The sequence below is a fragment of the Streptomyces sp. NPDC050147 genome, from assembly GCF_040660195.1.
Taxonomy (GTDB): domain Bacteria; phylum Actinomycetota; class Actinomycetes; order Streptomycetales; family Streptomycetaceae; genus Streptomyces.
Map to the genome: position 1 here is coordinate 1 of NZ_JBFALJ010000031.1, position 112533 is coordinate 112533.

Below are 112533 nucleotides of genomic sequence, written 5' to 3' on the forward strand. Positions count from 1 at the left end.
GGTCTCCGCCAGATCCAGTACCGCAGCAACCTCATCGACGGATGCCTCGCCGAAACCGGCCTCATCTTGACGACATCACGCCAACAAGGTCAGTAACGCGAAAGGACCTGCGCCCCCCTCCGAGCGCAGGTCCTTTCGCGTGCTTCAGGTGCCGCTGAGCGGCGTGCCGTTGCCGGCGTGCTGACGCGCGTGCTTACGCGGTGGCGTCGGCCTTCTTGCGGCGGACGACGAAGACGGCGCCCGCACCGGCGATGACGGCGACACCGCCGACGAGGCCGATGGTCGGCAGCATGGAGCTGGAGCCGGTCTCGGCGAGGCTGCCGGTGGTCGGGATCTCCTTGGCGCCGCCCTGCGGGGTCTTGCCGCCGGCGGGCGTCTTGCCGCCGTTGTTCTCCTCGGCCTCACCGGGGTTCTCGTTGTCGCTGCCGGCCTTCAGGACCGTGAACTCGTAGAACGCGAACGCGTTGTGCACGCAGTTCTGCTCCGAGTCGAGGTAACCGCCGAGGCCGAGCGCGTAGCCGTCACCGGCCGGGGCCTTGGCGCTGACGTTGACGCGCAGCTTGATGTCGACCTTCTCCTTGGCACCCAGCTCGGTGCTGCCGAAGTAGAGGCCGCCCGAGACCTCGTCCGCGATGGACTCCCAGGCCTTGGAGTCGGGGTTGAAGTACTGGATCTGCGCGTAGTTCGCGAGCCAGTCCTTCTCGTCCTCGCTCTCCGTGAAGTTGTCCACGGCGGCGAGCCACTGGACCTCGCCGAGGTCTTCGTCGCTCGGGTTGGAGGCGGTCAGCTTGAACTGGTGCCAGCCGCTGCCCGCGACGATCTTGCCGGGCAGGCCCGAGATCCCGAGGTCCAGCTTCGAGTCGGCGTCCTCGCCGTTCTCGTCGACCGGGCAGTCCGTGGGGTCCGCGGTCGGCTCCTCGGTGGGCTTACCGGTCGGCGTGGCCGTCTTGGTGGGCGCACCGGTCTCGGAGACCGTCGGGCTCGGCGCGGGGGAGGTCGGCGCGGTGGTCGACGGGCTCGGGGGCGGCGTCTGGGACGACCCCTCGGTCGGCGTGCCCGTCACCGGAGGCGTGGCGGACTCGGTGGCCGTCGCGCTCGGGGTCGGAGTGGTTTCCGGGGTCGCGAAGGCGCTGGGAGCCGAAAGCAGCGCGATCGGGGCTATTGCGGCGGTCGCGGCCGCGGCGGCCATGACACGGCGAAGCTTCATGAAGACCTCAGTGAGTCCGGCGTACCACCGGGCGGGCGGTACGGAGGTGGAGGCCTCCGCGGTGGGGACGCGGGTGTGGCCGTTGTTACGCATGCATGACCTGCGTCGCCTGTGAATGGTTGTCCTCGAACTCACAGAATTCTTATGTGGCTTGGATCACACAGCTTGTGCGGGCGTTGCCGGGTGCCGTAGAAATTCCACCGCTCGACGGTGTTCCACCGGGGAGCGAGGGGCAGCGGCAGGCAGCAGGAGGGGGCGGCGTGGGGAAGCCGGACGAGAGACCGGACCGAATACCGGACCACATACCGGACGACGTGTGGGAGCGGTTCGAGCGCGACAGTCTGCGTGACATCCGTACTTCGGCACCGAAGGAGCCGTCCGCGCGGGCGCGCATGGTGGCCGAACGGCTGCGGCGCCTGGACGAGGAGGCTGCGCGCCAACAGGCGGCGGACTCCCGCGCGCTGGGCCGTCGGCGCAGGAAGCGCAAGGCGGAGCGGGGGGAGGGCGCCGCGGGGGCGTGGCGGCCGGACGAGTGGCGCGCCGCGCCTACCGGGCCGCGTCGTAGCGCGCGTTCGGAGCGCAGCCGCCGGGTGTGGAGCGTGGTGATCGTGGTGGGCGGCATGGCGCTGGCGATCGTGTTGTTGAGCCCGTTCCGGTTCTGGATCTGGCAGTAGTTGGTTGGGCTGGGGTGGGGCTGAGGCTTGGAGTGCTCGCGTCGGGGGTGGGGAACCGCTCGTAACGATCTTCCGTCGTAGGAGGGGTGCGGGTGACTCCGCACGATGCGTACGAATGTGGGGGAGCGGGAACGTGAAGTCAGCTGTGTCGCGTGGCGTGGTGAGTGTTTCGACCGTGGTGGTACTCGGCCTGACGGCGGCGTGCAGCGGTGGCGGCGACGACGGCAAGGACGAGAAGCCCGGGCGGGCGGACGCGACCTCCTCCGCCTCGGCGAAGCTGGAGAAGGCGGCTCTCGCCTCGGGTGACGTCAAGAAGTACGAGGTCGAGGTCACGAACGAATCCGGGGAGGCCGGGAAATCCGGGGGCAAGGCCATGCCTCCCGCCGGGCGCGTGAACCCGGCCGAGTGCCGCCCGCTCTCCGAGATGCTCACGGCCTCCGCCCCGGCGAAGTCGAAGGCTCACGTCAGCCGCACGCTGAGCAGCACCGACGTCGCGGACACCACGACGACCGAGGTCGTGCTCCTCGCGTACGGCCAGGCGGACGCCGAGGAAGCCATGGACACCCTGCGCGAGGCGACGAAGTCGAAGAAATGCGCCACGTTCGCGGACGGAGGCCGCAGGTACATCGGCGTCAGGCCGCAGCCCGGGCCGGTCGGGGGCGACGAGGCCGTCTCGTACAAGCTCGCGAGCCGGGCCGGTGAGTTCCTCCACAGGGATCGCGTCACGGTCGTACGCAGCGGCTCGACGCTGATCGCCTTCCGCGCCTCGAACGTCTTCGACCCGGAGTCGGCCCGCGCCGACGAGGAGGGCGAGGCCGCCGGCCTGCCCGAGAAGTTCCGTGACGGGGTTACGGGCGACCCGAAGGTGGCCGACGCGATCGTCGAGGCACAGCTCACGAAGCTGACCGAGGCGAAGTAAGCGAGCGGCGACAAAGCTAAGGGCCCCGCGGGACGGATCCGCGGGGCCCTTGGCCGTCAGCACCGACGTCAGGGCAGCGTCGGTGCCACGGAGCGGCGCCGGGGGAGTGCGCCGCGGGCATGAGAGGCGCCGGTGGCCTACCCGGCGCACAGGGGGCGCACGAGTGGTCTTGACCAATGGCAATGAAGTTGTGCAGTGCCGTGCGTGAGTGCGGCCTGCCTGCTACGCATCGTGGTGGATGCGCCCTGACCCACGCAACCGGTTCGGCATGATCCGGACGAACAGGGACAGCTGGGTCTCTGTGCGGGGATGAAGAAGCCTGAAAGCTGAGGGAGCTGGGGGCCGGGAGGCGGTTGGGACACACGGCCGGGGGACGGTTCGGGGACTTCGGGACGGAGGCCGGTCGGCTCCGGGCGTCCCCGAAGCCGACCGTTCCCTGGGTGACCGGGCTGCTGTCCCCTGCCGTCCGGTCACAACTCTGGAGCGAGGTCCCACGGCGCACACGAGGTGTGCGCCTCATCGCTCCAGCGGAGCCACGCGTGGTTTTTCCGTGCCCGCCCCTGGCTGGCACGGACATCCGGACCAACGAAGTCGCTCCGGACCTGGTCACGCGCCGTACGGGTGAGAGCGGACCCGAACTCAGATCCGGTGGGCCCGGTCCCGGGCTGCCGCCAGGAGGCAGCTCAGGGGTGCGCAGGGCGGGCAAGGGCAGCCGGGGACGAGGCATGGACAGCCCGGGGCGGGCGGGGGCAGCCAGGGGCTGGGAGGCAGCGGTCTCAGACCCGGCCCCGGCACAGTTCGAGGAGCGTCATCGCGAGCGAGGTGCCGGGCTTCCCGAGCGCGTCCCTGTAGTGGCCGAGGACCTCCATCTCGCGCGAAAGATTGACGCGGCGGCCGCCCGAACTGATCCGGGCCTCCTGGATGACGGCCGACACGGCCATCCGTTCCTGCATGAGACCGATGATGCGGTCGTCGAGTGCGTCGATGCGCTCGCGTGCGCCCGCGATCACATCGGCGGCCTCGGGGGTGCGGGCGCCGGTCTTGTCGGTCGTGGCGATGGTCATCTGGGGCTCCTCATCGGGTCACGGATACGGATCGCGGATGACGAATCCGCTTTCTCGGATCTCGGATACCGGTTCTCGGGACCGGTTCTCGGTGGAGTGCCCCGGAGCGACAAGGCCCGGAAATGACAGAACGCCCCGGGCCTTGTCGGCCCGGGGCGCCTGGGAAGTCGCTTGTCAGTGGATCAAGCAGCTCGACCATGGCAGCCGGCGGGCCGGTTGCCATAGGTAAAGAGGAAGCTGAGGTGCTTGGTCACGAACCCAGTATGCCCCCAGGCCCGCGTGCCCGGTCAAACGGGTTCCGGCGCGGCTCGGATGGTGAGACGCGCCCCCGGCACCCCGCGGGCGGTACCGGGCTCCGTCGGATGCGACGAAGGGAATGTCCACCGGCCCGTTAGAATCGACAAAACAGACCCCCTGCTCACGCACGAGCCCCAGCTCACGCGCAAGCTCACGCTCAACGCCGGAAGGCCGCCGCCGTGCCATCAGCGTCCCCCGCTGCCGCCGCCCCCGACACCGTTCTGGTCGTCGACTTCGGAGCGCAGTACGCCCAGCTCATCGCCCGCCGCGTCCGCGAGGCCCGGGTGTTCAGCGAGATCGTGCCGAGCACCATGCCGGTCCCCGAGATGCTCGCCAAGAACCCCGCCGCGATCATCCTCTCCGGCGGCCCCTCGTCGGTGTACGCGGACGAGGCGCCGCGTCTGGACCGCGCGATCTTCGAGGCCGGAGTCCCCGTCTTCGGCATGTGCTACGGCTTCCAGCTGATGGCGACCACCCTCGGCGGCACCGTCGACAACACGGGCGCTCGGGAGTACGGACGCACGCCGCTGGCCGTCTCCAAGCCCGGCTCGACGCTCTTCGAGGGCACCCCGGCCGAGCAGCCCGTGTGGATGTCGCACGGCGACGCGTGCAGCGCCGCGCCCGAGGGCTTCACCGTCACCGCCTCCACGGACGTCGTGCCGGTCGCGGCCTTCGAGGACGACGAGAAGAAGCTGTACGGCGTGCAGTACCACCCGGAGGTCATGCACTCCACGCACGGCCAGCAGGTGCTCGAGCACTTCCTCTACCGGGGCGCGGGCCTGAAGCCCGACTGGACCACCGGCAACATCGTCGAGGAGCAGATCGCGGCGATCCGCGAGCAGGTCGGCAACAAGCGCGCGATCTGCGGCCTCTCAGGCGGCGTCGACTCGGCCGTGGCCGCAGCCCTCGTCCAGAAGGCCATCGGTTCGCAGCTGACCTGCGTGTACGTCGACCACGGTCTGATGCGCAAGGGCGAGACCGAGCAGGTCGAGAAGGACTTCGTCGCGGCCACGGGCGTGCAGCTCAAGGTCGTCGACGCGCAGGAGCGCTTCCTGAGCGCGCTGGCCGGGGTCTCCGACCCCGAGCAGAAGCGGAAGATCATCGGTCGCGAGTTCATCCGTGTCTTCGAGCAGGCCCAGGCGGAGATCGTCGCCGAGGCGCCGGGTGACCAGCCCGTCGAGTTCCTGGTCCAGGGCACGCTCTACCCCGACGTCGTCGAGTCCGGCGGCGGCACCGGCACCGCGAACATCAAGTCCCACCACAACGTGGGCGGCCTCCCCGAGGACCTCGAGTTCCAGCTGATCGAGCCGCTGCGCCAGCTCTTCAAGGACGAGGTGCGGATGGTCGGGCAGGAGCTCGGTCTGCCGGACGAGATCGTCCAGCGCCAGCCCTTCCCGGGCCCCGGCCTCGGCATCCGCATCGTCGGTGACGTCACCAGGGAGCGCCTGGACCTGCTTCGCGAGGCCGACGCGATCGCCCGCGAGGAGCTGACCGCTGCCGGTCTCGACCGGCAGATCTGGCAGTGCCCCGTGGTGCTGCTCGCGGACGTGCGCAGTGTGGGCGTGCAGGGCGACGGCCGGACGTACGGCCACCCGATCGTGCTGCGGCCCGTCTCGTCCGAGGACGCCATGACCGCCGACTGGTCGCGTCTTCCGTACGAGGTCCTCGCGAAGATCTCGACGCGCATCACGAACGAGGTCGCCGACGTCAACCGCGTCGTCCTCGACGTGACGAGCAAGCCGCCGGGCACCATCGAGTGGGAGTAGTCCCCAGGCCTCGACCAGGGCGCGTCCCCGGTTCGGCCAAGGTGTGAACGCCGGTGCCGCCGTCCCTCGAACAGGGCGGCGGCACCGGCGTTTTCTCATGTCCGCCTGGTCGTCCGCACCGGCCCACCCGGCTTCCACAGCTGGACCGCCAGATACTTCTCGTCCTCGATGAACGTCCGGACCACCTCCGTCAGCTCCGTACGGAACAGATGGAACGCGGACGGGTCCGGTGGGTTCACCTCGCCCGCGTACCGCGCGATGACCTTGGGGTCCTTCACCTCGACGGCCCGCCCGGAGATCCGGATGTCGCCGCCGGCCATCGCCGTGCCCGGCCCCGGGTTCGCCTGGAGCGAGAAGCGCGGATCGCGGCGCAGGTCGAGCGCCTTCATCGAGTCCGGCATCATCCCGAGCCACAACTCGCCGTACAGAAAACGCACTTCGAGCCCAGTCGTACGCGGTGATCCGTCCTTGCGGAGTGTGGCGAGGACGTGATGCGTGAACGATCCGAACCGCTCCTCGGCGGTCCGCGCGAAGTCGGGCTCCGTTGCGCTGAAGGCTGCCCAGTTCGTCGGCATGCTCGTCTCCATGTCCGTCGTCGTGACTGTCGCCGTGTCCGTCGTCGTGTCCGTCGTCATACGGTGAGTGTTCCGCCGATACCCGACACCTCCTGTCCGGCTTGGCGCGCCGACTTTCGCCCGGCCTCACGTCCCGATTGCGCACTCTCTTCACAGAGAGCCCCTGTCTTCCTGCGCTGACCGGCGGTAACTTCCGCTCCGTACAGCCAGGGATGGAGGACACATGCAGGCGCCCACACCGATACCCGCCGAGCGGTTGCAGTTCGCGATGCCGCCGGTGCACGACTCGTCGGCCGACGAACGGCGACACCGCAAGGAACGGCTCGCAGGGGCGCTGCGGATCTTCGGGCGGCTCGGATACGAGGACGGGGTGTCCGGTCACATCACGGCCCGGGACCCGGAGCACGAGGACTGTTTCTGGGTGAACCCCTTCGGGATGCCCTTCAAGCACATCACCGTGGGCGATCTGGTCCTCGCCAACGCGGAGGGGCAGGTCGTCGAGGGGCGCCACCATGTCAATCAGGCCGCCTTCACCGTCCACGCGCAGGCGCACCTGGCGCGCCCCGATGTCGTCGCCGTCGCGCACTGCCACTCGCTGCACGGCCGCGCCCTGTCCACACTCGGCGAACTCCTCGACCCGATCACCCAGGAGTCCTGCGCCTTCTACGAGAGCCATGCGCTGTACGACGGCTACACGGGCGTCGTCGTGGACTCGGACGAGGGCCGGCGGATCGCCACCGCGCTCGGCGACCACAAGGCCGTCATTCTGCGCAACCACGGGCTGCTCACCGTAGGCGACTCCGTCGACGCCGCCGCCTGGTGGTTCCTCACGATGGAGCGCTCCTGCCAGGTCCAGCTGAGCGCGCGGGCCGCGGGCCGCCCGATCCTCATCGGCCACAAGCAGGCGGTGGCCACGCGCGAGCAACTCGGCAGCGATCTCGTCGCGTGGATCAACTACCAGTCGCTGTGGCAGGACATCAGCCGCAGCGAACCGGATCTGCTGTCCTGAACCTGTTCCTGAGCCGACTCCCGCCGTCAACACGTGTACGCGCGAATCATCCTCGCTGACCTGACCCGGAGGAGCTGATCGTCTCCTAGTACGGCACAATCCCCTTTCATCGCAAGGAAGTTCACGTTTCGGTGTTCGAACCAGGGTGGGGAAGGCGGCGTACGCGGTGGCGGTGCAAGAGGCGCGCGACGGCGCACACGGGGGCGGTTGCACATGTGGCGACTGCCCGCACGGCGCGCGCGAGGGGCATCGGCGTGCCGTGGCCGCATTCCTCGCCAAGCGCGACGAGCTGGCGGCGGGACACGGGCTGCCCGCGGCGGTCGCCCACTCCGCGGGCGCTTCCCGGCAGTGGGTGTCGGACGAGCTGACCCAGTCCGCGCACGCCGTCGCCGAACGAGGCAGGGCCGAGGGTGATGCCTGGCTCGGCCACCTCTGGCTTCGCACGGCCGGGGTGGTCTGGGTGGCCGTGGGCGTCCTGCTCCTGGGCCAGGCGCTCACCGCGATCGGCACCGGGTGGACCCTCGCCCGGACCGCCGGGTTACTCGCCGCAGCGATCGTCGCCGGCCTGCTGACCGGCGCCGGATACATGCACCGGGCGCGCGGCGGCATCCTCGCGCCGCTGATCGGGGAGGACAACCGGCTCTCCACCTCCCGTGCCGTGGCCGCCGGTTGGGTCCTCCTCGTCGTCTTCGCCGTGCTCGTCCTCGTCGGTGAACTCGCCGGGGCATCGGGCCACCGGGAGCGGGACGAACTGATCGCAGGGCTCGACCTCGCCCGCGCCGCCGGCGCCGTGACCGTCCTCGCCGTGGTCTGCGGGGTCGCCGTGCTCGTGCGCCGCGTGGTCGGTCTGCGCGTCCTTGGCCAGCGGCTGCAGAAGGTGCCCGCCGACCGGCCTCGGGCCGCCGATCTGCTCACCGACGACGGGGGCCGCGGCAGCTTCACGGACGTGCAGTACGTCCTGGTCAGCGCCGTCGCCATGATCTTCGCGGCCGCGCGCCTCGCGCGCCGTCCCGAGCAGCTGCCCGATCTGCCGTGGGGTCTGGCCCTTCTCGTCCTGGTCTCGGCGGCGACGTACCTCGCGGGCAAGTACGCCGAGGGTGGCCGACCCGTCATCCTCTCCGTGGTGCGCGCCCGGGAGGCGGGCGATCTCGACGCCCCCATCCGCACCGGCGACGACATCGAGATCCGCGGCGCCGGGTTCGTGCCCCCCGGTGCGCAGACCGCCGACCGTCTCGCCCGGATGGTCGTTCGCATCGGCACCGTGCACGTCCATGTGCCGCTGGTCCCCGTGCCGGGTGGTTTCACCAACCCGGCCGACGGGACCTTGATCGTCCCCGTCCCGGTGGACGTGGAGCCCGGACGCGTCGACGTCCAGGTGATCACGGCCGCGGGCGTGGAGACGAACCGCTGCACGATCGACGTCACGGACTGAGCGACGTACTGCGTGCACTGGGCATAGGGCCGGGCAAAGGCGCGGGCAAAGCACCGGGCTACGACCCGGGCAAAGGACTGTGCGGCACGGCCCGGCTGCGGCGGGTCGAGCATCGCGAATTCACTGCAAGCCACTGAGCAGCGCCCCCTCTTCGTACGTATCGTCAGATGACGGGTCAATGGGCGAGGCGGGTCAACGGGAGAGGCGGCGAGAGCGATGGCACACGGCATGCGCAGCGACAGCCACACCAGCTACGTCAGAAGCAGCGGCTGGCGGGAGAGCGCCTCCCGATACGCCCTGCTGCCGCTCCGGATCTTCCTCGGCGTCACGTTCATCTACGCAGGCCTCGACAAGCTCACGGACAGCACCTTCATGTCGGCCACCGGCGACGGTTCCATCGGCCAGCAGATGGAAGGCATCCGCGACATCTCCGCCGTCCCGGAACTCGTCGACCTCTCCCTCAAGAGCCCTGTCGGCTTCGGCTACGCCATAGCCCTCGGTGAACTGGCCGTCGGCATCGGCACCCTCGTCGGCCTCTTCGCCCGGATCGCCGCCCTCGGCGGAGCGCTGATCTCGCTCAGCCTCTGGCTGACCGTGAGCTGGTCCACCGAGCCCTACTACTACGGCAACGACCTCGCCTACCTGATGGCCTGGCTCCCGCTGATCCTCGCCGGGGCGTCGATCTTCTCGGTCGACGCGATGCTCGCGGAACGGCGCAGGCACGCCTCGGGCCTCGGCTGACCGGCGGCTTCCGGCCGGGCGCCGGTGGGTCTCACCAAGGCCAGGCCGGGGGGGCTAGGCGTCCGTGGAGCTGTCGGCCGAGCGGCCCGCCGTGCGGCGCGAGGAGCCGTCCGCCGCGCGGGCGATGGGCCGGCCGCGTATGCCGTAGGACACCGCTGCCGCCGCGCCTCCGAGGAGCAGTCCAGCCAGCAGGAGCGGGAAGGCCACGAACCACGGCGTTTCCCATATGCCGCCCGCGTCGCCCGCGTAGGCGATGGCCGCTATCAGCAGGAACAGGCCAAGGACCAGTTTGCCGGGATGGAACTCATGTCGTAGCACGGGTCACCTCCACCTGTCCGATGCCCACTTCGACGCGCAGCTCGAGCGTGCCGCCGTCCTTGCTGCCCGCGACGGGGTCCAGCGTCACTGACTTCTCCTTGCCCGGAGCGATGTCCACGTCTCCCTTGCGGTCGTCCGGCAACTGGATGTCGCCGACGCCCACTTCGATGTCCAGCTCGACCGTGCTGTCCTTCGGCACGATCACCTTCAGCTGACCCGCTCCCACCTCGGCACGGGTGCTCAGGGTCTGTCCCTTGCCGGGGCCTGCGCGGGTCAGGTCGAGCGTGCCGACGCCTGTCCCCAGCTCATATCGCGGCTTGACCTGTCCTGCCGCGGTCGGTGTCCACTCGGTCTCCGCCCAGTTGGTGGTGATGTCCTTGGGCAGTGCGGCAGAGCCCGCGAGCAGCGCCGCCGTGATCACCGAGAGCACGATCGAGCCCACGCCGGTGCGCCCGAGGAAGGCGCTGAGGGCGATGCCGACGCCGAACACACAGAGCGCGAGAGCGAGGCCGGTCTGCAGGCTGGTGCCGAGCGACTGCTCCTCCCACGTGAGGCCGGTGCCGAGACCTCCGGCAAGCAGTGCGCCCAGGAAGACGAAGCCGCCGATCCAGCGCGGACCCCGGGGCTTGGGCTGCGGGGGCGCCTCGGGGGTGCGTTGCCGTGTCTGCCCGTGCGGGGGGGCGGGCTGATATTGGACGGCCACTCCCTCAGGACCCCAGAAATAGCCCGAGATCCCGTCGTGCGTGCCGTCCTTGACGATCGGGTCCCGCCACCAAGAAGGGGCGCCGGACACCGGCGGCGCCTTCGCCTCGGGCGGTGCGTCGGCCACGGCCTGGGCCGCCGCCGGGTCGGGGTCGATCGTGCCGCGCTGCTGCGACCAGTACCCGGCGCCCGCGAGGAGCAGCGCGAGGACAGCCGCGAACGTGAGCGCACCGCTGTTGTTCAGCAGGGAGAGGAAGACGCCGCAGCCGACGAGCGCGAAGAGCACGGCCGTCAGGGCCTGACCGTCCACCCGGCCGGACAGGAGCCTGCGCGCCTCGTTCTCCTCCTCGTCCTCGAAAGGGACGAACAGCCACGCGAAGCCGTAGAACACAAGGCCCAGCCCGCTGGTGAGAGAGAGGAGCGCGAGCCCGATCCGGAAGATCACCGGATCCATGTCGCAATGCTGACCGAGCCCCGCGCACACGCCGCCCAGCTTTTTGTGCCGACGGTCGCGGCGGAAGGCCCGCCCGACCATCGGCCCGCCCGGCTCCCGCGCCGTGGCGAAATGGGGATCGCGCGGCGCGGCCTGCGGGCCCGTCCCGGCGGGCTGCTCGTCTGTCATGTGTCCATGGTGACGGGCCGGAGGCCGCCGCGGCAGTCGGGACAACCCTGGCCGAACCCTGAGATCGCCCCTGACACACCCCTGCCCCGACCTCCGCACCCAGCCGTCCGGGTCGGAGATCAGGGACGTCTCGGGGGTCGACCCTGATGCCCGCCCCCGCGTACGCGTGTGAATATCGGAGACATGCCGGAAGCCGCAGCAGTATCCATCGAAGACGAGCGGCCGCTGCGAAAGCTCTATCGCAGTGGTGACGGCCGCTGGCTCGGCGGTGTCGCGCGCGGCCTCGCCGGTCACCTCGGTCTTCCCGTCGTGTGGGTGCGGCTGATCTTCGTCGGCCTGTTCATGGCAGACGGGCTCGGCGCGCTGCTGTACGCGGCGTTCTGGTTCTTCGTGCCCCTGGGCGTGGGCGGGGTCGACGCACAGCGCCCGCCCTCGGCCGTAACCGCCGAGACGGCACCTGACGGACGCCGCAGGCTCGTCGCGCGCAAGCCGGACAAAGGCCAGCTCGTCGCGCTGCTCGCGATGGTCGTCGTCGCCATGGTCTTCGTAGGCAACGTGGATCTGGGCACTTCGACCAAGGCCTATCTCTGGCCGACGCTGCTCGTCGCAGCGGGCGTGGCCCTGGTCTGGCGGCAGGCCGACAATGCCCGCCGGGCCCGCTGGATGGCCGTCGGCCGCCGCAGGCGCACCCTGTCCATCGCCCGCGCGGGGGCCGGGGTGCTGCTGGTCGGTGCTGGTGTCTCGGGCATCGTCGTGCTGCAGGGCTCCACCTCGCACCTCAGCTCCGTACTGCAGGCCGCGCTCGCCGTGCTCGTCGGCGTCGCGCTGCTCGCGGGGCCCTACCTCGTGCGCATGATGCAGGACCTCTCCGAGGAGCGGCTGATGCGTATCCGTGCCCAGGAACGTGCGGAGGTCGCCGCCCATGTGCACGACTCGGTCCTGCACACCCTGACCCTGATCCAGCGCAACGCCGAGAATGCCTCAGAGGTGCGCCGCCTGGCTCGCGCCCAGGAGCGCGACCTGCGCCAATGGCTCTACAAACCCGAGGGCACGGGGAAGGACGAGGCGGATGAGCCCGACACCCTCGCCGAAGCGGTCCGGCGCGACGCCGCGGAGGTGGAGGACAAGCACGGTGTCCCCATCGAGGTCGTCATAGTCGGCGACTGCCCGCTGGACGACCGTCTCACGGCGCAGACACAGGCCGCGCGGGAAGCAATGGTGAACGCCGCCAAGTACGGTGGCGAGGGCGGTGCGGTGCAGGTCTTCGCCGAAGTCGAGGGGGAGACGGTGTTCGTGTCCGTCCGGGACCGTGGTCCCGGCTTCGATCTGGATTCCGTGCCGGGCGACCGCATGGGCGTACGAGAATCGATCATCGGCCGTATGCAGCGCAACGGCGGCACGGCGCGGCTGCGCGCCGTGCCGGGGGGCGGCACGGAAGTCGAGCTGGAGATGGAGAGGACGGCGACGACATGAGCGACGCGAGCGAACCCGTGGGGCCCAGGGGCGGATCAAAGGGTGCGGCCGAGTCGGCTCGGCCCGCCGATGCGGCAGCCGACGCGGTCCATGAGACAGCCGACGCGGCCGAGGCGGCGGCTGCCGCCGCGGGCGGTGCCCCGGAGGGCCGCCGTGCGCGCGTGGTCCTCGTCGACGACCACCGTATGTTCCGCACGGGCGTCCAGGCGGAGATCGGCAGGACCGCGATCACCGGTGTCGAGGTCGTCGGAGAGGCCGCGGACGTCGACCAGGCGGTCACGGTCATCACCTCGACGCGCCCCGAGGTCGTGCTCCTCGACGTGCACCTTCCGGGCGGCGGCGGCGTCGAAGTGCTGCGTCGCTGCGCGCCGTTGATGTCCGACGCCGAGAGCCCTGTGCGGTTCCTCGCGCTCTCCGTGTCGGACGCCGCCGAGGACGTCATCGGAGTCATCCGTGGCGGCGCCCGCGGCTATGTCACCAAGACGATCACCGGCACCGACCTGGTCGACTCCATCTTCCGGGTGCAGGACGGCGACGCGGTGTTCTCGCCACGCCTGGCCGGGTTCGTCCTCGACGCCTTCGCGTCGACCGACGCGCCCCCGGTCGACGAGGACTTGGACCGCCTCACCCAGCGCGAGCGGGAGGTGCTGCGGCTCATCGCGCGCGGGTACGCGTACAAGGAGATCGCCAAGCAGCTGTTCATCTCCGTGAAGACGGTGGAGTCACATGTGTCGGCGGTCCTGAGGAAGCTCCAGTTGTCCAACCGGCACGAGCTGACGCGGTGGGCGACGGCGCGTCGGCTGGTCTGACGCGCGGGCCGGCCCCGGCGGACGGCCCGGCTTCGGCTCAGCGGTGCGCGGCGCTCGCCGCCCGCAGGAGGCCCAACTCCCGTATCGCCCAGCGGTAGTGGCCCACCGCCTTGGTGATGCCGATGAGGCCCGCCAGCCACAGGATGAGGCCCGCTCCCATGCCGAGCACGACGTCGCTGTACGAATCCCGGCCGGGCTCGGCATAGGCGGCGGCCGCGAAGGACGCCCACAGGCCGAGCGCGCACACGGTGAGGGACGAGAGGAGCCAGCACAGGCTCAGGCCGGGCGAGCGCAGAGCGGAGTCCGACGACGGGTGGCTGTCCAGCGCCAGCCAGCCGTCGGTGAGTTCACGGATCTTCCGGTCGTTGCGGATTCCGGCGACGACACCCACCAGCGAGGGGACGAGAGCCCCGAGGCCCAGCACCGCACAGATCGGACCCATCACGAAAACCATCGGATCGTGGTCCTCGATCATCTCGAGCGGCACGGTCAGGAGCGCCCAGCCGACGACGCAGCCGAGTGCGAACAGCCAGAGCAGCAGGAGACGGTGTACGCCCAAGCTCCGTCTGCGCAGGTCTTCGAGGGCCATGCCACGGTCGTACAGCAGCGCGTTCCGGTCCGGCCAGGTGCGCAGATGGACAGGTGGCGGAGGCGGCGGCAACGTACGGCGGGGCATGCCCCTGACAGTACCCGCGGGCCTGCGAGCCCCATCCCGCCCTCCGCGTCGTCCCTGTCCCCGTCCCCGTCCCCGTCCCCGTCCCGCGAGGCTCCACCGCTCCCCCCCCCCCCGCGTCGTCCCGCGAGGCTCCCTCACGCCACCCGCGTCGCCCCGGCGAACGGCATCTGGCTGATCGGCGCGAGGCGGACCGGCGCGCTCGGGTTCGGGGCGTGGATCATCTGGCCGTTGCCTACGTAGAGGCCCACATGGCTGATGCCCTGGTAGAAGAAGACCAGGTCACCGGGTTGGAGTTGGGAACGCGGAACGCGTTCGCCCGCGGCGATCTGCGCATAGGTCGTGCGCGGCAGGCCGACGCCCGCCGCCCGGTAGGCGGCCTGCGTGAGCCCCGAACAGTCGAAGGCGTCGGGACCGGTGGCGCCCCACACGTACGGGCTGCCGAGCGCCTTGTAGGCGTACGAGACGGCTGCTGACGCTCGGGAGCTGGGGGCCTTGGCCGGGACGCCCGTGACGCCGTCACGGCCCGTGTCACGCGATGCCTTGTCCTCGCCCGTGAACTCCGCGCGCTGATCGCTGGTGAGCTGTGACAGGAGGCGCTTGGCCGCGTCGAGCTTTCCGGTGACGGTCTCTTTGTGCTTCTTCAGCTCCGCCTGGCGGGACGTGAGGTGCGCGAGGGTGCCGTCGGCCTCGGTGTGCAGCTGGTCGATCTCCTGGAGCTGCTTCTGTACGCCGCTGACGGCTGCCGCTTGGCGGCTGTCGGCACGGGCGGCGAGCGCGGCGCGTTCGAGGTACTGGTCGGGGTCGGAGGAGAGTGCGAGCTGTACGGCCGGGTCGATGCCGCCGCTGCGGTACTGCGCGGTTGCGATCGAACCGAGCTCCCTGCGCGCCGTGTTGAGCTTCTCCGTCTTCCGGGCCGCCTCGTCACGCAGTTCGCCCAGGGACTTCTCGGCGTTCTCGGCCTTCTCCTTGGCGCCGTTGTACTTCTCGGTGGCGATCTCGGCCTCGCGGTAGAGCGCGTCGACCTTGGACTTCACCTCGGCCGGGCTGAGCCGCGGATCCGCGTGTCCCGTGCCGTCGAAGGCGGTGGCTGTGGCGGCCCCGGCGAGAGCGATGGTGGCGGCCGTGCGGGCCGTATGGCCACGGAGCGAGCGCTGTTTCGGCTTGCGGTGCGCTGCCAACGAAGAGGGCTCCTTAGGTTCCGGCGGCAGCCCGCACAGGGGGAGCGGACCGCCGCCGGATTCTCGGCGGTGGTGACCGACTGCCGCCCCGGGTCCTGGGCGGCGGTGGGGAGCCGGTCACCTGTCGAAGGACGCTAAACCTGGCCGTCACGGGCCGGTGACGGATTGTGCGCAACTGATGCCAGTGTTCCGCCCGGTGACCGTAAGCGACCGCGCAGTCGGCCGAACCGGCCTTCTTCGAAGGTGTGTGTGACCGGTGCGGCGTTCGGGGCCCACCTGGCTACGGAGAGGTGATAAGGCCCCGGCTAGGCTCCGGAACCATGGACGTTCTCACCCATCTCTTCGTCGGCCTGCACATCATCGGCATCGGCTCCCTCCTGGGCGGCTTCCTCACTCAGATGAAGCAGATGGGCCAGGGCACGGCCCGCTTCAACCCCGCGATGCTGCACGGCGCGCTCACGATGCTCGTGACGGGCGTGATCCTGGTGGGTCTCAACCAGGCGGACGACAACCCCGTCAACAACGTCAAGATCGGCATCAAGATGGCCGTCCTGATCGTGATCCTCGCGCTCGTCTACGTGAAACGGGACGAGGAGAAGGTGGACAAGGGGATGTTCGGCGCGGTCGGTCTGCTGACCGTCGTGAACATCTTCATCGCGGTCCTGTGGACCTGAGTTCGCGGGTTCAACCGGCCCACTACGCGCGCGTGGCCCGCATCCCCCCGGGAATGCGGGCCACGCGCGCGTGGACGGGACCTCGGTGACCGCTCAGGCGGGCCGCACCACGCTGTGGATGGGCATGTAGTAGATCGACTCGACGCGGACGTTCGTGCCCGGCTTCGGGGCGTGGATCATCTTGCCGTCGCCGATGTATATCCCCACGTGGCTGATGTCGTCGTAGAAGAAGACCAGGTCGCCCGGCTTGGCGTCGGCCGTCTTCACGGTCGTGCCGACCTTCACCTGGTCCCACGTCGTACGCGGCAGGGAGATCCCCGCGGCCTTCCAGGCGTCCTGGGTGAGCCCGGAGCAGTCGTAGGAGTCGGGGCCGGCGGCGCCCCACACGTACGGCTTGCCGATTTGACCCTCGGCGAAGTTGATCACCTTCGCGGCCTTCGTCGCGTAACCACTGTCCGTGCCGCCAGAGCCAGAGCCAGAGCCAGAGCCTGCGCCCGTGTCGGTGCCGGAGCCCGAACCCGAGCCCGAGTCCGGGGTCGTCTCCTTCTCCTTCTCGCGTTCCTTGGCCGCGGCCTCCTCGGCCGCCTTGCGCTTGGCCTCCGCCTCGGCTTCCTGCTTGCGCGCCAGCTCGGCGGCCTTGCGCTTGGCCTCTTCTTCCTTCTTCTTCTCGATCGCCGCCAGCCGTGCCTTCTCCTCGGCCGTCAGCTCCGAGAGCAGCGTGCGCGCCTGACCCAGCTTCTTCTGGACGGTCTGCTTGCTCGTCCTGAGATCGTCCCGTGAGTCGCTCAGCGTCTCCAGGCTCTTGGCGGCCTTCGTGCGCTGCTTCGTCGCCGAGGCCTGTTGCGTCTGGTAGTCGTCGACCGCCTTCTTCTGGCGCGCGGTCAGCCGTTCCGACAGGTGGTTCTGGGCGAAGTACCCCTCCGGGTCGTCGGCGAGCAGCATCGTGGCGGTCTCCGAGACGCCGCCGGTGCGGTACTGGGCCGCGGCGAACGTGCCCAGCTGTTGGTGGGCCTCGTTCAGCTTGTCCGTGCGCTTGGCCACATCGTCGAGAAGGGTGTCGACCTTCTTGCGCTGCTTGTCGGTGCGCTCCTTGACCGAGTTGTACTTCTGGGTGGCTACGCCCGCCTGGTGATAGAGGTCGTCGACCTTCTTCTGCACCTCTTCGAGGCTGGGCTTCTCGGGTGCGGACGGTGCCGCTTGCGCGCTCTGTGACAGGAGAGCCACGGAGGTGAGGGCTGCCGTCGTGATGCCGAGGGCGGGAGCGGCGCGTAGGCCGGCCATGCGGGTCCGCGGCTTGCGGTGCGACGCCAAGGGAGGCGACTCCTTCCGTAGACCGCCTACCGGGTTAGCTGTCGGGTTCGGGCGGGTGGTTCCGGAAGGTTGCCCTACGGTCCCGTACCGCGTACGGGACCGATTCACCCCAAGTTCATCGTGGGTCCCCGGCTCCGAGGAGATCGAACTCGGCGGAGGCCACCCGTTCCCGGCGGGGTTCGCCGGTGGGAGTACGAGCGGCCCGCGGAGCACGCTAGCCAACTCGTGTGGCTCGTGTGAAGGTTGATGTTCGATATGCCCGATACATTTTCGTTACTTTACGAAGCTCTTGACGCGGGCACGCCGTGTTATGACGGAGAGTGGCAGGGCGTGGGCGTGGCGTAGGCGGGTGTGACGTGGCCGGAACCCGGAGCGGGTTGTCAGTGGGGCCGCCTAGACTCGGGAGGCGATGAGCAGCCTCTTTGATGACAGCTTCCTGGCGGACCTCCAGCCCTCGCGGGCTTCGGAGGAGGAGTCCCCGCCGCCGCCCGAGGACAGTGCTCCGGAATCCGTTCCGGATGATCTGTTCGACGGGAAGTTCGACGCGCCCGTGCCCCGGGAGGCGCACTACCGCGGCGGCGCCCCGCGCCCCGTGATCGACCCGGCGGCCCTGCTCGACGGGCTGAACGAGAACCAGCGCGCGGCTGTCGTGCACGCGCACTCCCCGCTGCTCATCGTCGCGGGGGCGGGCTCCGGCAAGACCCGCGTCCTGACGCACCGCATCGCGTATCTCCTGGCAGAGCGGCACGTGCACCCGGGGCAGATCCTGGCGATCACGTTCACCAACAAGGCCGCGGGCGAGATGAAGGAGCGCGTCGAGCAGCTCGTCGGGCCGCGGGCCAACGCGATGTGGGTGTCGACGTTCCACAGCGCGTGCGTCCGCATCCTGCGCCGCGAGTCGAAGAAGCTGGGCTTCACCTCCTCCTTCTCGATCTACGACGCCGCCGACTCCAAGCGGCTCATGGCGCTGGTCTGCCGCGACCTGGACATCGACCCGAAGAAGTTCCCGCCGAAGTCCTTCAGCGCCAAGATCTCGAACCTGAAGAACGAGCTGATCGACGAGGAGACCTTCGCAGGCCAGGCCGCCGACGGCTTCGAGAAGACGCTCGCGCAGGCGTACGCGATGTACCAGTCGCGGCTGCGCGAGGCGAACGCCCTCGACTTCGACGACCTGATCATGACGACGGTCCACATGTTCCGCGCGTTCCCGGACGTCGCCGAGCACTACCGCCGCCGCTTCCGCCACGTGATGGTCGACGAGTACCAGGACACCAACCACGCGCAGTACGCCCTGGTCCGCGAGCTGGTGGGGCCCTCCGGAGGCGAGGGTGACGACCCCGCCGAGCTGTGTGTCGTGGGCGACGCGGACCAGTCGATCTACGCCTTCCGCGGCGCCACGATCCGCAACATCCTCCAGTTCGAGGAGGACTATCCGAACGCGACCACGATCCTCCTCGAGCAGAACTACCGCTCCACGCAGACGATCCTGACCGCGGCCAACGCCGTCATCGAGCGCAACGAAAGCCGCCGCCCCAAGAACCTGTGGACCAACGCGGGCGCGGGCGCGGGCATCATCGGCTATGTCGCCGACACCGAGCACGACGAGGCGCAGTTCGTCGCCGACGAGATCGACCGGCTCACCGACGCGGGTGACGCGAAGGCGGGCGACGTCGCGATCTTCTACCGGACGAACGCGCAGTCCCGTGTCTTCGAAGAGATCTTCATCCGCGTCGGCCTGCCCTACAAGGTCGTCGGCGGCGTCCGCTTCTACGAGCGCAAGGAGGTCCGGGACGTCCTCGCGTATCTGCGAGTGCTCGCCAATCCGGAGGACTCCGTCCCGCTGCGGCGCATCCTGAACGTACCCAAGAGGGGCATCGGCGACCGCGCGGAGGCGATGATCGACGCGCTCTCGCAGCGCGAGAAGATCTCCTTCCCGCAGGCACTGAAGCGCGTCGACGAGGCGTACGGAATGGCGGCCCGTTCGGCGAACGCCGTCAAGCGTTTCAACGTTCTGATGGAGGAGCTGCGGACCATCGTCGAGTCGGGCGCCGGGCCCGCCGTCGTCCTGGAGGCCGTGCTCGAACGGACCGGGTACCTCGCCGAGCTGCAGGCCTCGACCGACCCGCAGGACGAGACCCGCATCGAGAACCTCCAGGAACTCGCCGCCGTGGCCCTGGAGTTCGAGCAGGACAGTGGGGAGGCGACCTCCGAAGGCCAAGCGGAAGGCGAAGGCGAGAACGACGGCGAGGATGTGGCCGAAGGCGCCGGCACAGGAGTGTCGGGCACACTCTCGGAGTTCCTCGAGCGGGTCGCGCTCGTCGCCGACTCCGACCAGATCCCGGACGAGGAGGACGACGGCTCCGGAGTCATCACGCTGATGACGCTGCACACCGCCAAGGGCCTCGAGTTCCCGGTCGTCTTCCTGACCGGCATGGAGGACGGCGTCTTCCCGCACATGCGCTCCCTCGGCCAGGTCAAGGAACTGGAGGAGGAGCGCCGCCTCGCGTACGTGGGCATCACGCGCGCGCGGGAGCGGCTCTACCTGACGCGGTCCTCGATGCGCAGCGCCTGGGGACAGCCCTCGTACAACCCGCCCTCGCGCTTCCTGGAGGAGATCCCGGAGTCCCACCTGGACTGGAAGCGAAAGGGTTCCGTCGGCGCACCGGCAACCTCCGGGCCCGCAGCCGGAATCGCCTCCTCCTTGTCGTCGTCCCGCTCGCGCACCGGGGGCGCGCAGGGATTCGCCACGCGCCGCGCCTCGGAGAAGCCGGTGGTCGCGCTCGCGATCGGGGACCGGGTCACGCACGACCAGTTCGGCCTCGGGACCGTGGTCGGGGTGAAGGGGACGGGTGCGAACGCCGAGGCGACGGTGGACTTCGGAGAGCCGAAGCCGAAGCGGCTCCTCCTGCGCTACGCACCGGTGGAGAAGCTCTGACGCCGCGCGCGGCGGCCTGAGTTACGTCGGGTCGAGGCCGTGGCTGCGCAGCCACGGCAGCGGGTCGATCGCCGAGCCGCCGGCGGGACGCACCTCGAAGTGCAGGTGCGGGCCCGTGGAGTTGCCGGAGTTGCCGGAGAAGGCGATGGGGTCACCCGCCTTGACGGGGCCGCTGGAGACCGTGTGCGTGGAGAGGTGGCAGTACCACGTCTCCGTGCCGTCCTTGGCGGTCACGATCGCCATGTTGCCGTAGGCGCTGTTCCACTTCGTGGAGACCGTGCCGTCGGTGGCGGCGAGCACCTCGCTGCCGTACGACACCGGGAAGTCGATTCCGGAGTGCGCGGACATCCAGTTGACGCCGGCCTGGCCGTAATAAGCGCTCAGGCCGTGCTGCTTCACCGGAAGCGAGAACTTCGGGCGCAGGCGCTCCTTGCGCGCGGCTTCCTCGGCGGCCTTCCTCTGGGCGGCGACCTTCTCCGCCTTGAGGTCGATGCGCTCCTGGGTGCGGCTCGCGCGATCGGCGAAGTCACCGGCGTCCGCGGAGACGTTCGCCAGCTGCGTGTCGAGCTTGTTGTTGGCGGTGGAGGGCTGCACCGGCGCGGTGTCCGGGGCCGTTGCCGCCTGCGTCTCCTTGCCGTCGTCGCCGCCGAAGTCGCCCACGGAGGCGGCGGCGATACCCGCGACGCCCATCACGCAGGCGGAGGGCACGGCGACGGTGAAGAGCGCGGAGCGCTTGGCGGGGGAGCGACGGCGGGCCCGGGAACGGGAGCCGTGCGAACGGTCGATGAGCGGAGGTTCGCCGTCACTCGCGGAAGCCCGGCGGCTCGGCTCGACCGGGCCGAGTGAATCGGCGGGAGCCTCGTCGGGCGTGAATTCGTGCTCGGCGTGAGCCGGTTCGGCGTAGGCCTCGGGGGAGTGGGGGTCGGAGTCGTACGACGCGGAGGCGTAGGACCCGGTGTCGTAAGGCGAATGCTCGTACGGTTCGGGGGCCTCGTACGTGTCGGGCGCTCCGGGCGTGTCCTGGGCCTCGTACGTGCCGTGTGCCTCGTGCGCCTCATGGGTCTCGGGGGTGCCGTAGCCCTCGTGTGTCCCGGTGCTCCCGTACGTCATGTCCTGGGCGCCGGAGTTCCACGCGGTCGCGTCGTACGCGCCGGTGTCGAAGGCCGGGGTCTCCCACTGGCCGGTCGGCTGCGGCTGGTCCCAGGCGCCCGCGTCCCAATGCCCCGTGGCCTCGGGGCCGCCGGTCTGCGCCGGGATGTCGGCGGAGAGATGCTGATGGCCGCCGGTGGACCACATGGGGCCGGTGTCGTAACTGCCGGTCTCATAACCACTGGTGTCGTACGCGGCTTGGTGCTGTGCGGTGTACGGGTCGTAGTTCAGCGTCTGTTGCGTTCCCGTGGTGGACCACTGGCCGGTGTCGTACGAACTGCCGGGCATGTCGCCGAAGAGCGGGTCGGACGCAAAGCTTCCGGTGTCGTGACCGGCCGTCGCATGACTGCCCGTGATGTCGAAGCTCCCGGTGGAATAGCCGTCGTACCCGGGCTGGGCGCCGTGGGGGGTGCTCTGCGGGTCATACGCCGCGTAGGGCGCATGGTCGGCGGGTGCCGAGGCCGGGGGTGTCGAGCTCCCCGACGGGTGACGGTCGTTCACCAACTTCTCTTTCGCCTCGGCAGCAGGGGCAGAGCAGTGCGGTGACTGTACCCGGCGGTACGCGGGCGCGACAATCTTCGGCAGGTTTCGTGCTCTCGGGAAACGGGCATTCGGCCGCCTTTCGGCGGACTGCGGGCACAGCCTTGGCCCTGCGTTCGAGCTCCGTTCGACAAATTTTCCTCGCCGCGCGCTGCGCGAGCTGCTCCTCAGGCCACGGTGAGTCCGTTCTCGGCACTCTTCGCCGGGGCGCCCGGAGCAGGCAGATCGAGGGCTTGGCGGATGCCGGCGGCGACCGCTGGGTGCACGGGCAGGGCGAGATGGCCGACACCGGAGACACGTACATTCTGGGCGATCAGGTCGGGGTGGTTGACGCAGGCCGCCTCCAGCGGGTCCATCAGCTGGTCCAGGTCGCTCCAGAAACTCACGAAACGGGTCCGGCAGCCCGGTGCGGGCTCTCGCAACTCCTCGATCACGTCCGAGCCGGGGCGCATCTGGCGCACGATCGGGTGCGCGTCGGCCAGCGGCACGACCCGCGTTCCCTCATGTGGGGTACCGAGGGTGACCAGCGTGCGGACGCGCTCGTCGCCGCCCAGGCGCTGCGCGTAATAGCGGGCTATCAGGCCGCCGAGGCTGTGCCCGACGATGTCCACCTGGTGGTGGCCCGTGCGCTCGCAGATCTCCTCTATGTGGCGGCCGAGCAGCTCGGCCGCCGTGCGGATGTCGCAGGTGAGGGGGGAGTAGTTGAGGGACTCCACGTGCTGGCCGCCGTGCTGGGCCAGGGAGCGGCGCAGGAGGACGAAGACCGAGCGGTTGTCGATGAAGCCGTGCAGGAGGACGACCGGCGGGCGGCTCTCCGCGGGGAGCCGGGGGGCGTCAGGAGGCGGTGGTTCGGAGACGGTCCTGCGTTCCTGGGCGATGCCCGACGGGTAGAGGAGGAGGTGGCCGGCGAGGATCGCCACCTCTAGTGCGGTCGCCTTCAGCAGGGCGATGGAGAGCCCCGCCAGTCTGGCGGGCAAGAGAGAGCAGGGCGGGCGAAAGGGCAGGACCCTCGTGATGGTCATGGTCGACCTCCCGGTCGGCACGCCGGGGGACGGCTCTGTCCCCCGTGTGCCCGTAGTGGGGAGGCGTGGCCGAGGTCGTACGGCGGTGCGTGGTCAGCGCCGACGGCGTCCCGTGCATCGGCGCGAACGCCGATGCGCCGTGTCCACGGCGCGCGGCGGACGGCGCGGCGGCACGGCGACCTCGTTGCGGCTCCCCTTGCGCCGTCCCGGAGGCGGTCCAAAAGCCGCTGGAAACGGGAGTGGCGCGCAGCGAACGTGTCCCTTCGTGTGATTTCCCCCTCGCTCTCCACCGTGAAACTGCCGGGTGCGAGATGCTGGGGATAACGTTCGTTCACTTCCCCGGCCGGTGCGGCACGGGGTGCCAGTGCTGGGACAGATGGATATCGGTACATGGAGGCAGTGATGGGTGTGGCAGCCGGACCGATCCGCGTGGTGGTGGCCAAACCGGGTCTCGACGGTCATGATCGCGGGGCCAAGGTGATCGCGAGGGCACTGCGTGACGCGGGCATGGAGGTCATCTACACCGGCCTGCATCAGACGCCCGAGCAGGTGGTGGACACCGCGATCCAGGAGGACGCCGACGCGATCGGTCTGTCCATCCTCTCCGGCGCCCACAACACGCTCTTCGCGCGCGTGATCGAGCTTCTCAAGGAGCGCGACGCGGCGGACATCAAGGTCTTTGGCGGCGGCATCATCCCTGAGGCGGACATCGCGCCGCTCAAGGAGAAGGGCGTCGCGGAGATCTTCACTCCCGGGGCGACGACGGCCTCGATCGTGGACTGGGTCCGGGCGAACGTCCACCAGCCGGCCGGCGCCTGACGGCCACGGTGCCGGGGTAGGGGCGCCCGGTCGCCTCCCTCGCTCCGTCGCGTCGGCAGGGGCCGCCGCCCGCCCGGGCCTCTCGATCGATCCATCGCCCGGCCTTGTGATGGGGGTGTCTAAGACGACGGCACCCCCGGATCTTCCGGCGCCGCGCCCGTCTTCACCGGCTCCGCGCCCAGTTCCGCACGCATTGCCGCCCGCAGACGCAACGTACTGACCAGCCGCTGGAAAGCCTCCGACCAGTAGCCGCCCGCGCCGGGTGACGCGTCCTCCGGCTCGTCCGGTATCGCCGTCAGTACGTCGAGCCGGACCGCCTCCGCCGGGTCGAGGCAGCGCTCTGCCAGTCCCATCACGCCGCTGAAGCTCCAGGGATAACTCCCCGCGTCCCGCGCGATGTTCAGCGCGTCCACCACCGCCCGGCCCAGCGGTTCCGACCAGGGCAGCGCGCACGCGCCGAGCAGCTGGAACGCCTCCGAGAGGCCGTGCGTCGCGATGAACCCCGCGACCCAGTCGGCCCGCTCCCCGGCCGGCAGTGCGGCGAGGAGCTTCGCGCGCTCGGCGAGCGACGCCGCGCCGGGCCCCGCCGCGTCGGGGGACGAGGGGGATCCGAGCAGCGCCCGGGACCAGATCGCGTCACGCTGCCGCACGGCCGCGCGGCACCAGGCGGCGTGCAGCTCGCTCTGCCAGTCGTCGGCCACGGGAAGCGCCACGATCTCGGCGGGCGCACGGCCGCCGAGCCGCTCCTGCCAGGTGCCCAGCGGGGTCGCCTCCACCAACTGGCCGAGCCACCAGGAGCGTTCGCCGCGCCCAGCCGGCGGCTTCGGGGTGACGCCGTCGCGTTCCATGCCCGCGTCGCACTCATGCGGCGCCTCGACGGTAAGTGTCGGCATGCTCTTCGTGCCCTGCGCATGGTCTATGGCCACGCAGGACGCCGCCCGGTCCGCCATCCGCGCGGCGAGAGCGGACGAGGGGAGCGCGGAGAGGAGCTCGGCCGCCGTGGCGCGGACGTTGCGGCTGCGGTCGGTGAGGGCCTGCTCCAGGAACGGCTCGTCGGCGGCGTGCAGGTGGGTGCGCAGGGAGTCGAGGAACATCAGACGGTCCTCGGCCCGCTCCGTGCTCCACGTGGAGACGAGCAGGTCACGTGCGGCGGCCGGGTCATGCGCCCGCACGGCGCCGAGCAGGGCGACGCGCTCGGCGAACAGACCCTCCTCCCAGAGCTGTTGTACCTGGGCCGTTTCCTCTGGTGCGGGGAGTGCCACACCGCCGCCCGGTGTGGAGCGAAGTGCGAACTTCCAGTCCGGGTTGAGCCGCGCGAGCCACAGAGCCCGCGGCCCCGCGAAGGCGAGGGCCTGCGGTCGGAGGTCGGTGCGCCCGCGGGCCGCGTTCAGGAGGGCGGGAAGCAGCTCGGGAGGTGCCGCGAAGCCGCGCTCGTTGGCCAACGCCAGCCACTGGGGCAGCAGTTCCATCAGGTCGGGCACCGCGCCCCGGCGTCCGCCACTGCCCGCCCCGGGGTGCTCGGTGAGCAGTGTGGCGAGCCTGCGCCGCGCCGAGGGCGGCACCAGGGGCCTGGGGTCCTCCGCGGCTGGCTCGGGAGGTGTGGCCGTGGGCGCGGGGGTCAGTCCGGCTCTGCGCCGCAGGGTCTGCACCGCGGCCGCGTCCAGCAGGGCGGCCGGCGCGTCCTTGTCCTGTGTCCGTACGGGGGGTGGGCGGCGGTCGGTACCGAGGAGCGCGGCGGTGACCAGGTCCTCCCAGGGTGTGGCGGCGGCTTTGGTGAGTGCGGTGGTGCCGGTCATGGGGACTCCTCTCCCGGGCGGGACTTTCGGGTCTCTTTGATCTCTGCGGTCCTTGGGGGCTTTATGGGCCTCGAAGGCATCGGAGGCCTCGGAGCCAGGGGGTCCTGCCGGTCGTACAGGTCTCTCGGGTCCGCGGCCTCGGCCTTGGGGGTCCCGCCGTCGTCGGGCAGGGTGGTCAGCAGAGGGCGACGGCCCCTCCCGTTCCGCGAGGCCAGGCCGTCAGAGGCGTGAAACCCTTGTGGCCACACTCGCCGAAGACCGTCACCGGAGCGCCTCCGGAGAGTGCCACCAGCCGCCACAGGCCCGCTCGAGATGCCGAGGAAGGGGTGAGGGGAAGGCCCATGTCGCCCTCCGCGTCCACCAGTTGCCATCCATCTGATGAGGGCGCCAGGTGAGGGGTCGGTATGACGTCGCGCAGCGTCACCGGCCAGGAATTCAGCCAGGGGTCGTCCCTCAGCATCTCCCCGTAGCGCCGCGCTCCCTGTTCCGTTTGCACACCCGGCGGCCGGGCGGCTGTCGGCGCGGGAGCACCGAACTGCTCGCCCAAATCCGCCCGCAGTTGCCCCGCGCCCGGATACGAGGTCAGCTCGGCGTCCAGCGCGAGGCCCACCGGCAGCGCGAGGGCGGGCGGGCGTCCGGCCGCTCCGTACGAAAGGAGCAGGGCCGTCCGTCCGGATTCCGTGCCGTACAGCCATATCCGGCGGGTGGTGAGTTTGCTGTCCGCCGTGTCGTATTGCGCGAGCACCAGCCAGTGGTCCCGCACCGGCGGGCCCTGTGCCGGTGTGGGCAGGCCTATGCGGGAGCGGACCGTGGCCGCCAGGGGCTCCGGCAGTCGCTCGCGGTGCAGCCAGCCCTGGTCGAGGAGGTGCAGCAGCGCGCACTCCTCCAGCATCCGCACCGCCCAGCCGGGGCCCGATGAAGGGATGGCCCCCAACTCCCGGACGCGCGCGGCCAGCCCGGGCGCCTGGGCGTCCACCATGCGGGCGGCCGTCTCCTCCCACAGTCCGTACCCCGTCTGCTCCGCGGCGGCTATACCGCCCCGCAGCAGATCGGAGAGGCGCTGCTCCAGCTCCGTCACTCCCGCCGTGACCCGCTCGGCCCGCCGCTCCACCCTGCGGCGTGCGGCATCGGGGTCGGCGACCGCAGAGCCCGGCTCGGTGTCCGGAGCCCGCTTCGTCTCCGCCTTTTTACGGCGCCCCGTCAGCCATTCCTCCGCCCACCCCGGCGGCTGCGCCTGAGGCACCGCATCGACGGTCCCGTCCTCGCCCGCCCAGAGCAGCAGCAGCCCGAGCGCGTGTTTGCACGGGAACTTGCGGCTCGGGCAACTGCACTTGTACGCCGGGCCCGCGGCGCCGGTGATGTCCGCGATGTCGACGACCGTCTGATACGGCTTGCTGCCACTGCCCTTGCACAGTCCCCACACCGCCCCCTCGCCCGAACTGCCTGCCTCCGACCATGGGCCGGCGACGCCGAGTTTGCTTCCCGCCTTGCGTGACGGGGCGTCAGGCGCCAGTGACAGCACCTGATCCGCCGTCCAGCGCACCCCCTGCTGAGTCATGTCATCGAAGGTAGATCCCAGCACTGACAATCGACTCCGCACCTGATGTCTGCGCAGGTCAGCGGCGTGCGAGGGGCGATTGTCAGTGGCGTGGTGCACGGTTGGAATCACATCCGGGCCAGATGCGTCCGGACGAGTTGGAGGGGGATCGCTCCATGACCGTGTCCGTCGACTCGACGACCTCGACGACCGAGGGCCAGCCCGCGACCGCGACCGCCGCATCCGCTGTGTCCGCGTCCGCGTCCGCCGCGTCCGCGCCGGCGGGGGAGGCGGAGGCGCTGCGGCCGCACGCCGAGCAGGCCTTCGCCGCCGAACTGGTCGCGCTCGCCGCGCAGGACGACCGGCCCCGCCCTGCCCGCTGGCGGCTCTCGCCCTGGGCGGTCGCGACGTATCTGCTCGGTGGCACGCTGCCCGACGGGACGGTGATCTCGCCGAAGTACGTGGGGCCGCGCCGCATCGTCGAGGTCGCCGTCACCACCCTCGCCACGGACCGTGCCTTGCTCCTGCTCGGCGTGCCAGGCACCGCGAAGACATGGGTGTCCGAGCATCTGGCGGCCGCCGTCAGCGGAGACTCCACGCTGCTCGTGCAGGGCACGGCCGGCACGCCGGAGGAGGCGATCCGGTACGGCTGGAATTACGCGCGGCTGCTCGCGCACGGCCCCAGCCGCGACGCGCTCGTGCCGAGCCCTGTCATGCGGGCCATGGCCGACGGCATGACGGCGCGGGTGGAGGAGCTGACCCGCATCCCCGCGGACGTGCAGGACACGCTGATCTCGATCCTGTCGGAGAAGACCCTGCCCATACCGGAGTTGGGCCAGGAGGTGCAGACCGTGCGCGGCTTCAACCTCATCGCCACGGCCAACAACCGCGACCGCGGGGTCAATGACCTGTCGAGCGCGCTCCGACGCCGCTTCAACACGGTGGTCCTTCCATTGCCGGAGAGCGCCGAGGCCGAGGTCGAGATCGTCTCGCGCCGTGTCGATCAGATCGGACGCTCACTCGATCTGCCGTCCGGTCCTGAGGGGATCGACGAGATACGCCGCGTCGTCACCGTCTTCCGTGAGCTGCGGGACGGTGTCACGGCCGACGGGCGTACGAAGGTGAAGTCGCCGAGCGGCACTCTCTCGACGGCGGAGGCGATCTCCGTTGTGACCAACGGCCTCGCCTTGGCCGCCCACTTCGGGGACGGCGTGTTGCGGCCGGGCGATGTCGCGGCGGGCATCCTCGGCGCGGTCGTCCGTGACCCGGCGGCGGACCGGGTGATCTGGCAGGAGTACCTGGAGGCGGTGGTCCGTGAGCGGGACGGTTGGAAGGACTTCTACCGCGCGTGCCGTGAGGTGAGTGCGTGACGAACGGGGGCGTCGGTGTGGGTGTGGTTCTGGGTGTGGGTGTGATGGTGGCTGGTTCGCGGGAGACGGGGAGGAGCGGACATGAGCGGCGAGGTGCGGGGAGCGACGACACGGGCTGGCGAGGGGCCTTTGCTCCTGGGGGTGAGGCATCACGGGCCGGGTTCGGCGCGTGCGGTGCGGGCCGCGCTTGAGGCGGGCGCCCCGCGTGTGGTGCTGATCGAAGGGCCGCCGGAGGCAGACGCGCTGGTGGCGCTCGCGGCGGACGAGGGGATGCGGCCGCCCGTCGCGCTGCTCGCGCATGTGGCGGACGAGCCGGGCCGCTCGGCGTTCTGGCCGCTGGCGGAGTTCTCGCCGGAGTGGGTCGCGATCACGTGGGCCGCGGGAGCCGGGGTCCCGGTCCGCTTCATGGATCTTCCAGCGGCGCATGCGCTGGCGCGGGCAGAGGGGAAGGAAGGGGGCGAGGACGCCGCGCAGGGTGATCCGGGCGAGCCCGGATCACCGGGGGACGCGGAGGTCGACGCGGTGCGGATCGATCCGCTGGCGGTGCTCGCCGAGACCGCCGGGTACGACGATCCGGAGCGGTGGTGGGAGGACGTCGTCGAGCACCGGGACGGAGGCGGGGACGCGTTCGCGCCGTTCGACGCGCTGGGCGAGGCCATGGGGGCGCTGCGCGAGGAGTACGGGACGGGTGGGCATGACCGCGACCTGGTGCGCGAGGCGTACATGCGTATTCAAGTGCGCACGGCGCAGCGTGAGTTCGGGCCCGACGAGGTCGCGGTCGTGTGCGGCGCCTGGCATGTGCCGGCGCTGCGGCAGAAGGTGACCGTCGCGGCCGACCGGACGCTGCTCAAGGGGCTGCCGAAGGTGAAGGTCGACATGACCTGGGTGCCCTGGACTCACCGTCGCCTCTCCCGCGCCAGTGGGTACGGCGCGGGGATCGCGTCCCCCGGTTGGTACGGGCATCTGTTCAGCGCGCCCGACCGGCCCGTCGAGCGCTGGCTGACCAAGGTCGCGAGGCTCCTCCGGGATGAGGACAGGCTTGTGTCGTCCGCGCATGTCATCGAGGCGGTACGGCTCGCGGACACGCTCGCCGCGATGCGGGGACGCCCGCTGCCGGGGCTCACCGAGACGACGGACGCGATCCGGGCGGTGATGTGCGAGGGCTCGGACGTGCCGCTTGCCCTCGTGCACGACAAGCTGGTCGTCGGGGATGTCCTGGGGGAGGTGCCGGACTCCGCGCCGGCGGTGCCGTTGCAGCGCGATCTCACGCGGCTCCAGCGAAAGCTCCGGCTCAAACCGGAAGCGCTTGAGCGGGAGTTGGAGCTGGATCTGCGCAAAGACACGGACGCGGCACGCAGCAGACTGCTGCATCGCCTGCGGCTGCTCGGGATCGGCTGGGGCGAGCCCGTCGAGTCGCGGGGAAGCACGGGTACGTTCCGGGAGACCTGGCGGCTGCGGTGGGAGCCGGAGCTTTCCGTGCGGGTGGCGGAGGCCGGGGTCTGGGGGACGACCGTGGTGGCGGCGGCCACCGCTCGGGCGGAATCCGATGCCGTCGGTGCCAGGGCGTTGGCCGACGTCACCGCGCTGGCCGAGCGGTGCCTGCTGGCGGACTTGCCGGAAGCGCTGCCTGTGGTGATGCGGGTCCTCGCCGACCGGGCGGCGCTGGACTCGGATGTCGGACATCTGGCGCAGGCGTTGCCCGCGTTGGTGAGGTCGCTTCGGTATGGGGATGTGCGGAGCACGGACACCGCTGCCCTCGGTGAGGTGGCTATGGGTCTCGCCGAGCGGGTGTTCGTCGGGCTGCCTCCCGCGTGCGCGGGGCTCGACCAGGACGCTGCGCTCGAGATGCGGGGGCATGTGGACGCGGTGCACCAGGCGGTGGGCCTGCTGGGGGAGCTGGGTGCCGGTCGGGCGGGCGAGGGGGAGTCCGGTCCGCGTCTGTCTCCGCCGGGGGCCGGTATGCGGGGGCGGTGGTTCTCCGTGCTGAGAGTGCTGGGGGAGCGGGACAGCGTCGCGGGGGTGGTGCGCGGGAGGTGCGTGCGCATCCTGGTGGACGGTGGGGGGTTGGCCGAGGACGAGGCCGCCCGGTTCATGGGGCTCGCCCTTTCGCGGGGAACCGAACCGGCCGAAGCCGCCGCCTGGATCGAGGGATTCGTGGGCGGCGGTTCGGGAGGCGGCATGTTGCTCGTGCACGACGAGCGGCTGCTCGGCCTTGTCGACGACTGGCTGACCGGGGTCCCGGACCGCGCCTTCACCGACGTACTCCCACTGCTGCGGCGCACCTTCTCGGCGTACGAACCGGGAGTGCGGCGGACGCTGGGCGAACTGGTGCGGCGGGGCCCGGCGGCGGGCGGCGCCGCGACCGCTGCCGGTGGGATACCTGGCTTCGGGCCGGAGCTCGACGGAGAGCGCGCGGACGCGGTTCTGCCGGTGCTGAGTCTGTTGCTGGGGGTTGGGGCTGGGGCTGGGACCGAAGGCGGGCTAGGGGCCAACGACGGCAACGATCTTGTGGGGGTGGGCTGATGACGCAGGACGTCGCTCAAGGCAGGGCGGTCGCACAAGGCAGGGCGGGGGACGCCGAGGTAGCCGCCGCTCAAGGCGCGCAAGCCGCGACAGCTCAGGGCAACCCCGTGGCAGATGCGCGCAGCCACGGCGGGGACGCCGGGGACGCCGCGGGGGAGCGGATGCGGCGGTGGCGTCTTGTGCTGGGCGGGGGTGAGGGCGAAGGGACGGGGTGCGAGCTCGCCGGGCGGGACGCGGCGATGGACGGAGCGCTCGGTGCGCTGTACGGGGGTGAGGGACGGGACAGAGGGAAGAAGGACCGGTCGCGGGATCGTTCGGCGGGGCTCGGGGCGTCCGCGCCGTCCGTGTCGCGCTGGCTGGGGGACATCCGCAAGTACTTCCCCTCCTCCGTCGTCCAGGTCATGCAGCGCGACGCCATTGAACGCCTCGGCCTGTCGACGCTGCTCCTGGAGCCCGAGATGCTGGAGGCCGTGGAGGCCGACGTACACCTGGTGGGAACCCTTCTCTCCCTCAACAAAGCCATGCCGGAGACCACCAAGGAGACCGCGCGGACCGTCGTACGCAAGGTGGTCGAGGACTTGGAGAAGCGGCTCGCCACGCGGACCCGGGCCACCCTCACCGGCGCGCTCGACCGCAGCGCCCGGGTCAGCAGGCCGCGCCACCACGACATCGACTGGAACCGTACGATCGCGGCCAACCTCAAGAACTATCTGCCCGAGTACAAGACGATCGTGCCGGAGCGCCTCGTCGGGTACGGGCGTGCATCGCAGTCGGTGAAGAAGGAGGTCATCCTCTGCATCGATCAGTCGGGCTCGATGGCCGCGTCCGTCGTCTACGCCTCGGTGTTCGGTGCCGTGCTCGGTTCGATGCGGTCGCTCAACACGCGGCTCGTCGTCTTCGACACGAACGTCGTCGACCTGACCGATCAGCTCGACGATCCGGTGGATGTGCTGTTCGGCACGCAGTTGGGGGGCGGGACCGACATCAACCGGGCACTCGCCTACTGCCAGTCGCAGATCACCCGGCCCGCCGACACCATCGTCGTCCTCATCAGCGACCTCTACGAAGGGGGTATACGCAACGAGATGCTGAAGCGGGTCGCGGCGATGAAGGCGTCGGGCGTGCAGTTCGTGACGCTGCTCGCGCTCTCCGACGAGGGGACGCCCGCGTACGACCGCGAACACGCGGCGGCGCTCTCGGCGTTGGATGCCCCGGCCTTCGCCTGCACCCCCGACCTTTTCCCGGAGGTGATGGCAGCGGCGATCGAGAAGCGCCCTCTGCCCATACCGGACATGAATGCGCATCGGTGACAGGGGGCTTGCGCCAGGGCGGGCAGCCCGTGCGAGGATCGGCGGGCTTCACTCCCGGAGCGAAACGTCGCGCTCCGGGCCCGCCCGGCCCAGCGCCCGGGGCACTCCGTTCAGCCCTCAGACAGCGTCCGGGGCACCCGCCCAGCAGAGGAACCCCCTCGTCTTGACTCCCGCAGCAGTCGTTCTGCCCTCTGCCGCTGTGCGCATGCCGCGCGCCGTGGCCGGGCGGCGTGCGCTGCAAGTGGTGCTGTTGCTGGTCGGGTTGCTCGCGCTGGGGATTCTCTGCGGCGAGCGTGCGCAGGCCGCGGACGGTGTTCCGGCTGCGGGGCGCGTGGAGTCGGCGAGGTCGGCGGAACCCACTCGATCCGTGGACCCCGTGAGGTCGACGGAATCCACTCGGTCCGCGGAACCCGCGAGGTCGGCGGAACCCGTGCGGGGACGGGTGGGCGAGACCGAACCCGCGGGGGAGAGCGCGAAGAAATCCGTGGGCGAGGCCGCGCGGGACGGGCGCGAAGCCGTGCGCGATGCTGCGGTCGAGCCTGTGGCCGACGCGGTCCAGCCTGTGGCCGACATCGCTGAACCCGTGGTCCACACCGCTGAGCCCGTCGCCGATGCCGCCGAGCCTGTGGCCGACGCCGCTGAGCCCGTGGTTCGGGCCGCGCGGGGTGTAGTGCGGCCGGTCGTGGACGTGGGCACTGGAGTTCTTGAGGGCGCGCCGCAGCGGGTGCTCCCCGAAGCACCCGGCTTCCCCTACCTCCCCGGCATGCCGGGCGTCCCCGGCGCTCCCAACCTCCCCGGCGTCCCCGGCGCTCCCAACCTCCCCGCCCCGCCTGAGCTGCCGCAGCCCGTCCCCGGCCCCGTCCCCGTCCCCGGCCCCGTCCCCGGCCCCGGCTCAGGCGTCGGCGGCGGTGCTGATGCCGGGGACGAGCCAGGGGCGACCCATGCCGGTCAGGGCGAGGCGGCGGCTCGAACGTGCGAGGCGCGGGCCGAGTCCTCGTACGGCACAGGCGCCCGCGTCGGCACCCTCACCGGCACCGGCGCCGCGTATCAGGCCGGCCGCCAGGTGAGCGGTGACGTATCGGACGGCGGGAAGCGCACCGAGCACGAGCCGTTCCCGTTCGCACCCGGCGATCCCGCGCGGACGCTGGGCGGACAGTCGGCCGGTGACGGGAGTTCGACGCGGCACGGCGATCCGTGTGCCGCCTCGGCCGGCGGCCGTGCGCCGGTGCGGCTTATGCGGGGCGTCGAAGCCGCTCAGGTTTCCGTGCCGATCCGCGAACGACACCGGGACATCCCCGACTTCCCTGGCTAGGGCAGCCCTTTCCCCGCGAAGACCTGCCGCGCGGGGGTGGCAAAGGTCTGCCCGCCGACCGGACTCATCCGGGTCGGATTCACAGCCAGAGTTTCGAAGGATCTGAAGCACGCATGAACAAGAACATCCGTCGTTCCATCGTCATAGCCGCCGGTGTCACGGGCGCCTGGGCGCTCGGTTCCGCCGTCGCCAGCGCGGACGAGATGCCGCAGCACTCCGTCGCCCTGCCGGACAACACGTCCGACGCGGTCGCTGACGTCACCGGCGACGTGGCTGACGTCGCCGACGCCCGGGGCACCGCGAAGTCCACTGCCGCCGACGTGCGCGGCACCGCGAAGTCCACCGCCGCCGAAGCGAAGGCCGCCACCAAGACCGCCACCAAGGCCGCCGCCCCCAAGGCCGACCTCCCCCAGGTCAACGCCCCCGAGGTCAGCACCCCGGACATCAGCACCCCGGACATCAGCACCCCGCACGTCAGCGCCCCGCACGTCAGCACCTCGGACGTCAGCACCCCCGAAGACTCCGTCGACTACCTCTTCGGTCCGCTCTCCGCCTTTGCCCCGGAGGTCGAAGCCGCCGCCACGAAGGCGCCCGCGACCGCCACGAAGACCGCCGGCCCCATCGTCGACGAGACCGCCGCAGCCGTCCTGCCGCCCATCGCCGCCACCGCGGTCGACGGTGTCGTGCCGGTCGCCGGGCAGGCGGTCGGCGATGCCGGTTACCTGGCGCAGGGCGTGGTCGGCGATGTCCAGCCGTTCGCCGGTGGGGTCGTCGGCCAGGTCCCGCCGTTCGCACAGGGTGTCGTCGGCGACGACGTGCAGCCCTTCGCGGACGGAGTCGTCGGCTCGGTGTCGCCGCTCGTGCAAACCGTCACCGACCAGGTGCGGCCCGTCGTGCAGGGCGTCGGTGGCAGCGCGGGCGAGCTCGCGTACGGCGTGACGGAAGACGTCCAGCCGTTCGCCGGTGGAGTCGTCGGCCAGGTCTCGCCCTTCGCGCAGGACCTGACGGGCACCGTCGCCCCCGACGCGCAGTCCCTCGCCGGGAACGCCGTCACGGGCGTCCAAGGCGTGGCGGACTCGGTCGCTCCGAGCTACCTGCCGACGTACGAGCAGGCGTACAACGCGTCGCACAACGCGACGTACGCCGTCTGACAGCCGGAGCGACAGCCCGTGCGGCGGCACGGGCTGTCACCCGCAGTGGCTGTACCAGCCGTAACACGAGCAAACGGGCGGCCCCTGTCACCACAGGGGCCGCCCGCCCTCGGTCCGCATCTGCGATCTGTGACAGTCATCACCGCCCAAATGTGATCTGCGATTTAGGGACCCACGGCCCACGGCGATAACCTGCGAGACGGACATGCCGCGTACCGGACTCCGTCCTACGCCTCCCTTGTGACAGCGCAGTCACGTTGCCCTCCGCGGCACGCCCACGCAGACAGCTGACCACAAAGCAGCGAGATCGCAGCGAGATCACGGAAAAGGGACGGACGCGCGTGGACCTGTTCGAGTACCAGGCGAGGGACCTCTTCGCCAAGCACGGTGTACCGGTGCTGGCCGGTGAAGTCATCGACACGCCTGAGGCGGCGCGCGAGGCCACCGAGAAGCTGGGCGGCAAGTCGGTCGTCAAGGCACAGGTGAAGGTCGGTGGCCGAGGCAAGGCCGGCGGCGTGAAGCTGGCCGACACCCCGGACGAGGCCGTCGCTCGCGCGACGGACATCCTCGGGATGGACATCAAGGGCCACACGGTCCACAAGGTGATGATCGCCGAGCTGTCCCCGGAGATCGAGGCGGAGTACTACGTCTCGTACCTCCTCGACCGCACCAACCGCACCTTCCTCGCCATGGCGTCGGTGCAGGGCGGCATGGACATCGAGGAGGTCGCGGAGAAGACCCCCGAGGCCCTCGCGAAGGTCCCGGTCAACGCCGTCGAGGGCGTGAACATCGAGAAGGCCCGCGAGATCGTGGCCCAGGCGAAGTTCCCGGCCGAGGTGGCCGAGGGTGTCGCCGAGGCCATGGTGACCCTGTGGGACACCTTCGTCGCCGAGGACGCGCTCCTCGTCGAGGTCAACCCGCTGGTGAAGACCAAGGACGGCCGCATCCTGGCCCTGGACGGCAAGGTCTCGCTCGACGAGAACGCCGACTTCCGCCAGGCCGACCACGAGGCGCTCGAGGACAAGGACGCAGCCAACCCGCTCGAGGCTGCCGCCAAGGCCAAGAACCTCAACTACGTGAAGCTCGACGGCGAGGTCGGCATCATCGGCAACGGCGCGGGTCTCGTCATGAGCACCCTGGACGTCGTCGCGTACGCCGGTGAGGCGCACGACAACGTCAAGCCGGCCAACTTCCTCGACATCGGCGGCGGCGCTTCGGCCGAGGTCATGGCGAACGGCCTGGAGATCATCCTGGGCGACCCGGACGTCAAGTCCGTCTTCGTCAACGTCTTCGGTGGCATCACCGCGTGCGACGAGGTCGCCAACGGCATCGTCCAGGCGCTCGAGCTCCTCAAGACCAAGGGCGAGGAAGTCACCAAGCCCCTGGTCGTGCGCCTCGACGGCAACAACGCGGAGCTGGGTCGCAAGATCCTGAGCGACGCCAACCACCCGCTCGTGCAGCGCGTGGACACCATGGACGGCGCGGCCGACAAGGCCGCCGAGCTCGCGGCCGCGAAGTAAGGACGAGGGACAAACACAGCCATGGCTATCTTCCTCAACAAGGACAGCAAGGTCATCGTCCAGGGCATGACCGGTGCCACGGGCATGAAGCACACCAAGCTCATGCTGGGTGACGGCACCAACATCGTCGGCGGCGTGAACCCGCGCAAGGCCGGCACCTCCGTCGACTTCGACGGCACCGAGGTCCCGGTCTTCGGCTCGGTCAAGGAGGCCATGGAGGCCACGGGCGCCAACGTGTCCGTCCTCTTCGTGCCGCCGGCCTTCTCCAAGGCCGCCGTCGTCGAGGCGATCGACGCCGAGATCCCCCTCGCGGTCGTCATCACCGAGGGCATCGCCGTCCACGACTCCGCCGCCTTCTGGGCGTACGCGAAGTCGAAGGGCAACAAGACCCGCATCATCGGCCCGAACTGCCCCGGTCTCATCACCCCGGGTCAGTCGAACGCCGGCATCATCCCGGGCGACATCACGAAGCCGGGCCGCATCGGCCTGGTCTCGAAGTCCGGCACGCTGACGTACCAGATGATGTACGAGCTCCGTGACATCGGCTTCTCCTCGGCCGTCGGCATCGGTGGCGACCCGGTCATCGGCACGACGCACATCGACGCCCTCGAGGCGTTCGAGGCCGACCCCGACACCGACCTGATCGTCATGATCGGCGAGATCGGCGGCGACGCCGAGGAGCGCGCGGCGGACTACATCAAGGCCAACGTGACGAAGCCGGTCGTCGGCTACGTCGCCGGCTTCACCGCGCCCGAGGGCAAGACCATGGGCCACGCCGGCGCCATCGTCTCCGGCTCCTCCGGTACGGCTGCCGCCAAGAAGGAGGCCCTCGAGGCCGCGGGCGTCAAGGTCGGCAAGACGCCGACCGAGACGGCGAAGCTCGCGCGGGCGATTCTCGCGGGCTGAGTTTGCCTGAACCGTATGCAGAGTGGGCCCGCACCTCGACTGAGGTGCGGGCCCACTCTGTCGTTTGCCGCGCGGGCCGTCCGGGGCTGGCCGCGCCGTTCCCCGCGCCCCCTCAAGATCGCGCAGTTCCCCGCGCCCCCTAAAAGATTGCGCAGTTCCCCGCGCCCCTTCCAGGGCCTATCTCGGCAGCGGTGTCAGTTTTTCCGGGCCGCTCGACAGTTCCTCGCGGAGTTTGCGGTGGAGGATCTGGTCCGCGTACGTCAGGTGGCCGGGGCCCATTCTCGGAGGGATGTCGCTGATGGCCTTGCCCGGGGCCTGGGGCGGCTCGTAGCGCGTGGGGGCCGTTCTCAGGGTGAGGGCCGTCGCGCCGACGACCAGGGCGGTGAAGGCGATCGCCGCGCGGGTCCAGAACCGGGCGCGGTGCTCGCTCCCGGTGCGTACCCGGGCCGGGTTCGGGGGCCGCAGCTTCTCCGCGCCGCACAGTTCGCCGAGGCGCTGGTGCAGGGCCTCGGGTGTCGCCGCCTGGTCGGGGAGCTTCTCGGCGATCACCTCGCGCGCGTGCAGCAGCCGGTTGGCCGCCGCGGGGGTGCTCGCCTCGGTCTCGGCCGCCGTATCGGGCAGGTCGAGCCCGACGCCGTCGTAGAGCATCAGGGTGCGGCGCTGCGCGGGCGGCAGGCTCATCAGAACCTTGAGGAAGGCGCGGTCGGCAGCCTCGGCGGGCGGGGCGTCGGGGTGCCTGAGGGCGGGGCGCAGGCGGTGCCAGGGGGACATCGCGTACTCGTACGCCGCCGCGCGGACCCAGCCGGCCGGGTCGCGGTCCACGGCGACCTCGGGCCAGCGCTGCCAGGCGAGCTGGAAGGCGCGCTCCACGGACTCCTGGGCGAGGGTGCGGCGGCCGGTGAGGAGATAGGTCTGGCGTACGAGGCCGGGGGCGCAGGACGCGCAGAGCATGTCGAAGGCTTCGGCGGGGGTGGACGCGCCCGTGGCGGGCCTGGACGGCCCGGTCTCGCGCGTGGCTCGGCCGACTCCCTGGGCGGCGGCCTGGCCGACCGCCGGTGGCCGCATCACCGGCTCGGGCAGGACGCGACCGTTCATCGCCGCACCCACCGGGATGCGCGCGGGGGACTTGCCGTCCACGGCGTCCTTGGCGTCCTTGGCGTCGATGGCGGGGGCCGCGTCCCGGGCCCAACTGGGGCGCCGCACGGATCGCTCGCCCGCGCGTGCCTGGTTGCCCGTGAGGGTCTGCTCGCCCGCCACGGTCCGCTCGTGCGCGATCTCGGCCAGCAGCTTCGCGTAGACGTCGCGCTTGCGGCCGCGTGGCTCGGAGCGGCCGGTCTCCCAGGCGCGGACCGTTTCCCGGGTGACGCCCACCCGCGCGGCGATCTGGGCCTGGCTCAGGGACTTGGCCTCGCGCAGACGTCGGCGTTCCTTGGGGGACGGCAACGGTGTGGCAGGGCTCTGGGTCATGTCGGACTCTCCGCGCCGTGGGCCGTGGGCCTTCGTGCGGCGGGCAGGCGGGCGCGGCCGGTCCGTCGTACGAAAAAGTACATAAACGTATCTTGTGCGACACATCCGATATTCGCCTGTTACAGAGAGAAAGCGCGTGTCGTTGGGAGCATGGCCGATGTGACTCACATCACTTACCGCAGCTCACCGGTGCCGCCCTTCAAGCCGCTGGTCCAGCGGGTCCGCCGCCGCTCGCCCGGACTGGCGACGTGCATGTTCGCAGGGGCCGTCGCGGCCGGGCTCGGGCTTGGCGCCTGTGCCGTCCTGGTCATGGTCCTCTGGGTCGGCTCGCCCTATCCGGACAACGGGCCCGAGGGGGCGCTGCATGTCGCGGCGGCGGTGTGGCTGATCGCCCACGGCACGGAGCTGATCCGGAGCGACACGTTCTCCGGGGCCTCGGTGCCGGTCGGTGTCGCGCCCTTGCTCCTGATGGTGCTGCCGGGCTGGCTCGCGCACCGCGCGGCACGGGACGCGGCGGACCCGGAGGGGCCTGGCATGGCGCCGCGGACCGTGTGGTGCGGGGTGGTCGGCGGCTATCTGCTGGTCGGCACGGCCGCGACGGTGTACGCGGCGGGTGGCGCGCTGCGGCCGTCGTGGCCCAGCGTGATGCTGCACCTGCCGGTGCTCGCCGCGGGCGCGGCGGCGGTGGGGGTCTGGTCGGCGCTCGGGTGGCCGCGGGTGCCGCTGCCGGGTGGGGTGCGCAGGGGTCTGCGCGCGCTGCCCGCAGCGGTACGCCCCTTCTTCGTACGCCGACACATCCGCGCCGCCACGCGGGCCGCGGCGGCCGGGACGGTGGTGCTGATCGGCGGCGGAGCGCTCCTGGTGGCGGTGTCGCTCGCCCTGCACGGCGGCCTGGCGAGGGCGTCGTTCGCGCAGGTCACGGACGTGTGGTCGGGCCGTTTCGCGGTACTGCTGCTCGCCGTGGCGCTGGTGCCGAACGCGGCGGTGTGGGGTGCGGCGTACGGCCTGGGCCCCGGCTTCGCGCTCGGCACCGGGAGCGTGGCGGGGCCGCTGGCCGTGAGTCCGGCGCCCGTGCTGCCGGAGTTCCCGCTGCTGGCGGCGGTGCCGACGGAGGGGCCCGGATCACCGTTGACGTGGGCGGTGGGCGCGGTGCCGCTGGCCGCGGGGATCGCGGTCGCGTGGTTCACGGCGGGGGCGGCGACGCCTGCCTCCGGAAGGCGGGGCGAGGCGTGGACCCGCGGCCGGACGGCGCTGGTCGCCCTGGTGGCGGCGGCGCTGTGCGGGGTGGCGATGGCGGTCCTCGCGGCGCTGGCGGGCGGCCCGATGGGGGTGGCCGTCCTGGCCGACTTCGGGCCGGTGTGGTGGCAGACGGGGGCGGCGGCGCTGGGGTGGACGGCGGTGGTGAGCCCGCCGTTCGCCCTCATGATGCGGGCATGGCTTCTTCGAACCCGCCGGACGCCCTCTCGGTGGGCGCAGATCAGCCGGCGTCTGCCCAAGCCGCGGGTCCCGCACTTCCGGCTGCTACCAGCCCCCGGCCTGCGTATCCCGCGCATCCCTCACCGCCGTCAGAAGCAGCCACCGCCTCCGGCGCCGCCCACGCCGGAGCCGTTCCAGCCGTACGACTTCCTGCCGCAGGACCCGCCGGGAGACATGACGGACCGGGGCGTGAGGACCTGGCACGACGGAGCCTCCCGAGAGGCCCGCTGGACAGCACTGAGAAACACGACCAAGAAGGAACGGCCACCGGGGACGTGAAGCAGGCCGCCGTCCGAGGAGGCCCCCAAGGCCTCCCAAGGCCCTCAAGGCCCCGCCCAGGATCAGTCCCGCTCGCCCAGCAGCGGGCGCAACTGCTTCGGCAGGAGGTCGTTGCACTCCTGCTTCGACTGGCTCGTGAGGGCGTCGTTCATGCACGTGTAGTAGTCGCGGTACACCATCTGCGCCGCGAACGTCGCCGCCACCATCGCCACGGCGAGCGACGCCGTCACCAGGCCGCTGACCGCCGCCGTGGTCTGCGGCTTCGTGCTCGCGGGGTCGGCCGCGGGCCGCTGGGCGGGCGGCGCCGTCGGGTCCGGCTGCTTCGGCTTCGCCCGCAGCGAGCTGATGCCCCAGTGCAGCGCGAGCGCGCCCAGGAGCAGGGCCACGTACCGCCAGCCGAAGAGCGCGAAGAAGAAGGCCCACATCCCGGAGAGCAGGGCATACCGAGCGCGGCGCTGGGCCGGGTCGGTCGGGTCCCAGCGCATGCCGGAGCCGGACCCGGACGGTCCGTCGGTGCCCTGCCCCCCACCCTGCTGGCCGGGGCGCTCGCCGAAGCCGCCGCCCTGGGAGCGGCCGGGCTGCCGGTCGCTCCACTGGCTGCCCCAGGGGGAACGCCCCTGGCCTTCGGCTTCCGGGCTGTCGCCGCCGTTGCCGGGGCGCGGACGCCACGGCTGGTCCGGGGTTCCCTCCGGCGGCGGCGCGAAGGGATTGTCGTCCTTCGAGGACTCGGAGCTCCCGGAGTTGTCGGAGCTCCCGGGGTTGTTGTCCGAGCCCCCGGAGTCCTGGGAGCCCTGCGGCGGGGACGACGGGCGGCCGTCGCGCAGCAGCGTCGAGCCGCGCTCCCCCGCGTGCGTCAGGCCGAACGCGAGGGACAGCGGAAGGCGGAGGCTACGGTCCGGCATCAGGTGTGCGTCTTCCCCTTGGTCGAGCGAACGTGTCCGAGCGAACGTGTCCGAGCGAGCGTGTCGAGCGAGCTTCTGGACGGTGTGACGTCATGCGACGTCTTGGTGCAGACGCTACCTTCCGGCCGCGCCCCCGTCCCGTGAGGGGCCGCACCGTGTGCCGGTATCGTTGCTGACGGTCGGCCGCTTCGTAGAGTTCCCCGTATCGGGAGACGCGAAGCCTTTGTACGACCCTACAAAGACGCACCTCCCGAGAAAGGGCCCCGCTGTGGCCAAGAGCCCTGTGGCCAAGCGCCTGGTCGTGCTGGTCTCCGGATCAGGCACGAATCTGCAGGCTCTGCTCGACAAGATCGCGACGGACGGGACCACGGGCTACGGCGCCGAGATCGTCGCCGTCGGCGCCGACCGCGACGGCATCGCGGGGCTCGAACGCGCCGAGCGCGCTGGTATCCCCACCTTCGTCTGCCGGGTGAAGGACCACGCGACCCGCGACGAGTGGGACGCGGCTCTCGCCGAGGCGACCGCCTCGTACGAGCCCGACCTGGTCGTTTCGGCCGGGTTCATGAAGATCGTGGGGAAGGAATTCCTCGCGCGGTTCGGCGGCCGGTTCGTCAATACGCACCCCGCCCTGCTGCCCAGTTTCCCGGGGGCCCACGGTGTGCGCGACGCGCTCGCGTACGGCGCGAAGGTCACGGGATGCACCGTCCACTTCGTCGACGACGGCGTCGACACCGGCCCGATCATCGCCCAGGGCGTGGTCCCGGTCGGGGATGAGGACGACGAGAGCGCTCTGCACGAGCGCATCAAGGAAGTCGAGCGAAGGCTGCTCGTCGATGTCGTGGGGCGTCTGGCCCGTAACGGCTACCGCATTGAGGGACGAAAGGTACTTATCCCGTGACCGCCGAAGGTACGCAGGGCTCGCAGGACTCGCAGCGCCCGATCAAGCGCGCGCTCATCAGCGTCTATGACAAGACCGGGCTCGAGGAGCTCGCGCGCGGGCTGCACGAGGCCGGCGTCGAGCTCGTCTCGACCGGTTCGACCGCCGGGAGGATCGCCGCCACCGGGGTGCCCGTCACCAAGGTCGAGGAGCTGACCGGCTTCCCCGAGTGCCTGGACGGCCGGGTCAAGACGCTGCACCCGCGCGTGCACGCCGGGATCCTCGCCGACCTGCGACTGGCCGACCACCAGAACCAGCTCGCCGACCTCGGCATCGAGCCGTTCCAGCTGGTCGTCGTGAACCTCTACCCCTTCAAGGCGACGGTCGCGTCGGGCGCGACGCCGGACGAGTGCGTCGAGCAGATCGACATCGGCGGCCCGTCGATGGTCCGCGCCGCCGCCAAGAACCACCCGTCGGTGTCGGTCATCACGAGCCCCGACCGGTACGCCGACGTGCTCGCGGCCGTCCGTGACGGCGGTTTCGACCTGACCGCGCGCAGGCGCCTGGCCGCCGAAGCGTTCCGCCACACCGCCGAGTACGACCTCGCGGTCGCCTCCTGGTTCGCGGAGGACTACGCCTCGGACGGCACCGACCACCCCGAGTTCATCGGCAGCGCGTACGCCCGCAAGAACGTCCTGCGCTACGGCGAGAACCCGCACCAGGGCGCAGCCCTCTACGTCGACGGCAGTGGCGGCCTCGCCGAGGCGGAGCAGCTGCACGGCAAGGAGATGTCGTACAACAACTACACGGACACGGACGCCGCGCGCCGTGCCGCGTACGACCACGACGACCCCTGCGTCGCGATCATCAAGCACGCCAACCCCTGCGGCATCGCGATCGGTGCGAACGTCGCCGAGGCGCACCGCAAGGCGCACGCCTGTGACCCGCTCTCCGCGTTCGGCGGCGTGATCGCGGTCAACCGCCCCGTCTCCAAGGAGATGGCCGAGCAGGTCGCCGACATCTTCACCGAGGTCATCGTCGCGCCCGAGTACGAGGACGGCGCCCTCGAAGTCCTCACCAAGAAGAAGAACATCCGTGTCCTGCGCGCCCACCAGGCCCCGTCCAACACGGTGGAGGTGAAGCAGATCGACGGCGGCGCACTCCTCCAGGTCACCGACCGCCTCCAGGCCGACGGCGACAACCCCGCCAACTGGACGCTCGCCACGGGCGACGCCCTGAACGAGGGCGAGCTCGCCGAGCTGGCCTTCGCGTGGAAGGCGTCGCGCGCGGTGAAGTCCAACGCGATCCTGCTCGCCAAGGACGGCGCCTCGGTCGGCGTCGGCATGGGTCAGGTCAACCGTGTCGACTCCGCGAAGCTCGCTGTCGAGCGGGCGGGCGAGGAGCGCGCGCACGGTGCGTACGCCGCCTCGGACGCGTTCTTCCCGTTCCCCGACGGCCTGGAGATCCTGACCGCCGCGGGCGTCAAGGCCGTGGTGCAGCCGGGCGGTTCGGTCCGTGACGAGCTGGTCGTCGAGGCCGCGAAGAAGGCGGGCGTGACGATGTACTTCACGGGTACGCGGCACTTCTTCCACTGATCGGCCCCCGGGACGGGGACGAAAACCCACGGGCCGTGCCCCCCCTCGACAGGGTGAGCACGGCCCGTGGGTGTGGATCGCGTGTGGTGCGCGGTGGTTGCTCGCCTCAGTAGCGGGGGCGGTTGAACCACGCGGTGCCGCTCGGCACGACCGGGGCGATCGTGATGATGACGGCGAAGGTGACCCAGATCAGCGGGCCGATGATGGCGGTCGCGAGACCGGAGTCGAGACCGACGAAGAGGCCGATCAGGCCGACGATGCCGCCGAGCGCGCCGTAGACGACCGTGGTGATCCGGACGCCCTGGCCGCCGCGGCTGAACTTCACGCCGAGCGTGATCGAGAGCGCGGCGAAGGCGGCGGCGATCAGGGCGCCGATGATGGCGATCCCGGCGACCGCGTCACCGGCCTCGCCCATGCCGGTGAGACCCAGGTCCTCGCCGCTGTCACCGGCGTCGCTGGCGATCGCACCCACGTAGAGGTAGATGATCGCGAAGAGTATCTGCACCGCCGAGATCAGGAACAGGAAGACGCGCGCGGTGACCAGGAGACCCGGCATCGACTGCTGCATCATGTTGCCGCCGCCGCCCGGGTAGCCGGGGTAGGCCGGCTGCTGCTGCGGGTAGCCGTAACCCTGCTGCGGCGGGACGCCGGGCGGGGTCTGGGGGTAGCCGTATCCGGGAGCGGCCGGGGGCTGCTGGGGCGGCTGCCCGTAAGGGTTGTTCGGGTCGCCGTAACTCATGGCGGTCTTCCTCCGTCGGGTAATGCGGGGACGACGCGGCACATCACGGAGGAAAGTTCTACAGATGCGGTCCGTCCCCCCGACACTGCCCGCGGCACTGTGCCGCATATCGTTCTTTAGGCCAGGCTTATTTGTCCAGCCGCATTCCCTATGAGTTGTGCAAGTGCAACAGAGCTGGTCAGGTCTCGGGACACAGCTGAGACACAGTCGGCCCGCGGAGGCGACCTGATTGGTACCGGGCGGGTCTCATCCGGGAAGATGGGGTCATGACCGCCCAGATTCTCGATGGCAAGGCCACCGCAGCCGCGATCAAGTCCGAACTGACCGCCCGCGTGGCGGCCCTGAAGGAGAGGGGCTGCACGCCCGGCCTCGGGACTGTTCTGGTCGGTGACGACCCGGGCAGCCAGAAGTACGTCGCCGGCAAGCACCGCGACTGTGCGCAGGTCGGCATCGCCTCCATCCAGCGCGAGTTGCCCGCGACCGCGACGCAGGAGGAGATCGAGGCCGTAGTCCGCGAGCTCAACGACGACCCGGCCTGCACCGGCTACATCGTGCAGCTCCCGCTGCCCAAGGGCATCGACGAGAACCGCGTCCTGGAACTCATGGACCCGGACAAGGACGCCGACGGCCTGCACCCGATGAACCTCGGCCGCCTCGTCCTGAACGAGCCCGCGCCGCTGCCCTGCACGCCCTACGGCATCATCCAGCTCCTGCGCCAGTACGGCGTGGAGATCAACGGCGCCGAAGTCGTGGTCGTCGGCCGCGGTGTCACGATCGGCCGCTCCATGCCGCTCCTGCTCACCCGCCGCTCGGAGAACGCGACGGTGACGCAGTGCCACACCGGTACGCGCGACTTGTCCACGCACCTGAAGCAGGCCGACATCATCGTGGCCGCGGCGGGCGTCCCGCACCTGATCAAGCCCGAGGACGTGAAGCCGGGCGCCGCGGTCCTGGACGTCGGCGTCTCGCGCGACGAGACCGGCAAGATCGTCGGCGACGTGCATCCGGGCGTCCGCGAGATCGCCGGGTGGATCTCGCCGAACCCCGGCGGTGTCGGCCCGATGACGCGCGCCCAGCTGCTCGTCAACGTCGTCGAGGCTGCCGAGCGCGCCGCGTCCGCCGCCGCGAGCTGAACCGGGAAGGGGTGAGCCCATGAGCGCCGAACCTGATCGAGGGGCGTCACCGGCCGACGTCACGGAGGCCGAGGCCGACGAGGACGCCGGGGCAGTCGAAGATGCCGAGACCGTCGAGGAGACCGAGGCCAAGGGTGCCGTCAGCGCCCCCGGCCCCGACGGGCCGAAGAAGACCACGCGGCGCTTTCCGCTCCTGACCCGCGACACCGCGCGGCCCGAGGGCGGCGGCCGGGCCGCGGGCGGCGACGCCCCCGCGCCCGCCCGGCAGTGGCCGCTGCTCACCGTGCTCTCGACCGTGGGGCTCGGGCTGCTGCTCACGGCCTTCGACGTGTTCCGCGTCGGCACGATACTGATCGGCCTCGCGCTGATCGCGGGCGCCGTCATGCGGTGGGCGCTGCCCGGCGTCGGCATGCTGGCGGTGCGCTCGCGCTTCACGGACATGGTCACGTACGGCGCTCTCGGCCTCGCCATCGTGCTGCTCGCGATGATGGCGCAGCCGGAACCGTGGCTGGAGATCCCGTTCCTGAGCGACACGCTGCACCGGACGATCACCACCTAGCGGTGAGCGGTCGCACGATGTGACGGCGGCCCGTCCTCTCCCCCGGGGAGGACGGGCCGCCGTCGTCATCAGGCCGTTCCGCCTACCAGAAGACCCCGTTGCGCAGCTTCTTCCAGGTGTTCTTGCCGACCTGCCCGTCGTCGGAGATGCGGGCCTTCTGCTGGACCTTCACCACCGCCTTGTAGGTCTTGTTCCCGAACTTGCCGTCCACGCCGAGGATCGTCGGGTACGAGGTGTTCCTGTTGATCAGGCACTGGACTTCCTTGATGCGCTTCTTCGCGGCGCTGCCGGTCTGACCCGCCTTGGTCAGGGCGGTGCCGTTGTAGTAGCCGCAGGAGTAGCTGGGGCGGACGTCGGCACGGACACCCTGTTCGGCGGGGGACGCGGTGGCGCCGGCGGCCGAGCCGAGTGCGAGCCCGCTGCCCAGGACGGCCGTGGTGGCCGCGAGTGCGAGGCGCTTGCGTACGTTCATGAGGTGATTTCCTCTCCCGGAAAGCGGGCCGGGTCCCCCCGTTGGGTCCCCGGACGGCCCGCGTTCCGTGCGGCCCCGGTGGTCGGCCGGTGCCGTGGTGCTGGTCCAAGAAGTTACGGGGGCGGGGCGTGGGAGTCGTCCCGTGGCGGGTTGAGGTTCGGGCACGTCCGGCGCGGTACGGCCGCGGTTCCTGCAACTTCCGCGGTACCGCGGTAGTTTGACGTTCCGGCGCCCGCACCCGGGCTACGCTGCGGCGATGCGGATCCGCCCCCTCGTCGCCGATACGTCGATCGCGGTCGCCCTGACCACGGTCGCCGTGCTCCTCGGGCAGGAGTCGGCGCGGCAGGGGTGGCCCGAACTGGGCCTGTGGGGCCACCTGTTGGTGGCGCTGGTCAACGTGCCGATCGTGGCCCGGAGCAGGGCGCCGCTCACGGTGCTCCTCACCGTGCACGTGGCATGGATCGTGTACGTCACCGCCGGCTACTGGCCCGTGGTGAACACCTTCGGCCCCATGCTCGCCGTCTACACCGTCGCCTCCCTGAGGCCGCCGCGTACCTCCCTGCCTTGTGCCGCCCTGATGAGCGCCGTGTGGATCTACGCGGGCGTGGTGAGTGAGGGCTCGGCCATGGCGTCCGTGGTCGGGCAGGCCATCGGCTTCCCCCTGGTGATCTGGCGGTTCGGCCACGTCGCGCGCCGGTCCGCCGAGCTGGCCCGGCAGCTGAAGCGCGAGCAGGACGAGCGGGCGCGGCGCGAGGTGGCCGAGGAACGCGGGCGCATAGCCCGGGAGTTGCACGACGTCGTCGCCCACCACATGTCGGTGATATCCGTGCAGGCCGGCCTCGCGAAGTTCGTCTTCACGTCCGACCCGGCCACCGCCCACGCCGCGCTCTCCACCATCTCCGGCACCAGCGGCGAGGCGCTGGAGGAGCTGCGCCGCATGCTGCGGGTGCTGCGGGCGGGGGAGGAGGGCGACGGCGTGCCCGACGCTCCCATGCCTGGCCTCGCGCGGCTCGGGGAAATGGTCGAGCGGGTGCGGGCGGGGGGAGTCGCCGTCGAGCTGCGCGTCGAGGGGACGCCGAGGCCACTGGCTCCCGGGGTCGAACTCTGCGCGTACCGCGTGGTCCAGGAGGCCCTGACCAACGTACTGAAGCACGCGCACGGCGCCGGAACGGTGGTCGAACTCCGCTATCAGCCACACCACGTGACGGTTTCAGTCATCAATGACGGGGAGGGGGTGATTCCGGACAGAGTGGGCACGGGGAGCGGCCATGGGTTGCTTGGGATGCGGGAGCGGGCCAAGCTCTACGGCGGGACGATCAGCATCGGCCCGCGGAGCGAGGGAGGGTTCGCCGTGCGCCTGACCCTGCCGACCTCCGCGCAGTCCGCACCGCAGGGGGACGACGCGACTTAAATGACCAGGGTGCTCGTGGTCGACGACCAGTTCCTCATCCGGGCCGGGTTGGTGGGGCTGCTCCGTGCCGCGCCCGGCATCGAGGTCGTCGGTGAGGCGGGCGACGGGGAGGAAGCCGTCGAGCTCGCCGCGACGACCCGGCCGGACGTGATCCTGATGGACATCCGCATGCCCGGCATGAGCGGCATCGTGGCCACCGAGAAGATCCTCGCCGAGGCGCCGGAACCCGCGCCGCGCGTCCTGGTGCTGACCACGTTCGATCTCGACGAGTACGTGTACGGGGCGCTGCGGGCCGGAGCGTCGGGCTTCCTACTCAAGGACTCCGGGCCCGAGCGCCTGCTCGCCGCGGTGGCCGCCGTCGGCGGCGGCGACGCGCTCTTCGCGCCCAGTGTCACCTGCCGTCTCGTCGAGGCCTTCGCCCGGCAGGCCGGTGCCGGTGCCGGGGCCGGGGCCGGTGACCGCGCCGAGCCGCCGCCGGATCTGCGGGCGTTGACCCTGCGCGAGGTCGAGGTCCTGAAGCTGATCGCCACGGGTCTGTCCAACGCGGACATCGCCGACCGCCTCTACATCAGCGAGGCCACCGTCAAGACCCACCTCAACCGGACGATGTCCAAACTCGACCTGGACAGCAGGGCGCAGGCGGTGGTGGTGGCGTACGAGACGGGCCTCGTCACGCCGGGCGGCGGCGGCCGCTGAAGGCGGCGGGCGACTCCCTCGAGGACGGCGCCCGTCCTCACCCCCGTGGGAGGACGGGCGCCGCCGGTCTGTGGGGGCCGTTCCAACGGGAACCAGCGTCATGCCCGCGCCAACTCCGTCACAAGGGATGCCTTGCCCCTGTGGCATGGAGGTGACCATTCCGCAACGCTGTTCCCAGCCCGCAACAAACGCTGTTCCCAGCCCGCGACAGGGGACGGCAGGGTGGGGAGGGAACCACTTCGGGTCGCCCGTCCGTCATGGGGGCAGACTGGGCACATGCTGGGGGTGAAGCATGAGTGCTGCCTGGCAGCCGCTTCCGGAGGCGCTTCCGCCGGAGGTACGGCATTTCGTGGAACAGCTGCGGCTGCTCAAGGACCGCACCGGCCTGAGCCTGATCGCGCTCGGCAAGGAGACGGCTTACAGCAAGTCCTCCTGGCAGCGGTACCTCAACGCACAGCAGCCGCCGCCCCGGCAGGCGGTCGCGGCGCTGTGCCGGGTGGCGGGGGAGGACAGCGAACGGTACTGCGCGCGCTGGGAGCCGGCCGTCCGCGTGTGGCCGCGGGGCGCCGCGAGCCCCGCGAGATCCGCCCCGGTCGCCGGCAGATCCGCCCCGGGAACCGCCCTGAGCAAGCCGGGCGAGGAGGCGCCCCCTGCCCGGCCGCGCGCAGTGCGGCGGCCCGCGCGTGCTCACCCGGCGTGGTCGTGGCGTTCCACGGCCGGTGTCACCGCGTTCCTCGTCCTCATGGTGCTGTTCGAAGGGCTGATGAGATTCCTCATGCGCTAGGGCCGCCAGGAGATGGCGGCCCTAGCCGAGCGTGCGGTGGAGCAGGGTTCAGCCGCGCCAGTTGTACGCCGCCTTCTTCCACGAGTCGTTGATCTTCACGTAGTACGTGCCGGAGAGGCGCTTGAAGCCGACGTCGTGCTTGTAGCCGCTGTAGGTGACGTGGCCGCCGCCGCTCGGGCCGTTCAGGAATTCGTCCGCGACGCCGAACGTCTCCTTGCCGACGATGCCGTCGATATGTGGCCCACTGGCCTGCGCGAGCGACGCGGTGCCGCCGAGCGCGATCGCCGCCCCCGCCGTCACGGCCACCGCCGAGCCGAGCAACCGCTTCGGCCTGCCGGAGGCTTTTCGCAAAAGGGCTAAGTCTCGCAATCGGGAAGGTTTGGGACGTCCCACGCCGCTACCAGGGGTTCCGCATCGTGGAGCGGGACGGCGATGGGACACTGGACGCCGGACCGCACGGAGTGCGACGGTGCACGCCAGTGGCCCGAACGCTCTCGCGCACCCCCGTGCCGGGAACTGACATCCTGACTTTTGGCATCCCTCTGGGTAGCCCATGACAGGAGCAGCGGGGGCTGCCCCATGGGCAGAGCAAGGGAAACCACGCGCGGGGGCACGTTGGTACGTACGGGGGGATGAGGGGGAGTAATGCCTCGTTGGAAGGCACTACCGGATGAGCTGGATCCGGAGGTCAGGGAGTTCGCGAGTCAGCTGCGCAGGCTCGTCGACCGCAGTGGTCTCAGCATTGCCGCGGTGTCGGACCGCACCGGGTACAGCAAGACGTCGTGGGAGCGCTATCTGAACGGGCGGCTGCTCGCCCCGAAGGGGGCGATCGTCGCGCTCGCCGAGGTGACGGGCACCAACCCGGTGCACCTCATCACGATGTGGGAGCTGGCCGAGCGCGCCTGGAGCCGCTCCGAGATGCGGCACGACATGACCATGCAGGCGATCCGGATCTCCCAGGCGCGGGCCGCGCTCGGCGAGCTGGGACCGAACCCGCCCAAGGGCAATGGCAAGGGGAACGGCGGCGCGGTACGGGGCGGTGGCGCCGCCGGTCCCGGTGTCGGTTCCGCCGATCGCCCCGGCCGTGCGGGCGGGAGCGCCACCGGGGTCGCGGGCCCCGCGGGTGACTGGCCCGCGGTGCCCCCGCGGACACCGTCGTACGCGGACGGGGCCGACGTCGCGGCGCCGCCCGGCCCGGCCCGGCCGGCCCATGGTGGTGACTCGCCCGACCGGCAGCGGCGGCGCAGGAAGCTCACGATGTTCCTGGCGGGCACCGTCGGGGCGCTCGTCGTCATAGCCGCCGCCGTCTTCCTGACCGACTTCGGCAAGGACGACAAGGGCGACGAAGGCGCCAAGCCGCCGGCCTCGCCGAGCACGAGTGACAAGGACCTGCCCGCGGGCGTCGAGTGCAGCGGCAAGAGCTGCACCGGCAAGGACCCGGAGACCATGGGCTGTGGCGGCGAGCTGGCCACCACGACGACACGCGCGACGGTGGGCAAGGCGCTGATCGAGGTCCGCTACAGCAAGACGTGCGGGGCGGCGTGGGCGCGCATCACGCAGGCGGCTCCGGGCGACAAGGTCACGATCAGCGGCGACGGCGCCAAGCGGAACGGCACCGTGAACGCGGACTTCGACGCGTACACCCCGATGGTGGCCGTCAAGGACGGTGCGTCGGCGGAAGCGTGCGCGACCCTCAAGGCCGGCCAGACCGGCTGCACGAAGTAGGCGGCCTGGCCAGCGGTCGGGGGTGACCACGCTGGGAGGTGGCGGCCGCCAACACAGGGGGGGGGAGCGCGGCGGCCGCCTGGGGGTGTGACCACTCCCGTGGGGGTATAGCTGCGTGTGCCCTCGTCCACGCAAGACATGCCTGTCGGTTTCACAGAAATTTTCCGGGAGCCCTCTGAGCCGCGCTTTCCCGCCGGATTTTCTTCGTCGACGGCACTGCAGACGGGACTACAGCGGCACTACAGCCGCCCTGGAGCCGCCCTCAAGTGGCGGCCGGGCGGCTGCCGCGCGGCGGTCCGGCGGCAAGGGAGAATCTTTGTGGGGCGGGCCACACCCTCCCGGGGTTCGGGGGTCGGCGGGGCGCGATAGCCTGAGCGGCGGATCTCTCTTGATGCCAAGAGATCGATCATCGAGGGCGTCGGTGGGGATCCAGCACAAGGGGACCCCGCACAAGGGGCAGGGACCCCCACCGCCAGCTGTCTTACGGAGATCGCCATGACCCGCACTCCCGTGAATGTCACCGTCACCGGCGCGGCCGGACAGATCGGCTACGCGCTGCTCTTCCGCATCGCCTCCGGCCACCTGCTCGGCGCGGACGTGCCGGTCAACCTTCGCCTCCTGGAGATCACCCCGGCCCTGAAGGCCGCCGAGGGCACCGCCATGGAGCTGGACGACTGCGCCTTCCCGCTGCTGAACTCGATCGAGATCAGTGACGACCCGAACGTCGCCTTCGACGGCGCCAACGTCGCCCTCCTCGTCGGCGCCCGCCCCCGTACCAAGGGCATGGAGCGCGGCGACCTGCTCTCCGCCAACGGCGGCATCTTCAAGCCGCAGGGCAAGGCGATCAACGACAACGCCGCGGACGACATCAAGGTCCTCGTCGTGGGCAACCCGGCCAACACCAACGCGCTCATCGCGCAGGCCGCCGCCCCGGACGTACCGGCCGAGCGCTTCACCGCGATGACCCGCCTGGACCACAACCGCGCGCTGTCGCAGCTGTCGAAGAAGACCGGCGCCCCGGTCTCCGACATCAAGCGCCTCACCATCTGGGGCAACCACTCGGCCACCCAGTACCCCGACATCTTCCACGCCGAGATCGCCGGCAAGAACGCCGCGGACGTCGTGAGCGACCAGGCCTGGCTCGCCGACGACTTCATCCCGACCGTCGCCAAGCGCGGCGCCGCGATCATCGAGGCCCGTGGCGCGTCCTCGGCCGCCTCCGCCGCCAACGCCGCCATCGACCACGTCCACACGTGGGTGAACGGCACGGCCGCCGGTGACTGGACCTCCATGGGTATCCCGTCGGACGGTTCGTACGGTGTTCCGGAGGGCCTCATCTCCTCCTTCCCCGTCACCACCAAGGACGGCAAGTACGAGATCGTCCAGGGCCTGGACATCAACGAGTTCTCGCGCACGCGCATCGACGCGTCCGTCAAGGAGCTCACCGAGGAGCGCGAGGCGGTTCGCGGCCTCGGTCTCATCTAGCACCACTCCCGTACGGCTCGGCTCGTACGGCAGCTCGTCCATCTCGCCCCCGGCAGCCCTAGGCTGCCGGGGGCGAGGTGCGTCCGGCCGCTGTGTCCGGCCGGTGCGTCCGGCCGGTGCGTCCGGCTGGGAATTCACTTATTCGAGGGGCATAGTCACCTTTCTGTGGCCCTTGCACACACGCTCCGTTACGCTCCAATTCCGCTTTACCCAGTCGGAGTTGGCCATGGCAGGTAAGACCGAGGCCACCAGGCTGCTGTGCGCCGGCGTCCATCTGGACGCGGTGTTCCGCAGGCGGGTCGTCTCAGAACTCGTCGGCCACGCGGAGCGCCCCGTGGCGCCACCGCTCGGTGCCGATGTCCTTCCGGTGCTCGCACACGCGCTGCGTGCCCGGCGCGAGGAACTGTTCACCGCGCTGCTTCTGGCAGCCGTGTGGATCGGGTTCCTCGTCACCGACGCGGTGATGGTCTGGGACGCCCTGGAGGACTCCAGGGGCGGCGACTCGGGCGTCACCGACGGAGACCTCGCGCTGCTCGCCTTCGACCCGGACGACCTCGTGGACGCGGGCCCCGGCGGCACGTTCGGCGCCTTCGTGCCGGGCGGCTGGGCGATCGCGTACGCCGTGGTGGTCCTGCTCCTCTGGCTGGCCCGGGTGGTCTCCGGCCGGGGCACGGACGCCGGGATTTTGCGGCGGGTGGAGCTTCCTCCGCCGCTGGTCTGGCTGCGGCGCCGCATCGGCTGGCTGGTGACCGCGTTCGCGTGGTGGTCCGCCGCCGCGTACGGCTTCTTCGCGCTCAGCGTGATCAGGGACACCCCGTATCCCGTGATCTTCCCGCTGCTCATCGCGGCGGTGGTCTGGCGCCATCAGTTCCTGCGCAAGCGGATCCTGCGCACCCAGCTCGCCCGGCAGGCCTTCGCCGAGACCGAACAGCCGCGCATCCCACGGCGGTTCTCCCGCATCGCCGACTGCATCCACCGCGAGCAGAACGCGCCAATCACCCTGTACGACGCCAACCGCCCCTTCGTGGGCGCCGGAAAGCCCCGCAATCCGTGGTCGGTCGTGCTCGAACTGCAACGCGCGGAGAAGGACCCGGAGGGCGGGGTGCCGGGGCAGCGCGCGTACGAACCGCTGGCCGCCCGCGAGGTGATCAAGATGATCGAGCCCCGCCTGAAGGACCTGCGCAGGTCCGCCGCGGCCACCAGCGTGGACCGGCTGCGGGACCTGGAGATCGAGGAGTTCGTCTACCTCCCCGCCGGCGCGGGCCGCGACGAGCAGCTCTACACCGGGCAGGGGTACGAGACCGCCGGGCTCTACGACCCCGGGCAGGTGGCCCGGCATCTCGAACGGGCGGCCGGCGAGGGCGGAGAGGCCCGGCGTCACTTCCTGCGGGTCCGGGTCGGTGCCTGGAACGAACAGGTCGTCCTCTCGCTCCTGGTCAGGGTGCACACCCAGGGAGGCATGCTGGTCCTCGAAGTGGTGCCGCACGTGCTCGGGCCGATCGTCCCCGAGTTCCGCGAGGTCGACACGATCGTGGCCAGTGAGCCGGAAGGGCCCGTCCGCGACGCCCTGCGCGCCTGCGTCGACGGCCCCGCGGTCGGCGTGGCGATCGGTATCGCCGCCCTGCGCGCACTGCCCTCGCTCATCCCCTCGTTCCGGCTCTGGCTCGCGCAGCCCGAGCCCTCCGAAGACCAGGCCCCCGCGCCGCGCGCCGCGCGGGCCCTGCGGTCCGCGTGCTCCTGGCTCGGGATCGGCCGCCCCGTGCAGGCGCCGCCGGACGCGCCGCTGGTCTCGCTGCGCCAACTGGCGTCCACCGACGACCTCTCGCTCTTCCAGGAGATGGACGTCGCCCGCTACACCCGCACCCTTCAGGACCGCATCGGCGAGGGCGTGCGCGACGCGCTGCGGGCCGGCGGCTTCCGCACGGACCGCCTGGAGCAGAACATCACGCAGATCAACAACAGCGGGGTCTACATCACGGAGATGTCCGGCGGCGCCCTCGCCACGGGCTCCCACGGCCAGGCCACGCACACCACCGAGAGGAGCACGGCATGAGCGGCGACGGGGAGACCGGCGGCGGCGCGCACGTCCAGATCGGTTCGATCACCGGTGGCTCGCAGGCCTTCGGTTCGCATGGCAAGGCCGAGTCCACCAACCACACGGTGGTGGTGTCCGATCCGGGACAGCAGCACCTGCTCACCCAGGTCCGTGCACTCCGGGGCGAGCTGCGCCGGGCGCCGGAGCGCACGGCCGACGACGACGCGCTCGACGCCGAACTGGCCGAGGTGGAGCGGGAGATCGGTCGCGCGGGCCACGGCGACAGCGGGCTGCTCGCCAGGCTCCGCGCCCGCCTGGAGCAGTACGGCGCCGCCGCCGCGACAGCCGCCTCCGTGACGGCCGTGCTCCAGGCGATCGCCCAGGTCACGGGCTGAGGGACGAGCCGTGCGGATCTTCGACGCGGATCGCCAGGAGTGGGTCGGCCACGAGCAGGAACGCCGGATCGCCGAGCTCCACGACCAGGACGCGGTGCGCCAGGGCAAGGCGCTGCGTGGTGTCGTGGCCGTGCTCGCCGTGTGTGGTCTCGGCTTCGGGGCCTGGGCGCTCGGCTGGAAGGACGAGCCGGGGCCGACGGGGCACCTGACGGTTCTCGAACAACCTTCACCGGCGGACACGGAGGGCGACACCGCCGCGCCGTCCCCCGCGGGCGTGCCGCCGGCTCCGTACGAGGAGGTGTTCGACGAGGAGGGCTACCGGCTCGCGGTGCCGCGGGGCTGGGTCCGTGATCTGGTCGAACCGGCCGAGGGCTTCAACGTCGTCAACTACCGCAGCCCAGAGGGAGACCGGCGGATCCAGGTGTACCGCGTGGGCGAGTCGTCCCCGTACGCGTCGTTGCGGACCTGGCTGGACGAGACGCCGATGCCCGGTGGCTTCGACCAACTCGCCCCGCTGGAGCGCAGGGACGACGAGGGCCGCCCCGCGGCCCGGCTCACGTACCTGGCCGACACGTTCAAGGGCGAACCGGACATCGGCACGTGGCACGTCATCGACCATCGCTTCGAGGCGGTGGACGGCGAGCTGTACGCCCTTGCGGTGTACGGCTCCGAGGCCGACGGCAGGGACGACGAGGAGGAGTTCATGGCCACCGCCCTGGCGTGGTTCTGCCCGCCGGACGAGATCTGCCCCGCGCCGGGCTCCACCGGCCATTGAACCGAATGTTGCGTGCCTGCTCACTGATGTAGTACTTCTTATACATGAGCGAGCAGGTGCACAACAGGTTGGCGATGGTGCGCGCGGAGCGGAAAGTGTCGCGCCAGAGCCTGGCCGAGGCAGTGGGGGTCCACTACCAGACCATCGGCTACATCGAGCGTGGGCAGTACAACCCGAGCCTCGACCTGGCGCTGAAAATCGCGGTGTTCTTCGGTCTTCCGGTGGAGGCGCTGTTCTCCCTCGAGCCGTTCCGCCCGCTCACGGACGAGGTCTACGGGAGGAGTCAGGGATGACGGGCCAGCAGGTGCGGGAGACGGGGGCGCAGCGGATGACCGGCTACGACCGGCGGATGTTCGCGCTCATGAACCGGCGCGAGGGAGCGCCGATGTACGCCACCGCCGTGCGCAGGCGGATCGCGGTCGGCGCCCACATCGCGCTGACGGTGGCGAGCGTCGCGGCCTGGCTGCTCACGGTCGTGGGCGACCAGCGCTGGGCGATGTGGACGATGCTCGGGCTTCTGCTGCCGTGGTGCGTCGCCACCGGCGTCATCAACGGCGCCACACGCGGCCTCCTCGAACTGCGTGAACGCGCCCTCGACGAGCGGCAGCGCGCGGAGCGGGTACGCGTCGCGGCGCGTGCCCGTCAGGTCATGCTGTGGCTGCTCCTGGCGGCCGCGGCGGGAGCGGGGATGGCCGCGTACCAGGGATGGGACGCCGAGGGGATGCTCTTCCCCGTGCTCTTCACCGCGTTCGTCGTGCACTGGCTGATGCCGCTGTGGGTGGCGGGGCTCGCCGTGCGGGACGAGCCCGCCGACCTCGACGAGATCGACGGGATCGACGGGATCGAGCACAGCGCTCAGTAGATGCTCGGCTTGTCCGCCACCTGACCCTGCAGCTGAGACACGTTCACCGAGTCCTCGTCGGACGGGGTCTTCGACGGGACCGGCTTGTCGTAGTCGCGGAGCGTCAGCGTCGAGTCGGTCCCCGCGCCCTTCTCGACGGCCCTGATCAGGTACGGAGTGCCTTCGGTCGCGACGTACAGCGTGGTGGTCCTGCCGTCCTGCCTGCCGGAGACGGGGATCGCGGGCGCGCCGTCGACCTCGGTCACCTCACCCTTCCGCAGGGTCGTGCTGTCGTCGGACTTGTCCTTCACCTCGTCCTGGATCGTGTTGAGGTCGCAGACCCCGGCCATGTCCTTGAGCAGGGCGTCGCCGGTCGTGCCGTACAGATAGCGGTCCCCGATGATGTCGGCGACGGCCTCGCCCTGGCCGTCGGGGAGCTGGGACTTCCAGAAGGCGAGGTCGGGCTTCATCCAGACCTTCTCGCCCCGCTTGATCAGCTCCATGCTGCCGCCGTCATCGGCCATGCGCAGCGAACCGACGCAGTTGTCGTCCTGGTCCAGGGTGAGATCCATGGAGACCGGTTCGTCGCTGTCGGTGTCCGTGCCCTTCTGTTCCAGGCTCAGGTGGACCGACTTGGCGTCGAGCAGTTCCCGCTCCGCCTTGTCGGATATCTCCTGTGCGCTCAGATCCTCGGTGCCGGCGAGCGCGACGGCCGGTGCGACCAGGAGCGCGACCGCCGTGCAGGTCGCCGTGCAGGCCGCGGCTGCCCAGGCGTGCTTCCTGGATGTTCCACGCATAGCGCCACCTCCATGGGCAAACCCCTCTTCGAGCGTACGTTTCGCCCCAGGTGCCTGCACGCGCAGTGACACAGCGCACTTTCAGTTATGTAATGCGCATGGATTCTCCGCCCCGGGGCATGTGCCCCCGGCTACCGCGAGTGACAGGCGGGGCGTATGACAGGAATGGAAGGCAAACGGGACGTGTCCGCACAACAGACCATCCATGTGGGCGGGGAGTGGCGTAGCGCCCTCTCCGGCGCCACACGCGAGATCCTCGACCCGGCGGATGCCAAGCCGTTCGCACTGATCGCCGAGGGCGGCACCGAGGACACCGACGCGGCCATCGCCGCCGCACGCGAGGCGTTCGACAACGGACCATGGCCGGCCACACCCGTCGCCGAGCGGGCCGCGCTGCTGCGCCGCGTGGCAGACCTCCTCGTACGCGACCGGGAGAAGATCGGGCTCCTGGAGAGCCGCGACGCGGGCAAGACCGTCGAGGAGGGCCGCGTCGACGTCGACTGCGTCGCCGACGCCTTCCGCTACTTCGCCGACCTGGTGATCGGCGAGGGCGCGGGCCGCGTGGTCGACGCCGGCTCCGACGACATCCACAGCGTCGTCGTGCACGAGCCCGTCGGCGTCTGCACGATGATCACGCCCTGGAACTACCCGCTCCTCCAGGCCAGCTGGAAGATCGCCCCCGCGCTCGCCGCGGGCAACACCTTCGTCATCAAGCCCAGTGAGGTCACTCCGCTGACGACGGTCGCGCTGATCGAGCTGCTCGTCGAGGCGGGCCTCCCGGCCGGTGTCGCCAACATCGTGACCGGTCCCGGCCACACCGTAGGCGCGCGCCTCTCCGACCACCCCGACGTCGACCTGGTCTCCTTCACCGGCGGCCTGGTCTCCGGCACCAAGGTCGCGCAGGCCGCGGCCGCCGGCGTCAAGAAGGTCGCCCTCGAACTCGGCGGCAAGAACCCGAACGTCGTCTTCGCCGACGCCTGCGCCACCGAAGAGGGCTTCGACACCGCCGTCGACCAGGCTCTGAACGCCGCCTTCATCCACAGCGGGCAGGTCTGCTCCGCCGGTGGGCGCCTCATCATCGAGGAGTCGGTGCGCGAGCGCTTCGTCGCCGAACTCGCCCGCCGCGCGAGCCGCATCAAGCTCGGCCGCGGCACCGAGGACGGCGTGGAGTGCGGCCCGCTCGTCTCGCAGCAGCAGCGTGAGAAGACCGAGGCGTACGTCGCCTCCGCACTGGAGGAGGGCGCGGTCCTGCGCACCGGCGGCAAGCGCCCCGAGCCCAGCGAGGTCCGCCCCGCGACCGGCTACTTCTACGAGCCGACCGTCCTGGACCAGTGCCACCGCGAGATGCGCGTCGTCCGTGAAGAGGTCTTCGGCCCGGTCCTGACCGTCGAGACCTTCCGCACCGAGGACGAGGCCGTCGCGCTCGCCAACGACACCGAGTACGGCCTCGCGGGCGCCGTCTGGACCAACGACGCCGGCCTCGGCCGCCGCATGGCCCGGCGCCTGCGCCACGGCACCATCTGGATCAACGACTTCCACCCCTACCTTCCGCAGGCGGAGTGGGGCGGCTTCGGCAAGAGCGGCGTCGGGCGCGAGCTCGGCCCCGCCGGACTCGCCGAGTACCGCGAGTCCAAGCACATCTACCAGAACCTCGCGCCGCGGCCGGTCCGCTGGTTCGCGGGCTGAGGCCCGACGCGTAGCAGCGTGCGCGGGGGCGGCGGACCCGCCCCCGCGCACGTATGTATGTCCGTACGTCCGAGCGCCCCCCGCTCTATACGCGCAAGCACCTTGCATCACACCTCGCAGGAAGAGGAGCAGCACGCATGGCTGAGACCACTGAGTACGACTACGTCATCGTCGGTGGCGGCACCGCCGGTTCGGTGATCGCATCCCGGCTCACCGAGGACCCCGGCGTCACCGTCGCCGTCATCGAGGGCGGACCCAGCGACATCGACCGCGAGGACGTCCTCACGCTGCGCCGCTGGCTCGGCCTCCTGGGCGGCGACCTCGACTACGGCTACACGACCACCGAGCAGCCGCGCGGCAACTCGCACATCCTGCACAGCCGCGCCAAGGTCCTCGGCGGCTGCTCGTCGCACAACACCCTGATCTCGTTCAAGCCGCTGCCGTCCGACTGGGACGAGTGGGAAGAGGCGGGCGCCACCGGCTGGGGCGCCAAGGCGATGGACCCCTTCTTCGGCAAGCTGCGCAACAACATCGTGCGCGTCGCCAAGAAGGACCAGAACCAGATCGCCACCGACTGGGTCGAGGCGACGAAGAGCGCGCTCGGTGTCCCCGAGGTCGTCGGCTTCAACGACAAGCCCTTCGACGAGGGCGTCGGCTTCTTCGACCTCTCGTACCACCCGGAGAACAACAAGCGTTCCTCCGCGTCCGTCGCCTACCTCCACCCCCACATGGAGGCCGGTGACCGTCCGGGCCTCCACCTGTTCCTGGAGACCTGGGCCACCAAGCTGGAGCTCGACGGAAAGACCGCGCGCGGCGTCCACATCCGTACGAAGGAGGGCGCGGAGCAACTGCTCACCGCCCGCCGCGAGGTGCTGGTCTGCGCGGGAGCCGTCGACACCCCGCGCCTGCTCATGCACTCCGGCATCGGCCCCGCCAAGGACCTCGAAGCGCTCGGCATCCCCGTGGCGCACGACCTGCCGGGCGTCGGCGAGAACCTCCTGGACCACCCGGAGTCGGTCATCGTCTGGGAGACGAACGGGCCGATCCCCGGCAACTCCGCGATGGACTCCGACGCGGGCCTCTTCGTCAAGCGGGACCCGGACCACAAGGGCCCTGACCTGATGTTCCACTTCTACCAGATCCCGTTCACGGACAACCCGGAGCGCCTGGGCTACGAACGCCCGGAGCACGGCGTCTCGATGACGCCGAACATCCCCAAGTCCCGTGCGCGTGGACGCCTCTACCTGACGTCGGCCGATCCGGAGGTCAAGCCCGCCCTCGACTTCAAGTACTTCGAGGACGAGGCGGACTACGACGGGCAGACCCTCGTCGACGGAATCAAGCTGGCCCGCAAGGTCGCACAGGCCGAGCCCTTCGCCAAGTGGCTCAAGCGCGAGGTCTTCCCCGGCCCGGACGTCACCGACGACGCCGAGATCAGCGAGCTCGTGCGCAAGGCCGCGCACACGGTGTACCACCCGGCAGGGACCTGCCGTATGGGTGCTTCCACTGATGAACTCGCTGTGGTCGACCCGGAGTTGAAGATCCGGGGACTTGAAGGAATCCGTATCGCGGACGCATCCGTCTTCCCGACGATGCCGGCCGTGAACCCGATGATCGGAGTGCTCATGGTCGGGGAAAAGTGCGCGGAACTGCTGACCGGGAGTGATGTCCGATGACCACCACCACTGACAAGGCGCCCGCCACCGAGCCCACGGCGCCCGTGTTCACCGTCCGGGACCTGTGGAAGGTCTTCGGCCCCAAGCCCCAGCGCATCCCGGGCAACGACGAGTACGCGGGTCTCTCCGCGGCCGAGCTGCGCGAGCGCACCGGCTGCACGGCGGCCGTGCGGGACGTCAGCTTCGACGTCCAGCGGGGCGAGGTCTTCGTCGTCATGGGCCTGTCGGGATCGGGCAAGTCCACCCTGGTGCGGACCCTGACCCGGCTCATCGAGCCGACCAGCGGGTCCATAGCCATGGACGGCCAGGACGTGCTCGCCATGGACAAGAACGAGCTGCGTGAACTGCGCCGCCACAAGGCCGCGATGGTCTTCCAGAACTTCGGCCTGCTTCCGCACCGCACGGTCCTCGACAACGTCGCCTACGGCCTGGAGATCCAGGGCGTCGGCAAGGCCGAGCGCCGCGCCAAGGCCATGGAGGTCGTCGCCAAGGTCGGCCTCGAAGGCATGGAGAACCGCCGCCCCACCCAGCTCTCCGGCGGCCAGCAGCAGCGCGTCGGCCTGGCCCGCGCCCTCGCCGTCGACCCCGAAGTCCTCCTCTTCGACGAACCGTTCAGCGCCCTCGACCCGCTGATCCGCCGCGACATGCAGGAAGAAGTCATCCGCCTGCACCGCGAAGAGGGCCGCACGATGGTCTTCATCACCCACGACCTGAGCGAGGCGCTGCGCCTGGGCGACCGCATCATGCTGATGCGGGACGGCGCCATCGTGCAGCTCGGCACGCCTGAGGAGATCGTCGCCAACCCGGCCGACGACTACGTCCGCGACTTCGTCCAGGACGTGGCGCGCGAGCAGGTCATCTCCGTACGCCGCGCCATGCGCCCCGCCGAGCCCGGCGAGGCCGAGACCGGTGCCGCGATCGGCCCGGACACGCTGGTCGTCGACGCGATCGAGGCCGTGGCGCGCAGCGGCGAGCACTGCCGTGTGGTGGACAACGGGCGCACCCTCGGCGTCGTCGACCACGAGCGGCTCCTCGCGGTGGTCGCGGGCCTCGACAGTGATCCCCAGGACAAGGAGGTGGCGGCTGTATGAGCGCCGCCCCGACTTCCGTACTGGAGAAGAAGGACGCCGTGTCCCCGCCGGGTCCTCCCTCCGAGGGCCCCGGGCCGCTGGCCGGTTTCCTGCGTAACCCCAAGGCCGTCCTGCTGCTCTGCGCAGTCCTTGTCGCCGTCGTCTCGGCGGCCGTCACCGCGAACGGTGTGTGGCCCTCCGACCTGACGGTCGACGTGCGCTCGCCGCTCGACGACCTCAACACCTGGATGGCCGAGAACCGGGACACCCACCCGCTCTTCCTGTACTTCCTGCTGCACATCAGCAACACCTCGCAGTCCGCGGTGGACGGTGTGTTCAGCGGCCTGGAGAGCCTCGGCTTCATCGGCGTGACCGTCGCCGCAGTCCTCATCTCCTGGTACGCGGGCGGCGCCGACCTGCGCCGACGCGCGCTGTCCCTCGCGGGCACCGCCTTCGGCACCTTCGCGGTGATCGGCGTGCTCGACGTGTGGGAAGAGGCGATGGAGACCCTCGCCCTGATGGTCGTCTGTGTGGCCGTCGCGGGTCTCGTCGGCGTACTCCTCGGCCTCGCGGCCGGACTCTCGGACCGTGCCGAACGCATCCTGCGGCCGGTCTTCGACACCATGCAGGTGCTCCCTGCCTTCTCGTATCTGCTGCCGTTCGTGATGATGTTCGACGTCGGCACCCCCGCCGTCTTCATGTCGACCGTCATCTACGCCGCCCCGCCGATGGCGCGGCTCACCTCGCTCGGCCTGCGGGGCGCCGACGCGGCGGCCCTCGAGGCGTCCCGGTCGCTCGGTGCCAGCGCCTGGCAGCGGCTGTGGACGGCTCGCCTTCCGCTGGCCCGCAAGCCGATGCTGCTCGGCCTCAACCAGACGATCATGATGTCGCTTTCGATGGTCGTGCTCGCCACGGTGGTCGGCGCCGGCGGTCTCGGCGACCCGATCTTCACCGCCATCTCCACCCTCGACGTGGGCCTCGCGGCCCCGGCCGGCATCGCGATCGTGCTGATCGCCGTCTGGCTCGACCGTACGACCGGAGCGTTCGGCGAGCGCGTCGACGACTCGGCTCCGCCGCGCAGCGCCGTCGCGACGCGCGTCCTGTGGGCCGTCATCGTCGCCCTGGTCGCGGCCGCCACCGCGCTCGGCCAGGCACTCGGCCGTACCGAGTGGCCGGAGAACTGGGTCGTCTCCATCTCCCAGCCGATCAACGAGGCCGTCGGCTGGATCGAGCGTGAACTCGGCTCCGGTGTCCCGGTGATCGGCGGCACCCTCACCTGGGCCAACGGATTCATCCGCTTTGGCATCAACCCGCTCTTCGACGCCCTGCTCGCGACCCCCTGGTGGGCGCTGCTCCTGGTGGTCGGCGTCCTCGCCTACCTCGCGGGCCGCTGGCGCGCGGCGGTCACCGCCGTGCTCGCGCTCGGCGCCATCGGCGCGATGGGGCTGTGGAACAAGTCGATGGACACGCTCTCGCAGGTCATCGCCGCTCTCGTGGTCACGCTGATCCTGGGCTTCGCCATCGGTGTGCTCGCCGCCCGGGTCGCCTGGGTGGAGCGGGCGATCAGGCCGGTGCTCGACACCATGCAGACCCTGCCTGCGTTCATCTATCTGATCCCGATGATCGCGCTGTTCGGCTCCAACCCGTCGGCCGCCGCGGTGGCCTCCGTCATCTACGCGCTGCCCGCCGTCGTCCGCATCACGGCCCAGGGCATCCGCCAGATCGACCCCTCGGCCCTGGAAGCGGCCCGCTCGCTCGGCGCCTCCACCGGCCAGCAGCTCTGGCAGGTACAGCTGCCGCTGGCCAGGCCCGCGCTGCTCGTCGCCCTCAACCAGGGCGTCGTCCTTGTCCTCTCCATGGTCGTCATCGGCGGCATGATCGGCGGCGGCGCGCTCGGCGTGGACGTGGTCAGGGGCCTCACCAAGGGCGACCTGGGCCTCGGCATGACGTCCGGCATCGCGATCGTCTGCCTGGGGCTGCTGCTCGACCGCATCTCCCAGCCAGGCGCCGAAATCAAGGAACGCGCACTTCGCTGACGTACGCGCCCCGTATGTTCTTCAACTCTCGCATTCCTGCTACGTAAGGGAACCATCTCGTGAACCGTAATCAGCGGATACGCACTTCGGTCCTGGCCGGTCTCGGCGCCCTGTCCATGGTCGCGCTCAGCGCCTGCTCCGCCGCCGACACCAAGTCGTCCGGCAGCGCCGACGAGGTCACCATCACGGTGCCTTCCTGGGTCGGCGCGCGCGCCAACGCCGAGGTCGCCAAGAAGCTCCTCGAGGACGAGGTCGGCGTCAAGAAGGTCGAGCTGCAGCAGCTCGACGAGCCGATCGCCTGGGACGCGCTGAACAACGGCAAGGCCGACGCGATCCTGGAGGACTGGGACGGCCAGCCCAAGAAGCAGAAGCTCTACATCGACCAGAAGAAGACGGTCGTCAAGGGCGGCGACCTGGGCGTCACCGGCCACATCGGCTGGTACGTGCCGAAGTACTACGCGGACAAGCACCCCGAGATCCTCGACTACAAGAACCTCAACAAGTTCGCCAAGGACTTCAAGAGCAACCGCAGCGGCGACAAGGGCGAGTTCATCGGCGCGGCGCCCTCGTACACCACGTACGACGAGCACCTGATCAAGAACCACAAGCTGAACTTCAAGATCAAGGACACCGGCAACGAGGCGGCGCAGATCAAGGAGCTCCAGCGCAAGTACGCCGCCAAGGAGCCCTTCATCTCGTACTGGTGGGAGCCCCTGTGGGCCAACGCCGACATGGACCTGGTCGAGGTGAAGTTCCCGGAGTTCAAGGAGGGCTGCAACGAGCCCGAGGCCGCCACCAAGTGTGGTTACGCCGACACTCCGCTGCAGAAGTACTTCAACGCGGACTTCGCCAAGGACGGCGGCAAGGCGGCGGAGTTCCTGAAGAACTTCAAGTGGACGACCGAGGAGCAGAACGAGGTCGCCATGTCGATCGCCAAGGACAAGATGTCCGGCGAGGCCGCGGCCGAGAAGTGGATCAAGGGCAACAAGGCGACGTGGGAGAAGTGGATCCCGAAGAAGTGACGTCGCGGCCCGCTGCCTCGCGGCGGGTGCTGAAGCCGCACGGCTGACACCACGGTGCCGGGCGCCTCTTTCCGGGGCGCCCGGCACCGTCACGTCTGCCGCAGGCCTCCCGCGATCTCCCGCAACGCCTCCGTCGCCCGCAGCAGCAGGCCGGGCCCGAAGGTGACGCGGGTGGCGCCGAGTGCGCCCAGTTCCCGCAAGGACGGCGGGCCGTCCGGCTTCGCGCCCGCGTTGAGGGGACCGTCGACGGCCGACCGCAGCCGTGGCAGTACCTCCGGCGGCGCGAGGATCGGGTAGACGCAGTCCGCGCCCGCCTCGACGTACAGCCGTGCCCGTTCGATCGCCTGCTCCGGATCGCCGTTGCCGTGGACGAACGTGTCCACCCGCGCGTTCACGAACAATTCGCCGCCCGCGGCGGCACGCACCTGCGCCAGCCAGTCCGCGTGCTCGTGCGGGTCCTTGAGCACCCCGCCCGTCGAGTCCTCCAGGTTGCAGCCCACCGCGCCCGTGGCCAGGAGCCGCTCCACCAGCTCCTTCGGTGGCAGGCCGTAGCCGTCCTCGATGTCCGCGGACACCGGCACGGAACCGGAGACCGACCGCACGATCCGGGCCACCGCCGCGAACATCTCGTCCGGCGGCACCGACCCGTCCGCGTACCCGAGCGCCGCCGAGACCCCCGCACTCGGCGTCGCGAGCGCGGGGAACCCCGCCTCCTCGAAGACCCGGGCGCTGACCGCGTCCCACGGTCCCGGCAGGACCAGCGGGTCACCGGGCGCACGCCCCTGGTGCAGCTCCCGGAAGACGTCCACGAGGCTCATGGCGTGTAGCCCCCCGGCTCGACGCGGCGGCTGACCATCACCCGGTTCCAGCTGTTGATGACGGTGATCAGAGCGATCAGGTGGGCCAGCTCGGCCTCGTCGAAGTGCTTGGCCGCGTTCTCGTACGGCTCGTCCGGCACGAAGCCGTCCGTCAGGACCGTGACCGCCTCGGTCAGGGCGAGCGCGGCCCGCTCGCGTTCGCTGTAGAGGCCGCCGGCCTCCGACCAGGCGTTGAGGAGGGCGATCCGCTTCACGCTCTCGCCGTTCTTCACGGCGATGTCCACATGCATGTCCAGGCAGAACGCGCACGCGTTGATCTGCGATGCCCGGATCATCACCAGCTCGGCGAGGACAGGGTCACCGAGCCCCTTCTTGGCGGCCGCGCTCAGCGCGGCCATCGCGCCGCCGACTCCCTTGTCCAGGTGCGTCGTACGCACGCTCACTTGAAGTCCCCCGGCTTGTAGTGGCCCGGCACCTGACGCGTCGAGACGCCGAAGCGGTTCCACGCGTTGATCACCGTGATCGCGGCGATCAGCTGCGTGAGCTCCTGCTCCTCGAAGAGGGCCGCGGCCTTGTCGTACACCTCGTCCGGCACGAATCCGTCCGTCAGGACGGTGATCGCCTCGGCCAGCTCAAGGGCGGCGACCTCCTTCGCCGTGTAGAAGTGCTGCGACTCCTCCCACGCGCTGAGCTGGATGATCCGCTCCACGCTCTCGCCCGCCGCGAGTGCGTCCTTGCTGTGCATGTCGATGCAGAGCGCGCAGTGGTTGAGCTGCGAGGCACGGATCTTGACGAGCTCCAGGATCACCGGGTCGACGCCCTTACGGGCAGCCGCGTCGAGCCGGATCATCGCCTTGAAGACCTCGGGGGCATGCTGGTGCCAGTCGAGGCGGGGCGTGTGCTCGTGGACGTATTGCTTCTGTTCGGGGGCTTCGGGGGCTTCGGGGGCTGCCGGGGAGTTGTCACTTGTCGTCATGACATCGACCGTACGGGCGCAGTAGCCCACAGGTATGGTCCATTTCCATGGAAGAATCCTGGGCCACTTTGGGCGTCGACCTTCACCTGGAGACCGGGACGGAGGCGACGCACTCCGGCGTGCGCAAGGGACTTACCGACGCCCTGCGCGAGGCGGTGCGCGGCGGCAGGCTCGCCCCCGGCACCCGCCTCCCCTCGTCCCGCTCCCTCGCCGTCGACCTCGGCATCGCCCGCAACACCGTCGCCGACGCGTACGCGGAGCTCGTCGCCGAGGGCTGGCTCACCGCACGCCAGGGCTCGGGCACCCGCGTCGCGGAACGCGCCGTGCCGCGCCCCGCCGAACCCGCACCGCGCCGCAGGGCCGCGGGCGGCCCGACGTACAACCTGATGCCGGGCACCCCCGACCTCTCCGCGTTCCCGCGCGCCGCCTGGCTCAAGGCCGCGCGCCGGGCCATGGCAGCCGCCCCGAACGACGCGCTCGGCTACGGCGATCCGCGCGGTCGCGTCGAGCTGCGCACCGCCCTCGCCGACTACCTCTCCCGGGCCCGCGGCGTGCACACCGACCCGGATCGCATCGTCGTCTGCTCCGGGTTCGCGCAGGGCCTGAGCCTGCTGGGCGGGGTGCTGCGGGCCCGCGGCCTGCGGGAGGTGACGGTCGAGTCGTACGGCCTGGACGTGCACTGGGACCTGCTCAAACGGGCCGGGCTGCGGACCAGGCCGCTGCCCTTCGACGAACTGGGCACTTCCACAGCCGAGTTGGGGGCGGGCGCCCGTGCGGCCAAGGCGGCGCTCCTCACGCCCGCGCATCAGTTCCCGATGGGCGTCCCGCTGCACCCCGACCGGCGTGCCGCCGCCGTCGACTGGGCGCGGCGCGAGGACGGACTGATCCTGGAGGACGACTACGACGGCGAGTTCCGCTACGACCGGCAGCCGGTGGGCGCCCTCCAGGGCCTCGACCCCGACCGCGTGGTCTACCTCGGCACGGCCAGCAAGTCCCTCGCCCCCGGCCTGCGGCTCGGCTGGATGGTGCTCCCGGCGCCGATCGCGGCCGAGGTCATCGAGGCGAAGGGGGGCGCGGAATGGGCCTGCGGGGCGCTCGACCAGTTGACGCTCGCGGAGTTCATCACGTCGGGTGCGTACGACCGCCATGTGCGGGGCGCGCGCCTGCGCTATCGCCGCCGGCGGGACCAACTGGTCGCCGCGCTCGCCGCACGGGCACCGGATGTGCGGGCCACCGGGATCGCGGCGGGGCTGCACGCCGTGCTCGAACTCCCGCCGGGTACGGAACGGACGGTGGTCCAGGCGGCGAGCTGGCAACGCCTGGCGGTGCAGGGCCTGTCCAGCTTCCGCCACCCCTCGGCCCGGCCTCCGGAGCGGGACGCGCTGGTGGTGGGGTACGGAACACCGGCGGATCACGGGTGGGCGGGGGCGCTGGAGGCGCTGTGCAGGGTGCTGCCGTAGGGGAACGCCTCGCGGACCGAGGGCGCAAATCGTTCCAAGAGACGCGAAGCGACGGGAGAGGGGAGGGATTCGACTGAGCCGGTTGGCACGGCGCGGGGGCCCTTACCTACGCTGATCGCCGAGCACGTAACGACGTACGTGCGACAACGGGGGAGCGGAAGAACAGATGGAAGAACAGAAGGCCCCGCGGCGAAAGCTGCGGTCCAGCACGGTCGTACTCGGCGGGATGGGTGTGCTCGCGGCGGCGCTGACCTCGTGCGGTTCGGAACCGGACAAGCGGTGCGTGGACCGCGACAGTTACCACTACCTCAACGGCTACAAGATCGTCGCCGACAAGAACTGCAAGAGCGGTTCCTCGACCTCGGGCTCCTCGAACTCCTCGTACGGCAAGGGGCGCAAGGCCAACGGCACGTCCAGCGGAACAGGGACAGGCACTGGCACAGGCACAGGCACCGGCAAGTCCGGCCGTATGGACGCCGACTGGTACTACGACGCGGACGTCGACGGCCGCTACGCCGACTACGGCACCTTCAGCCGCAGCGAGGCCGTCGACCGCGACGGCTTCGGCTGCTCGGGCAGCGGCAGTGGCGGCGGCTGAGCCAGGACCATGGAACGCCGCACCATCACTCCCCGCCCCGGCTGGCAGCAGACGGTCGAGGACCAGGGGCTCATCTACCCCCTGACCCGCTACCCCGACGACTCGCTGCGCCCGTACTGGGACGAGTCCGCCTACTACACGTTCACGCTCCCCGAGGTCGAGGCCCTGGAGGAGGTCGTCGAGGAACTGCACGCGATGTGCCTCGCGGCGGCCGAGTACATCGTCACGCACGGCCGCCTCGCCGATCTCGGCATCACGGACCCCGACGTGGCCGAAGCGGTCACCGAGGCCTGGCACCGCCGCGCCGAACTTCCCTCCCTCTATGGCCGGTTCGACCTGCGTTACGACGGCGAAGGCGGCCCGGCCAAGATGCTGGAGTACAACGCCGACACCCCCACATCCCTGGTGGAGGCCGCGAGCCCCCAGTGGTTCTGGATGGAGGAGCGCTTCCCGGGCGCCGACCAGTGGAACTCTCTCCACGAGCGCCTCGTCGACGCCTGGAAGAAGCAGGCACCGCTGCTTCCGCCCGGCGGCCCGCTGTACTTCGCGCACTCCGCCGGCGACGAGCTCGGCGAGGACCTGATGACGGTCGCGTATCTGCGCGAGACCGCACAGCAGGCCGGACTCCACACCGAGGCGATCTCCATGGAGGACATCGGCTGGGACCGGCTCTCGCGGCGTTTCGTCGACAAGAAGCTCGGCTTCATCCGGAGCTGCTTCAAGCTCTACCCGTGGGAGTGGCTGACCACCGACCGCTTCGCCCCGCACGTCCTGGAGACACTGGACAACGGCGGCGGCACCGGCTCCATCCTGTGGATCGAGCCCGCCTGGAAGATGCTGCTCTCCAACAAGGCGCTGCTCGCCGTGGTCTGGGAGCTCTACCCCGGCCATCCCAACCTCCTCCCCGCCTACCTGGACGGCCCCCGCGAGCTGGCCTCCGGACGGGGCTACGTCGCCAAGCCCCTCCTCGGCCGCGAAGGCGCCGGAGTCACGATCCATCCGCCGGGCGCCCGACCCGTCGTTCGCGAAGAGGCTTGCTGCTACCAGGAGTTGGCGCCCCTGCCCGACTTCGACGGCAATCGCGTGGTGCTCGGCGCGTGGGTGGTCGAGGACGAGGCGGCGGGTCTCGGCATCCGGGAGTCGTCGGATCTGATCACGGACGAGTACGCGAGATTCCTGCCGCACGTGATCCTCTGAGAGCGCTGTGGGGCGGGCGGTGAAGCTGTGCCCCAAGTCTCGCGAGTACGCTGCCGGTTGATCGATGACGGACTCGGAGGCGAGGGCACATGGCCGACAGCAGGATCAACACCACGCAGCCTCATACGGCCCGTATCTGGAACTACTGGCTCGGCGGCAAGGACAACTACCCCGTCGACCAGGCCGCCGGTGACCAGATCCGCACGCTGCACCCCGGCATCGGTGCGTACGCGCTGGCCGACCGGCAGTTCCTCGGGCGCGCCGTGAGCCACCTCGTGACCGAGTGCGGCATCCGGCAGTTCCTCGACATCGGCACCGGACTGCCGACCGCCGACAACACCCACGAGGTCGCCCAGCGGATCGCCCCCGAGTCCCGCGTCGTCTACGTCGACAACGACCCGCTGGTCCTCACCCACGCGCGCGCCCTCCTCACCAGCACCCCCGAGGGCAGGACCGACTACCTCGACGAGGACCTGCGCAACGTCGACAGAATCCTCGAACACGCCGCCAAAACCCTGGACTTCGACCAGCCGGTCGCGCTGATGCTGCTCGGAGTCGTCATCTTCATCGACGACGACTCGGAGGCGTACGGCATCGTGCGCCGCCTGCTCGACGCACTGCCGGCCGGCAGCCATCTCGTCCTCTCGCACACGATCACCAGCCCGAAGATGCCCGATGTCGACGAGGCGGTGGCGTTCTGGAACGAGAACGGCACCCCCAGGCTGACGCAGCGCACGCCCGAGCAAGTCGTACGTTTCTTCGAGGGCCTTGAGCTCCTCGAACCCGGCGTGGTGTCGTGCAACCGCTGGCGCACGGAGGTGGCACCGGGGGTCGAGGACGTGGCCATGTTCGGCGGAGTCGGCACCAAGCGCTGACGGTGCGGTGACGCCGCGTCCGCACTTGCGGCCACGGCGTCCACCGACTACGCCAGCACGGCCCGCAGTTGGTCGAGCCCCCAGTCCAGGTCCTCCTTGCTGATCACCAGCGGTGGAGCGATCCGGATCGTCGAGCCGTGAGTGTCCTTGACCAGCACGCCCCGGTCCATCAGCTTCTCGGAGATCTCGCGCCCCGTGCCGTGCGACGGCTCGATGTCGACGCCCGCCCACAGCCCACGGCCCCGCACCTGCGTCACCGCGCCCGTGCCGGCCAGCAGCCCGAGCTCGGCGTGCAGATGCTCGCCCAGCTCGGTGGCCCGCTGCTGGTACTCGCCCGAGCTCAGCATCGCGACGACCTCAAGCCCCACCGCGCACGCCAGCGGATTGCCGCCGAACGTCGACCCGTGCTCACCCGGCTCGAACACCCCAAGGACGTCCGCGTCCGCCACCACAGCGGACACCGGCACGACGCCCCCGCCGAGCGCCTTGCCCAGGATGTACACGTCCGGCACCACGCCCTCGTGCTCGCACGCGAACGTCCTGCCCGTCCTGCCGAGCCCCGACTGGATCTCGTCCGCCATGAAGAGGACGTTGCGCTCCCGCGTCAACTCCCGCACGCCCTCCAGGTACCCGGCCGGCGGCACCAGGACCCCGGCCTCTCCCTGGATCGGCTCCAGGAGCACGGCCACGGTGTTCTCCGTGACCGCGGCCCGCAGCGCCGTCAGATCGCCGTACGGAACGATCTCGAAACCCGGTGTGTACGGACCGAAGTCCGCCCGCGCCTCCTGGTCCGTCGAGAAGCTGACGATGGTCGTGGTGCGCCCGTGGAAGTTGTTGCGCGCCACGACGATCTTCGCCCGCCCGTCGGGCACGCCCTTGACCTGGTACCCCCACTTCCTGGCGGTCTTCACGGCCGTCTCCACCGCCTCCGCGCCGGTGTTCATCGGCAGCACCATCTCCTTGCCGCACAGCTCCGCGAGCCGCGTACAGAAGTCGGCGAACCGGTCGTGGTGGAAGGCCCGCGAGGTGAGCGTCACCCGCTCCAGCTGCGCCTTGGCCGCGTCGATCAGGCGGCGGTTGCCGTGCCCGAAGTTCAGCGCCGAGTATCCGGCCAGCATGTCGAGGTAGCGGCGCCCCTCGACGTCCGTCATCCAGGCGCCCTCCGCCGATGCGACCACGATGGGCAGCGGGTGATAGTTGTGCGCGCTGTGCGCTTCGGCCGAGGTGATGAACTTTTCGGTAATCGACACGGGGTCTCCGTTCGTCCTGCGGCATGGGGCGGGTGTGGCGCCCCATTCCTATCGTCGCTCGGATCGTGGGCGAAGAAACCTGCCGACGCGGCGTGCCCGCTAGGCTGCCTCGTACAGCACGGCGACTGGCGCACGGGGAACGGACCCCGAGGAAGCCGTGCGAGGCAGAACCTTCGAGGTGCCGACCGCCTGGGCACCCCGGGACCACGACCGGACACTCACCGCTCGCCCCGGAGGACGCCATGACGCAACTCCCGAACACCCCGAACAACCCGAACACCCCGAACAACCCGAACACAGCGGACAGCCCGAAGAACCAGGGCTCCCCGAACGCCCTCAGCCATCCCGCGCTCGCCGCGCAGGACCCCGAGCTTGCCGCGCTCGTGGGCGCCGAGGAGCAGCTCCAGGCCGACACCCTGCGCCTGATCCCCAGCGAGAACTACGTCTCCGCCGCCGTCCTCGAAGCCTCCGGCACGGTGCTGCAGAACAAGTACAGCGAGGGCTACCCGGGCCGCCGCTACTACGAGGGCCAGCAGAACATCGACCCCGTCGAGCGCCTCGCCGTCGCCCGCGCCAAGTCCGTCTTCGGCGTCGAGCACGCGAACGTCCAGCCCTACTCCGGCTCCCCGGCCAACCTCGCCGTCTACCTCGCCTTCGCCGAGCCCGGCGACACCGTGATGGGCATGGCACTGCCGATGGGCGGCCACCTCACCCACGGCTGGGGCGTCTCCGCCACGGGCAAGTGGTTCCGCGGCGTCCAGTACGGCGTACGCCAGGACACGGGTCTCGTCGACTTCGACGAGGTACGCGACCTCGCGCTCAAGGAACGCCCGAAGCTGATCTTCTGCGGTGGCACCGCCCTTCCCCGCACCATCGACTTCGCCGCCTTCGCCGAGATCGCCCACGAGGCGGGGGCCGTCCTCGTCGCCGACATCGCGCACATCGCGGGGCTGATCGCGGGCGGCGCCCACCCCTCACCGGTGCCGCACGCCGACGTGATCTCCACGACCACCCACAAGACCCTGCGCGGCCCGCGCGGCGCCATGCTGATGTCCCGTGACGAGCACGCGAAGGCCATCGACAAGGCGGTCTTCCCCGGCCTCCAGGGCGGCCCGCACAACCAGACCACCGCGGCCATCGCCGTCGCCCTGCACGAGGCGTCGCAACCCTCCTTCCGGGACTACGCCCACGCGGTCGTCGCCAACGCCCAGGCCCTCGCCGAAGCGTTGCTCGCCCGCGGCTTCGACCTGGTCTCCGGCGGCACGGACAACCACCTGATCCTGATGGACCTCACTCCCAAGGACGTCCCGGGCAAGGTCGCCGCCAAGGCCCTCGACCGGGCCGGGGTGGTCGTCAACCACAACACCGTGCCGTACGACCCGAGGAAGCCGTTCGACCCCTCCGGCGTCCGCATCGGAACCCCCTCCCTCACCTCCCGCGGTCTCGGGACGCAGCACATGCCGACCGTGGCCGACTGGATCGACCGGGGCGTCACCGCGGCCCGCGCCGGTGACGAGGACGCCCTGACGAAGATCCGGTCCGAGGTCGCCGACCTGATGGCCGCCCACCCGGCCCCGGGCCTGCCGACCCACTGACCCGCCGAACCGGGCAGCCGCCCCCGGCCGGGCTCACCGGCCGGGGGTGGCCGCAGCTCCACCTCCGCGAGCGCCGCCGGACCGCCGAACGCGCTGTGTTCCTCGTCTCACCGGCGACGATCGACAGCAGACGGGAGCGGTTCCGCGTCCGGCAGGACGGATGACGGAACCAGGCGGCAAGGGACACGGCCGGGGGACAAGATCGCGGCACACCCGTCACACGTCTGTTTCCGAGCAAGGAGAGACACCTGAGAGAATGGCTCCATGGCCCTTGATCGTCCCCGCGTGCTCTCCGGAATCCAGCCCACCGCAGGCTCGTTCCACCTCGGCAACTACCTTGGCGCGGTCCGCCAGTGGGTGGCGCTGCAGGAGTCCCACGACGCCTTTTACATGGTCGTGGACCTGCACGCGATCACGATCCCGCAGGACCCGGCGGAGCTCCGTGCCAACACCCGGCTCGCCGCCGCCCAGCTCCTCGCGGCCGGGCTCGACCCGGAACGCTGCACGCTCTTCGTCCAGAGCCACGTCCCCGAGCACGCCCAGCTCGGCTGGGTCATGAACTGCCTCACGGGCTTCGGCGAGGCGTCGCGCATGACGCAGTTCAAGGACAAGGCGGCCAAGCAGGGCGCGGACCGCGCCTCCGTGGGCCTCTTCACGTACCCGGTGCTGCAGGTCGCGGACATCCTGCTCTACCAGGCTCATCAGGTCCCGGTCGGTGAGGACCAGCGCCAGCACATCGAGCTGACCCGCGACCTCGCGGAGCGTTTCAACGGCCGCTTCGGCGAGACGTTCACCGTCCCGGCGGCGTACATCCTCAAGGAGACGGCCAAGATCTACGACCTTCAGGACCCGTCGATCAAGATGAGCAAGTCGGCGTCCACCCCGAAGGGCCTGATCAACCTCCTCGACGAGCCCAAGGCCACCGCCAAGAAGGTCAAGAGCGCGGTCACCGACACCGACACGGTGGTGCGCTACGACACCGTCGAAAAGCCGGGTGTCAGCAACCTCCTCACCATCTACTCGACGCTCACCGGCACCGGTATTCCGGAACTGGAGCAGAAGTACGCCGGCAAGGGCTACGGTGCGCTGAAGACTGACCTCGCCGACGTCATGGTCGACTTCGTGACTCCCTTCCGGGACCGCACCCAGGCCTACCTGGACGACCCGGAGACGCTCGACTCGATCCTGGCCAAGGGTGCGGAGAAGGCGCGCGCCGTCGCCGCGGAGACCCTGGCCCAGGCGTACGACAGGGTGGGTCTCCTGCCCGCCAAGCACTGAGCCACACAACCCCCGGCACCACGCCGGACACAGCAGCGCCCTCTGCCCGCCACCCGACCGACAGGAGTACGACGTGGGGACCGTAACGATCGGTGTGTCGATCGCGGTCCCGGAGCCTCACGGCAGCCTGCTCCAGGAGCGGCGCGCGGGCTTCGGGGACCCCGCGGCCCACGGCATCCCCACCCACGTCACGCTGCTGCCGCCGACCCTGGTGGACGCCGCGGCGCTGCCCGCCGTCGAGGCACACCTGGGGGCTGTCGCCGCCGCCGGGCGCCCCTTCCCGATGCGGCTGTCCGGGACGGGCACGTTCCGTCCGCTGTCGCCCGTCGTCTTCGTCCAGGTGGTGGAGGGCGGGTCGGCCTGCGGCTGGCTCCAGGAGCGGGTGCGGGACGCGTCCGGACCCATGGCGCGCGAGCTGCAGTTCCCCTACCACCCGCACGTCACGGTGGCGCACGGCATCTCCGAAGAGGCCATGGACCGGGCGTACGCGGAGCTTTCGGAGTACGAGGCCGAGTGGCCCTGCACCGGCTTCGCGCTCTACGAACAGGGCGCGGACGGCGTCTGGCGCAAGCTGCGCGAGTTCGCCTTCGGCGGTGGCGGCCCCGTCGTGCCCCCGCAGGCAGCGGCCCCGGTCACGCACGGCACGCTGCCCGCTCGCTGACCGCCGCCCCCGAAGGGCCTCACACCGGAAGCCGCCGGAACACCGTCCTCGGCACGTGACGCAGCGCCGACATGACCACCCGCAGCGCGCCGGGCACCCACACCGTCTCCGAGCGCCGCCGCAGGCCCGTCTCGATGGCCTCCGCGACCGCCTCCGGAGTGGTGGCCATGGGGGCCTCCTCCAGGCCCGCCGTCATCTTGGAGCGTACGAAGCCGGGGCGGACCACCATCACGTGCACCCCCGTGCCGTGCAGCGCGTCGCCCAGGCCCTGGGCGAAGGCGTCGAGGCCCGCCTTGCTGGACCCGTAGATGAAGTTCGAGCGGCGGGCGCGCTCGCCCGCGACCGAGGAGAGCACCACCAGGGAGCCGTGCCCCTGGGTCTGCAGTGACCGCGCGCAGACCAGGCCGGCCGAGACCGCCCCGGTGTAGTTCGTCTGCGCGACCCGCACCGCCGACAGCGGCTCGTCCTCGTCGCGTGCCTGGTCACCGAGGATCCCGAAGGCCAGCAGGACCATGTCGATGTCGCCCTCGGCGAAGATCTTGCCGAGCGTGGCCTCATGGGACTCGGAGTCGAGCGCGTCGAAGGCGACGGTGCGGACGTCCGCACCCATGTCACGCAGGCTCGCGGCGGCCTTCTCCAGGCCCGGGGACGGCCGCCCGGCCAGCCACACGGTGCGGGTGCGCCGCGCGACCAGACGGCGGGCCGTGGCGAGGCCGATCTCGGAGGTGCCGCCGAGTACGAGCAGGGACTGGGGGGTGCCGAAGGCGTCCTTCATGAGACCAACTCCTGGAGCTGTTAGAGGGCGAGGCGGCGCGAGAGGTCCGAGCGGAACACCCCGCGCGGGTCGAGATCGGCCCGCAGCGCGCGGAAGTCGCCGAGCCGCGGATACATCGCGGCGAGCATCTCCGGCCGCAGGCGGGAGTCCTTGGCCAGGTAGACGCGGCCGTCGGCGGAAGCGACCTCCTCGTCGAGATCGTCGAGGAAGGCACCGAGGCCCGGCAGGCCGGCCGGGATGTCCAGGGCGAGGGTCCAGCCGGGCATCGGGAAGGAGAGCCAGCCCGGATCGCCTTCTCCGAAGCGCTTCAGTACGGCGAGGAAGGACGGGCAGCCGCGCTCCGAGATGCGCCGCACGATGCGCCGCAGGGCCTCTTCCTTGCCGTATCCGACGACGAACTGGTACTGCACGAAACCGCCGCGGCCGTACACGCGGTTCCAGTGCGGGACGCCGTCCAGGGGGTGGAAGAACGTGGACATCTTCTGGAGCTCGCCCACGCGGTTGCGGGGTGCTTTGCGGTACCACAGCTCATTGAAGAGCCCCACCGACCTGCGCCCGAGCAGTCCTTCGGGCAGGAAGCGCGGAGCCGAGGGCAGCTGCGCGGGGCGGAACGCGAGTGGGGCTCTACGCGCGCGCGGCGGGAGGGCGTCCAGCGGAGCGTGGTCGCCACGCGTGAGCACCGAGCGGCCCATCGACCCCCCGCGCGCGAGGAGGTCGATCCACGCCACGGAGTAGCGGTAGCGGTGGTCGGTGGCGGTGAGGCGGGCCATCAGGTCGTCCAGGTCGGTGGCGCGCTCCGTGTCCACCGTCATCAACGAGGTCTCGACCGGCTGCAGTTGCAGCGTCGCGGCGAGGATGACGCCCGTCAGGCCCATGCCGCCCGCCGTCGCGTCGAACAGCGGGGTGCCGCGCTCGACCGCCTGCACCGTGCCGTCGGCGGTGAGCAGTTCGACGGCCATCACATGGCGCGAGAAGGACCCGGATCCGTGGTGGTTCTTGCCGTGGATGTCCGCGCCGATCGCGCCGCCCACGGTCACATAGCGGGTCCCCGGAGTGACCGGCACGAACCAGCCGAGCGGGAGCAGGACTTCCATCAGGCGGTGCAGCGAGACCCCGGCGTCGCACAGGACGGTGCCCGCGTCGGCGTCGATGGCGTGCACGCGGTCCATGCCCGTCATGTCGAGGACCGCGCCCCCCGCGTTCTGCGCGGCGTCCCCATAGGCCCGCCCCAGGCCTCTGGCGATGCCTCCACGCTCTCCGCAGGCCTGGAGAGCGGCCACGGCCTCCTCGGGTGAACGGGGGCGGATCAGGCGGGCGGTGGACGGGGCGGTGCGCCCCCAGCCCGACACGGAAACGGCCTCGGGATTCATCGCGGATGCGGCGTCGGCAGGCATAGGAGTGACCGTATCGCCCCAGCAAGGGGTGTTTGCCCATATTTGTTGGAGCTCTCACCGAAATGGGTGATTGAGGGAGTGTCGTCGTATATTGCCGTAAATATTGAGAGGTCGCCTAGAAGAGTCGAAGTGGTCAGGTCCCTGAAGTCCCCGGAGAGGGAAGCCACATGCACGACATGGACCACCGGCTGCTGTCGGCCCTGCGCGACTGCGGCTGCGACGCGCGCGTGGCCGCCGCCGCACGAGCCCTGTCCCAGGCCGGCGAGCACGGCGCCCTCTGGATCGTCGCGGGGCTCGCGGGCGCCGCGGTCGACCGTGAGCGGCGCGGCGCATGGCTGCGCGGCACGGCACTGACCGCCACCGCACACCTGGCCAGCATGGGCGTCAAGCGCGTGGTGCGACGCCCGCGCCCGAGCGGCAACGCGGGCATAAAGCCCCTCGTCAGGACCGCGGGGCTGCACTCCTTCCCCAGTTCGCACGCCACTTCGGCCGCCGCGGCCACCGTCGCCTTCGGCGCGCTGAGCCCCCTCGGGGCCCGCGTCGTCCCGCCGCTCGCCGCCGCGATGTGTGTCTCGCGGATGGTCGTCGGCGTCCACTACCCGAGTGACGTGGCGGCCGGCGCGGCTCTCGGCGCCCTCACCGCGCGCGTGGGCTCCGCCTGGATGAACGGGAGCCGCGAGAATGACTGACCGCACCGCCCTGCTCGAACGCCCCCAGCCGCCCCGGCCGCCCAGGCCGTCCGGTACGGGCTCCCTCGCCCTGCCGCTCGGCCTCCTGAAGACCGCGCGCCCCCGCCAGTGGGTGAAGAACGTCCTGGTCGTCGCGGCCCCCGCCGCCGCGGGCGAGCTCTTCTCACGCCACTCGCTGATCCAACTCGCCCTGGTGTTCGCGCTGTTCACGGCCGCCGCGTCCGCCGTCTACCTCGTCAACGACGCGCGGGACGCCGAGGCCGACCGAGCCCACCCCACCAAGTGCCGCAGGCCGGTCGCCGCCGGTCAGGTGCCGGTGGCGGTCGCGTACGCGGTCGGCGGACTGCTCGCCGTCCTCGCGCCGCTGGCCGCCGCCGCGTTCTGCACGCCCCTGACCGCGGGCCTCCTCGCCGCCTACGTAGTGATGCAACTGGCCTACTGCGTCAGCCTCAAGCACGTCCTGGTCGTCGACCTCGCCGTCGTCACCACGGGCTTCCTGATGCGGGCGATGATCGGGGGAGTGGCCCTCGACATCCCGCTCTCGCGCTGGTTCCTGATCACCACGGGCTTCGGCGCGCTCTTCATGGTCGCCGCCAAGCGCTACTCCGAAGCCGTCCAGCTGTCCGGAAAAGCAGGCGCCACGCGCGCGTTGCTCACCGAATACACCACCGGCTACCTCCGTTTCGTGTGGCAGCTCGCCGCCGGGGTCGCCGTCCTCGCGTACTGCCTGTGGGCCATGGAGAGCGGCGGCACCTCGAACGGCCTGCTGCCCTGGCGGCAGCTGTCGATGGCCGCCTTCGTCCTCGCCGTCCTGCGGTACGCCGTCTTCGCCGACCGGGGCACGGCGGGCGAGCCCGAGGACGTCGTCCTGCGCGACCGGGCACTGGCCGTCATCGGCCTCGTGTGGATCGCGATGTACGCCCTCGCGGTCGCCGACTGGTGAGCGCCCCGCTGGAGCGGCTGCGGGCCATGGGCCCCGAACTGCTCGGCTTCGCCGCCGCCGGGATCTGCGCCTACGCCGTCGACCTCGGCCTCTTCGTCTGGCTGCGCGGACCGGTCGGCCTCGACCCGCTGACCGCCAAGGCGCTGTCCTTCGTGGCCGGCTGCACCGTCGCGTACGCGGGCAACGCGTTCGGCACCTACCGGCGGCGGCAGGGAGCCGGAGAGTCGCGAGCCTCGCGCCTGCGCCAGTACGGCATCTTCTTCGCCGTCAACATCGCGGGCGCCCTGGTGCAGCTGCTCTGCATCGCCGTGTCCCACTACGGCCTCGGCCTCACCTCGCAGCGCGCGGACACCATCTCCGGGGCGGGAGTGGGTATGGCACTCGCCACGGTTCTGCGTTTCTGGGGTACCCGGACCTTGGTCTTCCGCACAACGGGCAGGGAGGCGTCATGGACTGGCTGACAAAGCTCCCCGGCATCGGGCCCCTGGTGGAGCGTCTGACGCGCACGCACGCGTGGAGCGCGTACGAGCGGCTCGACGGCGTGCACTGGACGCGCCTCGCGGCGGCGATGACGTTCATCAGCTTCCTGGCGCTCTTCCCGCTGATCACCGTCGCCGCGGCGGCCGCCGCGGCGACGCTCTCCAAGAGCCAGCAGAACAAGCTCGAGGACACCATCTCGAAGCAGATCCCGGGCATCTCCGATCAGCTGGACCTGGACGCCCTGGTCACCAACGCGGGCACCGTCGGGCTCATCGCGGGCGCCCTGCTGCTCTTCACCGGCATCGGCTGGGTCGGCTCGATGAGGGAGTGCCTGCGGGTCGTCTGGGAGCTGGAGGACACCGACGAGAACCCCGTCATGCGCAAGATCAAGGACGCCGGGGTACTCGTCGGTCTCGGTGGCGCCGGGCTCGCGTCCCTCATCGCCTCGACCCTCGCGTCGACCGCCGTCGGCTGGAGCGCCGACCTCCTCGGGGTCTCCGAGGACGGCTGGGGCGGGCTGCTGCTCCAGGTCATCGCGTTCGCCATCGCCGTCCTCGCGGACTTCCTGCTGCTGCTCTACGTCCTGACACTGCTGCCGGGCGTGCAGCCGCCGCGCCGCCATCTGGTCACCGCCGGTCTGATCGGCGCGGCCGGATTCGAGCTGCTCAAGCTGCTGCTCGGCGGCTACATGAAGGGCGTCGCGTCGAAGAGCATGTACGGCGCCTTCGGAGTGCCCGTCGCACTGCTCCTGTGGATCAACTTCACCGCGAAACTCCTGCTGTTCTGCGCCGCCTGGTCGGCGACGCGAAAGAAGGAACGTACAGAGAAGGAACGTACAGAAGACGAACAAGAAGAGCAGCGGAAGCAGACCGAGCGGCAGGAAGAGCCCCGCGACCTCAGCGGCGGGTCTTCCGCCGCACCAGGTCCGGCAGCGGCATCCGGCGGTTGATCACGAACAGCCCGGCGGCGATGAGCGCGAGGACGCCGGCCGCGATCCCGAGCGCGACGCCGGCACCGCCGCCCGACTCCTTGTCGGAGGCGTGCGCCACGTTCTTGGACGAGCCCGAATCGGCCTTGCCCGCACCGGGGGCGCCCTTCCCGCTGCCCGTACCGGCACTCTTCGGAGCGACCAGTTCGCCCACGGGCTCCACCTTGCCCGAGGCCTTGAAGCCCCAGTCGAGGAGCCGCTCGGTCTCCTTGTAGACCGCGTGCTGCTCACCGGAGTCGGGGTTCATGACCGTCACGAGCAGCACCTTGCCGTTGCGCTCGGCGACCCCGGTGAAGGTGTTGCCCGCGTTCGTGGTGCTGCCGTTCTTGACGCCCGCGATGCCCTTGTAGGCATCCAGACCGACATCCCCCGTAAGGAGCCGGTTGGTGTTCTGGATCTCGAAGGACCCGCGCTTCTTCTTGCCCTTGTCCTTGCCCTTCGTGACCTTCTTGGTCTCCCCGGGGAACTTGGCGGTGGCCGTCGAGCAGTACTCGCGGAAGTCCTTCTTCTGCAGCCCGGAGCGGGCGAAGAGCGTGAGGTCGTACGCGGAGGAGACCTGCCCCTTCTCGTCGTAGCCGTCCGGACTGACCACGTGCGTGTCGAGGGCCTGGAGCCCCTCGGCGTGCGCCTGCATGTCCTTGACGGTCTGCGGGACGCCGCCGTTCATCGCCGACAGGACGTGCACCGCGTCATTGCCCGACCGCAGGAAGACACCGAGCCACAGGTCGTGGACCGTGTACGTCTCCTTCTCCTTGACGCCGACCATGCTGCTGCCCGCGCCGATGCCCGCCAGGTCCGAGAGCGCGACCTTGTGCTTCTGCGTCTTGGGGAACTTCGGCAGCACCGTGTCCGCGAAGAGCATCTTCAGGGTGCTCGCCGGGGGAAGCCGCCAGTGCGAGTTGTGCGAGGCGAGCACCTCGCCCGTCTCGGCGTCCGACACCATCCAGGAGCGCGCCGACAGGTCCTTGGGGAGGACGGGAGCGCCCGCCTTCAGGCTCACCTGGGTGCCCGGCTTGCCGAGCTTGGCGCCGCCGACCGTCGACATCGAAGCCGGAGGCTTGGGCTTCTTCTCGCCCCCCGGCTTGTCGTCCGCCCATGCGGGAGTCGTGGCCGACATCGTCAGCAATGCGGCGGAGGTGACCAACAAGGCGGTCTTTCTTACGGCAGGCACGGACGAGAACGTACAGGGCGCCGCTGTGGAAGTCTCCGCCGAGGTCGGCTGTGTCATCGGCGGCCCGGACTCCCCACCCCGGCGGCGGTGCGGAAGGGAGGCTCGCGATACTGAACGTATGAAGCTCAGCCGCCCGGTCTCCTGGTTCCTGCTCGCCTTCGGTGTGTGGAGCTGGTTCATCTGGATCACCTTTCACAAGCAACTAACCATCAAGACATCGGAACCCGGAGAAGGCACAGGTCACAGCGCATGACGCCATTCGTCACCCTCCCTACAGAAGAGCGTTTGGACACCGTGAGGGTTGCGGTCTACGCCCGACAGTCCAAAGCCCGTCCCGACTCGTCAGAGGCATCCCCCGAAGCGCAGCTTGCCGCCGGAACGGCCCTGGCGGACAGTCGCGGTTGGCAGGTCGTCCATCGGTTCAAGGACGTCGGCCGCTCCGGGTGGGACCCCAACGCTGTACGCCCGGGGTTCGAAGAACTCATGGTTGCTGTCCGTGCGGGAGAGGTTGACGCGGTTGTCGTCAACGAGTTGAGTCGGCTGACCCGCAAGGGCGCGCATGACGCGTTGGAGATCGACAACGAGTTCAAGAAGCACGGCGTGCGCTTCGTGTCCGTGCTTGAGCCGTTCCTTGACACGTCCAACGCGATCGGCGTTGCGATCTTCGCCCTGATCGCGGCGCTTGCCAAACAGGACAGCGACATCAAGGCCGAGCGGCTCAAGGGCGCGAAGGAAGAGATCAAGGCCGTTGGTGGGCGGCACTCAAGCTCTCCTCCCTACGGCATGCGTGCCGTCCGCGAGAGGATCGGCAACCTCGTCGTCTCCGTGCTTGAGCCCGACGATGACAACCCGGAACATGTCGCAATCGTTGAGCGCATGCTTGAGATGAGCTGGGACGGGATTGCGGACAACAAGATTGCTACCACGTTCGCGGACGAAGAGATTCCCGCGCCCGGCAACGCCGAACGCCGCGCCACTGAGAAGCGGCTTGAGTCAATCAAGAAGCGTCGCGTGTCGGGTGAAGACGGTCCCATCCAGTGGCGTGCTCAAACCGTACGGTGGATCATCAATCACCCGGCCATTGGTGGCTTCGCAAGCGAGCGAGTGAAGCGCGGGAAGGCGTACGAAAACGTCGTCGCTCGGGATGCAGCGGGCAAGCCCATGACGCCACACAGAGGAATCATCACGGGCGCGAAGTGGCTTGAGCTGCAAGAGCGTCGCAAGAAGGGCAACGCCAACCGGAAACCGGGGAACGAGGAAACCACTCCACGCCTGCTTTCCGGATGGCGTTTCTCGACATGCGGTATCTGTGTCGGTTCCATTGGGCAGACCAAAAACAACGGTGGGCAGGACTACTACATGTGCGCAAACCCTAAGGGGCATGGCGGACTGTCCATCAAGCGGGAAGAGGCGGACAGCTACGTTGCTGGCAAGGTCTGGGCACGGCTGATCGCTGCCGACATGGAAGACGAAACAGACCGTAGCTGGGTTGCTGCGGCTGCACTGCGATTTGCGGGGCAAAAGGACTTGGCCGGAGTGCAGGAAGAACGCCGCGAAGTAGCGGCGCATTTGGATCACGTACAGCGGTCCATCGCAGAATTGCAGGCGGACCGTAAGGGCGGGTTCTACCGAGGGCGGGACGAGTTGGCCACGTGGCGGGCCACCATGGAGCAATACCGGGCCTACGAAGACGAGTGCACAACCAAGATTGCCGAGCTTGACGGCAAGCTCCAAGCCACGATTCAGGTTCCCACTGAATGGTTCGAACCCGGGGAAGACCCGGTGGGGCCCGAATCGCCGTGGGGTTCATGGGACGTATTCGAGCGACGAGAGTTTCTTGACTACTTCCTGACAGGAGTTCAGATCGGGCGGGGGCGCGACCCGGAGACGAAGAAGCTCATCCCGATTGAGGATCGGATTACGGTCAACTGGCGTCAGCTCGAACCGGACGACGAAGACGCGGACAGCGAAGAGATGCTGGCAGCGCTGTAGAACGACCCACACACCGCCCCCGGTTCCCACGAGCCGGGGGCGTCTCTATGCCCGCGTACGGCGCCGTGAGGCGTGCGGAGCTACCGGCGGATGGCGGAGCACTCAGCGGGGCGGAGCCGGGCACTCAGGGGCAGCGTGGCGTAGCTGAAGGAATTACCTCAGGACGTCACCGCTGGGCGGGTGGTCGAGCCTTCACGGCGGGGCGAGTGTCGCGCCGGTCACTGGGCGACGCGTAAGGCAATCGCCCAAAAGGGACAGAGGATTAGCGCGGCGATCCACGAATGACGCTTAAGCGACGTTGTGGGCCAACAGGGAAGCCACTTCAGGAACGTCAGTAAAGTCCTTCAGGCGGGCGAGCACCATACGAACGCGTTCCGCTGTTCGCTCTGAAGCAACGTCGGCGGAGATGTTGATCACCCGTTCCGCCACTGCCGCTGCTTCTTCAGGTTCGTTGGCGTCAGCAAGGGCAACCGCTAGCCAAGACAGGTACAGCGCCATCTCGCGCGTGTGGGTTGCGTCGTACCCGCTGAGCACTTCCCGGAGCAACGGCACAGCACGCAACGGCCGGTGAAGCTCCGTGTAGACACGGGATTCCATGACTCGAAGTTCCCCAGCGTCCACCCAATATAGGTAGGCAGGCGACTCGATTCCGGCGCCGTCTTCGCTGAGCGCTTCTGAGGCTTCTCCTAGCGCGCGCATGGCGTGTTGCCCGTTGTCGATTCCCCCAGCTTTCGTGTGTGCCCACGCCACACGGTCTAGGTACAGCGCACGGGCTTTCGGGGGTGCTCCGGCCCGTGCGTCGTTGAATGCCGCCTGGGCGAGCGTGAGCCCTTCGGCTTCTCGCCCCGTATTGCTCATTTGGTAGGCGAGCGATCCGGCGATGTTCCCGGCAAGAGTATGGTCTTCCGCCTGCCGCGCTGCGCTTATGCCTAGTCGGTAGATGCGCTCCGCTTCGTCGTGCTGCCCGGCGTCGCTCGCAATCCATCCCGCGATTTGCGCCAACTCCCCGATTTGGGCAAGCAGTTGACGCGCCACGTCAGCCGTGTGCGTGCCTTCCCGGTACAGCTTCACGGCGGAACGGAGCTCCCGGAGCGCGGGGCGGATTAGGTCACCACCCGCTAACACGTCGTCGGCAAGCCTGAGCCCGTGCACGCGCTTCTGTAGGTCGTTCACTTGCCCGATGCCGATACGGCGTCCTGTACGGGCACTGAGGGTCGCTAGCGGGTCATCGTCGGGCAGGAAGTCGGCAAGCGTCGGCAAGGGCGGCGCAGGGGCGTGCTGCGACGTTCTCAGTGCGTCTACGAGAATTCCGAGGGCGGCAGCGATGAACGGCAACCATTCCCGGGGTGTGCGCTTCCCCGTTTCCCACCGGCTGACTTCCTGCCGCCCAATCGGCTCACCCTGCACCCGCGCTGATTGGCACACTTCGCGCGCTAGGCGTGCCTGACTCCACCCCCGCTCTTCGCGTAGGCGTCGGATGTTGGCCCCGATCGCGCTGCCCATGGGTCAAGTCTGGCCGACAGTTGGCCTACTCGTGGCCGCTAGTCCTAGATCCACTTCGGGCAGACCCTGGGGCGCATGACGGAATCGAAGCGATACCCGAGCGCGCCGGTCGAACTTCCCTACGGGGAAGTCGAGTTGGAGCCGACTCCCGTTGACGGATGCGCCGGTTGTAGAGAGCTGGCCAATGTTCGGGACCGTGCGCGAACGGGTGGCGACTGGACGACCGTGACTGACTGCAACGTCCTCATGGCGCGGCACCCGGACGGGCACGGATGACCACAGCGCCGGAGCGTCTCCGCGCTGCCTCGGTATGGGGTCGGCGGACGCGCCCAGCGGATCAAGTCCCGGATCACCCAAAGCCGCGCGCGGGACGAACGGGCGGGGAACCTCAGTGGTCGCTGTGGACGGAAGGCGACCTATGCGGAGCCTGCGCCGGTCATCGCGCCATTTGGTGTGACGGGTGCTGTGGATTCGATGGCTGTGAGTTGTGCGGCTGGACGTTCAAGCGCCCGTGCCCCGTATGCATAGGTGGCGACGCGGAATCAATCCACTGGTGATCCGGCCCGCTGAGCGACGGCGAGCAACACCGCTCAGTGCGTTGGTAACAGCCCCGTTCGTGACTTCCCCCGTGGCTCATGGACGGGATGTCCTTGCGTGAGCGCGAAGACCCCGAAAGCCGATCACACCAACGCCCGTGCCTAGGATGAACGACGTGATGGCCAAGGAGAGGTGGACCCAGAAGTAGCCCGTGGGACTGCCGTTGTCGAAGGCGAGCCCGCTCGCATCCTTGGCCAAGTTCTTCACGAAGGTCGTCCAGACCACCCAAGACCACACGCCGAAGGCGAGCAGGAACCAAGAGACGGGGCGGCTGAGCTTCATGGAGTGGTGTCCTCTGGTGCGGGGGAGCCGTGCCCCGCAAGTGTCCTACTCGCAGCTCAGTGGCCTAGCATCGGGGGTAGTGGTTAGTTGCCTCTGGATTACTTTCGTCAAGAACCTGTGGAAGGACGGCAGTGGGCTCGCCTTCGATGACGCAGGCGACCCGACCGCATACTTCTGGGTGCACCTGACGCTCGCCGTCGCCTCCTTTGTCTTGGGGACGGTGGTAGGGGCCATCGGGTTGCGCGGAGTCCGTGCTCTGCGCCGTACGTCATAGCTGATCGGTCACTTCGGGTACTGCTGAGGGGCGCGCAACCGTGGTCATCCTGTTCGTGTTGGCCGGTCTTGCCGCGCTCGCGGTACTCGCCGGAATGCAGTGGTACGCCTGGCGGCGCCTGGTGCGGGACACCACGGCCGGGCCGGGGCGGGCCCGGCGTGCGGGAGCCGTGGTCTTTGTGGCGGGGCCGCTGCTGATGTTCGCCGCGGTGACGAGTGAGCGGCTCGGGGCGCCGTTCTGGCTGCAGAAGGTGCTGGCCTGGCCGGGCTTCATGTGGATGGCGCTGTCGATCTATCTCGTGCTCGCGCTTCTCGTCGGTGAGCTCGTACGGCCCTTCCTCTTGAGGCGTCACAAACCCGTGCGGCCCGAGGGGGAACCGGCCGCGGCGCCCGTGCGGACAGAGTCGGCCACCGCATCTGTGGAGACAGAACCGGCCACCGCACCCGTGCGGACAGGTCCGGCCGCCCCCTCGCGCCGTCTTTTCGTCTCCCGCGTCGTCGGCGGGACCGCGGCGGCCGTCGCCGTCGGAACGGTCGGCCACGGCACGTACGGCGTCCTGCGCGGCCCCCGCGTGAAGCGCGTCACCGTGCCGTTGGCCAAGCTGCCGCGCGGGGCGCACGGGTTCCGGATCGCGGTGGTCAGCGACATCCACCTGGGTCCGATTCTCGGACGCGGCTTCACCCAGCGCGTGGTGGACACGATCAACGGCACGCAGCCCGACCTCATCGCGGTCGTCGGCGACCTGGTCGACGGCAGCGTCGAGGACCTCGGACCCGCAGCCGCGCCGCTCGCGCAGCTCCGGGCGAGGCACGGGGCGTACTTCGTGACCGGCAACCACGAGTACTTCTCGGGAGCCGAGCAGTGGGTCGACCACGTACGCGAACTGGGTCTGCGGCCCCTGGAGAACGCCCGTACCGAACTGCCCGGCTTCGACCTCGCGGGCGTGGACGACGTGGCGGGCGAGAGCGAGGGGCACGGGCCCGACTTCGCCAAGGCGCTGGGTGACAGGGACCGCTCGCGTGCCTCCGTGCTGCTCGCCCATCAGCCGGTCGTCATCCACGACGCCGTCAAGCACGGCGTCGACCTCCAGCTCTCCGGGCACACCCATGGCGGACAGCTCTGGCCAGGCAATTTCATCGCCGACCTGGCGAATCCGACGCTCGCCGGACTGGAGCGGTACGGCGACACGCAGCTGTACGTGACGCGTGGCGCGGGCGCGTGGGGTCCGCCGGTGCGCGTGGGGGCGCCGTCCGACATCACGGTCGTCGAACTGGCCTCCCGCCAGGCGTGATCGCGCGTTGGTTCGATGTGGGACGAACCTGGCCGGATACGACCGGGCCGTAAGGTGACGGTGTGACACCGGGCACTGCCTCTGTGCAGCATTAAGTGTCGGAAGTGTGTGCGGTTCTTGGCGCTTTGGTGTGCCATAGGGGGAACGTTGTTGCGACGTCAGGCTTTCCGGCTGCCACCGCATCCGGCATCCGTCTCGCTCGCCAGGCTCCGTGTGCACGACCATCTCGCCGCCTGGGGGCACAAGGAGGAGAGCGCGGCGCTGCACGACGCCGTGCTCCTCGTGTCCGAGCTCGTGACCAACGCGGTGTGCCACGGTCGCGTCCTGAACCGGGAGTTCGAGGTCGCGGTCACGGTGCTCGCCGACGGGGACTGCTTCATAGAAGTGTCCGACGAGAGCCCGACGAGGCCGGAACCGTGGGAAGCGGGTCCTTTGGAGGAGAGCGGCCGTGGGCTGGCCCTGCTCGACGCGCTCGCCGAGGCGTGGGGCGTCTGGCAGCGGGGACGGAACGGGAAGACGGTGTGGGCACTGGTACGGGCCTGAGAGCCGCCCTCAACCGCCCGCTCGCGCAGGCAACGCCACCGTCACCGTGAGCCCCGCCCCCGGCACCGTCTCCACCCCCACCTCGCCGCCGTGCGCCGCGACGACCCCCTGCACGATCGCCATCCCGAGCCCGCTGCCCGCGCCCCCGCCCGCACGGAAGAACCGGTCGAACACGCGCGCCGCGTCCTCCTCCGCGAGACCGGGCCCCTGGTCGGCCACGCGCAGCCGCACCACCCCGTCCTGCCGCTCGACGCCCACCGTGAGCGGCGCGTCGGCGGGCGTGTGGACGCGTACGTTGGCAAGGAGATTGCCGAGCACCTGGCGCATCCCCGACTCGTCCGCGCGGATCAGCACCGCCCCTTCGGCGCGGACCGTGAGCGGACGCTCCGGCTCCTGCACCCGCAGGTCGTCGGCGGCGTCCCGTACGAGGCGGCTCAAGTCGACGTTCCTGAGGCGCAGTTCCGGCTGCTGGTCGAGGCGGGCCAGGGTGAGCAGCTCGTCGACGAGGCGTCCCATCCGGTCGGTCTCGGCGATGACGCGGCTCCACGCGCGCGTGCGTTCCGCCGGATCACGGAGCATCCCCTTGTCGTACAGCTGGAGGTAGCCGCGGATCGCCGACAAGGGCGTACGCAGTTCGTGCGAGGCATCGGCCACGAAGCGGCGCAGTTGTGCCGAGCTGCGCTCGCGTGTCTCGAAGGCGGACTCCACCTGGTGCAGCATGGAGTTGAGGGCGAGGCGCAGCTGTTCGGTCTCCAACACCGGGGCGCGGCTCGTCGGGACGCGCCGGGTGAGGTCGCCCTCGGCGATGGCGGACGCGGTCTCGACCATGTCCTCCAGAGGCCGCAGCCGGTGATGTGCGGAGATCATCGTCAGGACGGCGAGCAGCCCCAACAGGACCACTCCGAAGGCGGCGTCGAGTTTGAGCGCCTTCTTGACGCCCGATTCCACGTCCTGCGTGGCCGCGGCCATCAGGACCGTCGTGCCGTCGGCGAGCTCCGCGCCCACCATGCGGTGGGCGTCGCCGTCCAGGGTGATGTCCTGTGGCTCGGACCGGTCGGCGACCGTCTCGGGGTCGTCGACCGCGGCGGCCAGGGCGCGCTGGCGCGTGGTCGGGGCGAGCGCCCCGATCGCGACGGGCTCACCGCGCTCGTCCACCGCCACGAACACCGTGTTCCCGCGCGGCAGGGCGCCGGCACGCTCCTTGCCGCCGGGGGAGAGCTTGTCGAGCGCGATGCCCAGTTCGCTGAGCCTCTCGATGTCCTTCATGGTGAGGCCCGTGCTCAGCAACGAGGCGCGCGACTGCGACAGTTCGGCATCCACGTTGTCCAGCAGATAGTGGCGCATGCCCATGACGCTCACGCCGGTCGCCACGATGACGCCGAGGGCGAGGAGCGCCACGTTCACCCACGTGAGCTTGGCGCGCAGCGAGCTCATGCCGCGGTGCGCACGCCTCATGCGAGGCCGTATCCCACGCCCCGCCGGGTCGTGATCACCGGTGGGCCGAGCGCGTCCAGTTTGCGCCGCAGATAGCTGATGTAGGTCTCCACGACCGTCGACTCGGCGGGGTGCTCGTACTGCCACACATGGCGCAGGAGCTGCTCTTTGGGCACCACACGGCCGCCGTTGCGCACCAGGAAGCGCAACAGGGCGTACTCGGTGGGCGTGAGCTGTGCCGTGCGACCCGCGCGGCGCACCACGTACGTCGTCTCGTCCAGCTCCAGGTCGCCGTAGCGCAGTGGTGGCCGCTGGGGGAGCACGTCGCCCGCCCTGGTGCGGCGCAGGACCGCGCCGATGCGGGCGATGACCTCGTCGATGTTGAACGGCTTGGTGATGTAGTCGTCGCCGAAGCCGAGGGCGCCCACGACCTCCGCGGGCGCGTCCCGCGCGGTCACGAAGAGCAGGGCCGATTCGGGACACCGGGCGCGCAGTTCCCTGGCCAGGGCGCGGCCGTCACCGTCGGGCAGCATCACGTCAAGGAGCGCCACGTCGGGCCGGGTGCGCCCGGCGAGCGCGAGGGCCTCGCGCACAGTGCCCGCCACCATCACGTCGAAGCGGTGGTAGCGCAGGGCGATGGCGAGCACGTCGGCGATGCTCGGCTCGTCCTCGACGACGAGCACGGTGGCCCCGGCGCCCGGCCCGGCCGCACTGTTCGGGCCGACCGCACTGTCCAGACCGTTCCGCACTCCGACATCAGTTCCCTGCTGGCCTTCGGCGTGGCTCATGACCTCAGTATCGGCGCGGACGTTGTACGAAGGCCCGGCCCGTGTCTTGGAGTTGCTTGAGAATCATGGCCGCGCGGCGCCGTCGCGGCGCGGTGGCGCCGATGCTGAGGCTCCTGACGCACGGACCCGGGGGACCTGACGAACGCGGAGGAGGAGTGGATCGTGGCGGCATTGGCGCGATGGTGCTATCGGCACCGTCTGGTGGTCCTTGTGCTGTGGGTGGGGGCTCTGTTCGGTCTGGGGGCCGCGGGGACCTCGGCGGGAACGAATTACTCGAACGTGTTCTCCCTGCCGGACACCGATTCCAAGCGCGCGTACGACCTGATGACGAAGGCATTCCCGGAGAGCGCCGGAGACACCGACACGGTCGTCTGGCGCGTCGGCGAAGGAGCCTCGGCCCGTGACGGGGACGTACGTTCTCGTATAGAGCCCGCGCTCGAGGAGATCGCCGGCATGAAGGGCGTCGGCGAGGTCGCGAGCCCGTACGCGTCCAAGCAGGCGGGCGCGGCACAGATCAGCGCGGACGGGCGCATCGCCTACGCCCAGGTGACCTTCGCCGAGGAGGCGAACTCGGTCCCCAAGGAACTCGTCCAGGACGTCGTGGACACGGCTCAGAAGGCCGAGCGCTCCGGTCTCCGGGTCGAACTGGGCGGCCAGGCGATCACCCGCATCCAGGAGCCGCCCGCCGGCATCGCCGAGACGGTCGGCATCGCGGCCGCGGCCGTCGTCCTCTTCCTGGCCTTCGGTTCGCTCTTCGCGATGGCCCTGCCGATCGTCATCGCGGTCTTCGGAGTGGGCCTCGGCATGCTCTCGACGATGCTGCTCAGCCACGTCACCGACATCCCCGAAGTGGCCCCGCTGCTCGGCTCGCTGATCGGCCTGGGCGTCGGCATCGACTACGCGCTCTTCATCGTCACCCGGCACCGGCGCGGCATCCTGCGCGGCATGGAGCCCGAGGAGTCCGCGGTGCAGGCCCTGAACACCTCGGGCCGCGCGGTGCTCTTCGCGGGCGGCACGGTGTGCATCGCGCTCGCCGGGATGCTGGTGATGAACATGCGCTTCCTGGACGGCGTGGTCGTCGCGGCCTCCCTGACGGTGGTCCTGAGCGTGCTCGCGGCCATCACCCTGCTGCCCTCGCTCCTCGGACTGCTCGGGCCCCGTGTGCTCAGCCGCAGGCAGCGGCGCCGGCTCGCCGCCACGGGGCCGGAGCCCGCCGAGGCGAGCGGACTCGCGGCGCGCTGGTCCTCGTACGTCCAGAAGCGTCCCCGCTCGATCGCGGCACTCGCCTTCGTGGTGATGGCCTTCCTCGCCCTGCCGCTGCTCTCCTTGCGGCTCGGCGCGACCGACCAGGGCAACCACCAGGAGTCGACGACGACCCGGCAGGCGTACGACCTGCTGGCCGAGGGGTTCGGTCCGGGGTTCAACGGCCCGCTCCAAGTAGTGGCCGAAGAGGCCGACACCGGGAGTCTGGTGGCGGCCATCCGCGATACGGAGGGCGTCGCGAGGGTGGCCGCCGCCCCGCCGGCGAACGGCGTGTCGGTCATCAGCGTGGTCCCGACGACCTCCCCCCAGTCGTCGGAGACGGACGAGCTCATCGACCGTCTACGGGGAGAGGTGCTTCCGGAGGCCGGAGTCGACGCCCATGTGGGCGGCGTCACCGCGGTCTTCAAGGACTTCGCGGCGGTGACCGGCGATCGACTGCCCTACTTCGTAGGAGCGATCATCGCGCTCGGCTTCCTCTTGCTGCTGGTCGCGTTCCGTTCGCTGGTGGTGCCTCTGACGGCGGCCCTGATGAATCTGATCGCGGCGGCGGCGTCCTTCGGCGTACTGGTGGCGGTCTTCCAGTGGGGCTGGGGCACGGAGATCCTCGGCATCGGCAAGGAGGGCCCGATCACCGCCTTCCTGCCCGTCATCATGCTGTCGCTGCTCTTCGGGCTCTCGATGGACTACCAGGTGTTCCTGGTGAGCCGCATGCACGAGGAATGGGTGCACACGAAGGACAACGCCCGCGCGGTGCGGGTGGGTCTCGCCGAGACGAGCAGGGTCATCAACTGCGCGGCCCTGATCATGATCTGCGTCTTCTCCGCGTTCGTCCTGAGCGGTGACATGGAGGGCGCGATGGCGGGCATCGGCCTGGCGGCGGCGGTCGCCTTGGACGCGTTCATCCTGCGTACGGCTCTCGTCCCGGCCGCCATGCACCTGCTCGGCCGCTCCAACTGGTGGCTCCCCGCCGGCCTGGAGAAGCGCCTGCCGCACCTGGCGGTGGAGCCGCGGGAAGCGCCGGACGAGCCGGCGGCCGTGCCGCACGCGCGCGTGGCCCCGAACGACGGCGAAGGCGTCGCCTCCGTAGTGCACGGTTTCATCCGCACAGCGGAGGGCGAACCGGTGGAGGGCGCGACCCTGACCCTCGTCTCGCAAGGGGGCGGCCAGCTGGACCGCGTGACCTCCCTGGCGGACGGCTCGTACATCGTCGCGGCCCCGTCGGCGGGCGCGTACCTGCTGGCTGTGAGGGCCCCCGGGTACGTGGCCCGCGCGCGGCACCTCATGGTCGCGGACGAGCCGCTGGTGTACGACGTGGAGCTGGCGGTGGGTGAGATGGACGCGGTGAACTGATCCGGGGCCGGGGCCGGGGCCGGGGCCCGGGGTCAGGCAGTCGTCAGGACCCTCGGCAACCCCGTCACGGACATCACCAGCGAGTACAGCGAGGTCGTCGCCGCGATGAAGAGCCGGTTGTTCTTCGGCCCGCCGAAGGCGATGTTGGAGACGGCCTCGGGGACGGTGAGCCGCCCGATGAGGGTGCCGTCGGGGTCGTAGCAGTGCACCCCCTCGTGGAAGGCGGCCGCCCACAGCCGGCCTTGGTCGTCGAAGCGGATGTTGTCGAAGCCGGAGTCCTTGGACTCGGCGAAGACGACGCCGTCCGAGAGGGTCCCGTCGTCACGCACATCGAAGGCGCGGATCTGGGCGGTGTGGGAGTCGGAGACGTACAACTGCCGCTCGTCGGGAGAGAAGACGAGTCCGTTCGGCCCCTTGAACCCGTCGGCGACGATGCGCACGTCACCGGTCACGGGATCGATCCGGTAGACGTTGCAGGCACCGATCTCGGCGGGCGCGCGGAAGCCCTCGTAGTCATTGGTGATCCCGAAGTCCGGGTCGGAGAACCAGACCGAGCCGTCCGAGCGGACCACGGCGTCGTTCGGGCTGTTGAACCGCTTGCCCTCGAAGCGGTCGGCGAGGACGGTGACGCGGCCGTCGTGCTCGGTGCGTGTCACGCGCCGATTGCCCTGCTCGCAGCAGATCAACCTGCCCTCCCGGTCGAGGGTGTTGCCGTTCACGTACCCGGCAGGCGTGCGGAAGACGCCGACGGTGCCGGTCGCCTCGTCCCAGCGCAGCAGCCGGTCGTTGGGGATGTCGCTCCAGATGAGCTGCCGCCAGGCGGGAAGGTAGAGCGGCCCTTCGGCCCATCGGCAGTCGTCGTACAGCACTTCCAGCTTGGTATCGCCGTTGGCGCACCGTCCGGTCCGGAAGCGCTCGTCCAGAACCTCGTACGACGTAGGGACTTTCTGGGAGGACATGACGACCCCTGTCTGACGGGAAGAATGAATCACATTCGGCAGTGTGCCGATAATGCAGTACGAGATATGGTGCACGTCAAGTACTGGCGAACGGGGGGTGGGAACACCGGGTGGGAGCACCGCTGATGGACGACACCGACCGAGAACTGCTGGCGCTGCTGCAAGAGGATGCCACCCAGTCCTACGCGACCCTGGGCAAGACGGTGGGCCTCTCGGCGGGCGCGGCGCACGAACGGGTACGCAAACTGCGCGAGCGCGGAGTGATCCGCCGCACGACGATCGAGGTGGACCCGGCGGCCGTGGGCCAGGGGGTGCTGGCCTTCGTCATGGTCGACTCGACGGCATGGATGGGGGACCGGGCGGCGGACTTCGCCGCGATCCCCGAGATCCAGGAGGCGCACGTCATCGCGGGCGCGGCCAGCGTCCTGGTGAAGGTCCGTACGTCCACGACGGAGCAACTCCAGGACGTGCTGCGGCGGCTGTACGCGATCGACGGGGTGAGCGGGACTCAGGCGACGGTGTCGCTGGAGACGTTCTTCGAGAGGCCGGTGTCGCCGGGGGCGGGCTGAGGGCGGCTGCCGGTGCTCGCTCCGAAGCGGCGCACTCCCGGCACCGCCGCCGTACCCGCGCACGCGACGCCCACCACGGCCGCGGCGATCCACAGCGGGGTCGCCGTGCCCCACGCATCCGCCGCGAGCGGCCCGAGCACGTACGCGAGGGGCATCGCGGCCAACGACAGCAGCCAGTCGTACGAGGTGACGCGGGCCAGCACGCCGGACGGTATCGCCGCCTGGACCGACGTCTCCCAGACGGGGCTGAGGAAGCCGAGCCCCGCCTGCGCGAGACCGTAGGCGGCGATCACGGCGGGCGCCGGGGCCTCGGCCGCGAGCAGGGCCAGCGGCAGGGCGTACGTCGCGAGGCCGAGGTTGGCCACGAGGACCGGACGCTTCGGCCGGGCGCGCCCGGCGAGCAGGGAGCCGGCCAGCAGGCCGACGGCGCCCGCCTGGAGGATGGCGATCCAAGCCCCCTCTCCACCGAGCTCCTCAAGGGCGAGGACGGGTCCGAGCGTCGTGAGGACGGCGGCGGCACCGTTCCACGCGGAGTGCGCGACGAGGCTGGTCCAGTACCAGTCGCGGCTGCGCACCTCGTGCCAGCCCTCGACGAGGTCCTTGCGCAGGGAGCGGCGAGCGGCGGGCTCTTCGGCGGGTTGCCCGGCCGTGCGGTTGACGCGGACGGCGGCCAAGAGACACGCGCTGATGGCGAAGGAGACGCCATCGAGCACGAACGCCCAGCCGGGCCCCGCGACCAGGATCAGCAGTCCGGCGAGAGCGGGGCCGCCGACGCGGGCGCCGCTGTTGACCACGCCCAGCAGGGCGTTGGCGGCGTGCCGGTCCTTCGGGGCGACCGTCCCCGTGATGAGCGGAGACAGGGTCGGCATGGCGAAGGCGGAGGCGGCGCCGCCGATGGCTTCGGCGAGGGCGAGCTGCCACAGATCAGGAGCGCCGCCCAGCAGTTGAACTCCGACAAACAGCTGGGTCGCGCACCGCACCAGATCGGAGGCGAGGGCGACGGTACGGGCGTTGAACCGGTCGCCGACGACACCGCCGAGCGGCAACAACACCAACTTCGTCCCCATCGCGCAGCCCAGTACGAGCGCGAGCGCGGAGGCGGAGCCGGTGGCGCGGAGTACGGCGATGGCGAGGGCGGCGGGGATGACGGCGTCGCCGATGAGGGAGAGGGAACGGCCGAGGAAGAACAGCCGGAAGGAGCGGTTGCGCAGCAGGGGGTACGGGGGCATGGAGGCGACTGTATTTCGGTAACGAATTATTCGCTACCGAAATATCCGAGACCGAAGGAAGTCAGGAAGCCCGAAGTAGGCTGCCACGTATGGCAAGGAAGCACGAGAAGGACGAGAAGGACGATGCCGTCGGGCCGCCGCCGCGCGACTGGACCGACGGTCACGTGGAGCGCTGGCTGCCGGTGCTTCCCGCTCTGGACCCGGACGTCGAGGGCGCGGTCACCCGCATGAAGAAGCTCACCGTGCATCTGCGCCGGGTCCGTGAGCAGTCCCTGGTCGACTTCGACCTGGAACGCCACGAGTTCGACACCCTCCACAAACTGGCGGGCCGCGGCGGCCGCGCGACCCCCTCCGAACTGGCCGCCGACCTGGACCTGGCCCCCGCGTCCGTGACCGGCCGCCTGGACGGCCTCGAACGTCGCGGCCTGCTCCACCGCACACCGTCGAAGACGGACCGCCGCCGGGTCGACGTGGAACTGACGAAGTCGGGCAGGTCGATCTGGCTGGGCGCGATGGATGTCCTGGGCCACGAGGAGTACCGCCTCCTCGGTGCTCTCCCCAAGGAGGAGCGGGCGCAGCTCTCGGACATGCTGCGCCGGATCATGGTGGTGGCGGAGGAGGGCGGCGGGGCGCAGTGGAAGTGACGCGCGCCCCAGGGGCCCCAGTACCGGCTAACTCCGAGCCAGCTCGGGCCGCTTGCGATAGTCGGTGAACCCGATGACGTTCCCCCACGGATCGGCGAACTCCACGGTGTACCCGGTGGCGACGGAGAAGGGCGGGGCCAGCAGCTCGACCCCGGCGTCCTCGAGGACCCGCCCGGCACCGCGCGCGTCGGGCACCTCAAGCCACACCCGGGGCGTGGCCCACGCCGACGGCCGATGCTCGACCCCTTCCTCCACCCGCAACAAGATCCCGGGCGTCTCCTTGCCCACCTTCAGAATCGCGAGCCCGATCTCGTCGATCCGGTGCGCCACGGGAAACCCGGCACGCTCGTAGAAGCCGACGGCCTCGCCGAGGTCGCCGACGGGGAGGAGGACGTTGTCGAACCCGAGCAGTTCGGTCGACTGATAGTCGGTCGACTGCTCACCGGATTGACGAACGGACTGGTCAACGGACAGGCCGACGGACTGGTTGTCTGACATCCCGTCAGAGTAGATCGGCCGGCCCGAATTCAGCCTTACTGTCGCTGTTTGACGGCCACATGGACGTCGGCGTCACCCGCCAGGGTGCTCGGTCGCCTTTGCGGCTAAGGTCTTGATCGACTGGGTGTCCTGCGTCCCGCCGACGGGGCCGTTCGGGAGGTCGCCGGAGCCCTTGCTGACGCGTGGCCGTGCTGATGGCCTCGGCGACCTCGGAATCGCTGCCGTCGGGGAGGGCTTCGTGTTTGAGCCGGAGGGGCATTCAGGAGATCAGGCTCCGTTCCCACGGAGTCTTCTCCCGATCTCGATGTCATCCTCGAGGGCGCTTAGGCGAGGCGGAGTCCTGGAATCGTCCAGAACAACTACGTGAACTCGATCGCCCACCTTGGGAGGCTCTACATCAGACCACCAAGATGGGTGCTTGGTCTGGTCGATGAACCCCTCCTGCCCATCGAAGTTTACGAAGGATCCAACCGGACTGACCACCCTGATCGTGACATCGAGCTCTTGATGATTGACAACCATTTCCTCAACCTCTTCCGCCCATGGGTACCCATGTTTTATCGAGTGTCAACTCGTTGAATCTATCAAGTTTATCGACCGGGATCTCGAACTCGATCCGCGGAGATCCATTCGGACCCTTCCAGTCATGGACTTGTGCGTACGGCTTCTGGCCGAATTCCTTGAGAAAATCGGGGTGCATGTCGTAGCGAACCATCCCGTTCGCGAAGTTACTGTTTGTTGGGCTCATGTATTCTGCGGCAACTCCGCGCTCGCCAAAGTATATTTTCCCGTCCGACATGACACCTGGTGCGATTTCAACATCTGGCTGATGATTGGCCGGATTGGGGCCGTGCGCCCGCTCGTAAGCCGCATCCTTGGCTTTCGGTGTTCGATAAATGGGAACAGGTTTTACACAGTCATCGGGTGCGAGTCCAAGCGCATCAATCCATGTATGAGGGTTCTGGACGTAGGTGTTCGGATTTGGTGCAGGCGCCAGGCCGAGAGGGTCAGGGGTAAGATATCGAGCCGTTTCGGGGTCATAGTGGCGGAAGTAATTGTAGTGGAGTCCAGTTTCTGGATCAAAGTACTGTCCGGGAAAGCGCAACGGGGAGTATGTCGTACTCTTTTCGTCCCACGTGGTGGTTCCCCAGAGCGTGCTCCGCGAGTGCCAAGCAACGTTTCCCTGGTCATCGACGAGTTCAGTAGGGGTGCCGACGAGGTCGGTGACGATCGCGTAGAAGCGAGAGTCAATCTCATCCTGTGGGGAATCTACGGCCGCGATGCGCTCTGACTGGGCTATAGGGCGCAGACCTTGATGGTCCCAGGTCAACGTGACCGGATAAGGCAAGTCGACGGCGGACATCGTCTGCTCGCAGAGGGTGCTTCCGTCCCAGGTGAAGTCAGTCTGCTCGACAACGGATTCGCCGTCTTTCGCGAGCCTCTGCTTGCATGTGCGGCGGCCGAGCGGGTCATAGCGGTATCGCCAGCGTGTGCCGTCGGGAGTCGTCACCTCCGTGAGGCGATCGTCGGAATCCCAGACGTAGCGCCACGTATCAGGCTTTCGAGAGAGACGGATCTTCTGCCGCAGAGTGATGCGGCCGAGAGCGTCATGCTCATACCGGACTTGTCCAGCACGAGTTATGCGAGTGCCGGAATAGGTGCGCGCGCCAGTGGCTTCGTGGCTGGCGTGGTTGTCGGGCCAGATTGCATGGGTTTGATTACCGGCTGGGTCGTAGGCATAGGTCTCAGTCCACTTATCGGCGTGGACGGCCGTAACACGGCCGGTAGAATCCAGATCGAAGCTGCGCGTACCGGATAGTTGATCACCGACTTGGGTGAGATTGCCATCGGATCGGTAGGAATAGGTGCGGCCCTGGACCGGTGTGCCGTCGTGGGTGATTACCGACTGCGCGCTGAGGCGCCCCAATTCATCGAAGGCATGATCCAGCGTAAGTTTCCCGTTGACCCGCCAGGAAAGTCCCCGGCCTTCAGGGTTGTGCTGAAAGACAATCACCTGGCCGGAGGTGGTCAGCTGAGCGTGATTACCCACAGCATCGTAGGTCCATGCACTGGTCGCACCTGTGGGTGTGGTGCGGCTCGAGCGGCGCCCTGCTCCGTCGTAGGTGTAGGAGACGGTGCGTCCGTCGACGGTCTCAGAGAGCAGTTGCCCCAATTGGTTACGCCGCAGCAGAACTTCGGAGTCCGGTCCAGTGACGTGGGTCAAGTGCCCCAGAGGGCTGTAGGCGAAGGTGGTGACGGCTCCGGCGAAATCCTTCCGGATGATCCGGCCAAGCGCATCGTATTCGAAGGAGACTGTCTCGCCGATGCTATTTGTGCGGGAGGAGAGGCGGCCGGCTGCATCATATGTGTACTTAAGTGTGCGGTCGTCGAAGTCCGTCTCAGATATCAGGCGCCCTGCGGGATCGTACTCATAACTCCAAGTCAGCCCCTGCGGGTTCACGACGCCGGTAAGCCTCAGCGACGCGTCGTAGACGAACTCGGTGCGCGAGCGGTCCGGACGGCTGCGGGCCGCGACCAGGTCGAAGTGTGTGTACTCAGAACGGGAGACTTGTCCCAGCTGGTCGGTATAGCTGAGACAGTTGCCCTCTCCATCGAAGGTCCATGATTCCGTGGAGCCGTCGGGGGCGGTCGAACGAGCTGGTTTGCCCTCGCTCGTCCATTCCATGCGGGTGCAGCCGCCCGTGGGATCTGTGATGACCGTCGGACGACCGAAGCTGTCCCGCTCGTATGTTGTGGTCGCCCCTAGCGGATCGGTGATCTCAAGCGGTAGCCCCGCAGGATTGCAGCGCACGGTGGTGACAAAGCCCAACCCATCGGTGACTGCAAGGGAATGACCGGACTCGGTGTAGGAGGCGCGAGTGGCGACCCCTGACCGATCGCGGACAGCGATGCAGTTGCCGCGCTCGTCGTAGGACCGCTCCCAGAAAGTGCCGTCGGGGAGGTGAACGGCCGTAACGAGGTTGAGATCGTTGTAGTCGTAGCGCACGGCAGTGTTGTCCGGGCCGGTCACCGAGATGGGCTGTCCCAGTTCATTGCTCACCACATGAGTGGTGTGCCCGAGTTGGTCTGTCGTGGCTGCCACGTTCTGGTGGGCGTCATAGGCGGTGGTGACCATGCCGCCCAGCGGGTCGATCTCGGCGACGACCAGGCAGCGGTCATTGATGACGAAGCGGAAGGTGGCGCCCTCGGCCGTGGTGGCCTCCGTGATGCGGCAACCGGGCCACGCGGGGTCCTTCATGTCGTAGGCGAAGGTGTTGGCCAGGTGCCCGGCCATCCCCTGCTGTGCGATGCAGCGGTCCTGGTCGTCATAGGCGTAGGTGTAACGACTTTGGTTGGTGTCCTCCCACGACGTGATGCGAACCCGTTCGTCGTAGGTGAACTTCAGGGGCAGACCGGAGGAGTTGATGACGTGGGTGAGGTTGCCGTCGGTGTAGCCGTATCGCTTGATCAAGGCGTCGGCGCCGTCCTCGGCGGCACCCGCCAGACTCAGCATGGTGATGCGCTCGTCCTCCACGGCCAACTTGAGGTGATAGCCGCCGCTGTGGCGGATCGCCAGCGGGGTGCCATCGGCCTCGTGGTCGATATCGATGCTGTTGTGGTTGCGGTCGGATATCCGCACCAGGAGCGCTACGTCATCGACGGGCGGGGCGAAGTATCGACGGTGCCCGGTGACCGTGTCGGTGACGCGGTATCCACCATCGTCCAGGCGCTCCAGTGGCCAGCGCGGGCCAGAGTCGGGCAGAACGGAAGCGCATGGCCCCTCGGGGTGAGGATAGGCAAGGAGCATGCCGTCCTCAGTGACGAACACGACGCCGTCCTCGTCGATCTCCAGGCGCTGATCGACGGTGGAGGTCCAAGTCGGCCCGAACCAACCGCCGGTGCGGTATCCCGAGGCGACACGACGGGTGAAGACCAGCGGTAGCGTACCCGGCAGGGTGACATCGTCCTCGCTCAGGAACATCTGCCCGGTGGCCACGTCCACCGGGTCACCGCATCCCTTGATCTTGCTCTTGATGCGGTTGAACGCACCCTTCGCGCCCTTCGTCAGCGCTCCCCGCGCCGACTTGAGCCCCTTGAGCCCTGCCTTGAGGCCTTTCATGCCCTTGGCGAGTTTGGCGGCAGAGGTGATGCCCTTCATGCCGGGGATGCAGTCGAGGGCGGCGAAGGCGACGTCGAGTAGCCCGGCTTCTCCGTTGGCGTATTTGTTGAGGGTGTCGGCGAGGACGACGAGGGCGGCGATGAGGACGATGGCGCCGAGGATTGGGCCGCCGACGATTAGCGCGATGACGCCGAGGACGGCGACGACGACCTTGCAGACGGCGACGATGGTGTCCCAGTTGTCGGTGACCCAGTCGCCGACCTCCTCCCACCACTTGCGGTTCTGGATGCCCGCGTCGGAGGCCTCTTCGAGTTTCTTCTTCGCTGTGCCGGCCGCGTTCTGGCGCATCTTGCGCGCGTCCTCGGCCATCTTCTTCGCCGCGTCGAGGTTGCTCTTGGCGGCGGAGACGTCCGATTTGGCGGCGGTCTGGGCCTTCTGGGCGGAGTCGGCGTTGCGGGTGGCGGCCTTGACCTTGTCCGGGTCCGGCTTGGGGACGTCCTTGCCGGCCTTGGAACCGCCGTCGTCGTCCTTGTACTTGTCGGCTTCCTTGCCCGCGCGGTCCATCCAGGAGTCGGCCGAGGTCAGGCGGGACTGGGCGGCGCTGAGGCTGGTCTGTGCCTCGCGGCCCTGGGCGAGGGCCTTGTCGGCGAGGGCCTGGGAGCGTTCCAGCTCCGGCCAGTACGCCGAGAGGGCGTCGCCGGCCATCTCGTAGCTCTTCTTGAGCTTCTTCAGCTTGCCCGGCGCGTCCTCGAACTCCGCCGTGAAGGACTTCGCCGTCTTGCCCGCCCAGGTGAGGATCGCGTCCTCGCCCGCCATCCCCTTGATGTCACGGAGGACTTTCGAGACGTCATCGGCGAAGTCATGCAGGTTCTTGGCGAGGTTGCGGACCCTGTCCGGGTCCCCGGGCGTCGGGTCCTTGTCCAAGTCAAGGACATGCCAATCCGCCGGACGATTCCCCGCCATACCGCAACCCCCGTTGTGCTCGTAGCGTTGTCTATCGATTGATGGACTGGATCTCTTGGACGTTGATGCCCTGAGTCCCGTCGAAGGTTCCGTTTGGAAGGTCGCCGCCGGTGTCGCCGGAGCCCTCCCACGTAATCTCCCAGGTGATGGACGCCTTCAGCTGGAACGGCTTGCCGTTGGTGGAGCGCAGGTATGCGATGCCGCACGGCGGGTTCTGTTTCGAGGAGCCCTTCGTGTACGGAGTGCCGATGCTGCCGTCGTCGTTGACCTTGCACTCGCCGGACGCGGGGAAGGTTTGCGCGTCCGCTGTGCCCGGCTCCAGGTGGAGGCTCTTCGGCTTCGCCGTGGTCTCCGCCCAGATCCCCGTACCGGGCAGCTCAGCGCGGACTTTGACGTCCTCGAAGGCGCCCTTGTCCAGCCATACCCAGGTCGGCAGGTTCACCGTCGACTTGCCTTCCGGCTTCAACTCGACCTTGGTGCCCGGGACCTTGATCTTGTTGTAGGCGTAGCTGGCCAGGACCTCGGGCGAGGGCGCGTTCGGGATGTCGGGCACTGTGTTGGCGTTCTGCCAGAAGAGGAGCTGTTCGCAGTCGCGTGTCTCGAACGTGTCCTCGACGTCGGGATTCATGACCCCTCGCCAGAACATGCCCTTCTTGCCGATATTGAAGTTTTTGTACCCGTCGGCGCCGTCAGACTGGGTCTTCCCCTTCTCATAGTGGTCCACCATGAGGTCCTTGCCCCAGCCGAGGGACGGCGTTACAGGGATGGTTCCGGCATCACGGCCTTCACCCTTCTTGACCTTCTCGACACCGGCCTTCAGCTCCTCAGGCGTCGCCACCGGCTCGTACCAGCAAGGCGGGGGCTGCCAGTTCGGGTCAACCGGGGTAACGGGTCTGGCGGACGTACCACCTCGCTTGCCGCCGCTGACCTGCTTGACCGTGATGCTCGTGGCTCCGGCCGTGAGCGTATTTCCCGCGGCATCGCCAGACGGCTTGTTTGCCGGGGGCGCCGGCTGCTTGCCGGGGTCGCCCTCGCCCCACGCGTGTGCGTTGGGGGAGAACGCGACGAGCGCTGCGGCGGAGCAGGCCAGGAGTGCGGCGAGCCTTGCGGTCGTGCGCATGGCCATCAGCAACCCCCACGCTTCGTTGTGGACGAACTCGTCTTCCAGACACCGTCCTTGGTGCGGTCGAGCCGGGTCTGGTACTGCACGCGCGGGCTCTGGTCCTTGGGCGTGCCTACGACTTCCTTCGTCTTGAGGTTCTTCGTGAACCCCTTACTCTCGTCCATGCAGTAGAACAAGATCCCCGAGCCTGTGCTGTTGATCCGGACCTGGGGCTTGGAGATTCGTGCTTCGCCGGTCAGCGTCAGGTCCTTGTCGACGAAACCCTTGATCCACTTCTTGGACGATGCCTCCGAGGTGGGGTTGTTGTAGAACTTCACGTACGACGCGTCCGGGTCGCCCTCGATGATGGCGGCGTGATCGGCGCGCAGCGCCTCTTTGCCGTCGTCCAGGATCGCCTGCAACTTCGGGTCGCTGTTCGTCCAGCCGACGAACTCCATCTTGAAAGAGCTCGGCAACTTGATCGTCGGACGTCCGGCCTTGCCGGACCCGTTCGAGGGGGCGGCCGAAGCGGAAGCCTTCGAGCCGCCGTCACCCGCACCCTCGATCTTGTCCGAGGAGTCCTTGTCGTCGCCTCCTGATCCGCATGCGGTCAACAGCAGGGCCGCGGACGCGGTGATCGCGGCCGTCAGGAGCCGGATGGGGCGACGGTTCACTCTGGACTCTCCCGTGGGGTGATGCGGGTGCGGGTGTACGTGCATGGGGGGAAGTTGCAACCGAACACACGTTATCCGCGCGTCCCTTGAGAGCACCAACCGGATACCGTCGCGCTTTGCATTGGACAGCACGTACGACTGTGGGCCCCGCTCCCAAAAGGGAACGGGGCCCACAGTCGATCACTGGCTTGTCGTGGCTCTATGTCAGCCCACAGGAACACCCATCACTACGGCACGAGCGGCCGTCTTACTTGCAGGCTCCCGGCTCGGTCTGGACCATCGTGGTCTTCCAGACGCCCTCGTCGGTCTTGCTCAGCTTGGTCCGGTACAGCACCAAGGCCGTCTTGGCGGGGGTCGTGGTGATTTCTCCGGTCTCGCGGTCCTTGGTGGAACCCTTGCTCTCGTCGACGCAGTAGAAGAGCGTTCCGGAACCGTCGGGGCTGATGCGCGGCTGCGGCTGAAAGACGCGCCCCTTGCCGATAAGGGTCAGATTGTCGTCCGTGAACTGCTTGACCCACGTAGTTCCGGTACGCAGTGCGTCACTGGTGTTGTAGAAGGTGAAGCCGTCGTACTGCGGGTCCCGCTTGATGATCGCGGAGTACGAGGAGAGGAGGCGCTCCTTGCCGTCATCCATGATGGACTGCAGCTCCGGGTCGCTGTTCTTCCAGCCCGTGAAATCGACCTGGAAAGACTTGGGCAGCTTGATCTCCGGCCGCTTGGACCCGTCCGGCTGCGACGTTGCCCCGGCGGAGGCCGACGCCTTCTCGTCCCCGTCGCCTGGCCCCTTGACCTTGTCGGCGGTGTCATTGTCGCTGCCGCCCGAACCGCACGCGGTCAATAGCAGGGCAGTGGACGCGACAAGGGCGGCCGTCATGAGACGGATGGGGCGGTTCACTCTGGGCTCCCGTTTGGGGTGGGGGGTTATGCGAGTGAACTAACGCTATCTCTGGGGCTATGCGTGGCCGCTTTCGAAGGCTCCTTGGCGTATCGCCCTCAGCAGGGCGGTGAGGGAAGCGGGTCGCAAGGTCAGGTTGATGGCCGGCTCGTCGGATTCGCGTAGCCGCGTCGTCTTGTCCGGGGTGGCGGCGAGTTCGAGGCAGTTGTTTCCCTCGCTGCTGTAGGACGACTTCTGCCAGTGGAGGGCGTTCACTTCGTTGCCTTTCAGAGGTCGCGGATGATCGTGTGGATCAGGTCGCGTGAAGCGGCTTCCTTCAGGGCCACCGCTTCGAAGTAGGTCATGAAGGTGCGGTACTTCTCCAACTGGAGATCCGCGTGCAGGAATACGGATCCATGTTCGGCGTCGAGCTGCACGGTGTCCAGGTAGGGGACAGGGCCCTCTGCGTACAGCACCGTCTGTCCCGCACCGGGGAAGATGCCCGCTTCGTAGGGGATCACGGACACGGTGACATGGTCGAGTTCACTCATCTCGACGATGCGTTCCAGCTGTTCGCGCGTTGCGCCCCGGCTGCCGAACCGCATACGCAAGGCGGCCTCGTGAATGATCGCCGCGTAAGGGGTCGGGGCATTTCCGTAGAGGATGGCCTGGCGCTTGATGCGGTGCGTGATGCGGTATTCGATCTCGGGCGGTGTCAGCTTCGGGATGGACTGGCGGAAAACCAGTCGGGCGTAGTCGACGGTCTGGAACAGGCCGGGTACGTGGGCGATCTGTGCCGTCCGGATCGCCATCGCGTGATGCTCCAGTTCGGCCAGGTCGAGCAGTCCTGACGGCAGAACTTCGCGGTACTCGTCCCACCAGTTTCGCCCGCGCCCTGCGGTCATAGTGGCCAGTGCGTCGATGTAGGCCTCGTCCGAGCAGCCGTAGTTGCGGGCGAACACGCGTACGCGATCCGCGCTGACGCCAAAGCGTCCCGACTCGATTGCGCTCATGCGTGCCGCGTTGACGCTGAGCAGCTCGCTCGCCTCTCGGGCGTTGAGGCCTGCCCTCTCTCTCAGTTTGCGCAGTTCGGCGCCGATGCGCTGCTGCCTCACGGTTGCTGCTGCTCTCGGTGGCAAGCCCGCCGCCTCTCACTCGTAAGGGTCACACTTTGACGGAATAGGTAGTAAGTCTACTCCCGTTCCTTTACCTTCAGTATTGCGCCAACTACTTAATGTGGTGTCGAGATTGCGGAAGTGCACCGCCCTGCCTACGCAGAACAGCACGACGGCGGCAAAGCCACCACCCGGCGCCACACGACTCACCCCCACCCAACCCCCGTACCTCAAAGAGGAGTTACGGCCATGCCCAAAATCGCCCTGCTCAAGCAACTCGCCCCTCCCGCCGACGATGACAACGACGGAGACTGGGAGTACGCCCTCCGCATCCCCCACACCCCCCTCGGCCCCGGCATCGTCCGAGCCCACGTGCGCGCCGTCCTCACCCGCTACCGCGTACACCCCGCCGTTCTCGACAACGTCCAGCTCGTCGTCTCCGAGCTGGTTACCAACTCCCTCGCCTGCACGCGCGATTCCGTCGCCGTACGTCTCGCCCGTACCCGGAGCAGTCTCCGCCTCAGTGTCTGGGACAGCAGTCCGCAGCTGCCGCCGTCGTCCCCCGGCATCAGTGACGTCGACTCCGAGCGCGGGCGCGGCCTCTGGCTCCTCCGCCGTTGCGCCGACGACTGGGGGCACTACGTCCTCATCAACGGCCGCCGTGCCGCCGGCGGCAAGGAGGTCTGGGCGGAGTGGCACGCCCCGTACTCGAGTGAGTGAGGCTCCGGGATTCCCGCTCGGTACTCTGAGGCGCAAGGCGAGACTCCGTCGCATGGGAGCAATCATGAGCGCCGCATCCGGGAACGGGCTCGAAGACGAGTCGGCGTACCGCTGGCCGATTCCGCCCGCCGAGGGCTGGACCGCTGACGACCTCGACCGGATTCCGGGCCTCCCGCCGCACACGGAGTTGATCGACGGGAGTCTCGTCTTTATGAGTCCGCAGACCGTCTTCCACGGACGTTGTATGCGTCTTCTGGAGAACAGCCTTCTGGAGCAAGCACCGCTGCACCTGGACGTGATGCGGGAGATGGCCGTCAAGCTGGATTCGAAGAACCGGCCGGAGCCGGACGTCCTCGTCTTTCAGGCCGAGGGGAACACGGGACCCCAGCAGACCTGGTACAAGCCGGAAGACGTCCTCCTCGCCGTCGAAGTGGTCTCTCTCGATTCCCGCGAACGCGACCGTGAGGTCAAGCCCCGCAAATACGCCCAAGCAGGAGTCCCGCATTTCTGGCGTGTCGAGCAGGACGAGGAGAAGGGCCTCCCGGTCGTCTACGTCTTCGAACTCGACCCGGCCACGAAGTCCTACGGGCTCACCGGCATCTTCCACGACCGGCTCAAGGTCTCCTCGCCCTTCGACGTCGAGATCGACCTGACCGCCGTGGACCGCCGCCCTGGGCGGCCTTGACGGCGAAAGGTGAAGGCCCCGCCCCTGGTGCGAAACCAGGAGCGGGGCCCACAGCTACGTACGGCCGATCAAGAAGAAATCAGAAACGCCGCGTGATCAACGCCCGCTTCACTTCCTGGATCGCCTTCGTGACCTCGATGCCTCGCGGGCACGCGTCCGTGCAGTTGAACGTCGTGCGGCAGCGCCACACGCCGTCCTTGTCGTTCAGGATCTCCAGGCGCTGCTCGCCCGCCTCGTCACGCGAGTCGAAGATGAAGCGGTGCGCGTTGACGATCGCCGCCGGGCCGAAGTACTGGCCGTCGTTCCAGAAGACCGGGCACGACGACGTGCACGCCGCGCACAGGATGCACTTCGTCGTGTCGTCGAACCGCTCGCGGTCCTCCGGCGACTGCAGGCGCTCGCGCGTCGGCTCGTTGCCGGTGGTGACCAGGAACGGCATGACGTCGCGGTACGCCTGGAAGAACGGGTCCATGTCGACGACCAGGTCCTTCAGGACCGTCAGACCCTTGATGGCCTCGACCGTGATCGGCTTGGACGGGTTGATGTCCTTGATCAGGGTCTTGCAGGCCAGGCGGTTGCGGCCGTTGATGCGCATGGCGTCGGAGCCGCAGATGCCGTGGGCGCAGGAGCGACGGAAGGTCAGCGACCCGTCCATGTCCCACTTGATCTTGTGGAGGGCGTCGAGGACACGCTCCTTGGGGTCGATCTCCACCTGGAAGTCTTCCCAGGTCGCGTCCGCCGAGATCTCCGGGTTGAAGCGGCGGATGCGGAAGGTGACCGTGATGTACGGGGAGTCGGCGAAGCCGGCCTCGGGCTTGGCGTCTTCCTTGTCGAGGGTCGGGGTTGCCATCAGTACTTACGCTCCATCGGCTGGTAGCGGGTCTGGACGACAGGCTTGTAGTCAAGACGGATCGACTCGGTGCCGTCGTCGCCGACCTCGCGGTACGCCATGGTGTGGCGCATGAAGTTGACGTCGTCGCGGTTCGGGAAGTCCTCGCGGTAGTGACCGCCGCGCGACTCCTTGCGGGCCAGGGCCGACTGCGCCATGACCTCCGCCAGGTCGAGCAGGTTGCCCAGCTCGATGGCCTCCAGGAGGTCGGTGTTGAAGCGCTTGCCCTTGTCCTGGATCGAGACGTTGAGGTAGCGCTCGCGGAGCTCCGCGATCTTCTCCACCGCCGTCTTGATCGTCTGCTCCGTACGGAACACCATGACGTTGGCGTCCATGGTCTCCTGCAGCTCCTTGCGGAGCTCGGCGACCCGCTCGGTGCCCGTGGCGTCGCGCAGGCGCTCGACCTGGGCGGCGACCAGCTCCTCGGCGTTCTCCGGGAGCTCCACGAAGTCGTTCTTCGCCGAGTACTCCGCCGCGGCGATGCCCGCGCGCTTGCCGAAGACGTTGATGTCCAGGAGCGAGTTGGTGCCGAGGCGGTTGGCGCCGTGGACCGACACGCAGGCCACCTCGCCCGCCGCGTACAGACCCGGGACGACCGTGGTGTTGTCCGCCAGGACCTCACCTTGGACGTTCGTCGGGATGCCGCCCATGGCGTAGTGCGCGGTCGGCTGGATCGGGATCGGGTCCGTGTAGGGCTCGATGCCGAGGTACGTGCGCGCGAACTCCGTGATGTCGGGGAGCTTCGCGTCCAGCTGCTCCGGCGGGAGGTGCGTCAGGTCCAGGTACACGTGGTCGCCCTCGGGACCGCAGCCGCGGCCCTCTCGGATCTCCGTGTAGATCGACCTCGAAACCACATCTCGCGACGCGAGGTCCTTCATGACCGGCGCGTACTTCTCCATGAAGCGCTCGCCGTCCTTGTTGCGGAGAATGCCGCCCTCACCGCGGGCGCCCTCCGTCAGAAGGATGCCCATGCGCCAGATGCCGGTCGGGTGGAACTGGAAGAACTCCATGTCCTCCAGCGGCAGACCGCGGCGGTAGCAGGCCGCCTGGCCGTCACCCGTCAGCGTGTGCGCGTTCGACGTCACCTTGAAGAACTTGCCGGTGCCGCCCGACGCGTAGACCACGGCCTTCGCCTGGAAGATGTGGATCTCGCCGGTGGCCAGCTCGTAGGCGACCACACCCGCGCTCTTCTTGACGCCGTCGACCTCTACGAGGAGCTGGTCCAGGACGTAGAACTCGTTGAAGAACTCCACGCCCTCCTTGATGCAGTTCTGGTACAGCGTCTGGAGGATCATGTGGCCGGTGCGGTCGCCCGAGTAGCAGGCACGGCGGACAGGAGCCTCGCCGTGGTTGCGGGAGTGACCGCCGAAACGGCGCTGGTCGATCTCGCCCTTGGGCGTACGGCCGAAGGGCAGGCCCATCTTCTCCAGGTCGAGGACCGCGTCGATGGCCTCCTTCGCCAGGATCTCGGCGGCGTCCTGGTCGACCAGGTAGTCGCCGCCCTTGATCGTGTCGAAGGTGTGCCACTCCCAGTTGTCCTCCTCCACGTTGGCGAGCGCGGCGGCCATGCCGCCCTGCGCCGCGCCGGTGTGGGAGCGGGTCGGGTAGAGCTTCGTCAGGACCGCGGTGCGGCTGCGCTTCGTCGCCTCGATGGCCGCGCGCATGCCCGCGCCACCGGCGCCGACGATGACAGTGTCGTACTTGTGAATCTTCACTGGGTTCGCCTCGGCTTTAGCGGATGTTCGGGTCGAAGGTGAAGATCACCAGCGTGCCCAGAAGGATGGTGAACACCGTGGCGGTGTACAGCAGGCCCTTGAGCCACAGGCGCGTGTTGGCGCGCTCCGCGTAGTCGTTGATGACCGTGCGCAGGCCGTTGGCCCCGTGCAGCATCGCGAGCCACAGCATCAGCAGGTCCCAGACCTGCCAGAACGGCGAGGCCCAGCGACCGGCGACGAACGCGAAGCCGATCTTGCTCACGCCGCCGTCGAGCACCAGCTGGATCAGCAGGTGGCCGATGACCAGGACGACCAGGACGACGCCGGACAGGCGCATGAAGAGCCATGCGGCCATCTCGAAGTTGCCGCGGGTCGAGCGCGGGGTCTTGGAGGTGCGCTTGCGCGGCGCCTCGATGATGGGGGCCGGGTTGTCGACGTCGTAGAGCGAGGCGCCTGCGCCTTCGACGGGGCCCACTCCGGACTTTTCGAGCGTGGTGTCGGACATCAGGCGTCAGCTCCCGAAGACTTCGCGGACGGCGTGGCCGAGGACCGGGTAGAGCGCCCCCACCATCAGGACGACCCAGATACCCATGACGGTCCAGAGCATCTGCTTCTGGAAGCGCGGGCCCTTCGACCAGAAGTCGACGGCGATGACACGCAGGCCGTTCAGCGCGTGGAAGAGGATGGCGGCGACCAGGCCGTACTCGAGGAGTGCGACGAGGGGCGTCTTGTAGGTGCTGACGACATCGTCGTACGCCTCCGGGGAGACGCGGACGAGAGCGGTGTCCAGCACATGCACGAACAGGAAGAAGAAGATGAGGACGCCGGTGACTCGGTGAGCCACCCAGGACCACATTCCTTCCCGGCCGCGGTACAGCGTTCCAGCCGGCACGGCAGAACCCTCCGGGAGCGGGGATTGGGGCCAGCCGGCTTGGGTGGTCGGACGGGCCCGGCCGGGTACGGTCCACCGGCCGCTCGTCATCGTATCGACGCGCTGTCGGTTCGCTCGCGCGGGGTAGCCCGGTGTGATCAAACAGGCAGTCAAACAGGCACGTACGGGCTATTCAGGTCGTGCACGAGCCGGGTGAGTCGCCCGCGGGCCAGCTTCCGCATTTCCTCGGCCGCGATGACCCGCTCCTCCTCCGGGTCGCCCGCGAGGCGGGCGCGGATTCCGGCGAGCAGATGGTCGAGGGCCTGGGTCGGCGGGACGTCGTCCAGGCAGATGACGAACGCGTGACCGAACCGGCTCTCGTACGCGGCGTGCGCGGCCCGCAGAGCGGTGTGGGCCGCGGTGTACGTCTCCTGCCGGGGGAGGACGGGACGCAGGGGTTCGCAGGCCAGGGCCTCGGCGAGGTCCGCGAACGGCAGGTCGTACGCCGCTTCGTCGGACGCGGCGAGCAGGGCCCCCAGGTCGGGGTACGGCCGGTGGGCGACGAGGCGGCGGGCCCACAGGGTGCTGCCGCAGCAGGTGAGCAGCGCGGCTTCGGCCGCGCCGGGCTCCGCGGTGTTCAGTTGCTCCGGGGCACGGTTCGGGTCCGCCGGGTCACGGCTCGGCTCAGCCGGGGGGCTTGGTGAACGGTGCGGGGGCAGCGGGGGCTCCAGGGCAGGGGGTATCGACGAGGGAGGTGTGGGGATGTGTCGTAACGCTAGCGAGGCTTGGTGGGGACTGTCTGACGGATGCGTGAATTTCACCCGGATGGGAGAGTTTCGCTTCGCGTGGTGGACGGTACCTCTGCGGGGGCCGTTTTACCGTGGCCCGATGACTGCCGCCTGTGCTGCTCGTCTCGCCCCCGCTGCTCGCCGGGGGGTTCTCCGCGCCGCCGCTTCGCGACGGACGTCTCCCGCCCGCCCACACGTTCCTCCGGCAGCCGGTCCCCGTGCCGTGATCCGCACGCCCCTTCGCCGTGCGGCGGCCCGCGGCCTCCGAGGCGGTAACCGATGATCCAGCGGCGTTTCGCTTTCGCGTCCGCGGGCCTCGTCGCCGGGGCCGTCGTGCTCGCCGTGGCCGTCTGGCCCGGCGGCGGGGGCGGTGGTGCGCCCGC

104 protein-coding genes and 2 riboswitches (1 of these 106 only partly in view) are annotated in these 112533 nt (G+C 69.7%); of the genes, 60 read left to right on the forward strand and 44 right to left on the reverse strand.

Features of this window, described 5'->3' with window-relative positions; all coding sequences use genetic code 11:
- Positions 1-193 precede the first annotated feature (193 nt).
- The gene (locus AB0I94_RS35195) at positions 194-1300 is read right to left on the reverse strand and encodes an LPXTG cell wall anchor domain-containing protein (protein WP_363313817.1); all 1107 of its coding nucleotides are present in this window, start codon (positions 1298-1300) and stop codon (positions 194-196) included.
- Positions 1301-1467: 167 nt separating this feature from the next.
- On the opposite strand from AB0I94_RS35195, the gene AB0I94_RS35200 reads away from it, so the two are divergent.
- The gene (locus AB0I94_RS35200) at positions 1468-1881 is read left to right on the forward strand and encodes a hypothetical protein (RefSeq protein WP_363313818.1); all 414 of its coding nucleotides are present in this window, start codon (positions 1468-1470) and stop codon (positions 1879-1881) included.
- Between the two features lie 160 nt (positions 1882-2041).
- Positions 2042-2800: a hypothetical protein gene (locus AB0I94_RS35205; protein WP_363313819.1), complete on the forward strand. Its 759-nt coding sequence runs from the start codon at positions 2042-2044 to the stop codon at positions 2798-2800.
- A 776-nt stretch (positions 2801-3576) separates the two neighbouring features.
- Here the strand turns inward: AB0I94_RS35205 and AB0I94_RS35210 are convergent.
- Positions 3577-3864 (reverse strand): chorismate mutase, encoded by a 288-nt coding sequence (locus AB0I94_RS35210; protein WP_363313820.1) that lies wholly within the window; start codon positions 3862-3864, stop codon positions 3577-3579.
- A gap of 476 nt (positions 3865-4340) precedes the next feature.
- On the opposite strand from AB0I94_RS35210, the gene guaA reads away from it, so the two are divergent.
- The gene (guaA, locus tag AB0I94_RS35215) at positions 4341-5927 is read left to right on the forward strand and encodes a glutamine-hydrolyzing GMP synthase (RefSeq protein WP_363313821.1); all 1587 of its coding nucleotides are present in this window, start codon (positions 4341-4343) and stop codon (positions 5925-5927) included.
- A 95-nt stretch (positions 5928-6022) separates the two neighbouring features.
- Here the strand turns inward: guaA and AB0I94_RS35220 are convergent, their stop codons facing one another.
- Positions 6023-6502 (reverse strand): pyridoxamine 5'-phosphate oxidase family protein, encoded by a 480-nt coding sequence (locus tag AB0I94_RS35220; RefSeq protein ID WP_363313923.1) that lies wholly within the window; start codon positions 6500-6502, stop codon positions 6023-6025.
- A 223-nt stretch (positions 6503-6725) separates the two neighbouring features.
- Between AB0I94_RS35220 and AB0I94_RS35225 the strand changes: the two genes are divergently transcribed.
- From AB0I94_RS35225 to AB0I94_RS35235, 3 genes are all read left to right on the forward strand, one after another.
- Positions 6726-7511, forward strand: coding sequence for a class II aldolase/adducin family protein (locus AB0I94_RS35225; RefSeq protein WP_363313822.1), 786 nt, complete (start codon positions 6726-6728; stop codon positions 7509-7511).
- A 166-nt stretch (positions 7512-7677) separates the two neighbouring features.
- Positions 7678-8943: a hypothetical protein gene (locus tag AB0I94_RS35230; RefSeq protein ID WP_363313823.1), complete on the forward strand. Its 1266-nt coding sequence runs from the start codon at positions 7678-7680 to the stop codon at positions 8941-8943.
- Between the two features lie 216 nt (positions 8944-9159).
- Entirely contained in the window at positions 9160-9684 is a 525-nt protein-coding gene (locus AB0I94_RS35235; RefSeq protein ID WP_363313824.1) for a DoxX family protein, read from the forward strand.
- 54 nt (positions 9685-9738) lie between these two features.
- Here the strand turns inward: AB0I94_RS35235 and AB0I94_RS35240 are convergent, their stop codons facing one another.
- A complete protein-coding gene (locus tag AB0I94_RS35240) occupies positions 9739-10002 on the reverse strand; it encodes a hypothetical protein (protein ID WP_363313825.1) in 264 nt (87 codons plus the stop codon).
- Positions 9989-11326 carry a PspC domain-containing protein gene (locus AB0I94_RS35245; RefSeq protein WP_363313826.1) on the reverse strand — a complete coding sequence of 446 codons (1338 nt, stop codon included), beginning with the start codon at positions 11324-11326 and terminating at the stop codon, positions 9989-9991. Before AB0I94_RS35245 ends, AB0I94_RS35240 begins: the two co-directional genes overlap by 14 nt.
- A gap of 183 nt (positions 11327-11509) precedes the next feature.
- Between AB0I94_RS35245 and AB0I94_RS35250 the strand changes: the two genes are divergently transcribed.
- Together AB0I94_RS35250 and AB0I94_RS35255 are read left to right on the forward strand one after the other, a co-directional pair.
- Positions 11510-12799, forward strand: coding sequence for a PspC domain-containing protein (locus AB0I94_RS35250; protein WP_363313827.1), 1290 nt, complete (start codon positions 11510-11512; stop codon positions 12797-12799).
- On the forward strand, positions 12796-13608 hold the full coding sequence (locus tag AB0I94_RS35255; protein ID WP_363313828.1) for a response regulator transcription factor: 813 nt from the start codon (positions 12796-12798) through the stop codon (positions 13606-13608). Before AB0I94_RS35250 ends, AB0I94_RS35255 begins: the two co-directional genes overlap by 4 nt.
- A 37-nt stretch (positions 13609-13645) precedes the next feature.
- On the opposite strand, the gene AB0I94_RS35260 is transcribed toward AB0I94_RS35255, so the two are convergent.
- Both AB0I94_RS35260 and AB0I94_RS35265 read right to left on the reverse strand, forming a co-directional pair.
- Positions 13646-14284 (reverse strand): hypothetical protein, encoded by a 639-nt coding sequence (locus tag AB0I94_RS35260; RefSeq protein WP_363313829.1) that lies wholly within the window; start codon positions 14282-14284, stop codon positions 13646-13648.
- Between the two features lie 134 nt (positions 14285-14418).
- Positions 14419-15462, reverse strand: coding sequence for an NlpC/P60 family protein (locus tag AB0I94_RS35265; protein WP_363313830.1), 1044 nt, complete (start codon positions 15460-15462; stop codon positions 14419-14421).
- 320 nt (positions 15463-15782) lie between these two features.
- Here AB0I94_RS35265 and AB0I94_RS35270 point away from each other — a divergent pair, with 320 nt between their 5' ends.
- On the forward strand, positions 15783-16136 hold the full coding sequence (locus AB0I94_RS35270; protein ID WP_363313831.1) for a hypothetical protein: 354 nt from the start codon (positions 15783-15785) through the stop codon (positions 16134-16136).
- A 93-nt stretch (positions 16137-16229) separates the two neighbouring features.
- Here AB0I94_RS35270 and AB0I94_RS35275 read toward each other — a convergent pair whose 3' ends face one another.
- The gene (locus tag AB0I94_RS35275) at positions 16230-17447 is read right to left on the reverse strand and encodes an NlpC/P60 family protein (protein WP_363313832.1); all 1218 of its coding nucleotides are present in this window, start codon (positions 17445-17447) and stop codon (positions 16230-16232) included.
- A gap of 7 nt (positions 17448-17454) precedes the next feature.
- Positions 17455-17612, reverse strand: a riboswitch (cyclic di-AMP (ydaO/yuaA leader).
- Between the two features lie 244 nt (positions 17613-17856).
- Here AB0I94_RS35275 and pcrA point away from each other — a divergent pair.
- Positions 17857-20382 carry a DNA helicase PcrA gene (gene pcrA / locus AB0I94_RS35280; protein ID WP_363313833.1) on the forward strand — a complete coding sequence of 842 codons (2526 nt, stop codon included), beginning with the start codon at positions 17857-17859 and terminating at the stop codon, positions 20380-20382.
- 21 nt (positions 20383-20403) lie between these two features.
- Here the strand turns inward: pcrA and AB0I94_RS35285 are convergent, their stop codons facing one another.
- Complete coding sequence (locus tag AB0I94_RS35285) at positions 20404-22032, reverse strand: peptidoglycan DD-metalloendopeptidase family protein (protein WP_363313834.1); 1629 nt, start codon at positions 22030-22032, stop codon at positions 20404-20406.
- A gap of 206 nt (positions 22033-22238) precedes the next feature.
- Entirely contained in the window at positions 22239-23093 is an 855-nt protein-coding gene (locus AB0I94_RS35290; protein ID WP_363313835.1) for an alpha/beta fold hydrolase, read from the reverse strand.
- 402 nt (positions 23094-23495) lie between these two features.
- On the opposite strand from AB0I94_RS35290, the gene AB0I94_RS35295 reads away from it, so the two are divergent.
- Positions 23496-23912: a cobalamin B12-binding domain-containing protein gene (locus AB0I94_RS35295; RefSeq protein ID WP_363313836.1), complete on the forward strand. Its 417-nt coding sequence runs from the start codon at positions 23496-23498 to the stop codon at positions 23910-23912.
- Between the two features lie 119 nt (positions 23913-24031).
- Here the strand turns inward: AB0I94_RS35295 and AB0I94_RS35300 are convergent, their stop codons facing one another.
- On the reverse strand, positions 24032-25708 hold the full coding sequence (locus AB0I94_RS35300; RefSeq protein ID WP_363313837.1) for a DUF5691 domain-containing protein: 1677 nt from the start codon (positions 25706-25708) through the stop codon (positions 24032-24034).
- Between the two features lie 175 nt (positions 25709-25883).
- Entirely contained in the window at positions 25884-27266 is a 1383-nt protein-coding gene (locus tag AB0I94_RS35305) for an SWIM zinc finger family protein (protein ID WP_363313838.1), read from the reverse strand.
- A 155-nt stretch (positions 27267-27421) separates the two neighbouring features.
- On the opposite strand from AB0I94_RS35305, the gene AB0I94_RS35310 reads away from it, so the two are divergent.
- The 4 genes from AB0I94_RS35310 to AB0I94_RS35325 all read left to right on the forward strand — a co-directional run bounded on the left by AB0I94_RS35310 (position 27422) and on the right by AB0I94_RS35325 (position 33760).
- On the forward strand, positions 27422-28615 hold the full coding sequence (locus AB0I94_RS35310) for an AAA family ATPase (RefSeq protein WP_363313840.1): 1194 nt from the start codon (positions 27422-27424) through the stop codon (positions 28613-28615).
- Between the two features lie 81 nt (positions 28616-28696).
- The gene (locus tag AB0I94_RS35315; RefSeq protein WP_363313841.1) at positions 28697-31138 is read left to right on the forward strand and encodes a DUF5682 family protein; all 2442 of its coding nucleotides are present in this window, start codon (positions 28697-28699) and stop codon (positions 31136-31138) included.
- A 161-nt stretch (positions 31139-31299) separates the two neighbouring features.
- Positions 31300-32448: a VWA domain-containing protein gene (locus AB0I94_RS35320; protein WP_363313924.1), complete on the forward strand. Its 1149-nt coding sequence runs from the start codon at positions 31300-31302 to the stop codon at positions 32446-32448.
- 163 nt (positions 32449-32611) lie between these two features.
- Entirely contained in the window at positions 32612-33760 is a 1149-nt protein-coding gene (locus AB0I94_RS35325; protein ID WP_363313842.1) for a hypothetical protein, read from the forward strand.
- Here AB0I94_RS35325 and AB0I94_RS35330 read toward each other — a convergent pair.
- Positions 33757-34941 (reverse strand): pentapeptide repeat-containing protein, encoded by a 1185-nt coding sequence (locus AB0I94_RS35330; RefSeq protein ID WP_363313925.1) that lies wholly within the window; start codon positions 34939-34941, stop codon positions 33757-33759. The two genes, AB0I94_RS35325 and AB0I94_RS35330, sit on opposite strands and share 4 nt — an antisense overlap.
- 311 nt (positions 34942-35252) lie before the next feature.
- Here AB0I94_RS35330 and sucC point away from each other — a divergent pair, with 311 nt between their 5' ends.
- Positions 35253-36431, forward strand: coding sequence for an ADP-forming succinate--CoA ligase subunit beta (gene sucC / locus AB0I94_RS35335; RefSeq protein ID WP_363313844.1), 1179 nt, complete (start codon positions 35253-35255; stop codon positions 36429-36431).
- A 21-nt stretch (positions 36432-36452) separates the two neighbouring features.
- Positions 36453-37337 carry a succinate--CoA ligase subunit alpha gene (gene sucD, locus AB0I94_RS35340; protein ID WP_363313845.1) on the forward strand — a complete coding sequence of 295 codons (885 nt, stop codon included), beginning with the start codon at positions 36453-36455 and terminating at the stop codon, positions 37335-37337.
- A gap of 177 nt (positions 37338-37514) precedes the next feature.
- Here sucD and AB0I94_RS35345 read toward each other — a convergent pair whose 3' ends face one another.
- Positions 37515-38804 (reverse strand): helix-turn-helix domain-containing protein, encoded by a 1290-nt coding sequence (locus AB0I94_RS35345; protein WP_363313846.1) that lies wholly within the window; start codon positions 38802-38804, stop codon positions 37515-37517.
- A 150-nt stretch (positions 38805-38954) separates the two neighbouring features.
- On the opposite strand from AB0I94_RS35345, the gene AB0I94_RS35350 reads away from it, so the two are divergent.
- Entirely contained in the window at positions 38955-40559 is a 1605-nt protein-coding gene (locus tag AB0I94_RS35350; protein WP_363313847.1) for a DUF6350 family protein, read from the forward strand.
- Between the two features lie 62 nt (positions 40560-40621).
- On the opposite strand, the gene AB0I94_RS35355 is transcribed toward AB0I94_RS35350, so the two are convergent.
- Positions 40622-41461, reverse strand: a complete 840-nt coding sequence (locus AB0I94_RS35355; RefSeq protein WP_363313848.1) for a hypothetical protein — start codon at positions 41459-41461, stop codon at positions 40622-40624.
- 268 nt (positions 41462-41729) lie between these two features.
- Here AB0I94_RS35355 and purN point away from each other — a divergent pair, with 268 nt between their 5' ends.
- Entirely contained in the window at positions 41730-42359 is a 630-nt protein-coding gene (gene purN / locus AB0I94_RS35360) for a phosphoribosylglycinamide formyltransferase (protein WP_363313849.1), read from the forward strand.
- The gene (gene purH / locus AB0I94_RS35365) at positions 42356-43933 is read left to right on the forward strand and encodes a bifunctional phosphoribosylaminoimidazolecarboxamide formyltransferase/IMP cyclohydrolase (RefSeq protein WP_363313850.1); all 1578 of its coding nucleotides are present in this window, start codon (positions 42356-42358) and stop codon (positions 43931-43933) included. The genes purN and purH overlap by 4 nt, the downstream gene beginning before the upstream one ends.
- A 106-nt stretch (positions 43934-44039) precedes the next feature.
- Here the strand turns inward: purH and AB0I94_RS35370 are convergent, their stop codons facing one another.
- Positions 44040-44672 (reverse strand): hypothetical protein, encoded by a 633-nt coding sequence (locus AB0I94_RS35370; RefSeq protein WP_363313851.1) that lies wholly within the window; start codon positions 44670-44672, stop codon positions 44040-44042.
- A 266-nt stretch (positions 44673-44938) separates the two neighbouring features.
- On the opposite strand from AB0I94_RS35370, the gene AB0I94_RS35375 reads away from it, so the two are divergent.
- On the forward strand, positions 44939-45805 hold the full coding sequence (locus AB0I94_RS35375) for a bifunctional methylenetetrahydrofolate dehydrogenase/methenyltetrahydrofolate cyclohydrolase (protein ID WP_363313852.1): 867 nt from the start codon (positions 44939-44941) through the stop codon (positions 45803-45805).
- Positions 45806-45824: 19 nt separating this feature from the next.
- On the forward strand, positions 45825-46364 hold the full coding sequence (locus AB0I94_RS35380; RefSeq protein ID WP_363313853.1) for a DUF3017 domain-containing protein: 540 nt from the start codon (positions 45825-45827) through the stop codon (positions 46362-46364).
- A gap of 82 nt (positions 46365-46446) precedes the next feature.
- Here the strand turns inward: AB0I94_RS35380 and AB0I94_RS35385 are convergent, their stop codons facing one another.
- Positions 46447-46836 (reverse strand): peptidoglycan-binding domain-containing protein, encoded by a 390-nt coding sequence (locus tag AB0I94_RS35385; RefSeq protein WP_363313854.1) that lies wholly within the window; start codon positions 46834-46836, stop codon positions 46447-46449.
- A gap of 256 nt (positions 46837-47092) precedes the next feature.
- On the opposite strand from AB0I94_RS35385, the gene AB0I94_RS35390 reads away from it, so the two are divergent.
- From AB0I94_RS35390 to AB0I94_RS35400, 3 genes are all read left to right on the forward strand, one after another.
- Complete coding sequence (locus AB0I94_RS35390; protein ID WP_363313855.1) at positions 47093-48247, forward strand: sensor histidine kinase; 1155 nt, start codon at positions 47093-47095, stop codon at positions 48245-48247.
- Positions 48248-48943: a response regulator transcription factor gene (locus AB0I94_RS35395; protein ID WP_363313856.1), complete on the forward strand. Its 696-nt coding sequence runs from the start codon at positions 48248-48250 to the stop codon at positions 48941-48943.
- 292 nt (positions 48944-49235) lie between these two features.
- Entirely contained in the window at positions 49236-49727 is a 492-nt protein-coding gene (locus AB0I94_RS35400) for a helix-turn-helix transcriptional regulator (protein ID WP_363313857.1), read from the forward strand.
- 48 nt (positions 49728-49775) lie between these two features.
- Here AB0I94_RS35400 and AB0I94_RS35405 read toward each other — a convergent pair whose 3' ends face one another.
- On the reverse strand, positions 49776-50078 hold the full coding sequence (locus tag AB0I94_RS35405; protein WP_363313858.1) for a hypothetical protein: 303 nt from the start codon (positions 50076-50078) through the stop codon (positions 49776-49778).
- 294 nt (positions 50079-50372) lie between these two features.
- Between AB0I94_RS35405 and AB0I94_RS35410 the strand changes: the two genes are divergently transcribed.
- From AB0I94_RS35410 to AB0I94_RS35440, 7 genes are all read left to right on the forward strand, one after another.
- On the forward strand, positions 50373-51452 hold the full coding sequence (locus AB0I94_RS35410; protein ID WP_363313859.1) for an XRE family transcriptional regulator: 1080 nt from the start codon (positions 50373-50375) through the stop codon (positions 51450-51452).
- Between the two features lie 495 nt (positions 51453-51947).
- On the forward strand, positions 51948-52937 hold the full coding sequence (locus tag AB0I94_RS35415) for a malate dehydrogenase (protein ID WP_363313860.1): 990 nt from the start codon (positions 51948-51950) through the stop codon (positions 52935-52937).
- Positions 52938-53163: 226 nt separating this feature from the next.
- Positions 53164-54990: a hypothetical protein gene (locus tag AB0I94_RS35420; RefSeq protein WP_363313861.1), complete on the forward strand. Its 1827-nt coding sequence runs from the start codon at positions 53164-53166 to the stop codon at positions 54988-54990.
- Positions 54987-55367, forward strand: coding sequence for a hypothetical protein (locus AB0I94_RS35425; RefSeq protein WP_363313862.1), 381 nt, complete (start codon positions 54987-54989; stop codon positions 55365-55367). Before AB0I94_RS35420 ends, AB0I94_RS35425 begins: the two co-directional genes overlap by 4 nt.
- A 10-nt stretch (positions 55368-55377) precedes the next feature.
- Positions 55378-56142, forward strand: coding sequence for a hypothetical protein (locus tag AB0I94_RS35430; protein ID WP_363313863.1), 765 nt, complete (start codon positions 55378-55380; stop codon positions 56140-56142).
- Positions 56143-56186: 44 nt separating this feature from the next.
- Positions 56187-56435, forward strand: coding sequence for a helix-turn-helix transcriptional regulator (locus AB0I94_RS35435; RefSeq protein ID WP_160506754.1), 249 nt, complete (start codon positions 56187-56189; stop codon positions 56433-56435).
- Positions 56432-57004 (forward strand): hypothetical protein, encoded by a 573-nt coding sequence (locus tag AB0I94_RS35440; RefSeq protein ID WP_363313864.1) that lies wholly within the window; start codon positions 56432-56434, stop codon positions 57002-57004. The genes AB0I94_RS35435 and AB0I94_RS35440 overlap by 4 nt, the downstream gene beginning before the upstream one ends.
- On the opposite strand, the gene AB0I94_RS35445 is transcribed toward AB0I94_RS35440, so the two are convergent.
- Positions 56998-57780: a hypothetical protein gene (locus AB0I94_RS35445; protein ID WP_363313865.1), complete on the reverse strand. Its 783-nt coding sequence runs from the start codon at positions 57778-57780 to the stop codon at positions 56998-57000. The genes AB0I94_RS35440 and AB0I94_RS35445 overlap by 7 nt on opposite strands.
- Before the next feature lie 165 nt (positions 57781-57945).
- Between AB0I94_RS35445 and AB0I94_RS35450 the strand changes: the two genes are divergently transcribed.
- From AB0I94_RS35450 to AB0I94_RS35470, 5 genes are all read left to right on the forward strand, one after another.
- Complete coding sequence (locus tag AB0I94_RS35450) at positions 57946-59466, forward strand: aldehyde dehydrogenase family protein (protein WP_363313926.1); 1521 nt, start codon at positions 57946-57948, stop codon at positions 59464-59466.
- 137 nt (positions 59467-59603) lie between these two features.
- Positions 59604-61142, forward strand: coding sequence for a GMC oxidoreductase (locus AB0I94_RS35455; protein ID WP_363313866.1), 1539 nt, complete (start codon positions 59604-59606; stop codon positions 61140-61142).
- Positions 61139-62233, forward strand: coding sequence for a glycine betaine/L-proline ABC transporter ATP-binding protein (locus AB0I94_RS35460; protein WP_363313867.1), 1095 nt, complete (start codon positions 61139-61141; stop codon positions 62231-62233). The genes AB0I94_RS35455 and AB0I94_RS35460 overlap by 4 nt, the downstream gene beginning before the upstream one ends.
- On the forward strand, positions 62230-64248 hold the full coding sequence (locus tag AB0I94_RS35465) for an ABC transporter permease subunit (protein ID WP_363313868.1): 2019 nt from the start codon (positions 62230-62232) through the stop codon (positions 64246-64248). Before AB0I94_RS35460 ends, AB0I94_RS35465 begins: the two co-directional genes overlap by 4 nt.
- A 59-nt stretch (positions 64249-64307) precedes the next feature.
- Positions 64308-65270 (forward strand): glycine betaine ABC transporter substrate-binding protein, encoded by a 963-nt coding sequence (locus tag AB0I94_RS35470; protein ID WP_363313869.1) that lies wholly within the window; start codon positions 64308-64310, stop codon positions 65268-65270.
- An 89-nt stretch (positions 65271-65359) separates the two neighbouring features.
- Here the strand turns inward: AB0I94_RS35470 and AB0I94_RS35475 are convergent, their stop codons facing one another.
- The 3 genes from AB0I94_RS35475 to AB0I94_RS35485 are packed head-to-tail and all read right to left on the reverse strand — an operon-like array spanning position 65360 to position 67064.
- Complete coding sequence (locus AB0I94_RS35475; protein ID WP_363313870.1) at positions 65360-66088, reverse strand: isocitrate lyase/phosphoenolpyruvate mutase family protein; 729 nt, start codon at positions 66086-66088, stop codon at positions 65360-65362.
- Positions 66085-66531: a carboxymuconolactone decarboxylase family protein gene (locus AB0I94_RS35480; protein WP_363313871.1), complete on the reverse strand. Its 447-nt coding sequence runs from the start codon at positions 66529-66531 to the stop codon at positions 66085-66087. Before AB0I94_RS35480 ends, AB0I94_RS35475 begins: the two co-directional genes overlap by 4 nt.
- Positions 66528-67064: a carboxymuconolactone decarboxylase family protein gene (locus AB0I94_RS35485; RefSeq protein ID WP_363313872.1), complete on the reverse strand. Its 537-nt coding sequence runs from the start codon at positions 67062-67064 to the stop codon at positions 66528-66530. The genes AB0I94_RS35480 and AB0I94_RS35485 overlap by 4 nt, the downstream gene beginning before the upstream one ends.
- Before the next feature lie 47 nt (positions 67065-67111).
- Here AB0I94_RS35485 and AB0I94_RS35490 point away from each other — a divergent pair, with 47 nt between their 5' ends.
- The 4 genes from AB0I94_RS35490 (at position 67112) to AB0I94_RS35505 (ending at position 71194) form a co-directional block, all read left to right on the forward strand.
- Positions 67112-68524, forward strand: coding sequence for a PLP-dependent aminotransferase family protein (locus AB0I94_RS35490; protein WP_363313873.1), 1413 nt, complete (start codon positions 67112-67114; stop codon positions 68522-68524).
- Between the two features lie 166 nt (positions 68525-68690).
- Positions 68691-69122: a hypothetical protein gene (locus AB0I94_RS35495; protein WP_363313874.1), complete on the forward strand. Its 432-nt coding sequence runs from the start codon at positions 68691-68693 to the stop codon at positions 69120-69122.
- A gap of 9 nt (positions 69123-69131) precedes the next feature.
- A complete protein-coding gene (locus tag AB0I94_RS35500) occupies positions 69132-70319 on the forward strand; it encodes a glutathionylspermidine synthase family protein (protein WP_363313875.1) in 1188 nt (395 codons plus the stop codon).
- Between the two features lie 89 nt (positions 70320-70408).
- Positions 70409-71194: an SAM-dependent methyltransferase gene (locus AB0I94_RS35505; protein ID WP_363313876.1), complete on the forward strand. Its 786-nt coding sequence runs from the start codon at positions 70409-70411 to the stop codon at positions 71192-71194.
- 47 nt (positions 71195-71241) lie between these two features.
- Here the strand turns inward: AB0I94_RS35505 and rocD are convergent, their stop codons facing one another.
- A complete protein-coding gene (gene rocD, locus AB0I94_RS35510) occupies positions 71242-72444 on the reverse strand; it encodes an ornithine--oxo-acid transaminase (RefSeq protein WP_363313877.1) in 1203 nt (400 codons plus the stop codon).
- Positions 72445-72555: 111 nt separating this feature from the next.
- A riboswitch (ZMP/ZTP riboswitch) is annotated at positions 72556-72646 on the forward strand.
- A gap of 40 nt (positions 72647-72686) precedes the next feature.
- Here rocD and glyA point away from each other — a divergent pair.
- From glyA to AB0I94_RS35525, 3 genes are all read left to right on the forward strand, one after another.
- Positions 72687-74039: a serine hydroxymethyltransferase gene (gene glyA / locus AB0I94_RS35515; RefSeq protein ID WP_363313878.1), complete on the forward strand. Its 1353-nt coding sequence runs from the start codon at positions 72687-72689 to the stop codon at positions 74037-74039.
- A 264-nt stretch (positions 74040-74303) separates the two neighbouring features.
- Positions 74304-75317: a tryptophan--tRNA ligase gene (trpS, locus tag AB0I94_RS35520; protein ID WP_363313879.1), complete on the forward strand. Its 1014-nt coding sequence runs from the start codon at positions 74304-74306 to the stop codon at positions 75315-75317.
- A 73-nt stretch (positions 75318-75390) separates the two neighbouring features.
- Complete coding sequence (locus AB0I94_RS35525; protein WP_363313880.1) at positions 75391-75978, forward strand: 2'-5' RNA ligase family protein; 588 nt, start codon at positions 75391-75393, stop codon at positions 75976-75978.
- Between the two features lie 19 nt (positions 75979-75997).
- Here the strand turns inward: AB0I94_RS35525 and AB0I94_RS35530 are convergent, their stop codons facing one another.
- Positions 75998-76753: a decaprenylphospho-beta-D-erythro-pentofuranosid-2-ulose 2-reductase gene (locus AB0I94_RS35530; RefSeq protein ID WP_363313881.1), complete on the reverse strand. Its 756-nt coding sequence runs from the start codon at positions 76751-76753 to the stop codon at positions 75998-76000.
- Between the two features lie 20 nt (positions 76754-76773).
- A complete protein-coding gene (locus tag AB0I94_RS35535) occupies positions 76774-78147 on the reverse strand; it encodes an FAD-binding oxidoreductase (RefSeq protein ID WP_363313882.1) in 1374 nt (457 codons plus the stop codon).
- 167 nt (positions 78148-78314) lie between these two features.
- Here AB0I94_RS35535 and AB0I94_RS35540 point away from each other — a divergent pair, with 167 nt between their 5' ends.
- Genes AB0I94_RS35540 through AB0I94_RS35555 form a run of 4 tightly spaced genes read left to right on the forward strand, consistent with a single transcriptional unit; the run spans position 78315 to position 81208 of the window.
- Complete coding sequence (locus AB0I94_RS35540) at positions 78315-78836, forward strand: phosphatase PAP2 family protein (RefSeq protein ID WP_363313883.1); 522 nt, start codon at positions 78315-78317, stop codon at positions 78834-78836.
- A complete protein-coding gene (locus AB0I94_RS35545) occupies positions 78829-79779 on the forward strand; it encodes a decaprenyl-phosphate phosphoribosyltransferase (protein ID WP_363313884.1) in 951 nt (316 codons plus the stop codon). Before AB0I94_RS35540 ends, AB0I94_RS35545 begins: the two co-directional genes overlap by 8 nt.
- 26 nt (positions 79780-79805) lie before the next feature.
- Positions 79806-80240 (forward strand): GtrA family protein, encoded by a 435-nt coding sequence (locus AB0I94_RS35550; RefSeq protein WP_363313927.1) that lies wholly within the window; start codon positions 79806-79808, stop codon positions 80238-80240.
- Positions 80228-81208 (forward strand): YihY/virulence factor BrkB family protein, encoded by a 981-nt coding sequence (locus tag AB0I94_RS35555; RefSeq protein ID WP_363313885.1) that lies wholly within the window; start codon positions 80228-80230, stop codon positions 81206-81208. The genes AB0I94_RS35550 and AB0I94_RS35555 overlap by 13 nt, the downstream gene beginning before the upstream one ends.
- Here the strand turns inward: AB0I94_RS35555 and AB0I94_RS35560 are convergent.
- On the reverse strand, positions 81156-82364 hold the full coding sequence (locus tag AB0I94_RS35560) for a D-alanyl-D-alanine carboxypeptidase (RefSeq protein WP_363313886.1): 1209 nt from the start codon (positions 82362-82364) through the stop codon (positions 81156-81158). The genes AB0I94_RS35555 and AB0I94_RS35560 overlap by 53 nt on opposite strands.
- Here AB0I94_RS35560 and AB0I94_RS35565 point away from each other — a divergent pair.
- Together AB0I94_RS35565 and AB0I94_RS35570 are read left to right on the forward strand one after the other, a co-directional pair.
- Positions 82354-82671 carry a hypothetical protein gene (locus AB0I94_RS35565; RefSeq protein WP_363313930.1) on the forward strand — a complete coding sequence of 106 codons (318 nt, stop codon included), beginning with the start codon at positions 82354-82356 and terminating at the stop codon, positions 82669-82671. The two genes, AB0I94_RS35560 and AB0I94_RS35565, sit on opposite strands and share 11 nt — an antisense overlap.
- On the forward strand, positions 82668-84410 hold the full coding sequence (locus AB0I94_RS35570; RefSeq protein WP_363313888.1) for a recombinase family protein: 1743 nt from the start codon (positions 82668-82670) through the stop codon (positions 84408-84410). The genes AB0I94_RS35565 and AB0I94_RS35570 overlap by 4 nt, the downstream gene beginning before the upstream one ends.
- A gap of 288 nt (positions 84411-84698) precedes the next feature.
- Here the strand turns inward: AB0I94_RS35570 and AB0I94_RS35575 are convergent, their stop codons facing one another.
- Positions 84699-85913, reverse strand: a complete 1215-nt coding sequence (locus AB0I94_RS35575) for a helix-turn-helix domain-containing protein (protein ID WP_363313889.1) — start codon at positions 85911-85913, stop codon at positions 84699-84701.
- A 75-nt stretch (positions 85914-85988) separates the two neighbouring features.
- Here AB0I94_RS35575 and AB0I94_RS35580 point away from each other — a divergent pair, with 75 nt between their 5' ends.
- The gene (locus tag AB0I94_RS35580) at positions 85989-86189 is read left to right on the forward strand and encodes a hypothetical protein (protein ID WP_363313890.1); all 201 of its coding nucleotides are present in this window, start codon (positions 85989-85991) and stop codon (positions 86187-86189) included.
- 357 nt (positions 86190-86546) lie between these two features.
- On the opposite strand, the gene AB0I94_RS35585 is transcribed toward AB0I94_RS35580, so the two are convergent.
- Positions 86547-86792 carry a hypothetical protein gene (locus AB0I94_RS35585; RefSeq protein WP_363313891.1) on the reverse strand — a complete coding sequence of 82 codons (246 nt, stop codon included), beginning with the start codon at positions 86790-86792 and terminating at the stop codon, positions 86547-86549.
- A gap of 40 nt (positions 86793-86832) precedes the next feature.
- Here AB0I94_RS35585 and AB0I94_RS35590 point away from each other — a divergent pair, with 40 nt between their 5' ends.
- The 3 genes from AB0I94_RS35590 to AB0I94_RS35600 all read left to right on the forward strand — a co-directional run bounded on the left by AB0I94_RS35590 (position 86833) and on the right by AB0I94_RS35600 (position 88900).
- The gene (locus AB0I94_RS35590) at positions 86833-87066 is read left to right on the forward strand and encodes a hypothetical protein (protein ID WP_363313892.1); all 234 of its coding nucleotides are present in this window, start codon (positions 86833-86835) and stop codon (positions 87064-87066) included.
- A 40-nt stretch (positions 87067-87106) separates the two neighbouring features.
- Positions 87107-88357 (forward strand): metallophosphoesterase, encoded by a 1251-nt coding sequence (locus AB0I94_RS35595; RefSeq protein ID WP_363313894.1) that lies wholly within the window; start codon positions 87107-87109, stop codon positions 88355-88357.
- 147 nt (positions 88358-88504) lie between these two features.
- The gene (locus AB0I94_RS35600; RefSeq protein ID WP_363313895.1) at positions 88505-88900 is read left to right on the forward strand and encodes an ATP-binding protein; all 396 of its coding nucleotides are present in this window, start codon (positions 88505-88507) and stop codon (positions 88898-88900) included.
- Between the two features lie 9 nt (positions 88901-88909).
- Here the strand turns inward: AB0I94_RS35600 and AB0I94_RS35605 are convergent, their stop codons facing one another.
- The gene (locus AB0I94_RS35605) at positions 88910-90355 is read right to left on the reverse strand and encodes a HAMP domain-containing sensor histidine kinase (protein WP_363313896.1); all 1446 of its coding nucleotides are present in this window, start codon (positions 90353-90355) and stop codon (positions 88910-88912) included.
- On the reverse strand, positions 90352-91017 hold the full coding sequence (locus tag AB0I94_RS35610; RefSeq protein WP_363313928.1) for a response regulator transcription factor: 666 nt from the start codon (positions 91015-91017) through the stop codon (positions 90352-90354). The genes AB0I94_RS35605 and AB0I94_RS35610 overlap by 4 nt, the downstream gene beginning before the upstream one ends.
- A gap of 276 nt (positions 91018-91293) precedes the next feature.
- Here AB0I94_RS35610 and AB0I94_RS35615 point away from each other — a divergent pair, with 276 nt between their 5' ends.
- On the forward strand, positions 91294-93735 hold the full coding sequence (locus AB0I94_RS35615; protein WP_363313929.1) for an MMPL family transporter: 2442 nt from the start codon (positions 91294-91296) through the stop codon (positions 93733-93735).
- 32 nt (positions 93736-93767) lie between these two features.
- Here AB0I94_RS35615 and AB0I94_RS35620 read toward each other — a convergent pair whose 3' ends face one another.
- Positions 93768-94694 (reverse strand): SMP-30/gluconolactonase/LRE family protein, encoded by a 927-nt coding sequence (locus AB0I94_RS35620; RefSeq protein WP_363313897.1) that lies wholly within the window; start codon positions 94692-94694, stop codon positions 93768-93770.
- Between the two features lie 125 nt (positions 94695-94819).
- Between AB0I94_RS35620 and AB0I94_RS35625 the strand changes: the two genes are divergently transcribed.
- Positions 94820-95263, forward strand: coding sequence for an Lrp/AsnC family transcriptional regulator (locus AB0I94_RS35625; RefSeq protein ID WP_363313898.1), 444 nt, complete (start codon positions 94820-94822; stop codon positions 95261-95263).
- On the opposite strand, the gene AB0I94_RS35630 is transcribed toward AB0I94_RS35625, so the two are convergent.
- On the reverse strand, positions 95203-96492 hold the full coding sequence (locus AB0I94_RS35630) for an MFS transporter (RefSeq protein ID WP_363313899.1): 1290 nt from the start codon (positions 96490-96492) through the stop codon (positions 95203-95205). The two genes, AB0I94_RS35625 and AB0I94_RS35630, sit on opposite strands and share 61 nt — an antisense overlap.
- An 89-nt stretch (positions 96493-96581) precedes the next feature.
- Here AB0I94_RS35630 and AB0I94_RS35635 point away from each other — a divergent pair, with 89 nt between their 5' ends.
- Positions 96582-97136, forward strand: coding sequence for a MarR family transcriptional regulator (locus tag AB0I94_RS35635; RefSeq protein WP_363313900.1), 555 nt, complete (start codon positions 96582-96584; stop codon positions 97134-97136).
- Between the two features lie 27 nt (positions 97137-97163).
- On the opposite strand, the gene AB0I94_RS35640 is transcribed toward AB0I94_RS35635, so the two are convergent.
- From AB0I94_RS35640 to AB0I94_RS35670, 7 genes are all read right to left on the reverse strand, one after another.
- Positions 97164-97634, reverse strand: coding sequence for a VOC family protein (locus AB0I94_RS35640; RefSeq protein WP_363313901.1), 471 nt, complete (start codon positions 97632-97634; stop codon positions 97164-97166).
- Between the two features lie 526 nt (positions 97635-98160).
- The gene (locus AB0I94_RS35645; protein ID WP_363313902.1) at positions 98161-102678 is read right to left on the reverse strand and encodes a DUF6531 domain-containing protein; all 4518 of its coding nucleotides are present in this window, start codon (positions 102676-102678) and stop codon (positions 98161-98163) included.
- A 70-nt stretch (positions 102679-102748) separates the two neighbouring features.
- Positions 102749-103837 (reverse strand): hypothetical protein, encoded by a 1089-nt coding sequence (locus AB0I94_RS35650; RefSeq protein ID WP_363313903.1) that lies wholly within the window; start codon positions 103835-103837, stop codon positions 102749-102751.
- A 5-nt stretch (positions 103838-103842) separates the two neighbouring features.
- A complete protein-coding gene (locus tag AB0I94_RS35655; protein WP_363313904.1) occupies positions 103843-104493 on the reverse strand; it encodes a hypothetical protein in 651 nt (216 codons plus the stop codon).
- A 247-nt stretch (positions 104494-104740) separates the two neighbouring features.
- Positions 104741-105388, reverse strand: coding sequence for a hypothetical protein (locus AB0I94_RS35660; RefSeq protein ID WP_363313905.1), 648 nt, complete (start codon positions 105386-105388; stop codon positions 104741-104743).
- A 57-nt stretch (positions 105389-105445) separates the two neighbouring features.
- Positions 105446-105643, reverse strand: coding sequence for a DUF397 domain-containing protein (locus AB0I94_RS35665; RefSeq protein WP_363313906.1), 198 nt, complete (start codon positions 105641-105643; stop codon positions 105446-105448).
- Between the two features lie 11 nt (positions 105644-105654).
- Positions 105655-106482, reverse strand: coding sequence for a helix-turn-helix transcriptional regulator (locus AB0I94_RS35670; RefSeq protein ID WP_363313908.1), 828 nt, complete (start codon positions 106480-106482; stop codon positions 105655-105657).
- 249 nt (positions 106483-106731) lie between these two features.
- Between AB0I94_RS35670 and AB0I94_RS35675 the strand changes: the two genes are divergently transcribed.
- Both AB0I94_RS35675 and AB0I94_RS35680 read left to right on the forward strand, forming a co-directional pair.
- Positions 106732-107202 carry an ATP-binding protein gene (locus tag AB0I94_RS35675; protein ID WP_363313909.1) on the forward strand — a complete coding sequence of 157 codons (471 nt, stop codon included), beginning with the start codon at positions 106732-106734 and terminating at the stop codon, positions 107200-107202.
- 64 nt (positions 107203-107266) lie between these two features.
- Positions 107267-107887, forward strand: coding sequence for a Uma2 family endonuclease (locus AB0I94_RS35680; RefSeq protein ID WP_363313910.1), 621 nt, complete (start codon positions 107267-107269; stop codon positions 107885-107887).
- Between the two features lie 79 nt (positions 107888-107966).
- Here the strand turns inward: AB0I94_RS35680 and AB0I94_RS35685 are convergent, their stop codons facing one another.
- The 5 genes from AB0I94_RS35685 to AB0I94_RS35705 form a co-directional block, all read right to left on the reverse strand.
- Positions 107967-108737, reverse strand: a complete 771-nt coding sequence (locus tag AB0I94_RS35685) for a succinate dehydrogenase iron-sulfur subunit (RefSeq protein WP_363313911.1) — start codon at positions 108735-108737, stop codon at positions 107967-107969.
- Positions 108737-110491, reverse strand: a complete 1755-nt coding sequence (gene sdhA, locus AB0I94_RS35690; protein ID WP_363313912.1) for a succinate dehydrogenase flavoprotein subunit — start codon at positions 110489-110491, stop codon at positions 108737-108739. The genes AB0I94_RS35685 and sdhA overlap by 1 nt, the downstream gene beginning before the upstream one ends.
- Positions 110492-110507: 16 nt before the next feature.
- Complete coding sequence (locus AB0I94_RS35695; RefSeq protein WP_363313913.1) at positions 110508-110996, reverse strand: succinate dehydrogenase hydrophobic membrane anchor subunit; 489 nt, start codon at positions 110994-110996, stop codon at positions 110508-110510.
- Positions 110997-111002: 6 nt separating this feature from the next.
- A complete protein-coding gene (sdhC, locus tag AB0I94_RS35700; protein WP_351172838.1) occupies positions 111003-111383 on the reverse strand; it encodes a succinate dehydrogenase, cytochrome b556 subunit in 381 nt (126 codons plus the stop codon).
- A 149-nt stretch (positions 111384-111532) separates the two neighbouring features.
- Entirely contained in the window at positions 111533-112183 is a 651-nt protein-coding gene (locus AB0I94_RS35705; RefSeq protein ID WP_363313914.1) for a 2-oxo-4-hydroxy-4-carboxy-5-ureidoimidazoline decarboxylase, read from the reverse strand.
- Positions 112184-112429: 246 nt separating this feature from the next.
- Between AB0I94_RS35705 and AB0I94_RS35710 the strand changes: the two genes are divergently transcribed.
- Positions 112430-112533, forward strand: the start of a protein-coding gene (locus AB0I94_RS35710; RefSeq protein ID WP_363313915.1) for a glycoside hydrolase family 20 protein. The gene runs 1495 nt beyond the window's last position; only the first 104 of its 1599 coding nucleotides appear in the window; it begins with the start codon at positions 112430-112432; its stop codon lies beyond the right edge, outside the window.

Bases quoted from the DNA above. Each gene is read 5' to 3' on its own strand.
- AB0I94_RS35680 (WP_363313910.1), top strand. From the start codon at position 107,267: ATGAGCGCCGCATCCGGGAACGGGCTCGAAGACGAGTCGGCGTACCGC.
- AB0I94_RS35500 (WP_363313875.1), top strand. From the start codon at position 69,132: ATGGAACGCCGCACCATCACTCCCCGCCCCGGCTGGCAGCAGACGGTC.
- AB0I94_RS35650 (WP_363313903.1), bottom strand. From the start codon at position 103,837: ATGCGCACGACCGCAAGGCTCGCCGCACTCCTGGCCTGCTCCGCCGCA.
- AB0I94_RS35400 (WP_363313857.1), top strand. From the start codon at position 49,236: ATGAGTGCTGCCTGGCAGCCGCTTCCGGAGGCGCTTCCGCCGGAGGTA.
- AB0I94_RS35220 (WP_363313923.1), bottom strand. From the start codon at position 6,502: ATGCCGACGAACTGGGCAGCCTTCAGCGCAACGGAGCCCGACTTCGCG.
- AB0I94_RS35210 (WP_363313820.1), bottom strand. From the start codon at position 3,864: ATGACCATCGCCACGACCGACAAGACCGGCGCCCGCACCCCCGAGGCC.
- AB0I94_RS35250 (WP_363313827.1), top strand. From the start codon at position 11,510: ATGCCGGAAGCCGCAGCAGTATCCATCGAAGACGAGCGGCCGCTGCGA.
- AB0I94_RS35415 (WP_363313860.1), top strand. From the start codon at position 51,948: ATGACCCGCACTCCCGTGAATGTCACCGTCACCGGCGCGGCCGGACAG.
- AB0I94_RS35630 (WP_363313899.1), bottom strand. From the start codon at position 96,492: ATGCCCCCGTACCCCCTGCTGCGCAACCGCTCCTTCCGGCTGTTCTTC.
- pcrA (WP_363313833.1), top strand. From the start codon at position 17,857: ATGAGCAGCCTCTTTGATGACAGCTTCCTGGCGGACCTCCAGCCCTCG.
- AB0I94_RS35445 (WP_363313865.1), bottom strand. From the start codon at position 57,780: ATGCGTGGAACATCCAGGAAGCACGCCTGGGCAGCCGCGGCCTGCACG.
- AB0I94_RS35435 (WP_160506754.1), top strand. From the start codon at position 56,187: ATGAGCGAGCAGGTGCACAACAGGTTGGCGATGGTGCGCGCGGAGCGG.
- AB0I94_RS35485 (WP_363313872.1), bottom strand. From the start codon at position 67,064: ATGACGACAAGTGACAACTCCCCGGCAGCCCCCGAAGCCCCCGAAGCC.
- AB0I94_RS35345 (WP_363313846.1), bottom strand. From the start codon at position 38,804: ATGACCCAGAGCCCTGCCACACCGTTGCCGTCCCCCAAGGAACGCCGA.
- AB0I94_RS35580 (WP_363313890.1), top strand. From the start codon at position 85,989: ATGACGGAATCGAAGCGATACCCGAGCGCGCCGGTCGAACTTCCCTAC.
- AB0I94_RS35550 (WP_363313927.1), top strand. From the start codon at position 79,806: ATGGGCCCCGAACTGCTCGGCTTCGCCGCCGCCGGGATCTGCGCCTAC.
- trpS (WP_363313879.1), top strand. From the start codon at position 74,304: ATGGCCCTTGATCGTCCCCGCGTGCTCTCCGGAATCCAGCCCACCGCA.
- AB0I94_RS35300 (WP_363313837.1), bottom strand. From the start codon at position 25,708: ATGACCGGCACCACCGCACTCACCAAAGCCGCCGCCACACCCTGGGAG.
- AB0I94_RS35450 (WP_363313926.1), top strand. From the start codon at position 57,946: ATGGAAGGCAAACGGGACGTGTCCGCACAACAGACCATCCATGTGGGC.
- AB0I94_RS35505 (WP_363313876.1), top strand. From the start codon at position 70,409: ATGGCCGACAGCAGGATCAACACCACGCAGCCTCATACGGCCCGTATC.
- AB0I94_RS35535 (WP_363313882.1), bottom strand. From the start codon at position 78,147: ATGCCTGCCGACGCCGCATCCGCGATGAATCCCGAGGCCGTTTCCGTG.
- AB0I94_RS35540 (WP_363313883.1), top strand. From the start codon at position 78,315: ATGCACGACATGGACCACCGGCTGCTGTCGGCCCTGCGCGACTGCGGC.
- AB0I94_RS35270 (WP_363313831.1), top strand. From the start codon at position 15,783: ATGGACGTTCTCACCCATCTCTTCGTCGGCCTGCACATCATCGGCATC.
- AB0I94_RS35640 (WP_363313901.1), bottom strand. From the start codon at position 97,634: ATGTCAGACAACCAGTCCGTCGGCCTGTCCGTTGACCAGTCCGTTCGT.
- AB0I94_RS35585 (WP_363313891.1), bottom strand. From the start codon at position 86,792: ATGAAGCTCAGCCGCCCCGTCTCTTGGTTCCTGCTCGCCTTCGGCGTG.
- AB0I94_RS35225 (WP_363313822.1), top strand. From the start codon at position 6,726: ATGCAGGCGCCCACACCGATACCCGCCGAGCGGTTGCAGTTCGCGATG.
- AB0I94_RS35495 (WP_363313874.1), top strand. From the start codon at position 68,691: ATGGAAGAACAGAAGGCCCCGCGGCGAAAGCTGCGGTCCAGCACGGTC.
- AB0I94_RS35320 (WP_363313924.1), top strand. From the start codon at position 31,300: ATGCGGCGGTGGCGTCTTGTGCTGGGCGGGGGTGAGGGCGAAGGGACG.
- AB0I94_RS35375 (WP_363313852.1), top strand. From the start codon at position 44,939: ATGACCGCCCAGATTCTCGATGGCAAGGCCACCGCAGCCGCGATCAAG.
- AB0I94_RS35315 (WP_363313841.1), top strand. From the start codon at position 28,697: ATGAGCGGCGAGGTGCGGGGAGCGACGACACGGGCTGGCGAGGGGCCT.
- AB0I94_RS35385 (WP_363313854.1), bottom strand. From the start codon at position 46,836: ATGAACGTACGCAAGCGCCTCGCACTCGCGGCCACCACGGCCGTCCTG.
- AB0I94_RS35420 (WP_363313861.1), top strand. From the start codon at position 53,164: ATGGCAGGTAAGACCGAGGCCACCAGGCTGCTGTGCGCCGGCGTCCAT.
- AB0I94_RS35310 (WP_363313840.1), top strand. From the start codon at position 27,422: ATGACCGTGTCCGTCGACTCGACGACCTCGACGACCGAGGGCCAGCCC.
- AB0I94_RS35290 (WP_363313835.1), bottom strand. From the start codon at position 23,093: ATGACCATCACGAGGGTCCTGCCCTTTCGCCCGCCCTGCTCTCTCTTG.
- AB0I94_RS35245 (WP_363313826.1), bottom strand. From the start codon at position 11,326: ATGACAGACGAGCAGCCCGCCGGGACGGGCCCGCAGGCCGCGCCGCGC.
- AB0I94_RS35440 (WP_363313864.1), top strand. From the start codon at position 56,432: ATGACGGGCCAGCAGGTGCGGGAGACGGGGGCGCAGCGGATGACCGGC.
- AB0I94_RS35195 (WP_363313817.1), bottom strand. From the start codon at position 1,300: ATGCGTAACAACGGCCACACCCGCGTCCCCACCGCGGAGGCCTCCACC.
- AB0I94_RS35545 (WP_363313884.1), top strand. From the start codon at position 78,829: ATGACTGACCGCACCGCCCTGCTCGAACGCCCCCAGCCGCCCCGGCCG.
- AB0I94_RS35555 (WP_363313885.1), top strand. From the start codon at position 80,228: ATGGACTGGCTGACAAAGCTCCCCGGCATCGGGCCCCTGGTGGAGCGT.
- AB0I94_RS35575 (WP_363313889.1), bottom strand. From the start codon at position 85,913: ATGGGCAGCGCGATCGGGGCCAACATCCGACGCCTACGCGAAGAGCGG.
- AB0I94_RS35295 (WP_363313836.1), top strand. From the start codon at position 23,496: ATGGGTGTGGCAGCCGGACCGATCCGCGTGGTGGTGGCCAAACCGGGT.
- AB0I94_RS35605 (WP_363313896.1), bottom strand. From the start codon at position 90,355: ATGAGGCGTGCGCACCGCGGCATGAGCTCGCTGCGCGCCAAGCTCACG.
- AB0I94_RS35625 (WP_363313898.1), top strand. From the start codon at position 94,820: ATGGACGACACCGACCGAGAACTGCTGGCGCTGCTGCAAGAGGATGCC.
- AB0I94_RS35455 (WP_363313866.1), top strand. From the start codon at position 59,604: ATGGCTGAGACCACTGAGTACGACTACGTCATCGTCGGTGGCGGCACC.
- AB0I94_RS35410 (WP_363313859.1), top strand. From the start codon at position 50,373: ATGCCTCGTTGGAAGGCACTACCGGATGAGCTGGATCCGGAGGTCAGG.
- AB0I94_RS35260 (WP_363313829.1), bottom strand. From the start codon at position 14,284: ATGCCCCGCCGTACGTTGCCGCCGCCTCCGCCACCTGTCCATCTGCGC.
- AB0I94_RS35475 (WP_363313870.1), bottom strand. From the start codon at position 66,088: ATGAGCCTCGTGGACGTCTTCCGGGAGCTGCACCAGGGGCGTGCGCCC.
- AB0I94_RS35305 (WP_363313838.1), bottom strand. From the start codon at position 27,266: ATGACTCAGCAGGGGGTGCGCTGGACGGCGGATCAGGTGCTGTCACTG.
- AB0I94_RS35460 (WP_363313867.1), top strand. From the start codon at position 61,139: ATGACCACCACCACTGACAAGGCGCCCGCCACCGAGCCCACGGCGCCC.
- AB0I94_RS35390 (WP_363313855.1), top strand. From the start codon at position 47,093: ATGCGGATCCGCCCCCTCGTCGCCGATACGTCGATCGCGGTCGCCCTG.
- AB0I94_RS35620 (WP_363313897.1), bottom strand. From the start codon at position 94,694: ATGTCCTCCCAGAAAGTCCCTACGTCGTACGAGGTTCTGGACGAGCGC.
- AB0I94_RS35370 (WP_363313851.1), bottom strand. From the start codon at position 44,672: ATGAGTTACGGCGACCCGAACAACCCTTACGGGCAGCCGCCCCAGCAG.
- AB0I94_RS35465 (WP_363313868.1), top strand. From the start codon at position 62,230: ATGAGCGCCGCCCCGACTTCCGTACTGGAGAAGAAGGACGCCGTGTCC.
- AB0I94_RS35235 (WP_363313824.1), top strand. From the start codon at position 9,160: ATGGCACACGGCATGCGCAGCGACAGCCACACCAGCTACGTCAGAAGC.
- AB0I94_RS35675 (WP_363313909.1), top strand. From the start codon at position 106,732: ATGCCCAAAATCGCCCTGCTCAAGCAACTCGCCCCTCCCGCCGACGAT.
- AB0I94_RS35350 (WP_363313847.1), top strand. From the start codon at position 38,955: ATGGCCGATGTGACTCACATCACTTACCGCAGCTCACCGGTGCCGCCC.
- AB0I94_RS35530 (WP_363313881.1), bottom strand. From the start codon at position 76,753: ATGAAGGACGCCTTCGGCACCCCCCAGTCCCTGCTCGTACTCGGCGGC.
- AB0I94_RS35695 (WP_363313913.1), bottom strand. From the start codon at position 110,996: ATGTCCGACACCACGCTCGAAAAGTCCGGAGTGGGCCCCGTCGAAGGC.
- AB0I94_RS35560 (WP_363313886.1), bottom strand. From the start codon at position 82,364: ATGTCGGCCACGACTCCCGCATGGGCGGACGACAAGCCGGGGGGCGAG.
- AB0I94_RS35490 (WP_363313873.1), top strand. From the start codon at position 67,112: ATGGAAGAATCCTGGGCCACTTTGGGCGTCGACCTTCACCTGGAGACC.
- AB0I94_RS35255 (WP_363313828.1), top strand. From the start codon at position 12,796: ATGAGCGACGCGAGCGAACCCGTGGGGCCCAGGGGCGGATCAAAGGGT.
- AB0I94_RS35635 (WP_363313900.1), top strand. From the start codon at position 96,582: ATGGCAAGGAAGCACGAGAAGGACGAGAAGGACGATGCCGTCGGGCCG.
- AB0I94_RS35355 (WP_363313848.1), bottom strand. From the start codon at position 41,461: ATGCCGGACCGTAGCCTCCGCCTTCCGCTGTCCCTCGCGTTCGGCCTG.
- AB0I94_RS35685 (WP_363313911.1), bottom strand. From the start codon at position 108,737: ATGGCAACCCCGACCCTCGACAAGGAAGACGCCAAGCCCGAGGCCGGC.
- glyA (WP_363313878.1), top strand. From the start codon at position 72,687: ATGACGCAACTCCCGAACACCCCGAACAACCCGAACACCCCGAACAAC.
- AB0I94_RS35570 (WP_363313888.1), top strand. From the start codon at position 82,668: ATGACGCCATTCGTCACCCTCCCTACAGAAGAGCGTTTGGACACCGTG.
- AB0I94_RS35395 (WP_363313856.1), top strand. From the start codon at position 48,248: ATGACCAGGGTGCTCGTGGTCGACGACCAGTTCCTCATCCGGGCCGGG.
- AB0I94_RS35425 (WP_363313862.1), top strand. From the start codon at position 54,987: ATGAGCGGCGACGGGGAGACCGGCGGCGGCGCGCACGTCCAGATCGGT.
- sucD (WP_363313845.1), top strand. From the start codon at position 36,453: ATGGCTATCTTCCTCAACAAGGACAGCAAGGTCATCGTCCAGGGCATG.
- AB0I94_RS35380 (WP_363313853.1), top strand. From the start codon at position 45,825: ATGAGCGCCGAACCTGATCGAGGGGCGTCACCGGCCGACGTCACGGAG.